This window comes from Streptomyces sp. Z423-1, from assembly GCF_013009255.1.
GTDB classification, from domain to species: Bacteria; Actinomycetota; Actinomycetes; order Streptomycetales; family Streptomycetaceae; genus Streptomyces; species Streptomyces gossypiisoli.
The window spans coordinates 8,022,501-8,136,911 of record NZ_CP053109.1 but is presented as its reverse complement, the minus strand read 5'-3'; the positions used below and the strand labels follow the sequence as shown (position 1 = coordinate 8,136,911).

At 69.4% G+C, this 114,411-nt stretch carries 103 protein-coding genes, 2 rRNA genes, 9 pseudogenes and 1 riboswitch (2 of these 115 running past the window's edge); of the genes and pseudogenes, 46 read left to right on the top strand and 68 right to left on the bottom strand.

What is annotated here, in order from left to right; all coding sequences use genetic code 11:
* Positions 1-193: the final stretch of an undecaprenyl-diphosphate phosphatase gene (locus HJD23_RS36945; protein WP_171113157.1), read on the top strand. 683 nt of this gene lie to the left of the window's left edge; the window shows 193 of its 876 coding nt (coding positions 684-876); its start codon lies beyond the left edge, outside the window; its stop codon occupies positions 191-193.
* 743 nt (positions 194-936) lie between these two features.
* Here the strand turns inward: HJD23_RS36945 and HJD23_RS36940 are convergent.
* Complete coding sequence (locus HJD23_RS36940; RefSeq protein WP_232108366.1) at positions 937-1,542, bottom strand: hypothetical protein; 606 nt, start codon at positions 1,540-1,542, stop codon at positions 937-939.
* A 478-nt stretch (positions 1,543-2,020) separates the two neighbouring features.
* Here HJD23_RS36940 and HJD23_RS36935 point away from each other — a divergent pair, with 478 nt between their 5' ends.
* The 5 genes and pseudogenes from HJD23_RS36935 (at position 2,021) to HJD23_RS36915 (ending at position 10,581) form a co-directional block, all read left to right on the top strand.
* Positions 2,021-2,896, top strand: a complete 876-nt coding sequence (locus HJD23_RS36935; RefSeq protein WP_240980895.1) for a hypothetical protein — start codon at positions 2,021-2,023, stop codon at positions 2,894-2,896.
* On the top strand, positions 2,893-6,888 hold the full coding sequence (locus HJD23_RS36930; protein WP_171113160.1) for an AAA family ATPase: 3,996 nt from the start codon (positions 2,893-2,895) through the stop codon (positions 6,886-6,888). The genes HJD23_RS36935 and HJD23_RS36930 overlap by 4 nt, the downstream gene beginning before the upstream one ends.
* Positions 6,806-7,555, top strand: coding sequence for a transposase family protein (locus HJD23_RS36925; protein WP_171113162.1), 750 nt, complete (start codon positions 6,806-6,808; stop codon positions 7,553-7,555). Before HJD23_RS36930 ends, HJD23_RS36925 begins: the two co-directional genes overlap by 83 nt.
* Positions 7,556-8,173: 618 nt before the next feature.
* Positions 8,174-9,414, top strand: a pseudogene (locus tag HJD23_RS36920) (IS256 family transposase).
* A 504-nt stretch (positions 9,415-9,918) separates the two neighbouring features.
* Entirely contained in the window at positions 9,919-10,581 is a 663-nt protein-coding gene (locus HJD23_RS36915; protein ID WP_240980894.1) for a DUF4145 domain-containing protein, read from the top strand.
* 76 nt (positions 10,582-10,657) lie between these two features.
* Here HJD23_RS36915 and HJD23_RS36910 read toward each other — a convergent pair whose 3' ends face one another.
* On the bottom strand, positions 10,658-12,052 hold the full coding sequence (locus tag HJD23_RS36910; RefSeq protein WP_171107312.1) for a HEPN domain-containing protein: 1,395 nt from the start codon (positions 12,050-12,052) through the stop codon (positions 10,658-10,660).
* A gap of 120 nt (positions 12,053-12,172) precedes the next feature.
* Between HJD23_RS36910 and HJD23_RS36905 the strand changes: the two genes are divergently transcribed.
* Genes HJD23_RS36905 through HJD23_RS36895 form a run of 3 tightly spaced genes read left to right on the top strand, consistent with a single transcriptional unit; the run spans position 12,173 to position 13,541 of the window.
* Positions 12,173-12,334: a hypothetical protein gene (locus tag HJD23_RS36905; protein WP_171134114.1), complete on the top strand. Its 162-nt coding sequence runs from the start codon at positions 12,173-12,175 to the stop codon at positions 12,332-12,334.
* A 23-nt stretch (positions 12,335-12,357) separates the two neighbouring features.
* Entirely contained in the window at positions 12,358-12,657 is a 300-nt protein-coding gene (locus HJD23_RS36900; protein WP_171134068.1) for a transposase, read from the top strand.
* On the top strand, positions 12,654-13,541 hold the full coding sequence (locus HJD23_RS36895) for an IS3 family transposase (protein ID WP_171134113.1): 888 nt from the start codon (positions 12,654-12,656) through the stop codon (positions 13,539-13,541). Before HJD23_RS36900 ends, HJD23_RS36895 begins: the two co-directional genes overlap by 4 nt.
* Here HJD23_RS36895 and HJD23_RS36890 read toward each other — a convergent pair.
* Positions 13,492-14,397 (bottom strand): integrase, encoded by a 906-nt coding sequence (locus tag HJD23_RS36890; RefSeq protein WP_240980893.1) that lies wholly within the window; start codon positions 14,395-14,397, stop codon positions 13,492-13,494. The genes HJD23_RS36895 and HJD23_RS36890 overlap by 50 nt on opposite strands.
* Positions 14,398-14,631: 234 nt before the next feature.
* Positions 14,632-14,789, bottom strand: a pseudogene (locus HJD23_RS36885) (IS5/IS1182 family transposase); the annotation flags it as partial.
* A 292-nt stretch (positions 14,790-15,081) separates the two neighbouring features.
* Between HJD23_RS36885 and HJD23_RS36880 the strand changes: the two are divergent.
* Positions 15,082-16,488: pseudogene (locus HJD23_RS36880) on the top strand (IS1380 family transposase).
* A gap of 167 nt (positions 16,489-16,655) precedes the next feature.
* Positions 16,656-17,798 carry an IS630 family transposase gene (locus HJD23_RS36875; protein WP_197973192.1) on the top strand — a complete coding sequence of 381 codons (1,143 nt, stop codon included), beginning with the start codon at positions 16,656-16,658 and terminating at the stop codon, positions 17,796-17,798.
* A gap of 374 nt (positions 17,799-18,172) precedes the next feature.
* Here HJD23_RS36875 and HJD23_RS36870 read toward each other — a convergent pair whose 3' ends face one another.
* The 8 genes from HJD23_RS36870 to HJD23_RS36835 form a co-directional block, all read right to left on the bottom strand.
* The gene (locus tag HJD23_RS36870) at positions 18,173-19,549 is read right to left on the bottom strand and encodes an IS1380 family transposase (protein WP_171117373.1); all 1,377 of its coding nucleotides are present in this window, start codon (positions 19,547-19,549) and stop codon (positions 18,173-18,175) included.
* A gap of 135 nt (positions 19,550-19,684) precedes the next feature.
* Complete coding sequence (locus HJD23_RS36865; protein ID WP_346770348.1) at positions 19,685-20,215, bottom strand: transposase; 531 nt, start codon at positions 20,213-20,215, stop codon at positions 19,685-19,687.
* Complete coding sequence (locus tag HJD23_RS36860; RefSeq protein ID WP_171134111.1) at positions 20,212-20,754, bottom strand: winged helix-turn-helix domain-containing protein; 543 nt, start codon at positions 20,752-20,754, stop codon at positions 20,212-20,214. Before HJD23_RS36860 ends, HJD23_RS36865 begins: the two co-directional genes overlap by 4 nt.
* A gap of 66 nt (positions 20,755-20,820) precedes the next feature.
* On the bottom strand, positions 20,821-21,138 hold the full coding sequence (locus HJD23_RS36855; RefSeq protein WP_171114551.1) for an IS3 family transposase: 318 nt from the start codon (positions 21,136-21,138) through the stop codon (positions 20,821-20,823).
* A complete protein-coding gene (locus HJD23_RS36850) occupies positions 21,135-21,740 on the bottom strand; it encodes an IS3 family transposase (RefSeq protein ID WP_171114550.1) in 606 nt (201 codons plus the stop codon). The genes HJD23_RS36855 and HJD23_RS36850 overlap by 4 nt, the downstream gene beginning before the upstream one ends.
* A complete protein-coding gene (locus tag HJD23_RS36845; RefSeq protein WP_171072378.1) occupies positions 21,737-22,045 on the bottom strand; it encodes a transposase in 309 nt (102 codons plus the stop codon). Before HJD23_RS36845 ends, HJD23_RS36850 begins: the two co-directional genes overlap by 4 nt.
* A gap of 66 nt (positions 22,046-22,111) precedes the next feature.
* Complete coding sequence (locus HJD23_RS36840) at positions 22,112-22,906, bottom strand: hypothetical protein (protein ID WP_206326286.1); 795 nt, start codon at positions 22,904-22,906, stop codon at positions 22,112-22,114.
* Between the two features lie 121 nt (positions 22,907-23,027).
* Positions 23,028-24,104: an ISAs1 family transposase gene (locus tag HJD23_RS36835; protein WP_240980891.1), complete on the bottom strand. Its 1,077-nt coding sequence runs from the start codon at positions 24,102-24,104 to the stop codon at positions 23,028-23,030.
* Positions 24,105-24,458: 354 nt separating this feature from the next.
* Between HJD23_RS36835 and HJD23_RS36830 the strand changes: the two are divergent.
* The 3 genes and pseudogenes from HJD23_RS36830 to HJD23_RS36820 form a co-directional block, all read left to right on the top strand.
* Positions 24,459-24,624, top strand: a pseudogene (locus HJD23_RS36830) (leucine zipper domain-containing protein); the annotation flags it as partial.
* A gap of 16 nt (positions 24,625-24,640) precedes the next feature.
* Positions 24,641-25,030 (top strand): annotated as a pseudogene (locus HJD23_RS36825) (uroporphyrinogen decarboxylase family protein); the annotation flags it as partial.
* Between the two features lie 374 nt (positions 25,031-25,404).
* Positions 25,405-26,979 (top strand): DUF4012 domain-containing protein, encoded by a 1,575-nt coding sequence (locus HJD23_RS36820; protein WP_171114549.1) that lies wholly within the window; start codon positions 25,405-25,407, stop codon positions 26,977-26,979.
* Between the two features lie 45 nt (positions 26,980-27,024).
* Here HJD23_RS36820 and HJD23_RS36815 read toward each other — a convergent pair whose 3' ends face one another.
* The 3 genes from HJD23_RS36815 to HJD23_RS36805 all read right to left on the bottom strand — a co-directional run bounded on the left by HJD23_RS36815 (position 27,025) and on the right by HJD23_RS36805 (position 30,512).
* The gene (locus HJD23_RS36815; RefSeq protein WP_171114548.1) at positions 27,025-28,170 is read right to left on the bottom strand and encodes a glycosyltransferase; all 1,146 of its coding nucleotides are present in this window, start codon (positions 28,168-28,170) and stop codon (positions 27,025-27,027) included.
* Positions 28,171-28,242: 72 nt separating this feature from the next.
* Positions 28,243-29,442 (bottom strand): MraY family glycosyltransferase, encoded by a 1,200-nt coding sequence (locus tag HJD23_RS36810; protein ID WP_171114547.1) that lies wholly within the window; start codon positions 29,440-29,442, stop codon positions 28,243-28,245.
* Positions 29,439-30,512 (bottom strand): NAD-dependent epimerase/dehydratase family protein, encoded by a 1,074-nt coding sequence (locus HJD23_RS36805; RefSeq protein WP_171114546.1) that lies wholly within the window; start codon positions 30,510-30,512, stop codon positions 29,439-29,441. The genes HJD23_RS36810 and HJD23_RS36805 overlap by 4 nt, the downstream gene beginning before the upstream one ends.
* Positions 30,513-30,774: 262 nt before the next feature.
* Between HJD23_RS36805 and HJD23_RS36800 the strand changes: the two genes are divergently transcribed.
* Both HJD23_RS36800 and HJD23_RS36795 read left to right on the top strand, forming a co-directional pair.
* Positions 30,775-32,055 (top strand): nucleotide sugar dehydrogenase, encoded by a 1,281-nt coding sequence (locus HJD23_RS36800; protein WP_206352707.1) that lies wholly within the window; start codon positions 30,775-30,777, stop codon positions 32,053-32,055.
* Between the two features lie 26 nt (positions 32,056-32,081).
* On the top strand, positions 32,082-33,557 hold the full coding sequence (locus HJD23_RS36795; protein WP_171114545.1) for a hypothetical protein: 1,476 nt from the start codon (positions 32,082-32,084) through the stop codon (positions 33,555-33,557).
* A gap of 28 nt (positions 33,558-33,585) precedes the next feature.
* Here HJD23_RS36795 and HJD23_RS36790 read toward each other — a convergent pair whose 3' ends face one another.
* The 3 genes from HJD23_RS36790 to HJD23_RS36780 all read right to left on the bottom strand — a co-directional run bounded on the left by HJD23_RS36790 (position 33,586) and on the right by HJD23_RS36780 (position 37,084).
* Positions 33,586-34,533 (bottom strand): NAD-dependent epimerase/dehydratase family protein, encoded by a 948-nt coding sequence (locus HJD23_RS36790; protein ID WP_171114544.1) that lies wholly within the window; start codon positions 34,531-34,533, stop codon positions 33,586-33,588.
* Entirely contained in the window at positions 34,530-35,666 is a 1,137-nt protein-coding gene (locus HJD23_RS36785) for a glycosyltransferase (RefSeq protein ID WP_269475823.1), read from the bottom strand. The genes HJD23_RS36790 and HJD23_RS36785 overlap by 4 nt, the downstream gene beginning before the upstream one ends.
* Before the next feature lie 65 nt (positions 35,667-35,731).
* On the bottom strand, positions 35,732-37,084 hold the full coding sequence (locus HJD23_RS36780) for an O-antigen ligase family protein (protein WP_332111837.1): 1,353 nt from the start codon (positions 37,082-37,084) through the stop codon (positions 35,732-35,734).
* A gap of 252 nt (positions 37,085-37,336) precedes the next feature.
* Between HJD23_RS36780 and HJD23_RS36775 the strand changes: the two genes are divergently transcribed.
* The 6 genes from HJD23_RS36775 (at position 37,337) to HJD23_RS36750 (ending at position 42,439) form a co-directional block, all read left to right on the top strand.
* Positions 37,337-37,831 (top strand): GNAT family N-acetyltransferase, encoded by a 495-nt coding sequence (locus HJD23_RS36775; RefSeq protein WP_171114541.1) that lies wholly within the window; start codon positions 37,337-37,339, stop codon positions 37,829-37,831.
* Complete coding sequence (locus HJD23_RS36770; protein ID WP_197973160.1) at positions 37,831-38,499, top strand: PIG-L deacetylase family protein; 669 nt, start codon at positions 37,831-37,833, stop codon at positions 38,497-38,499. The genes HJD23_RS36775 and HJD23_RS36770 overlap by 1 nt, the downstream gene beginning before the upstream one ends.
* Positions 38,496-39,194 (top strand): WbqC family protein, encoded by a 699-nt coding sequence (locus tag HJD23_RS36765; protein ID WP_171114540.1) that lies wholly within the window; start codon positions 38,496-38,498, stop codon positions 39,192-39,194. The genes HJD23_RS36770 and HJD23_RS36765 overlap by 4 nt, the downstream gene beginning before the upstream one ends.
* Entirely contained in the window at positions 39,191-40,330 is a 1,140-nt protein-coding gene (locus HJD23_RS36760) for a glycosyltransferase (protein WP_171114539.1), read from the top strand. The genes HJD23_RS36765 and HJD23_RS36760 overlap by 4 nt, the downstream gene beginning before the upstream one ends.
* 177 nt (positions 40,331-40,507) lie before the next feature.
* Entirely contained in the window at positions 40,508-41,251 is a 744-nt protein-coding gene (locus tag HJD23_RS36755) for a class I SAM-dependent methyltransferase (protein ID WP_171114538.1), read from the top strand.
* Complete coding sequence (locus tag HJD23_RS36750) at positions 41,252-42,439, top strand: glycosyltransferase family 4 protein (RefSeq protein ID WP_171114537.1); 1,188 nt, start codon at positions 41,252-41,254, stop codon at positions 42,437-42,439. It begins immediately after the preceding gene.
* Between the two features lie 46 nt (positions 42,440-42,485).
* On the opposite strand, the gene HJD23_RS36745 is transcribed toward HJD23_RS36750, so the two are convergent.
* The 6 genes and pseudogenes from HJD23_RS36745 to HJD23_RS36720 form a co-directional block, all read right to left on the bottom strand.
* Entirely contained in the window at positions 42,486-43,238 is a 753-nt protein-coding gene (locus HJD23_RS36745) for an FkbM family methyltransferase (RefSeq protein ID WP_171114536.1), read from the bottom strand.
* A 15-nt stretch (positions 43,239-43,253) separates the two neighbouring features.
* Positions 43,254-44,261 carry an NAD-dependent epimerase/dehydratase family protein gene (locus tag HJD23_RS36740; RefSeq protein WP_171114535.1) on the bottom strand — a complete coding sequence of 336 codons (1,008 nt, stop codon included), beginning with the start codon at positions 44,259-44,261 and terminating at the stop codon, positions 43,254-43,256.
* A 185-nt stretch (positions 44,262-44,446) separates the two neighbouring features.
* Positions 44,447-45,241 carry an FkbM family methyltransferase gene (locus HJD23_RS36735; RefSeq protein WP_171114534.1) on the bottom strand — a complete coding sequence of 265 codons (795 nt, stop codon included), beginning with the start codon at positions 45,239-45,241 and terminating at the stop codon, positions 44,447-44,449.
* A gap of 98 nt (positions 45,242-45,339) precedes the next feature.
* On the bottom strand, positions 45,340-46,473 hold the full coding sequence (locus HJD23_RS36730; protein ID WP_171134109.1) for a glycosyltransferase family 4 protein: 1,134 nt from the start codon (positions 46,471-46,473) through the stop codon (positions 45,340-45,342).
* A gap of 76 nt (positions 46,474-46,549) precedes the next feature.
* Positions 46,550-47,101 carry a glutaminyl-peptide cyclotransferase gene (locus HJD23_RS36725; RefSeq protein ID WP_171114532.1) on the bottom strand — a complete coding sequence of 184 codons (552 nt, stop codon included), beginning with the start codon at positions 47,099-47,101 and terminating at the stop codon, positions 46,550-46,552.
* 163 nt (positions 47,102-47,264) lie between these two features.
* Positions 47,265-48,672 (bottom strand): annotated as a pseudogene (locus HJD23_RS36720) (IS1380 family transposase).
* A 527-nt stretch (positions 48,673-49,199) separates the two neighbouring features.
* On the opposite strand from HJD23_RS36720, the gene HJD23_RS36715 reads away from it, so the two are divergent.
* A complete protein-coding gene (locus HJD23_RS36715; protein ID WP_171107241.1) occupies positions 49,200-50,672 on the top strand; it encodes a polysaccharide biosynthesis tyrosine autokinase in 1,473 nt (490 codons plus the stop codon).
* The gene (locus tag HJD23_RS36710; protein ID WP_171107243.1) at positions 50,669-51,247 is read left to right on the top strand and encodes a low molecular weight phosphatase family protein; all 579 of its coding nucleotides are present in this window, start codon (positions 50,669-50,671) and stop codon (positions 51,245-51,247) included. Before HJD23_RS36715 ends, HJD23_RS36710 begins: the two co-directional genes overlap by 4 nt.
* Before the next feature lie 693 nt (positions 51,248-51,940).
* Here HJD23_RS36710 and HJD23_RS36705 read toward each other — a convergent pair.
* Entirely contained in the window at positions 51,941-52,828 is an 888-nt protein-coding gene (locus HJD23_RS36705; RefSeq protein ID WP_171134108.1) for an IS3 family transposase, read from the bottom strand.
* Positions 52,825-53,124 carry a transposase gene (locus tag HJD23_RS36700; RefSeq protein ID WP_171134068.1) on the bottom strand — a complete coding sequence of 100 codons (300 nt, stop codon included), beginning with the start codon at positions 53,122-53,124 and terminating at the stop codon, positions 52,825-52,827. Before HJD23_RS36700 ends, HJD23_RS36705 begins: the two co-directional genes overlap by 4 nt.
* 196 nt (positions 53,125-53,320) lie before the next feature.
* Here HJD23_RS36700 and HJD23_RS44810 point away from each other — a divergent pair, with 196 nt between their 5' ends.
* The 4 genes and pseudogenes from HJD23_RS44810 (at position 53,321) to HJD23_RS36685 (ending at position 54,440) form a co-directional block, all read left to right on the top strand.
* The gene (locus HJD23_RS44810; RefSeq protein WP_269475863.1) at positions 53,321-53,449 is read left to right on the top strand and encodes a hypothetical protein; all 129 of its coding nucleotides are present in this window, start codon (positions 53,321-53,323) and stop codon (positions 53,447-53,449) included.
* Between the two features lie 69 nt (positions 53,450-53,518).
* A pseudogene (locus tag HJD23_RS36695) lies at positions 53,519-53,671 on the top strand (undecaprenyl-diphosphatase); the annotation flags it as partial.
* A gap of 104 nt (positions 53,672-53,775) precedes the next feature.
* Positions 53,776-53,955 (top strand): hypothetical protein, encoded by a 180-nt coding sequence (locus HJD23_RS36690; RefSeq protein ID WP_171107308.1) that lies wholly within the window; start codon positions 53,776-53,778, stop codon positions 53,953-53,955.
* On the top strand, positions 53,955-54,440 hold the full coding sequence (locus HJD23_RS36685) for an AAA family ATPase (RefSeq protein WP_171107306.1): 486 nt from the start codon (positions 53,955-53,957) through the stop codon (positions 54,438-54,440). The genes HJD23_RS36690 and HJD23_RS36685 overlap by 1 nt, the downstream gene beginning before the upstream one ends.
* Positions 54,441-54,447: 7 nt before the next feature.
* On the opposite strand, the gene HJD23_RS36680 is transcribed toward HJD23_RS36685, so the two are convergent.
* Entirely contained in the window at positions 54,448-55,188 is a 741-nt protein-coding gene (locus tag HJD23_RS36680; RefSeq protein WP_171107304.1) for a glucose 1-dehydrogenase, read from the bottom strand.
* Positions 55,185-55,808, bottom strand: a complete 624-nt coding sequence (locus HJD23_RS36675; RefSeq protein ID WP_240980889.1) for a DUF4291 domain-containing protein — start codon at positions 55,806-55,808, stop codon at positions 55,185-55,187. Before HJD23_RS36675 ends, HJD23_RS36680 begins: the two co-directional genes overlap by 4 nt.
* Before the next feature lie 138 nt (positions 55,809-55,946).
* Here HJD23_RS36675 and HJD23_RS36670 point away from each other — a divergent pair, with 138 nt between their 5' ends.
* Complete coding sequence (locus tag HJD23_RS36670; RefSeq protein ID WP_171107302.1) at positions 55,947-56,426, top strand: nuclear transport factor 2 family protein; 480 nt, start codon at positions 55,947-55,949, stop codon at positions 56,424-56,426.
* A 107-nt stretch (positions 56,427-56,533) separates the two neighbouring features.
* Positions 56,534-58,093: an apolipoprotein N-acyltransferase gene (lnt, locus tag HJD23_RS36665; RefSeq protein WP_171107300.1), complete on the top strand. Its 1,560-nt coding sequence runs from the start codon at positions 56,534-56,536 to the stop codon at positions 58,091-58,093.
* Here the strand turns inward: lnt and HJD23_RS36660 are convergent.
* Positions 58,008-58,922 (bottom strand): Gfo/Idh/MocA family oxidoreductase, encoded by a 915-nt coding sequence (locus tag HJD23_RS36660; RefSeq protein WP_171107298.1) that lies wholly within the window; start codon positions 58,920-58,922, stop codon positions 58,008-58,010. The genes lnt and HJD23_RS36660 overlap by 86 nt on opposite strands.
* Before the next feature lie 10 nt (positions 58,923-58,932).
* Positions 58,933-60,126 carry an FAD-dependent oxidoreductase gene (locus HJD23_RS36655; RefSeq protein ID WP_171107296.1) on the bottom strand — a complete coding sequence of 398 codons (1,194 nt, stop codon included), beginning with the start codon at positions 60,124-60,126 and terminating at the stop codon, positions 58,933-58,935.
* 85 nt (positions 60,127-60,211) lie between these two features.
* Between HJD23_RS36655 and HJD23_RS36650 the strand changes: the two genes are divergently transcribed.
* The 3 genes from HJD23_RS36650 to HJD23_RS36640 all read left to right on the top strand — a co-directional run bounded on the left by HJD23_RS36650 (position 60,212) and on the right by HJD23_RS36640 (position 61,972).
* Positions 60,212-60,829: a TetR/AcrR family transcriptional regulator gene (locus HJD23_RS36650; RefSeq protein ID WP_171107294.1), complete on the top strand. Its 618-nt coding sequence runs from the start codon at positions 60,212-60,214 to the stop codon at positions 60,827-60,829.
* A 41-nt stretch (positions 60,830-60,870) separates the two neighbouring features.
* A complete protein-coding gene (locus HJD23_RS36645) occupies positions 60,871-61,383 on the top strand; it encodes a DinB family protein (protein WP_171107291.1) in 513 nt (170 codons plus the stop codon).
* Positions 61,384-61,495: 112 nt separating this feature from the next.
* Positions 61,496-61,972 (top strand): hypothetical protein, encoded by a 477-nt coding sequence (locus HJD23_RS36640; RefSeq protein WP_171107289.1) that lies wholly within the window; start codon positions 61,496-61,498, stop codon positions 61,970-61,972.
* Positions 61,973-61,998: 26 nt separating this feature from the next.
* Here HJD23_RS36640 and HJD23_RS36635 read toward each other — a convergent pair whose 3' ends face one another.
* The 7 genes from HJD23_RS36635 to HJD23_RS36605 all read right to left on the bottom strand — a co-directional run bounded on the left by HJD23_RS36635 (position 61,999) and on the right by HJD23_RS36605 (position 68,067).
* Positions 61,999-62,520 (bottom strand): tetratricopeptide repeat protein, encoded by a 522-nt coding sequence (locus tag HJD23_RS36635; protein WP_171107287.1) that lies wholly within the window; start codon positions 62,518-62,520, stop codon positions 61,999-62,001.
* A gap of 116 nt (positions 62,521-62,636) precedes the next feature.
* Positions 62,637-63,329, bottom strand: a complete 693-nt coding sequence (ung, locus tag HJD23_RS36630; RefSeq protein WP_171107285.1) for a uracil-DNA glycosylase — start codon at positions 63,327-63,329, stop codon at positions 62,637-62,639.
* A gap of 81 nt (positions 63,330-63,410) precedes the next feature.
* Positions 63,411-64,991, bottom strand: a complete 1,581-nt coding sequence (locus HJD23_RS36625; protein ID WP_171107283.1) for an ABC transporter substrate-binding protein — start codon at positions 64,989-64,991, stop codon at positions 63,411-63,413.
* 228 nt (positions 64,992-65,219) lie between these two features.
* Positions 65,220-65,981: an SDR family oxidoreductase gene (locus tag HJD23_RS36620; RefSeq protein WP_171107280.1), complete on the bottom strand. Its 762-nt coding sequence runs from the start codon at positions 65,979-65,981 to the stop codon at positions 65,220-65,222.
* 11 nt (positions 65,982-65,992) lie between these two features.
* Complete coding sequence (gene fabG, locus HJD23_RS36615) at positions 65,993-66,754, bottom strand: 3-oxoacyl-ACP reductase FabG (protein WP_171107278.1); 762 nt, start codon at positions 66,752-66,754, stop codon at positions 65,993-65,995.
* 135 nt (positions 66,755-66,889) lie between these two features.
* The gene (locus HJD23_RS36610) at positions 66,890-67,306 is read right to left on the bottom strand and encodes a DUF3037 domain-containing protein (RefSeq protein WP_171111318.1); all 417 of its coding nucleotides are present in this window, start codon (positions 67,304-67,306) and stop codon (positions 66,890-66,892) included.
* 5 nt (positions 67,307-67,311) lie between these two features.
* Positions 67,312-68,067, bottom strand: coding sequence for a HipA family kinase (locus HJD23_RS36605; protein ID WP_171107276.1), 756 nt, complete (start codon positions 68,065-68,067; stop codon positions 67,312-67,314).
* A gap of 127 nt (positions 68,068-68,194) precedes the next feature.
* Here HJD23_RS36605 and HJD23_RS36600 point away from each other — a divergent pair, with 127 nt between their 5' ends.
* Entirely contained in the window at positions 68,195-68,656 is a 462-nt protein-coding gene (locus HJD23_RS36600) for a Rieske (2Fe-2S) protein (protein WP_171107274.1), read from the top strand.
* A gap of 3 nt (positions 68,657-68,659) precedes the next feature.
* Here the strand turns inward: HJD23_RS36600 and HJD23_RS36595 are convergent, their stop codons facing one another.
* Complete coding sequence (locus tag HJD23_RS36595) at positions 68,660-69,301, bottom strand: cysteine hydrolase (RefSeq protein ID WP_171107272.1); 642 nt, start codon at positions 69,299-69,301, stop codon at positions 68,660-68,662.
* A gap of 130 nt (positions 69,302-69,431) precedes the next feature.
* Here HJD23_RS36595 and HJD23_RS36590 point away from each other — a divergent pair, with 130 nt between their 5' ends.
* A complete protein-coding gene (locus HJD23_RS36590) occupies positions 69,432-69,899 on the top strand; it encodes a pyridoxamine 5'-phosphate oxidase family protein (RefSeq protein WP_171107269.1) in 468 nt (155 codons plus the stop codon).
* A 7-nt stretch (positions 69,900-69,906) separates the two neighbouring features.
* Here HJD23_RS36590 and HJD23_RS36585 read toward each other — a convergent pair whose 3' ends face one another.
* Positions 69,907-70,809 carry a LysR family transcriptional regulator gene (locus tag HJD23_RS36585; RefSeq protein ID WP_171107268.1) on the bottom strand — a complete coding sequence of 301 codons (903 nt, stop codon included), beginning with the start codon at positions 70,807-70,809 and terminating at the stop codon, positions 69,907-69,909.
* A 63-nt stretch (positions 70,810-70,872) separates the two neighbouring features.
* Between HJD23_RS36585 and HJD23_RS36580 the strand changes: the two genes are divergently transcribed.
* Entirely contained in the window at positions 70,873-71,814 is a 942-nt protein-coding gene (locus tag HJD23_RS36580) for a DMT family transporter (RefSeq protein WP_171107266.1), read from the top strand.
* Between the two features lie 100 nt (positions 71,815-71,914).
* On the opposite strand, the gene HJD23_RS36575 is transcribed toward HJD23_RS36580, so the two are convergent.
* Positions 71,915-72,247, bottom strand: a complete 333-nt coding sequence (locus HJD23_RS36575; RefSeq protein ID WP_171107264.1) for a glyoxalase superfamily protein — start codon at positions 72,245-72,247, stop codon at positions 71,915-71,917.
* Positions 72,248-72,292: 45 nt separating this feature from the next.
* The gene (locus HJD23_RS36570; RefSeq protein WP_171107262.1) at positions 72,293-73,615 is read right to left on the bottom strand and encodes an aminotransferase class I/II-fold pyridoxal phosphate-dependent enzyme; all 1,323 of its coding nucleotides are present in this window, start codon (positions 73,613-73,615) and stop codon (positions 72,293-72,295) included.
* 57 nt (positions 73,616-73,672) lie between these two features.
* On the opposite strand from HJD23_RS36570, the gene HJD23_RS36565 reads away from it, so the two are divergent.
* Positions 73,673-74,377, top strand: a complete 705-nt coding sequence (locus tag HJD23_RS36565) for a pyridoxamine 5'-phosphate oxidase family protein (RefSeq protein ID WP_171111316.1) — start codon at positions 73,673-73,675, stop codon at positions 74,375-74,377.
* A gap of 60 nt (positions 74,378-74,437) precedes the next feature.
* Here the strand turns inward: HJD23_RS36565 and HJD23_RS36560 are convergent, their stop codons facing one another.
* The 3 genes from HJD23_RS36560 to HJD23_RS36550 form a co-directional block, all read right to left on the bottom strand.
* Entirely contained in the window at positions 74,438-75,553 is a 1,116-nt protein-coding gene (locus HJD23_RS36560) for an EamA family transporter (protein WP_240980888.1), read from the bottom strand.
* A 190-nt stretch (positions 75,554-75,743) separates the two neighbouring features.
* On the bottom strand, positions 75,744-76,745 hold the full coding sequence (locus HJD23_RS36555) for an EamA family transporter (protein WP_171107260.1): 1,002 nt from the start codon (positions 76,743-76,745) through the stop codon (positions 75,744-75,746).
* Positions 76,746-76,822: 77 nt separating this feature from the next.
* Positions 76,823-77,368 carry a Clp protease N-terminal domain-containing protein gene (locus tag HJD23_RS36550; RefSeq protein ID WP_171107258.1) on the bottom strand — a complete coding sequence of 182 codons (546 nt, stop codon included), beginning with the start codon at positions 77,366-77,368 and terminating at the stop codon, positions 76,823-76,825.
* Positions 77,369-77,693: 325 nt separating this feature from the next.
* On the opposite strand from HJD23_RS36550, the gene HJD23_RS36545 reads away from it, so the two are divergent.
* On the top strand, positions 77,694-78,122 hold the full coding sequence (locus HJD23_RS36545) for an SRPBCC family protein (protein WP_171107256.1): 429 nt from the start codon (positions 77,694-77,696) through the stop codon (positions 78,120-78,122).
* 67 nt (positions 78,123-78,189) lie between these two features.
* Here the strand turns inward: HJD23_RS36545 and HJD23_RS36540 are convergent, their stop codons facing one another.
* Positions 78,190-78,828, bottom strand: coding sequence for a PadR family transcriptional regulator (locus HJD23_RS36540; RefSeq protein ID WP_171107254.1), 639 nt, complete (start codon positions 78,826-78,828; stop codon positions 78,190-78,192).
* Between the two features lie 185 nt (positions 78,829-79,013).
* Between HJD23_RS36540 and HJD23_RS36535 the strand changes: the two genes are divergently transcribed.
* A complete protein-coding gene (locus HJD23_RS36535; protein ID WP_171107253.1) occupies positions 79,014-79,823 on the top strand; it encodes a PhzF family phenazine biosynthesis protein in 810 nt (269 codons plus the stop codon).
* A gap of 7 nt (positions 79,824-79,830) precedes the next feature.
* Here HJD23_RS36535 and HJD23_RS36530 read toward each other — a convergent pair whose 3' ends face one another.
* Positions 79,831-80,631: a type II CAAX endopeptidase family protein gene (locus HJD23_RS36530; protein WP_171107251.1), complete on the bottom strand. Its 801-nt coding sequence runs from the start codon at positions 80,629-80,631 to the stop codon at positions 79,831-79,833.
* 251 nt (positions 80,632-80,882) lie between these two features.
* Positions 80,883-82,400, bottom strand: coding sequence for a glutamate--cysteine ligase (locus HJD23_RS36525; protein ID WP_171107249.1), 1,518 nt, complete (start codon positions 82,398-82,400; stop codon positions 80,883-80,885).
* Positions 82,401-82,964: 564 nt separating this feature from the next.
* On the opposite strand from HJD23_RS36525, the gene HJD23_RS36520 reads away from it, so the two are divergent.
* Both HJD23_RS36520 and HJD23_RS36515 read left to right on the top strand, forming a co-directional pair.
* Positions 82,965-83,558, top strand: a complete 594-nt coding sequence (locus HJD23_RS36520; protein WP_171107247.1) for a hypothetical protein — start codon at positions 82,965-82,967, stop codon at positions 83,556-83,558.
* 430 nt (positions 83,559-83,988) lie between these two features.
* Complete coding sequence (locus HJD23_RS36515; protein WP_171107245.1) at positions 83,989-84,195, top strand: DUF5999 family protein; 207 nt, start codon at positions 83,989-83,991, stop codon at positions 84,193-84,195.
* A 109-nt stretch (positions 84,196-84,304) separates the two neighbouring features.
* Here the strand turns inward: HJD23_RS36515 and HJD23_RS36510 are convergent.
* From HJD23_RS36510 to HJD23_RS44365, 8 genes and pseudogenes are all read right to left on the bottom strand, one after another.
* A pseudogene (locus HJD23_RS36510) lies at positions 84,305-85,447 on the bottom strand (family 43 glycosylhydrolase).
* A 77-nt stretch (positions 85,448-85,524) separates the two neighbouring features.
* Positions 85,525-88,089: a sensor histidine kinase KdpD gene (locus tag HJD23_RS36505; protein ID WP_240980887.1), complete on the bottom strand. Its 2,565-nt coding sequence runs from the start codon at positions 88,087-88,089 to the stop codon at positions 85,525-85,527.
* 2 nt (positions 88,090-88,091) lie between these two features.
* Positions 88,092-88,775: a response regulator gene (locus tag HJD23_RS36500; protein WP_171118502.1), complete on the bottom strand. Its 684-nt coding sequence runs from the start codon at positions 88,773-88,775 to the stop codon at positions 88,092-88,094.
* Between the two features lie 49 nt (positions 88,776-88,824).
* On the bottom strand, positions 88,825-89,460 hold the full coding sequence (locus tag HJD23_RS36495; protein WP_171118500.1) for a potassium-transporting ATPase subunit C: 636 nt from the start codon (positions 89,458-89,460) through the stop codon (positions 88,825-88,827).
* A 6-nt stretch (positions 89,461-89,466) separates the two neighbouring features.
* Positions 89,467-91,590, bottom strand: coding sequence for a potassium-transporting ATPase subunit KdpB (gene kdpB / locus HJD23_RS36490; RefSeq protein WP_171118498.1), 2,124 nt, complete (start codon positions 91,588-91,590; stop codon positions 89,467-89,469).
* Complete coding sequence (kdpA, locus tag HJD23_RS36485; protein WP_171118496.1) at positions 91,590-93,251, bottom strand: potassium-transporting ATPase subunit KdpA; 1,662 nt, start codon at positions 93,249-93,251, stop codon at positions 91,590-91,592. The genes kdpB and kdpA overlap by 1 nt, the downstream gene beginning before the upstream one ends.
* Positions 93,252-93,258: 7 nt before the next feature.
* Complete coding sequence (gene kdpF / locus HJD23_RS36480) at positions 93,259-93,348, bottom strand: K(+)-transporting ATPase subunit F (RefSeq protein WP_062155831.1); 90 nt, start codon at positions 93,346-93,348, stop codon at positions 93,259-93,261.
* 549 nt (positions 93,349-93,897) lie between these two features.
* Positions 93,898-93,978, bottom strand: a pseudogene (locus tag HJD23_RS44365) (DUF1707 domain-containing protein); the annotation flags it as partial.
* Between the two features lie 136 nt (positions 93,979-94,114).
* On the opposite strand from HJD23_RS44365, the gene HJD23_RS36470 reads away from it, so the two are divergent.
* The 4 genes from HJD23_RS36470 (at position 94,115) to HJD23_RS36455 (ending at position 97,898) form a co-directional block, all read left to right on the top strand.
* Complete coding sequence (locus tag HJD23_RS36470; RefSeq protein ID WP_171118493.1) at positions 94,115-94,510, top strand: helix-turn-helix transcriptional regulator; 396 nt, start codon at positions 94,115-94,117, stop codon at positions 94,508-94,510.
* A 136-nt stretch (positions 94,511-94,646) separates the two neighbouring features.
* Entirely contained in the window at positions 94,647-95,465 is an 819-nt protein-coding gene (gene modA, locus HJD23_RS36465; RefSeq protein WP_171118491.1) for a molybdate ABC transporter substrate-binding protein, read from the top strand.
* 17 nt (positions 95,466-95,482) lie between these two features.
* A complete protein-coding gene (locus tag HJD23_RS36460) occupies positions 95,483-96,298 on the top strand; it encodes an ABC transporter permease (protein ID WP_197973313.1) in 816 nt (271 codons plus the stop codon).
* Between the two features lie 520 nt (positions 96,299-96,818).
* On the top strand, positions 96,819-97,898 hold the full coding sequence (locus tag HJD23_RS36455) for an ABC transporter ATP-binding protein (protein WP_171118487.1): 1,080 nt from the start codon (positions 96,819-96,821) through the stop codon (positions 97,896-97,898).
* A 67-nt stretch (positions 97,899-97,965) separates the two neighbouring features.
* On the opposite strand, the gene gcvP is transcribed toward HJD23_RS36455, so the two are convergent.
* Positions 97,966-100,851: an aminomethyl-transferring glycine dehydrogenase gene (gene gcvP, locus HJD23_RS36450; RefSeq protein WP_171118485.1), complete on the bottom strand. Its 2,886-nt coding sequence runs from the start codon at positions 100,849-100,851 to the stop codon at positions 97,966-97,968.
* Positions 100,852-101,025: 174 nt separating this feature from the next.
* Positions 101,026-101,121: riboswitch (glycine riboswitch) on the bottom strand.
* Positions 101,122-101,235: 114 nt separating this feature from the next.
* Between gcvP and HJD23_RS36445 the strand changes: the two genes are divergently transcribed.
* The gene (locus HJD23_RS36445; RefSeq protein ID WP_171118483.1) at positions 101,236-101,607 is read left to right on the top strand and encodes a PRC-barrel domain-containing protein; all 372 of its coding nucleotides are present in this window, start codon (positions 101,236-101,238) and stop codon (positions 101,605-101,607) included.
* A gap of 10 nt (positions 101,608-101,617) precedes the next feature.
* Here HJD23_RS36445 and HJD23_RS36440 read toward each other — a convergent pair whose 3' ends face one another.
* From HJD23_RS36440 to HJD23_RS36385, 12 genes are all read right to left on the bottom strand, one after another.
* The gene (locus HJD23_RS36440; protein WP_171118481.1) at positions 101,618-102,967 is read right to left on the bottom strand and encodes a DNA polymerase IV; all 1,350 of its coding nucleotides are present in this window, start codon (positions 102,965-102,967) and stop codon (positions 101,618-101,620) included.
* A gap of 77 nt (positions 102,968-103,044) precedes the next feature.
* Positions 103,045-103,728 (bottom strand): MerR family transcriptional regulator, encoded by a 684-nt coding sequence (locus tag HJD23_RS36435; RefSeq protein ID WP_171118479.1) that lies wholly within the window; start codon positions 103,726-103,728, stop codon positions 103,045-103,047.
* A gap of 261 nt (positions 103,729-103,989) precedes the next feature.
* Positions 103,990-104,463 (bottom strand): bifunctional nuclease family protein, encoded by a 474-nt coding sequence (locus tag HJD23_RS36430; RefSeq protein ID WP_004002801.1) that lies wholly within the window; start codon positions 104,461-104,463, stop codon positions 103,990-103,992.
* Between the two features lie 386 nt (positions 104,464-104,849).
* Positions 104,850-105,593: a MerR family transcriptional regulator gene (locus tag HJD23_RS36425; protein WP_171118477.1), complete on the bottom strand. Its 744-nt coding sequence runs from the start codon at positions 105,591-105,593 to the stop codon at positions 104,850-104,852.
* 43 nt (positions 105,594-105,636) lie between these two features.
* Positions 105,637-106,596 carry an FHA domain-containing protein gene (locus HJD23_RS36420; RefSeq protein ID WP_171118475.1) on the bottom strand — a complete coding sequence of 320 codons (960 nt, stop codon included), beginning with the start codon at positions 106,594-106,596 and terminating at the stop codon, positions 105,637-105,639.
* 61 nt (positions 106,597-106,657) lie between these two features.
* On the bottom strand, positions 106,658-107,515 hold the full coding sequence (locus HJD23_RS36415) for a DUF881 domain-containing protein (RefSeq protein ID WP_171118473.1): 858 nt from the start codon (positions 107,513-107,515) through the stop codon (positions 106,658-106,660).
* A gap of 5 nt (positions 107,516-107,520) precedes the next feature.
* A complete protein-coding gene (locus tag HJD23_RS36410) occupies positions 107,521-107,853 on the bottom strand; it encodes a small basic family protein (RefSeq protein ID WP_030808725.1) in 333 nt (110 codons plus the stop codon).
* Complete coding sequence (locus tag HJD23_RS36405) at positions 107,850-108,767, bottom strand: DUF881 domain-containing protein (RefSeq protein ID WP_232108101.1); 918 nt, start codon at positions 108,765-108,767, stop codon at positions 107,850-107,852. Before HJD23_RS36405 ends, HJD23_RS36410 begins: the two co-directional genes overlap by 4 nt.
* Before the next feature lie 106 nt (positions 108,768-108,873).
* Positions 108,874-111,369, bottom strand: a complete 2,496-nt coding sequence (locus tag HJD23_RS36400; protein ID WP_171118469.1) for a mannose-1-phosphate guanyltransferase — start codon at positions 111,367-111,369, stop codon at positions 108,874-108,876.
* Between the two features lie 114 nt (positions 111,370-111,483).
* Positions 111,484-112,092 (bottom strand): CDP-alcohol phosphatidyltransferase family protein, encoded by a 609-nt coding sequence (locus HJD23_RS36395; RefSeq protein ID WP_171118467.1) that lies wholly within the window; start codon positions 112,090-112,092, stop codon positions 111,484-111,486.
* A 109-nt stretch (positions 112,093-112,201) separates the two neighbouring features.
* A 5S ribosomal RNA gene (gene rrf, locus HJD23_RS36390) occupies positions 112,202-112,318 on the bottom strand.
* An 86-nt stretch (positions 112,319-112,404) separates the two neighbouring features.
* A 23S ribosomal RNA gene (locus HJD23_RS36385) occupies positions 112,405-114,411 on the bottom strand (it continues 1,115 nt past the right edge of the window).

Genomic DNA, 114,411 nt, shown 5'->3' with positions numbered 1-114,411 from the left:
GTGGGGGCCGACGATCTTCGCGACGATCATCGCCTTCGGCACCGGGTACGCGGTGATCTCCTGGTTCATGAAGTTCATCTCGACCAAGAGCTTCATGCCGTTCGTCTGGTACCGCATCGCGCTCGGTGTGGTGGTGATTGTGCTGGTCAGCGTGGGTGCACTGAGCCCGCACGCGGGCGAATCCGGCGGCTGAACCAGGGCCGCGCAGGTAGCACCATCTAGCATTTCCTAGCGCCTGACTGCATCACCACGCCATGATCATCTCCCACTTGTCTCCCACTCATCTCCCACCGGGGAGGCGGGATACGCCCCACTAGGACGTGTGCGTCCGCAAAGTAGGGGATGACGCGGAAGGGCCCGCACGGCTTGCCGTGCGGGCCCTTCCGCACAGAGGGTAGAGCGGGTCAGCTGAGGTTCATGTCCGGCCAAGGCCGCGACCCTCGCCACGCGGAAACGCAGCCGCTCATCCACCGTGTCCCAGGCATCGCCGGCGAGGTCGTCCAGCGCGGCGGCGGCCGTGAGGATAAGCCAGCCGAGGCGCGCTTCCATGTCCTCCCACGTGTGCGTCGCCACGACTGCCTCACCGTGCGGACCCGTGCCCACTGCCCCGTACACAGCGATGGCGGCTTCCCCCATGTCCCCGTTGATCGCGAGGACCTGGAGGAGCCGGATGCCCCCAGCCGCCGGTGATCTCATCCGGCGCGCGGCCCTGAAGCTGGTGCTCCACCACCGCCGCGCCGTCCCCGCTCACGGTGTCCAGGGCAACCATGGCCGTCACGATGACGTCCGTGAACTCCTTCGGCACACCCCATGCGTGATGCGTGCGGCTGCGCTTGCCGATCTCGCCCGTCGAGCCAGGCGCCCTCTCACACGGGCCACCGGCCCAGACCCGTCGGGGACATTCCTGTGTATGACACGACTCCTCCAGCGGCCTCTTCAGCTGAGGTGAAGGGTGGTCAGGGCGGTGGTCCAGTCGGTGACGATGGCCTGCTGGGCGGCCGCGAGCGTGATCTGGCCCTTGCAGACTGCGGTGTGCAGCTTGGCCTCCACCGAGTCCTTCTTGTTGTTCACCCCGGCACCCTTCTTATGGCCGGGGTCGGCCGGCTCCACCCACAGGTTCCGCGGGTCGTTCGGGTCGCCGCCGAGCTGCAGACTGATCAGGTGGTCGTACTCGGCATCGCCCATGCGGCCGGTGTGTCCGTAGGAGGCGGCGTTGAGCTTCTTCTCCTTGCCCGTCACATACGCGGAGGGGCGTATGCCGGAGGTGTAGCCGCTCTTGCGGCATATCGTCGACTTCAGGTTCGCCTGCGTGACCGCCGGAGAGATGGCGCCCGGCGTGCACTTCCGGTCCTCGAGGGGCTCGCCGTGCTCCACGCGGTAGTGGCACGAGCCGGCGGCCGGCTGCTGCTGCACCGTGTAGTGCTTCTGCGGGCCCGCCCCCACCGCGATCGCGCGGCCTGAGCCGGCCGGCGCGCCGGGCGCAGGGCTCTGAGTCCCTGATTGGGTTGGTGTGCTGAGTTGGACGGACGAACAGCCCGTCATCAGCAGGCAGCCGAGCAGGAGGGGCGGTAGGGCACGCGGGACATGAGGCATGACGGTCCTTCACGGGCTGGCGACGGCTGACCAGATGCTCCCCCATCACCACTCGGCCCTACCGCGCGGGGGTACGGCGGACAGGTGCACGGCGCCGTGCGCACGGCCTTTGACCCAAGACTCGTGCGGGAGTCCGTACGTGATGAGCGCGCGACCGGAGCTTTGGGTGACGAACTGGGCCGGCGCGGCAGGAGCGGCTGCTAGGCACTTTCGGGTGACGGTCCGTTGGGGGGTGGGGTGGCGCCACAGCCGCGGCGCATGCCGCTCGGAGTCATAGGCCAGCAGATGCGTGAGTACTGTGCACGTTGGCCTCCGGCGTTGAACCGCCCCTGTGCCCACACCACATGCAGCACAATGGTCCTCAGCCCGGAGCGGGCTAAAGCAGATCCGGGCTTGCAGGCACACGGTGAGCGAGGCGGGGTAAGGCGTGCAGATAGTACGGGTCGTCGGCGTGCACGGAATCGGGCAGTCGAAGACTTCCCAGCATCAGCTGACCGCCGACTGGGGCCGTGCCCTTAAGCGCGGCATCGACTCGCTGCCCGACGCAACAGCCTGTGTGGCGTCCCTCGAAGTACCGCATTGGACGGCACTCCTGGCGAGGGGAACAGACCGTCTTGGCCCCGAGGACGACCTCTTCGGCGAGTCCGTGCCGATGGATCCAGCGGAAGAGGAGTTCGTCGCCGAGGTCTTTGCCGACCTTGTACGGCCCGAGGACGTAGTCTTCGCCGAAACCCAGCCCCTGGCCACTCTGGGACCGCCCAAGCTGTGGTCACCGCGCCTGACCCGGCTGGCGATGGCCTATGACCGCCGTCGCCCGGGCGGTGGCGTGCAGTTCATCGTCCGGCGCATGCGTGAGGTGCGCTATTACCTCACGAAGCCGGCCCTGGCCGCCGAGGTCCGGGCGTTCATCCGAGACGGGTTCACGCCGGATGCCGCCGTGGTCATCGGCCATTCGCTCGGCAGCGTCATCGCCTACGATCTGCTCCGCCACAAGGAGGTCGGTGCTGCGGGCACCGGCTCTGCTCTCCACACACTGGTGACCTGCGGCTCGCCACTGGGCATCCCCGCCGTGCGACGGCTCATGGGCATCACCGATGGCACGCCCCTCCAGCTCGACTCGCACATTAGGTGGGTCAATGTCTTCGACCCCGACGACTTCATCACCGGGGGCGCAGGCCTGTCCGCCATCGCGCGGGAGCTCACTGAAGCCCAGGTGGACAACGGCATCGGCGACCCACACAGCGCCTTGCGGTATCTCCGCAGTGTGCCGGTGGCCCGCGCCGTGGCGGGCGGCCGACCGTGACACGCACGCCAGCCCCGGATACCTTCGCCCGCCGCCTCGTCGTCATCGCGGTCTCGGAGTACGATGACGGATCTGCCGCCGAGCGGGAGGCGTTCAGCAAGGAAATCACCGCGCAGGTGACGACTGTGAAGGACTGGTGGGCACACCCCTCCCTCGACGGCGCGCGCCGTTTCGAGCCTTCCGAAGCGAAGCAGTTGCATGACCTGCGCGATCTGCGCACCTTCCTCATAGAGGAAGACCTCGGGAACGCGGACGACGACGAAGCCCTTGTCGTCTACATCACCGGGCACGGTTTGGCCCCGACGAACTCCCCTCAGCATTTCCTTCAGTTGCGGGACACGTACGTGGAGAGGCCGTACGCCACCGCGTTCCCGACCGCCGAGATCATCACCACCGTGCTGGACTCTCACGCCTCGCACGTCCTGGTGATGGTGGACTCATGCTTCTCGGGTCAGCTCGAGTCCGAGCTCAAGAGCATGCTGAAAGGCCTGCGGCAGGAGCGCCGCGACCTTGCCTCGCTGGTCGTCCTTGTTGCCGGGAACGACCAGAGCACGCCCCGCACGAACGCCTTCGTCAACGTCCTGCGGGCCGTGCGCGCACACTGTGAGGACGAGACGAACGGCTTCGCCGAGCCGCACCTCAGCTGGCAGGAATGGAAGAGCATCGTTCGTGAGGTGTTCGACCAGAGCACCATGGCCGACCCCACGTACGTCTGGCCCACGCTCTCGGCCAGCACGGAGAGGGCGCAGGAACAGTTGAGCCCCTGCCTGCCCAACCCCGGCTACACGGGGAGCGAACCGGTACTGATGGCTTCCTCCCGCCAGGTCGGGTGGACACGGGCCCAGCTCGACGCGTTCTGGATCTCACGTGCGACCGGCACCTCCGAACCGGACAGTCCGGGCTGGTACTTCACCGGTCGCACCGAGCTGGTCAAGCGCATCCTCGCCTTCTTGACCGGAACCGAAGGCGTACTGATCGTCACCGGCGTGGCCGGCTCCGGGAAATCCGCCCTCCTCGCCCGTACCGTAACCCTCAGCGACACCCGCTTCCGGGCTGACGAGACGTACCGCGCGCTGGTCGCCGGGATACCGGAGGAACTCCAGGTCCCGGAAGGCTCGGTGGACGCTGCCGTTCTTGCCCGCAACACCGACCCGGACGATCTCGCCCGGGTGCTCTGCGAGGCGCTCGGCGACTCCCCGGGCCTGGCAGCCCCATCTCGGGCTGGCGGCGACGAGAGCGGACATCTCGCTCGGCTGCGGAGCCTGGTGCAGAGCACGGCTCGGCAGCGGGGCGAGCCGCTCACCCTCGTAGTGGACGGCATTGATGAAGCCAGGAATCCGACGCGCACCATCACCGACCTTTTGCGGCCGCTGGCGGATCTGCGGATGCCGGACGAACGGCCTGCCGTCCGGCTGCTGCTCGGCATCCGCAGCAGTCGGCTCGGTACTTCGGCCGAGGCCGACGCTCCGACCGCCCGCGCCCAGACCCCGGATCTCCTCGACCTGCTGGTACGGGCCACTGCCGCCGGTATCCCACTCCGTACGGACGGTCCCAACGCCGCGCCGGACATTGCCGCGTACGCCTTCGCGTTGCTGGAGGCGCCGCTCGGGGACCAGGAAGGCGGAGAGGTTCCGTCGGCGTCGCTGCTGGACCGTTACGGAGAACTGGCCGAGGCAGTGGCCCGGGAGGTGGCCCCTTCCTTCCTGGACGCACGCATCGCCGCCCAGCGGCTCCGGGCACGGTGCACCCTGCCCGATCCGGAGGACCCTGGATGGCTCCAGACCCTGCGTCAGGGCACCGAAGCCCTCCTGCGGGAAGACCTCATCGAGGTCGCCGACACGCACTCCACGGCCGCTGAGCAACTCATGTCCGTACTGCGCGCCACCGCATTCGCGCACGGAGCTGGCCTGCCATGGGCCGACATCTGGCCGGCCGCCGTGCAGTGCCTGTCACCGTCCCCCATCACCGACCCAGACGACGTCATCCGGAAGGTTTGGGACAGCCGCCTCTCCGGCTACCTGATCACCGCCGTCGAGGACGGCCGGACCGTATACCGGCCAGTGCACGAGCGGATCAGCGAAACACTCCGGTACACCCCGCACAGACTCGTCGGCGCCCCGGAAACAGGCGGGCGGGAGAGACTCTCGGACGAGGAGATCTCGGACACTCACCGGTCACTGGTCGAGGCATTCGAGCGGCTGATTCCCCGCGCGGGCCAGCATCAGGCACCGCACCCCTATCTGCGGCGTCACCTGGTGGCCCACTCCGCAGCCGCGAAGGCCCTCGACGGCAGTCACGTTCCGACGCACTTCCTCCCCTGGGAGACCAGCGGCACCGTACGGGGCGCTCTTGGGCTCCCTGCGAACCCGGCGTCCCGGACGCTGCACCTGGCCTCCTGGGCACGTGTCGAGCCTTTCCTCGCCGATGCCCCGCACTCGGCACGCGCCGACAGCCTGGACCTGGCCGCCCTTGGAATGGCCAGCGAGTACGACGGCATCGCATTCAGCGCGCAGGACCTGACGGTGGACGAAGCGGGGCCGACCACCCGCAGAGAGCACGATGAGGCACATGCGCAGCCCCGTCTCGCCCCGCAGTGGAACGAATTGCGGCTGGCCGGAAACCTGCTGGGTCGCTCCTACACGCCAGTCTCCTCCCTCGTGTCCTTCAATCTGCCCGACGGCACCCTCCTCGTGGCGGCAGGAGACACCAGTGGTGAGGTCCGCCTGTGGGACCCGCTCTCCGGCACCGACTTCGGGCTGCCCGTACGCCGCGCTCCATACGCACGTGCCCTGGCTGTGCTAGCTGGCCCCCAGGGAGAACCCCTCCTTGCGGTCGGCTGCAACAACGGCGCGTGGCTCTACGATCCGCAGAGCGGCCGGATCGACCACCTCCCCGTTTCAGTCCCTGTGCACGCCTTGGCCGTCTTCGCAGCGGGCGGCAGTGCCCGGCTAGCGCTGGGCACCACCGAGGGCCTAGTGATCTGCGATCCTCTCGCCCGGCAGGTGCTGTCCAGAACACCCCGGGCAACCATGTGGGGCGATTCAGTCAAGGCCATTGCGGCGCTGCGGCTGCCCACCGGCCAGCACCTGCTCGCGGTCGGCGGAGAGGGCAGCATGGTCGAGATTCTCGATGCCGATTCGCTCCGGCCGGTCGTTGAGGTCGCGGGCCAAGGGCGAGGTGTCTCGGCGCTCGCCCTGTACCTCGACCCTCATGGCAGGCCGCGGATGGCCGCGGCCTCACGGTCCACGGGGTCCGTGCGCAACTACAACGCGTGGACAGGCGAGCAGACGGCACCTGTCATCCGTGAGTCTGCTGTGGCCATCTGCTTGTACCCCGTCGGCCCCGATCACCGCAGAGGAACGCTGCTTGCTCTAGGCCCCAGCCGGGGAGGGACTGTACGCCTCTGGGATCCAGAAACCGGGGCGGCAGTGAGCGAGTTCGCAGCCGACCACGACAAGAGGGTCAAGGGCCTGGCCATCCTCGACACAGGTGGGAGCGCACCGCTGCTGGTGTCCGGATCCGACGATCACACCGTGCGAATCTGGGACCTTTCCGCCCCCGCGTCACACCGAGACACACGCTGGGAAGGGCCGAGTGACGGCTCACTCCTCGCCGCGCTGCCCGTGCCGGGAGGAGCGACCCGCCTTCTGAGACCGATCTCCCCACGCTTCCTCAACATCACCGCAGCCGCCACCGGAGAAGTACTGCAGCAGTTCAGTCTGCCCGAAGAAGCGGCCCCCGAGGGACTGACCGCTATCACCAGCCACCTGTGGCCCAATGGATCGGTATCAGTGAGCCTTTTCAGAGTGGCCACTGATCGGGTGACGCTGGTGGTGTCCGCAACGCACGAGGCTCCCGTGCCGTTGGGGGAGGTGTTCGAAGTCTCAACCCACAGGCACAGGAGCCGCGTTGGTTCCGCATTCTGCCGCACTCGACCTGCCCCACGCCCTGGTCGAGTGGGTCACCATGCTCATCGTCACCCGCGAGGGTGACCGCCGCTGCAAGCTCCCGCCGCACCAGCGTGCGCTGGTCGGCCTGGTGTACCTGCGCCGACACGACACCCTCGCCCAGATCGCCGCCGGCTTCGGTATCTCGGTGGGCACCGCCCACGCCTACACCACCACCGTGATCAGCCTGCTCGCAGAACGTGCACCGGGCCTGCTCAAGGTGCTGCGCGAGACCGATCCCGACTACGTCCTGCTCGACGGCACCCTCGCGGAGTGCGACCGGGTCGGCGACAGCCGGGCCGACTTCTCCCACAAACACCGGCGACATGGGGTGAACGTGCAGGTGGTGACCGACCCGGCGGGGCGGCTGCTGTGGATCTCGCCCGTGCTGCCCGGCCGCGCGCACGATCTCACCGCGGCCCGCGCCCACCGGATCATCCGGATCTGCGAACGCCAGGGCGTCCCGGTCCTCGCCGACCGTGCCTACATGGGAGCTGGCCCGTGGGTGACGACACCCCTCAGACGCCCGCCGGGCCGTGACCTCAACCCCACCCAACAAACCGTCAACCGCGCGCTGTCCGCGGCTCGGGCACCGGTCGAGCGCGGCGTCGCGCGACTGAAGTCGTGGCGGATCTTCCGCAGGTCCCGGTGCAGTCCGAATCGAATGTCGTCAATCTCCGCTGCCGTCCTCACCCTGGAGCGGCAACGCTGAAAAGGCTCAGTGATCGCGGGCACGTCCCGCGGCGACATCTTCCGGTGGGACCAGGAATACGGCTGGTTTCGCATGCATGATCCGATCCAAGCCACAGACCGGATCATGCCGGTACATAGGCTGACCCGGACACGTGCCCTGACCACGTTCCAGGCAGATGACCCGGACCAGGTGTTCCTGGCCAGCGGTACCAGTTCAGGCACCGTGAGCTTCCACGACTTGGACACCCGCGAGCCGTGGTCTGTCATCCATGAAAGAGGAGCCGTTCGCGCCCTGGCGGCCCTGCCACACCCAGAAGGCATGATGGTGGCCTTCTCGGCCGCTGCCGCCGTACGGTTCTGCCGTCCCGAGCAGCCATCCGCACCACTCCTCCCCCGGCGTATCGGCGTCGTCGGCTGCCTGACCACCTGGGCGGCGGAGGACGGGTCTGTCCTCCTCGCCACCGGAGGCTCCGACGGCACCGTCCGCTTCGATGGCGTCCCGCTTCGTGGTGTAGCCGATCAACGTTGGGGCGTACGCCCCGGGGCGTGTGTCGATAGGGATTCCGCTCCCTGCCCGGCAGGCGGGCCACCATGCAACTCTCCCTGGTAAACGGCCAGTTCAACCAGGAGGTGCATGATGGCCCTGTCCCAGCATGACTTACTTCGGCTGCTGGAGTCACTGCGTTCGGCGGACGGACTCGAACTCGTCCGTTTCGTGGCCGAGCGGATGCTGCAGGAGCTGATCGAGGCCGAGGCGACGTCGAGGATCGGTGCGGAGTGGAACGAGCACACCGAGACACGCACCGCGCTGCGCAACGGGCACCGCGACAAGACGCTGACTACGCAGGCCGGTGACCTGGACCTGGCCATACCCAAGCTGCGCTCGGGCAGCTTCTTCCCGAGCCTGCTGGAGCGTCGCCGCCGCATCGACCAGGCTCTGTTCGCCGTCATCATGGAGGCGTACGTGCACGGAGTGTCCACCCGTTCGGTCGACGACCTGGTCAAGGCGCTGGGTGCGGACAGCGGGATCTCCAAGAGCGAGGTCTCACGGATCTGCGCGGACCTGGACACCCAGCTGACCGCGTTCCGCGGCCGGCCCCTGGACCACACCCGCTTCCCCTACGTCTACCTCGATGCGACCTACTGCAAGGCACGGGTCGCGCACCAGATCGTCTCGCGGGCCGTGGTGATCGCCACCGGCATCACCGAGGACGGCGGCCGCGAGGTGCTGGGAGTGATGGTCGGCGACAGCGAGACCGAGGTGTTCTGGACCCAGTTCCTGCGTCACCTGCGCGAACGCGGTCTGGGCGGTGTCCGACTCGTACTGGGCGATCACCACTCGGGCCTGGTCAAGGCGATCCGCAAGGTCATGATCGGCGCGGCCTACCAGCGCTGCCGGGTTCATTTCCTGCGCAATGTCTTCGGCGTGATCCCCAAGGACGCCGCGGAAATGGTCGCCGCGACGATCCGCACCATCTTCGCCCAGCCCGACCAGGACGCCGTCCGCAACCAGCTCGACACGGTCGCCGACATGCTGGGCGCACAGTTTCCCCAGGTCAAGCAGATGCTCCTGGACCCAAGGACGACCTCACCGCCTTCGCGGCCTTCCCGGAACGGCACTGGAAGAAGATTCAGTCCACGAACCCGCTGGAGCGGATCAACCGCGAGATCAAACGCCGCGTCGATGTCGTCCAGGTCTTCCCCAACGACGACGCTCTCCTCCGACTGGTCACCGCCGTGCTCTTCGAGATGCACGACGAGTGGATCGCCTTCCCCCGCCGCTACCTACCCGAAGGCAGCATGGACCAGATCTACCCCACCGAAGCCGGCGAAAGCGCCCCCGCACTCCCCAACACCACCAACACGACCGACGATTGATCGCCTACACCACGTCAAGGGACACGACCTCCGCTTCTGGTCCCCGGAGGCACCGAGGCGGGAGGCGTATCCCGTGCTGCACGGCCATCAGGGCCCGGTCACCGCCATTACTAGCTTCCAAGCTTCACCCACCGCACCATGCCTCCTTGCCACGGCGGGTCAACAGGACACCACCGTGCGCGTATGGGATCCCCGCACGGGCGATGAGCTGGCGCGTGTCGTCACTGGCGCTGCTCTCACGTCGCTCTGCGCCTTGCCCATCGAGGGCGATCCGCAGCTCTCGGACCCGCTGCTCGCCTTCGGCGGACCGGCGGGAGCGGGTGCGATTTCAGTCAAACTGTGAGCCAAGCGGTCCTGCATCCAGGTCACCTCGCCTGGCGTATCTGGTTCGGCCAGCCCCAGTAGCTCCACGTCGGCGGGCCATAGCTCCCTACGCCGGGCTGGCGGCGCCGACTTCTCCGAGCAACACCGCCGGCTCCCGCACGTCAGCCGGACCGGTGGCAGGTGGATGAGTACGTCCTGGGGTGCCAGCTGTGCGGGAAGACCTGCGTCTTCCTCGCTTACTGGGGGCCGGATCTCTCGGGTTGGTCAGACCCGCCGACGGCTGAGGAGCTCAAACGGGTCAAGGTCAGGTTCGTCAAGTTGATGCACCCGCGCGAGGACCCCAGGACGTTGCATGAGGCGGCCCCGGCCAAGGTGCGCGATCTGTTCCATGAAGGGGCCCGGTGCGAGGCCGTCGGCGCGCTGAGGGCCGCGGCCGGCATGTACCGGACCGCCGTCGAAGAACTCTGCCGGGACAAGCAGGCCGCCGGGAACAACCTGTTCGAGAGGATCGACGGCCTGGCGGCCCAGGGCGTGCCTGCTGAGATCGTCGCCGACTTGCACGAGGCCCGCTTTCTGGGCAACTGGAGCCTCCACGATGGTCTTTCCTTCTCCGCTGAAGAGGTCGCCGACGTGGCGCTGCTGACCGAAGAAGCCGTCATGGTGGTCTACGTGCAACCGGACGAACGCGCCGCGATGCGAGAGCAAGGCCCGCATGATGCGCGCGCTCTACGAACGGCTGGACCGGCTCCAGGACGCCGCACCTGCCGCGGAGAATACCGCAGTAGTCTCCCCTTGACGTCGCCCGGCGCCGCCTCCCCCGTCGGCTCCGGGCGACCCGCATGAGGCCCCCGGCGGCCCGCTCTGCACCAGCGGCCGCCGGGGGGCTTCTTCCCTTGCGACGGGCGGCTTCCCCCAGGGGTCATGTGGCGGTGACGTCGGCGGGCCGGTTGCGTGGCGGTGTAGTGGTAAAGAAGGCGCGCAGGGGCTGGCTGATGTGGTTTTCGCGGACTGTGTCCTGGGCGGCAGCATCGAGCAGGGGCGCGAGGTCGTCGGTGTCGGAAGGGGTCAGTACGAGCCAGCGCAGGATGACCTGCAGTGTGAGGAGCCGGAGGGTTCGCAGCTGCTCCTGCCCTATCTGGTCTTTGATCACGTCGCCGTGCACGTAAGCGGATCGAGCCTTGTAGGCACGTCGGACGATCTTCGTGGCCTCTTCTTGGTGGTCAGGGGCGAGAAACAGTGCGGCCGCGCGGGAGCGGATGTTGTCGGCGATGCCTTCGCGTTTGTCGTTGGGGCTGATCAGCAGGGCTTCCAGAGCGATGACGTAGTCGAGATGCAGTTCGTCGGCCTCCACGTCCCATACACCGTCGTCGTTGTAGGTGCGCTGGTAGGCGGCCAGGAGGTGCCGGGCGGCGCGTTCGAGGCGCCTGGCTCGCCGGTTGACGATTTTCCGGTCGTGGGTAGCGCCTGCCATGACCGCGTCGATCTTCGCCGAGAGCGCGGCGCAGAAGTCAGCCAGGGCCGGAAGACATGTGGCCGGGACATGGAATTCGCCGGTGTCGCGGACCTCGACCTCCTCTTCTCTCCCGTGCCGCCCTTCATAGACCCGGATAGTCGTCGGCACATTTCTGGGGTTCAGATCGAAGCGGCGTCCGCGCGCGACGGTGAAGACCGAGTCCACCCGGAGCAGTTCGCTGTCCCACAGCATCAACGGAAGAAGGGCCTGCCAGTGCTGGGCTTCCGCACGCGGGCCGGTGAAGTCGAACCAGGTCGGACGACGGGTGACCGTGCGGCCGGGATCGGGAACATGGAGGAACGGTGCGCCGGTGATCAGGCCGAGATCGCGGCTCCAGGGCTCCAATCCGCTCAGCGCCGGCATCGGGACCGTCTGACGAAGCTCGTCCGCGGTGAAGGTCTGAAGGGTGTGCCGCCCCAGCGGAATCCGTGTTCCCTGGGGGAAGGTGCCGTTGAGGAGCAGCCATTGCTCAGTGATCGGTGCCGGGCCTGTGCAGAAGGTGACGAAGCTGTCCGCGACCTCGGAGACAGGGACCGGTGCGCCCTGGGCAATCAGACGTGCCGCCGCAGACAGGCCCGACTCCTCCAGCAGCGTCAGGGGGTTTGGGGCCCAGTCTCCGTCGACCCTTGTGTAGAGGTCGGGGTGCTCTTCCCTAGGCGCCGCGGCGGCCACCTCACTCACCACGTCCTCCCAGTGGGGCTGGAGCATCAGTACCACGATGGACTGGGGTGTTGGGGACAGACCGCCCGCGTACTCAAGCCACGACAACACGGCCTCACGCAGGGAGAGATGCTTGCTCATACGGATTGAAAGTAGCGGCCCCAGTCGCATCGGGGCACCAGTTTTCCAGCGGCGGAACCTGTAGCAACCGACCATCGTTCGAGCAGCAGCTGACTACCACGTGACTCGTACCTCGCAGCGTTGACTGAGGCGGCGCTCGCCGACGGTGTCGTCCTGGACGACGACGCCCACCACGTGCGGCGGGTGCGGGCGAAGCAGATGCGGGAGGTCGCGGCGAGGACGGCGCTGAAGACCCAGCTGAAGCTTCCCCTTGATCGTGGACACCTGGAGACTGGGACCTGAGGTTCCAGAGGAAGTAGCACCAGGTGGGAAGCAAGTACACGAAGCGGTACACCGAGGAGTTCAAGCGGGACGCGATCGCGCTCGTCGACTCCTCGGGCAAGACGGTCACTGCGGTGGCCCGGGAACTCGGCATCAGCTCGGAGTCCCTGCGTGGCTGGTACCGCCGGGCCAAGGCGGACCGGGGCGAGGGCGAGCCCGGTGAGCTGACCAGCGCCGAGCGCGAGGAACTCAAGCGGCTGCGCAAGGAGGTCCGCGAACAACAGCAGACGATCGAGATCCTGAAAAAAGCGACCGCCTTCTTCGTGAAGGAGAACGACCGGTGAGCGAGCTGTACCGGTTCATCCACACGGAGAAGGCGAACTACCCGGTCGTTCTGCTGTGCCGGGTGCTGAAGGTCGCCCGCTCGTCGTACTACGCGTGGTGTGATGGCGAGGCGGCCCGCCGCGCCCGGGAGGCCGCGAACGACGCGCTCGGGCATGAGATCACGGTGCTGCACATCGCCTCCCGCCATACCTACGGTGTCCCGCGCATTCACGCTGAACTGCGACGCCTGGGGCAGCGGGTGAACCGCAAGCGTGTCGCCCGCGTGATGCGCGAGCGCGACATACGCGGCGTCACACGGCGCAAGCGCCGCTCGCTGACCCGGCCGGATGCGAAGGCGAAGCCGACCCCGGACCTGATCGGCCGTGACTTCCACGCCGAGCGTCCCGGGATCAAGCTGGTCGGCGACATCACCTACCTGCCCACCGCCGAGGGCTGGCTCTACCTCGCCTGCTGGCTGGACCTGGCCACCCGCGAGGTCGTCGGCTATGCCATGGCCGATCACCACCGAGCCGACCTCGTCGTCGACGCCCTGGACATGGCACATGGCCGGGGGAACCTGGAGCCGGGATGTGTGATCCACAGCGATCGCGGCAGCGAGTATACCTCGTCCCAATTCCGTTACCGGATAGAGGAGTTGGGACTCCGGCAGAGTTGCGGGCGGACTGGGTCATGTTTCGACAATGCCGCCGCGGAGAGCTTCTGGGCCCTCCTGAAGGAGGAGATCGGCACCCGGACCTGGCCCGACCGGGCGACCGCCCGCGCCGAGGTCTTCACCTTCATCGAGACCTTCTACAACCGCCGCCGTCTGCGCAAGCACAAAATCTTCGGCTACCTCACCCCGGCCGAGACCAGGCAACGACACCAGCACGCCCTTGCGGCGTAACGATCACGTGTCCGAGATCACGGGGAAACTTCATTCGGGGTATTTGTATGCCGGTGGTGACGACTCTCAGTCCGGCGTCGGCCAGCAGGGCGTCGAAAGCCTGCGTGAACTTCGCGTCGCGGTCGCGGATCAGGAGTCGGGCCTGGCTGCCCGCGTCCTCCAGGTCCATGAGGAGATTGCGTCCGAGTTGCACGACCCAGTCCGCGGTGGGGTGCGCGGTGGCGCCGAGGATCCGGATGCGCCGGGTGGAGTGCTCGATGACGGTGAAGACGTACAGACGCGCCCCGGTCAGGGTGCGGGTCTCGAAGAAGTCGCAGGCGAGCAGCGCGCCGGCCTGGCTGCGCAGGAAGTGGGCCCAGGTCGTGCTCTGCCGTTCGGGCGCGGGTGGGATGCCGTGCTCGCGGAGGATCTCCCAGACGGTGGAGGCGGCGACCTTGATGCCCAGCACCGCGAGCTCGCCGTGGATCCGGCGATAGCCCCACGAGGAATTCTCGTGAGCCAGGCGCAGGACCAGGGCGCGGATGGAGCGGACCGTGGGTGGGCGTCCGCGCCGCTTCGGCACGCAGGTGGCTGCGTGTCGTCGCTTGAGCAGGTTGCGATGCCACCGCATGATTGTGTCCGGGCGTACCAGCAGCAGGAGCTGGCGCAGCTTCTGTCTCGAGAGGTGATGGAGCAGGCCGGCGAGGACAGCGCGGTCGGTGTCTGTGAACGTTGGCTTGCCGACCTGGCGTTGCAGTACGAGCAGTTGGTGCCGCAGGGCAAGGATCTCGATGTCTTTGCCCCGGTCGCTCATCGGCAGCAGGCGCAGGAGCGACAGGGTGTTGGTCGCAGCAAGGTAGGCCAGGCGCAGCAGCACGACAGATCATGATGCCGTCCGCGTCTGTCCACGTGAAGACATCGGAGTTGTTGACGAGCGCGGCCTGAGGGGCCAGTCGATCAAGGCCTCCACCTGGGTGAATGATTTATCGGCACCCGCACTGCCCGGCCCAAGACGCGGAACACGGACCTTGTTCAGGACAGCCTCGAACTGCGGAGAATCGCCCCGCTGCCCGGCCGTGATCACGATGGACATGAGCTTCTGGCCCTGTTCGACGGCCAAGTGCAGCTTGGTGGTCAGGCCCCCGCGCGAGCGGCCGAGCCCGTGGTCGTCCGGCTCGACGGTGACGCCGCCCGGCGGCTCCTTCTGCAGCTCCCCCTTTTCCTTGCCCCGGCGGCGTGCTGGTGGGCCCGGCACACCGTGGAGTCGACGTTGAGGTCCCAGGTGATCAGCTCTTTCGCGTCGGCCCGGGCCTGGAGCGCGATGAAGATCTGATGCCAGGTGCCGTCCCGCTGCCACCGGCGGAGTGAAGTAGGCCGCCGACGAGGTGCCCGTGGCCCGGGTCCTTTTCCGACGGCCCCTTCCCGAACGGTGCGGGCTAGCCTGCGCGTTTCACTCGCGGCGGTGTCCGAGTCTTGATCGGAAAAGCGAAAGTGCCTTCTGAGCTGGGAAGATGAGGCTTGTCGAAGGTCTCTGTCATCACAGCAGGAAGGCACTTTCTGCGTGCACCCTACCCGGTCGCGTCCCAAGCTCGTCGTGTCGGCCGACGGTCACGGGGTGGCCAGTCACGCCGGATCCCGCTTGCTGGCCGATCTCGCCGATGTCACTGGCCTGACCAGCGCCTTCGCGGACGCACTCCGTCGGCTGCGACCGCGTGGCACCGGGCACGATCCCGTCCGGATCGCGGTCGATCTCGCGGTCATGCTCGCCGACGGCGGCGATGCGATAACGGACCTGGCCCTGCTGCGCGACCAGGCGGAGGTGTTCGGCCCCGTCGCCTCCACGCCGACCGCCTGGCGCCTGCTGGCCGGCATCGACTCGGCTGCACTCGCCCGCCTGCGCTCGGCCAGGGCCACCGCCCGGGAGGTCGCATGGCTGCAAGCCGCCGAGACCAGGGCAGGGATACCCGCAGCCCGCGCGGGCGGACGCGACCTGCCCGGTCTTGTCCTGGACCTCGACGCCACCCTGGTTACCTGCCACTCCGAGAAGGAGCAGGCGGCGGCCACCTACAAGCGCGGCTTCGGCTACCACCCATTGCTGTGCTTCCTGGACAACACCGGCGAAGCCCTGGCCGCACTGCTCAGGCCCGGCAACGCCGGTGCCAACACCGCCGCTGACCACATCACCGTCCTCGACCAGGCCCTTGCCCAGATCCCCGACGCACACCGCCACGGCACACCCATCCTCGTCCGCGCGGACAGACAGTGCCGGAGGAGCGAAAGCGTTCCTGGACCACGTGCGGGCCCTGCGCTCATGTGGGATCCTCACCTACTTCTCCGTCGGATACGCCGTCACCGAGTCGGTCCGCCAGGCGATCCGGGCCCTGCCCGAGCAGGTCTGGCATCCCGCACTCGAACAGGACGGCACCCTGCGCCAGGGCGCGGAAGTCGCCGAGCTGACCGGCATGATCGACCTGGCCGGCTACCCCGACGGCACGCGCATCATCGTCCGCCGTGAGCGCCCGCACCCCGGCGCCCAACTGTCCCTGTTCGACCGGGACGAGGCATGCGCCACCAGGTCTTTCTCACCGACACCCCCTACGGCGAGGGCTCCCTGCAGCACCTGGAGGTCCGCCATCGGGGCCACGCCCGCGTTGAGGACCGCATCCGCTGCGGCAAGACCACCGGCTTGGGCCGCTTCCCCTCCCGTCACTTCGCTGTCAACCAAGCGTGGCTCGAGCTCGCGCTGACCGCCACAGACCTGCTTGCCTGGACCCAGACTCTGCTGCTGGAGGGCGAGTTGGCCACCGCCGAGCCGAAAAAGCTCCGCTACCGGATCCTGCACGCAGCCGCCCGCATCACTCGCGGCGGCCGCCGCATCCGACTGCGGATCGCCGCGAACTGGCCCTGGCGGCACGAACTCGCCAGTGCGTTCGCCCGCCTCACGGCACTGCCACGACCGGCCACCTGACCTGCGGCACCGACCCTGCCCGCCCCAAAACCCGAGGAACCCTGGAGCACCCGGCCCGAGCGTCGGGCCCCAGCCATGCCCGCCGAGCGACCAGCAACCGACACCACCGGTCCACCGCCATCAGCGCAGCCCAGCCATCCGAAGTGAAACGGGGAGGCTAGTGTCTCGTGACCCTGTTCATGGAACCTGAGGCGCCTGTGATCGTTGAGTCTGGTATGGATCTCTCCTCTGAACAGATAGCTGAGCTGCGGGAGTTGGCGGGGTCGCGGGATGTGCCGGCTGTCGTGGCGCTCCGCGCACGGATCGTGTTGTGGTCGGCCGAAGGGCGGCGGCGAAAGGACATCGCCGAGCTCGCCGGTGTGGCACCGCTGACGGTGGACCGGTGCAAGTCCAGCTATGCCGAGCGTGGTGTTGCCGGGCTGGAGGACAAACGCCGGGGCGGGCCGCGAACTCAGGTGCCGCCTCGGGTGCGGGCCCGGGTGATCGCCTTGACGAGGATGTCCCCGCCGGTGGATTCCGGGCTCTCGCACTGGTCGACGCGATCGCTGGCCGACCACTTGAAGCGGCGCGAAGGTATCTCGGTGTCCTGGCACTACGTTGCCCGCATCTGGCGTGAGGAGAATCTGAAACCGCACCGTTCGGGCACCTTCAAGATCTCGAAAGACCCGGCGTTCGCGGAGAAGGTCGCCGACATCGTCGGGCTGTACCTGGCCCCGCCCGGTGGCGCCGTAGTGCTGTCGGTCGACGAGAAGACGCAGGTGCAGGCGCTGGACCGGACCCAGCCGGTGCTGCCGGTGGCCTTCGCGGCCACCGAGAAGCGCACCCATGACTACGTCCGGCACGGCACCACGAACCTGTTCGCCGCGCTGAACGTCGCGACCGGAGAAGTGCTGGGCGAGTGCAAGCCGAGCCGGAACGGCGCGAACTTTTTGGCGTTTTTGAAGAAGGCCGTCAAGCCGCACGCGGGGATGGAGATCCATGTCGTCCTGGACAACCTCTCCACGCACACCACCCCGGACGTGAAGGCGTGGCTGGCGGAAAACCCGCACGTCCACTTCCATTTCACTCCCGTCGGGGCCTCGTGGTTGAACCAGATCGAGATCTGGTTCGGGATCATCACCCGGCAGTCCATCCGCCGTGGCACGTTCTCCAGCGTCCACGTCCTGGTCAAACAGATCCGCGACTACATCAACTCCTGGAACGAGAACGCGAAACCCTTCACCTGGACCGCCACCGCCGACGAGATCCTCGCCAAGGTCCGCCTCGTCCAGACCAGCGTGAAGAAACTCGTCAATAACAACTCGAAGTAACACAATCAGGGTCACGAGACACTAGGGCGTGTTTCGAAAGTCCCGTCTGGCCCGCGACGCCTGGCACGGCGCCTCGCTGCGTTGTCGGGGTCGCCCGCGTACGCCCAGTACGCGGGCGACCCTCCGCCTTGCGATGCACCGCACCAGACGCCGCGGGCCTCGCCCTCCGGGCGGACGACGCTACTTTCGAAACACGCCCTAGAGATCTTTAGCCTCGATCTTTCGTGAGGGTCCGCCGACGGAGTCGGTGGGCCCTTTCGCTTTCCGGAGCTGGTGGTGGGCAGGCCGGCGGCCCGGTTGTCGCGTCGGGTGGGCGCCGGGTTCCACTGCCCGGGATCGGGTGGTGCTGTCGTCGGGACGGTGGAGATTGCTGGTCAGCCGGGGCTGGGCAGGAGCGCGAGCCGTTCGAGGGCGATGGTGATCTCGCCGGTCCAGGGCCAGTGCTGGGTGAGGCGGAGAATCCTGCGTCGGCCGGTGGTGACGAGCTGAGCGGCCGCGGAGAACAGGCGGAATCGCAGGCGGCGGGGTTCCCAGAGCCGTGCCTTGCCGGTCAGCGCGAGCATCGGCATCCAGGCCAGCAGGTCGAGGGCGATCTGGACGATCTCAAGCCAGACCTTGTTCTGGGCTGTTGTGCGCAGGGGCAGGTTGCGCAGGCCGGTGGCCCGGGCGGCCCGGATCCGGTCCTCGGCCCGGGCCCGCAGCCGGTGACGGAGCTCGAGGGCGGCGATCGGCCGGTGGGTGGTGTTGGTCGCGAAGCACGTGATCCGCATGCCGTCCGCGTCCGTGATCCTCAACTGGGCGCCAGCATGGGGCCGTTCTTTGCGGATGATCAGTCGCATGCCCTTGGGCCAGCCGTCCAGGAGTTTGCCGGTGAGCTCGGCGACCCATGCCCCGTCACGGGCCTCACCGTTGGTCTCGACGGCCGGGGTCCAGGCTGAGGCGGGGATCTTCAGCACGTGTTCGTGGATCGCTTGGGTGATCACCATGCCGACTGAGTAGGACAGCCATCGTCCTCGCCGGGTGAGCCAGGACACGAAGTCGTGGGTGCCGCCTGCGGAGTCGGTGCGGATCAGGGTCTGCCGCCCTCGCCGGTAGTGCTTCGGCAGTTGGGCCAAGGCGAGTTGGGCGGTGGTGATGTGGTCGGCTGCCGTGTTGGAGCCCGCGTTTCCCGGCCTGAGGAGGGCGGCGACGGGCTCACCGGTTCCGCCCGGTCCGTGGTCGACGAAAGCCGTCAGCGGGTGATGGCCGTAGGTTTTCTTCCAGGTCGCGGCCGCGTCCTCCTTGTCGGAATGCGCGATCACGAGGACTCCGTCGAGATCGATGACGACCTGGCCGTCTGCGTTCGGGGCGCTCTGGCCGGCCAACGACCAGGCACGCTGGCGGACTTCGGACCGCGCCGACCGGATGGCCTGCAGGGCTTTCTCGCCGGAGGCGGCGAGGGTGTCGATCAGGCGGGAGATGGTCGGGTCGGAGGCGACCGGGCCGAAGACGGCCGGCTCGCACCGCAGCATCGCGACGTCCGCGAGGCAGTCCCCGCCCAGCGCGACCGCCAGGGCGACGTCCAGGAGGGCCTTGCCGGGATCGTGGACGGCCCGCGGTTTGCGCCACGGCGCCAGAACCTGGGATATGGCCTGGTCAAGACCGGTCTTGCGGACCGTTTCGACGAGCAGGACCGCCCCGGCCTGGGAGACGACCTGGCGGCCGTCGCCCTGGACGCGGACGCGGGGGTAGGACCCGATAGAGTGCTTCACCTGGGAAGTGCCTCCGGCGGTGGCAGGAACAAGGACCTCGACAATCCTCATTCTTGCTGGTCAGAGGCACTTTCTGCTTTCCTGACCGCCTGCCGGACAGCTCGCTTCATGAAAGCGCGAGGTTAACGGTTGAGGTTACGGCGGTTGGAAGTCGAGCCCGGTCTTGGCGATGAGCCCCTCCATGAGGCGAGGGCGGTACTGCATCCGTTTCAGTCGCGTCTTCACCAACGCGGTGAGTTGGTCGAGGCTGTGTTTGGTGAGGTTGGCCAGTGACCGCTTCAGGTGCGACCACACGCCCTCGACGGGGTTGAGCTCGGGAGCGTACGGAGGCAGTTGGTAGACGGTCAGCCATAACCGGGCGGCGATCAGCTCCTGCATGGTGCGGCTGACGTGCGTGTTCAGGTTGTCCCAGACCAGCACGATGGGGCCGCCGAGCTGCTGATGCGCGGCATCCAGCAGGCGGGCGTAGTCGGTCTCGGTGAAGCCCTTGCGTCGGCCCTTGGCAGGGCCGCGGTCGAGGTGGATGCGGTAGATCAGCCGTGGCCGGTGGCCGGCTTTGGTGCAGATCAGCGCCGCCATCGAGACGCGTTTGGTGCCCGCGGCGGTGACCCGCACCACCGGGGTGTGGCCCCGGCGGCCCCAGGTGCGGCCCTTGGGCGGCCTCAGGCCCTGGCCGGCTTCGTCCTCGAAGCAGAGCCAGGCGCCCAAGTCCGCCGCCCTCTTTTTATGACGGGCCACTGCTCGTCCTTCCAGGCGGCGATCTTCGCCTCGTCCCGCTCGGTGGCCTTGCGGGAGGGGACCTGCACGCTCCAGCCGATGCGGTGCAGCAGCAGGTCCAGCCCGGCCAGGGTGTACTCGACGCCGAACCGGCGGCGCACGATCTCGGCGATCCTCGCCAGAGTCCAGCACTGGTCACTCCAGCCGGAGGCGGCCGGGCCGGCATCCAACACCGCCTCCAGCACGCGAAGTTGACCCGCACCGAGCTTGCAGCGGGCGCCGCCAGGTCCCTTGGAGGCCAGCGCCTGCCGACCGCCCGAAGCCAACGCCCGCCGCCAGCGGTTCGCCGACATCCGGGTCACCCTAAACCGCCGGGCCACCTCCCGGTCACTGGCCCCAGCCTCGATCAAGTCAGCAGCCGCGAGCCGGACTTGCTCACGCCGAGCCCGTTCCTCGGCCGTCAATCCACCGCCATCGGGATACCTCATTCTCCCGGCATAGCGCGGCCCACGACAGCCGTCACGACCCGATGTAACCCGCACCGTTAAAGATCTCTAGCTGGTCAGAGCGGGTTGACGTGGTTTCAGGTTCACTTGTTCGGTCGCTGCCTGGTCGGCGTAGTGCTTCTCCTCGTACTCGATCGGGCTGAGGTAGCCGAGCCGTTTCTGGATGCGGCGGGGGTTGTAGAAGCCGTCGATGTACTCGAAGAGCGCGAGGTTCGCTTTGGCCCTGGTGGCGAAGACGCGGCCGCGGATGCACTCGGTCTTGATGACCATCCACAGGTTCTCCGCCAGGGCATTGTCGAACGAGTCGCCGACCGAGCCCATGGACGCCTGGATACCGGCCCTGACCAGGCGCGTTGTGAGCTTCACGGACGTGTATTGCAGCCGTGGTCGGCGTGGTGAACGAGCTCGCCGGGGGCGACTTCGCGGCTGGTCAGGGCATACTCCAGCGAGGTGAGGACCAGGTCAGCGTCCGCGCGGGCAGAGGTCTCCCAGGCCACGACCCGGCGGGAGAACGCGTCACGGATCGCGGACAGCCACAGCGGTCCCTCCCCGGTGGGGATCATGGTCAGGTCGGTGACCCACAGCCGGTTCGGCCCGTTCGCGGTGAAGTCGCGTTGCACCAGGTCAGGAGCCAGATCGGTGTCCGGGGCACGGCGAGTGAAGCCCTTGTCCCGGCGGGGGCTGATCCCGGCGAGGCCGGCCTGGCGCATGAGCCGCTCGACGCGCTTGCGGCCGACATGGACGCCTTCACGCTTGAGGACGGCGTGCACGCGGGGTGAGCCGTAGATCCCGCCGGACTCGTCGTGGACCTGCCGGATCCTGCCCGTCAGCTCGGCGTCCCGGCGGCGCCGTTCGCACGGCTCGGTCTCGGCCTGGCGCCACCGGTAGTAGGTAGAAGAGGGGATGTTCAGTTCCCGGAGTACGGGCTCGACCCCCAGGTGCGGGTGCTCGTCAACGAGCGCTGTCACCTGGGCCGGGTCGGGTCGAGCTGGGCCGCGAAAAAAGCGGAGGCCGTCCGCAGGACTTCATTCGCACGCTTGAGCTGGGCATTCTCCTTGCGAAGGGCGGCAAGCTCCTCACGCTCGGCGGTGGTGAGCATGTCGCCTCGCTCGCCGGCATCGGCCTCGGCCTGGCGAATCCAGTTACGCAGTGCCTCGTGGTGCACGCCGAGTTCCTCGGCCATGCGGCGGATTACGGGCTTCGGCTCGGAAGCGCGGTACATCCGCACCGCACGCTCACGCAACTCCAGCGGGTACTTCCTCGGGGCAGGCATCGTCAGAGCTCCTCTCGTGAGCCCCATCTGACCTGCTGTCACCTCTCCCCGCATCTCGGGGGAACCTCAGGCAGACCGGACTCCGGCAAAGAGGTCGGCCACATGGCCGCCGATGAGGTCCGCCATCGGCGGGAGGGCGCGGAGGACATCCTGCACCAACTGCGGCAGTGCCACCTGGATAGCGAAGCTGTTCGATGCCAGCGTCCCGGCCACCTTCGCCACGCTGGACAGCGGCGCAATCAGAGCCGGGAGGCCTTCGAACACCGGGGCCAGGCCGACGTGCGACTGACGAACGAGTTCACCGAGCCCGACCAGCGGCTGGAAGGCTTCAGCCATCGACGACAGACGGGCGGCCGATCCCACCACGCTCGCCATGCTGTTGATCTGCGGTTCGACCACGGACAAGACCGCCCTGACCGAGTTGAGCCCATCCAGCCCCAACGTGTTCACGGCGGAGGACTGCAGTACCGAGTTCACGGTCTCCGACAGCGAGAGCACCTGGGGCTGCACGCCAGCCAGCGCCGACAGCGCGGCATTGCGGGTCCCCAGCCCCTCCAGCAGCGACTGGCCGACCATCTCTCCGATGTTGGGAACCTGGGGAACCAGCAGCTCGATACTGGCGAGGGCCGGTGCCAGACCGAGGTTCGCCTGCTCGGTGAACTCCCTGAGTATCGTGTTGAGACCGACCAGCGGCTGGAAGGAGTCGCTGACGCCAGGCCAGAAGGAAGCCGTGTCCACGACGTCAGCCAGGCTGGCGCGGTTCAGGACGGCATCGTCAAGCGGCGGGAAGACACCGTAGCCCAGGTCGAGCCTGTCCATCGGTGCTGCGAGTCCGGCGTCGCCCCGCTCGTCGAGAGCCACAGTTTCGGGCTCGCCGCGTCTCTCCGCTGCGGGGGCGAGCAGTGATCCCGCTGCTTCGGACGGTCCGGCAGCAGGCCGCTGAGCGGCCAGGGTCCTTTGCATGATCGGGTTCTGTCCGGGTTCATCCGGTGAGACCGAGGGCGGCCAGGGGGCGGCGGTAGTCGCGGGCGGCCCGGCGGAGGGCGGCGGCGATGTTGGTGTGGCCGTCCTGGCGATGGACGCCGATGGCGAGGTTGCGCAGTCCGGCCATGACCCGGGGAAGACGGCCGGTGCGGATCTTGGAGTCGTCTTCGCGGAAGGTGCGGTCCCGGACGTGGTGGAGAAGATTTTCGATCTTCCAGTGGCCGCGGATCCAGGCGGCGAACTGGGCACCGGTCGCGGCGCCGGACGGCAGGCGGGTGATCAGGTAGACGCGTTCGATGGTGAGCTTGCCGACGGTGAAGTCCTGCCTCCAGCGCACGACTTGGATGGCCTGCTGAGCGTCGGGGTAGTCGAGGTGAGCGAAGGCAGCGGTCTTCAGGCGCCGGATCTCGCGGCGGTGGTGGGCCCGGGCGCGGTCGTAGTGGTCGAGAACGATATCGCGCCAGGGCAGACGGCGGACCGTGTCGAACAGACCGGGGTGGTTGGCCTTGACCTGCGCGATGTAGTGGGCGCCGCGGCCTCGGAGGTAGGTGCCGTGGGCGTGCTGGGTGTGCAGGGCGTCGGCGGTGATGACGGTGCCGGTGAGGTCGATGCTGTCCAGCAGCGGGGCGAAGGCGGGGATCTCGTTGCTCTTGTCGGCGACCTGCCGTTGGGCAAGGACGCTTCCGGTGTGGTCCATCGCGGCGAGCAGGGCGACGGCCGGGGCGGTGGCGGTGCGCGAGCCGCGCAACACTTTTCCGTCGACCGCGATGGCCCGCAGCCCGGAGCTGTCCGGCGCGGCGCGGGCGGTGAGGAAGGCGCCCACCGCCCGGTCCAGGGCATCACCGTCGAGCTGGACCAGGAGACGGCGCAGGGTGTGGGGGTGCGGGACGGACACGGTGCCGGTCAGCGGGTCGATCGGGAAGCCGAGGGACCGGCAGGCCCACACGGGAGCGTCGGATATCCACTCGGTGATCGCGGTCAGCGACCGGGCACCGGCCAGCACGCTCGCTGCTGCGGCGGCCACCAGCGCGGACAGCGGATAGCGACGGCCGCGGACGCCTCGCGGATCAGGCACCAGGCCCAGGAATCCGGACAGACGGACCGCGTCCGCCAGCGGGGCCGGGGCGAGGCCCGGAGCAGTTGGCCCAGGCCGGCGGGCATGAGGGAAGATGCAGGAGCAGGCACGGACTCGCCAAGTGTTCATGGGACTTCGACACTCACATGATCACCGAGACCGTGCCTGTACTGCGGCCCTCTGCCCGAACAGGGACACTCCGCCTGTTTCCATGCCACTCCGGCGAACCGAACGAAGCTCAATCTTGCAAGGGACCCTGGGTGACGGAGCTCTCGGCTGAGGGATCTTGAAATGGATGAGGGCCTTCTGGCTCGGTGTATTGCTACATCTGCACTGGCGGCCAGAAAGGCTCTCATGCCGCACCGTAGCGCACCGCTGGTCGAGACCGGACGCCTGCGCTTGGCCCGTTGCGTCGTGGACGAGGGCTGCCCTGCGACGGGCTGCGGAACGGTTTCAGATTTCCGTGATCCCGGCCCAGCGGTGGCCGGACCGCTACCGTGCGTTCGGAGAGGGGGGCATGCCGACCGCTCCAGCACGATTGCCGGCGCTCGCTGCTGCCCGCCTCCCGCAAGGTCTCGACGCCGTCGCGCCGTACGGCGTCCCCACACATCCACTTCGGCGTCGGCACCGGCGAGTTGGTCGGCCTCATGGGTGAGGCGGGCGCGGACGTCGTCGGCGTCGACTGGCGTGTCCCGCTCGACCGACGAGGCCGCCCGCCACGTCGGCCCCGGCAAGGCGCTCCAGGGCAACCTCGACCCGACGGCCCTCTTGGCCTCGCAGGAGGCCGTCGAGGCCAAGACCCGCGAGGCTCTGGACACGGCGGCGGGCCTCGGGTACCACGTCTTCAACCTCGGCCCATGCCGTCCACCGACCCCGACGCGCTGACGCGGCTTGTGGAGTACGTCCACACGAACACGGCGAACTGACTCACCACTGGTTCTATCGGCTCATCCGGTGATTTTCACGTGCTGGTGCCGCAAACCGGGCCTGAGCGATATGTAATCGGAGCATGGAAAGGGACGGCGACGTCAACCCCACGGCTGAAGAACCACTGACCAGCGACTCCTCCACGGATCCGCGAAAGTGCCGCAAGCGTTTCAGGAGGCCTCGTGCCCGGTACATCCTGTCGGCCGCCGCCCTCTTGTGCCTTGCCGGGGCGAGTTGGATCGTGGCCACGGCTCTGCTCGCCCGGGCGGAGCTCCTGGCTGCTCAGCGGTCGCTGCAGACGCTTGGGCACTCGGCCATGGGTACCACGGGGAACGCCGGCCCGGCGGCACGGACCACGAACCCGGAGGAGGCGATGCGTTCCGCTGCAGTCCATACCGCCCGAGCTCATCGCCTCACCAGCGGGCCGGCCTGGTACCTCATTGCTCAGGCCCCGTTCGTCGGCCGGACCGCGGAAACCATCCGCGGCACCACTGCGGCCGCCGACCGGTTGACTCACGACGTACTTCCGCCGATCGTGCACATCGCTCCCCGACTGGCAGGTGACTCCCGCCAAGGAGGCGTCGCAGCCCTGCTCACCGCATTGGGCGGCCAGGCTCCGGCTCTGGAGCGGGCGGCGAGGACCGCCGCCGAGATCCGCCTGGAGGCCGACGCACTGCCCCGCACCAACTGGCCGCCCGCAGTCGACCACGCGCGCAGGCAACTCGGCCGACTGCTCGAACGGATCGTGCCCGCCACGGCGGATGCCGCGGTGGCCGCCCGTGTACTGCCGCCGGCGTTGGGACAGCACAGTCCACGGCGGTACTTCGTCGTCTTCCAGAACACGGCGGAAGCCCGTGGCACCGGCGGCATGCCGGGGGCCTTCGCCGTGCTGACCGCCAACCGGGGACAACTGAGTTTCGAGACCTTCGGCAACGATGACGCGGTGACGGGTGCCGACCCCGAGGTCGATCTGGGAACCGAGTTCGACACCCGTTACGGCCATGCCGAGCCCACCCGGTACTGGGCCAACTCCAATCTCAGCCCGCACTTCCCCCACGCGGCCCGTATCTGGGCGGCCACCTGGCGCGAACGCAGCGGCCAGCGCGTGGACGGGGTCGTAGCACTGGATCCCACCGTTCTGTCACGCCTGCTGAGGGTGATTGGTGCGGGGCGACTGGCCGACGGCACGGAACTCACCGCCGACAATGTGGTGGATCTCGCGGAGCGCACCGGCTACGCACGCTACCCCGACAACGCGCAGCGCAAGGCCTTCCTCCTCGACGTGGCACGAACGGCGGCCGGCACGCTGATGGACTCCCTCCACGACCCGCGACGGCTCCCCGGGCTGCTCAAGGCCGCATACGACGACGCGGCCGAAGGACGGCTGAAGATGTGGAGCGCGCGGGAGGACGAGCAACGTCTGGTGGCCACCCGGCCCTGGAGCGGCACGTTCCCCGAAGAGCCGGGTCCCTTTGCCGGACTCGTCGTCAACAACGCCGCGGGCGGGAAGCTCGACTACTACCTCGAACGAGAGCTGACCTGGACTCCGGGCCGCTGCACGCCCCAGGGCTGGCTCGTCACCGCGCGGGTCACTCTCACGAACGGGGCTCCGACGTCAGGACTTCCCGCCTATGTCACCCAGCGGGGCGACAAGCCCATGTACCACACCCGGCCGGGAGACAACCGGCTACTGGTCTCCTACTACGCCAGCGTGGGCGCACGACTCACCGATGCGTCTCTCGACGGCCGGCCCACCATGCTGGAAAGTGCCGTGGAACGACGTCACCCGGTCTACTCGCTGGCCGTCGAACTGCCCGCACAGGGCACCCGAACCCTCACGCTCGACCTGCTGGAGCCCGTCAGCGACCGCACCCCGGTGCTGTGGCGACAGCCGCTGGTCACACCGCTGCGGGCCCATGTGGAGCCCTACCCGGCGTGCGGTGACTGACGACGTGGGACACCGCGGCGGCGTCCGCGGACGACTGCAATGGGCTCAGCTGACCTGCGCCCCTTCGCCGGCTGCCGTTCCGTGGCTTTTGCGAGCCCCGTCCGCCAAGGCGGCGTAGACGTCGTCGAACCATGCGGCGGTGGCGGCCACATCCACTGATGACGGGTCGGCCAGCGCTCCGGCGGCGAGTGCCGCGTGCACATCGGGACGCATGGCGCGCAGGATGGCTTCGGCCAGCCGTCGCGGAGAGCCGGGCTGGACGAGGAGGCCGTTGTCACCGTCGCGGACCACGTCGGGGATCCCTCCGACCGCCGTGGCCACCACGGGCACACCGGACGCGAGGGCCTCCATGACCACCACGGGCAGCGCTTCGTAGCGGGAAGCCAGAACCAGGACGTCGGACGCCGCCACCAGCCTGCCGGCCTGTCGCACCCGCCCCAGGCAGCGCACCCGGTCCCCGAGCCCACGTCGGTCGATGTCCGCGAGCACCTGTTCCCGCAGCGGACCGTCCCCGGCGAGGACGAACAGTGCGTCAGGACGCCGACGGAGCACCACTTCGGCCGCATCGAGCAGCATCGGGTGGTTCTTCACGGCGCGGAAGTTGGCGACGAAGGCCAGGATGAAGGCGTCACCAGGGATGCCGAACTCGGCCCGCACCTGGTCAGCTCGCCGGGCCCAGCCGCGCTGGGCGGCGACATCCACGCCGTGGATGCGGGTTCGGATCAGACGGGCGCCCCGCACCGTGTGGGAAACGGCCACCTGCGGTGAGACAGCCACTGTCAGGTCGTCCAGGCGGCGGGTGGGCCGATCAAGCAGTCTCGTCAGCGGGTGGCACCGTACACAGTGCACCGTCGAGATCAGTGCCGGCCGCGAGCGCCTCAGATGCAGGGCGGGCCGCAGCACCGCCGCGAGCGACGGCGAGTGGACATTGACCACATCGGGAGCCAACTGCCGCACCACTCGGACCAGCCTGACATGACGCAGCCACCGTGGGGAAGACCGCAGGTCGATGACCGTCACCCCGTAGGCCCGGAGCGCGTCGACCAGATCCTCCGTCGCTGCCTGCAGGAAGACCACGGTGTACTCACGGCCGGTCCGCGGTGCCTGACGCAGGCGGTCCACCAGGAGCACCTCGGCGCCGCCCACGTCCAGACTCTTGATCACTTCACAGATATGTGTCGTGCTCGTCAAGCTGTCCTCCCATGCTGGCCGAACAGGCCAGGACCATCACCGCGACGAGTGCTCAACACCTCGTCCCCGGCTTCAATTCGGTGCTGCCGGGCCGTCGGCCGCCGGGGACAGCGAGCTGGGCTTGCTGGCTTCGCGGCTGTGCGGAAGCTCCATGGGACGGTTCTGCCGGGAACTGCGGCCGGACGCTTTGCCGCGGCTCAAGGACAGGGCCCCTCGGGTGCTCCTGCGTTCCGGAGCCCCGACCCGGACGCCGGCCTGCCGTGAAAGGACTGCCGCGGACGGGACTTTGAGCAGCAGGTGCACAGCTGCGATGCCGACCACGACGGCTGCCACGAGCGCGACCCCCGGCGCGACCACCCCGTACGCCACGAGGCCACCGGACAGGCAGCTCAGCGCCGCGAAGAAGGTGAGGGCCCATACGACCTGCTGGACCGTCATCCCCATACGACCCAGCCGATGGGCGATATGGTCCGTGCCGCCCTGCAGCAGCGGCTTCGACTCCCGGTAGCGGGACGTCATCACCAGTGCGGTGTCCACCGTCGGGATCAAGGTGGCCAGCAGGAGGACAACGGGTCCGGGCAGGCCGTCAGAGTCTCGATGGAGCACCGTCGCCGCAGAGGCCAGCGTGAAGCCAAGAAAGAGCGAGCCCGCGTCGCCGAGAAAGATCCGCGCCGGGTGCCTGTTGTGAAAGAGAAAGCCGAGACAGGCCCCGGCCAGAGCCGCCGTCACCGCGCCCAGGCCGCCCTTACCGCCCACTGTGGCGGCCAGGCAGACGAATCCGCCGATGACGGCGCACAGCGAGGAAACAGCGCCGTCCATGTTGTCCAGCAGGTTGAACGCGTTCGTCATGAAGACGATCCACAGGACGGTGAGGACGGCGTCGAACGCGCCGCCGAAGACTGTCGGATGGCCCCCTACCCAGACCACCATCGCGGCAGCTGACGCTTCGACGCACAGCCGGATCCCCGGGCCGAGCTGGCACAGATCGTCGATGAGTCCGAGGAGGCAGACGATCGCCGCGCCGCCGAGCAGGACTACGAGAACCGGGTCGAAGACACCGCGAGCGAGCGCGACGGCCGTAGCCGTGCCCAGGGTGGCGAGCGTGACCGCGACACCGCCCAGATAGGGCGTCGGCCGGGTGTGCGCCTTGCGGGCGTTTGGCCGGTCGGTGATCCCATGGCGCAAAGCCAAGCGCCTCAACGGCCCGGTCAGTACAAGCGCCAGCAGCAGGGCCGCACCGCCTGCTGCCACTGTCCAGACCACCGTGCTCACGCTGGACACGGCCCCGACAGCGCGGATCCGGAGACGGGTCCGTAGGCCGCGGGGAGCCGCTGTGCCGAGGCCGCCGGCGCGGGCGTCTTGGCGCACCCTTGCTTCCTGGCATCCGCGAGCACGTCAGCGAGCACGTCAGCGAGCGTGTGCCGAGGCTGCCAGCCCGTCAGGGCGCGGAGCTTGGTGGTGTCCGGGACTCGGCGTTCCATGTCCACGAAGTCCGGCCCATAGGCCTCGGCGTACGACAGATGCTGCACGGGTGAGACACTTCCGGCCTGCGCGATGATCCGGTCGGCGAGAGAGCGGATGCTGATCTCGTCATCCGAACCGATGTTGAAGATCTCTCCTTCCGCTCCCGGATGTTCCAGCAGGAGCAGCAGCGCCGCGACAGCGTCGGCGACATGCAAAAAGCAGCGTCTTTGCTCGCCGGTCGCATGGACCGTGAGGGGTTCCCCGCGCACCGCTTGCAGGGCGAAGCGCGGGATGACCATTCCGTACGCCGGACTCTGGCGGGGGCCCACGGTGTTGAAGAACCGGACCACGGTCGACCTGAGCCCTCGCTCCCGGTGGTAGAGACAGGCCATGATCTCGTCCACCGCCTTGGCCGTGCTGTACGACCAGCGGGCCACTGAAGGGCTGCCCAGGATTCGATCGGAGGTCTCGCTGAGCTTCCCGGAGGAATTCTTTCCGTAGATTTCCGATGTGCTGGCGATCAGGATCCTGCGGTCATGACGTTGCGCGGAATCGATGACCGTTTCGGTGCCTTTCGTATTGATGATGAAGGACGTCAGCGGTTGCTCGATGATGAGTTTGACCCCTACTGCGGCGGCCAAATGGATGACCGCATCGGCCTCCTGCACCAAATGGTCCACGAGTGGCGCGTCCAGCACGGTGCCGCGAACGAAACGGAAAAGCGGATTCGCCTCTGCTCGCGTGAGGTTGCTCTGCCGACCGGTGGTGAGGTCGTCGAGGACGACCACGCCGTGTCCCTCGGCCAGCAGTGCGTCCACGAGGTGGGAGCCGATGAAGCCAGCCCCGCCAGTGACCAGGTACTTCGAACTATGATCCATGCGCCGTCACTCCAGGTCTGGGTGGTGGGTCTTGGTCCCCCTGACAGAGCTCGGCCGCGTCACCGAGCCAACGTTCACTTATGCGACAACAGCAGCAATTGAAACATCGCCACGCGCTGGTTACGCCCTTCGACGCCGCTTGTGCGTTACGGAATTGGGGTGATACGGGTCAGACACTTCCCGTAGGTGCCGATCGCAGTGAACGCACGTGTATCAATGGGCCGGACGTAATGCCGATTTCCTAGGAAAGCGGAGTGATGAGGTGCCTCCAAGCAACCGTGTGGACGGGCGCAAGCTGGTCATCGTTGGCCTGGGATACGTAGGGCTGCCTCTGGCCGTGCGGGCGGTCGAAGCGGGCTACTGCGTCATCGGCGTGGACACCGACGAGTTGCGTGTCAAGCGTCTGGGCGCCTGCGACTCCTACATCGAAGGCGTCGACGACGCGACCCTCCTGGCGGCGACGGACAGCGGACGTTTCCGCGCCACCACCGACTACAACGAGGTTGCCGGTCTGGACTTCTGTGTCATCACCGTGCCGACCCCACTACGCGAGGGCGCACCCGATCTGAGTCATGTGAAGTGCGCGGGCCGGAGCATCGCCCCTCACCTCACCCCCGGCGCCACCGTGATCCTGGAGTCCACCACGTATCCCGGGACGACCGAGTCCCTGCTGGGCCCGCTGCTGGAAGCGGGCAGCGGGCTGCAGGCGGGCACGGATTTCCACCTCGGCTACAGCCCCGAGCGCATCGACCCCGGAAACCCCGACTGGCACCTGGAGAACACTCCGAAAGTCGTCTCGGGGATCGACCCCGCGTCACTGGACAGCATCGAGCGTTTCTACGGCCGTGTCGTGGAGCGCACCGTGTCCGTGCGCTCGTGCCGCACCGCCGAGTTGACCAAACTGCTGGAGAACACGTTCCGGCACGTCAACATCGCGCTGGTCAACGAGATGGCCATGGTCTCGCGGCAGTTGGGGGCCGACATCTGGGAAGCCGTCGAAGCCGCGAGCACCAAGCCGTTCGGTTTCATGCCGTTCATGCCTGGGCCGGGTGTGGGCGGGCACTGTCTGCCGGTGGACCCCTCCTACCTGTCGTGGCAGGTCAAGAGACTACTGAGGCAGGACGTCCGGTTTGTCACCCTGGCCAATGAGATCAACGATCACATGCCTGACTATGTCGTCCGGCGGATCACCCACGGACTGAACAAGCGCGGTAAGTCGGTCAACGGCTCCCGCGTACTGCAACTCGGCCTGTCCTACAAGAAGAACACCGGCGACATCCGCGAGTCGCCGTCCCTCCTCCTCGCCCGATCGCTGCTCACCACCGGCGCCCGCCTGGTCGTGGCGGAACCGCACACCGACTCGTATCTCGTTCCCCCGGACATCACCCGTGTGGAACTCACGACGGCGGAGATCCGGGCGGCGGACGTGGTCGTCGTGGCGACCGACCACGACGCCTTCGACTACACGCTCGTAGAACAGGCCGGAGCATACGTCTTCGACACGCGCAACCGCTGCAGGGGCGAGCGTGTCGAGCTGCTCTGACCGCGTACGCACCAGGTGAAAAGGCAGTGACGCACGCAGAAGCCACCGCGACCGCCCACAAGCCGTGCAGCAGGCGCCGGGGAACGTTCCGGCGCTGGCAGCGGCATCTGCGGACCTTCGGCTCGCTCACCGCCGCCAGCCAGGTCGAGTCGGCCCTGTCGTTCGCCATCACGGCCACGCTGGTCCGGCAGGTGGGCAGCGCCGAGGCGGGAAAAGTGCTCCTGGCCCAGTCCATGGCAACGGTCTGGTTCCTGCTGTGGGATCCGCGCTTCGAAGACGCGCAGCAGCGATTCGTCCCACGGGAACAACGGCGTGGCTTTGGCCGGGGGACCCGGCTGTATCGCAGGCTGCTCCGGCTGGACATTGCTGCGGGACTACTGGCCACGGTCGTTGGTGTGGCCTCGGCGCTGGCCGCTGCGGCACTGGGGTGGGTCTCCGCCGGATGGCTCATGCTGCTCGTGCCGGCCGTGCTGGCAGCGGGAGCGGCCACCCCGACGGGGAGCGCTTCGGCCGGCTTCGCCATCGCTGACCGGCTCTCGCAACTCGGAGTGATCCGCTTGGCGCTCGCCGTCTTCGGCTGTCTGGTGACGGTGCCCGCGTTGCTGACGATCGGCACAGTCGGCTACCTGGTGGCAACCGTGATCACTGGCCTGGTTTACACGGTCGTGGTCACGGTGCTCGCCTGCCGGCAGGTGTGCCGCAAATGTGGTCCGCCCTCTGCCGGCCCCGTTCCTGCGCCACCGGGGCTGGTGCCCTTCCTGATGAAGAGTTCGGCGACCGGATCGGTCTCCCTGGCGTCGGACAGCGGCATCTCTCTGCTGGCCGGGCTGCTCGGCGGCCCCACCTTGGTCACGTACCTGAAAATCGCCGGCGCCCCGGGCCGTCTCCTCGCGAGCTTCGTCAATCCGGTGGCGGCACAGCTCCACCCGCGCCTGTCACGGGCTGCCGCCGCCCAGGGGGGCCGTGCGACCGTGATGCGCGACGTCCTCACGTCCAGTGCGCTGACGGGAGGTGTCGGGCTGGTCGCGCTGGTGGCCGTGGCATCCCTCCTCAGCCTGTTTCTCAGCTTGGTGTACGGCCCCGAATACACGGTGCTCTCCACCGCGGCGGCGGTGATGCTGGCGGGGGCCGCGTTGCGTGGCACAGTGGTCTGGGCCAAGGTGCTGCCCTCGGCCCTGGGGTTTCCGGGGGTCCGGTTGATCTTCGTCACCGTCGAGGGTGTCTGCCAGCTCGGGATGCTCGTCGGCGTCATCCAGCTCTGCGCCGGTGCGTTGTGCAGCACGGCGGCCTTCGCGTGGGGCTCGCTGGGGCTGCTGTCACTGAGCATGGCCAGCTGGTTCCTCGTCCTGTGGTTCCTCCTGCGGTCGCCGACCGATCCGGATACCCCGGCGGAACCGGGCTCGACGGTCGACGCGCCCGGGGCCCATGCCGCTGCCGAGAAGGCGGGGCACGGACCACCGAGTTCCCCCCGGCGCCGGACGGAACCCGAGACGGCGCCGTGACAAGGCGGTGTTCTGGCCGTTCGCCTCGTCAGACCACCTGCGCATACACCGGCAGGGAACGGAACCACCGGACGGTTTCGGCCAGTCCCGTATCGAGCGGAACCGCCGACAGCCCGGCGAACAGATTGCGGAGCAGGCTATCGTCGGCCTGGGAATCCCTCACGTCGCAGCGGCGGGACGCCTCGTGATGGATCTCGATCGCCAGCTCCAGCGTCTTGGCGATGCGATGTGCGAGTTCCAGGACGCTGACGCGCGTGCCGAAGGCCAGGTTGACCGGGCTGTCACACGTGACCCGGCGCATGACGGCGTCGGCGAGCACGCGGGCGACGGTGCCGACGTAGGTGAAGTCGCGCGTCTGGTGGCCGTCGCCGAAGACCGTCAGCGGTTCACCCCGCAGCGCCGCGTCGATGAAGGACGGAACCACTGCGGCGTAGGCATGTCCGGCGGGTTGCAGCGGGCCGTAGACGTTGAAGAAGCGGAAGACGAGGGCCGGAAGGCCGAAGGCCGACTGGTGGGCAAGCACGTAAGATTCGGTTGCCACCTTGCTGGCGGCGTAGGGGCTGAGCGGACGGGTTGGAAGACGCTCGTGCTTGGGCAGGTCGGTGATGGAGCCGTACACCGAGGACGATGATCCGACCACCAGGTGGGTGCGCCTTCGGCGGCACGCTTCCAGCACACGCATGGTTCCGGTCGCGTTGACCTCATGGCTGGCAAACGGATCCGCCAGGGACCGGGGCACGGACGGTCGCGCGGCCAGATGGACCACGGAGGCGGCCCCGGACACCACGTCATCGAGCAGGTCACGGTCGAGGATGCTGCCCTCGACCAGTTTCACTTGCGTGCCGGCCAGGTTGGCCGCCGTACCGGTGCTCAGGTCGTCCAGGGCAACGACCTCGCCGACGCAAGGGTGTGCGGCCAGCTCGCGACACAGGTTTGCTCCGATGAAACCGGCGCCTCCAGTCACTACGACGTTCAAAGGTCTGGGCCTTTCGGTAGGGGGGTGGGCCACCAGCCGCGCGCGAGGGCGACGGAGGCGTAGAGGTCGTGGGTGTCCTGCACCAGGCGCTCGGCCCCGAATCGTTGTGCCGTCCAGGCGCGAGCCTCCTGTCCCATCCGGCGGCGGAGCCCCTCGTCACGTAGCAGGGCAACGGTGTGGCGGGTGAGTTCACTGGCTTCGGGGCGGGCCAGCAGACCGGTCGTTCCGTCCTGGACCACCTCTGACACGCTTCCCACGTTCGTGGCCACGGTCGGCACCCCGGCCAGTCCGGCCTCGATCAGGCTGACCGGCATTCCCTCGTTGTCCGAGGTGAGCAGGACCAGGTCCGCGGCGGCGTAGACGGTCTCCACATCGGCGCGCCAGCCCAGCAGATGGAGCGAGTCGCGCATATCGACGGCCGACTCCAGATCGCCGCGCAGGTCTCCGTCTCCGCACACCAGGAACCGGGCGGTCGGCACCGCGCGGCGCACCTCGCGGACCACCGCCAGAAACCGGTCGGGCCGTTTGATCCTCGTCACGCGCCCGACGTAGGCCACGACGAGGCTGTCCTCCGGGACGCCGAGCCGCCTGCGTGCCTCCGCGCGTCCGGGAGCCGCGGCCGCCGTGGTGCCGGGCGGCACCACGGCGTACTGTCCCGGCCGGCCGATGCCGGCGGCCAGCAGGTCGTCACGGACGCCGCAGCCCACCGCCACCAGCCGGTCGGTGACGGCCGCCAGAGCGCGCTCGGCCTGGATCACCAGGCGGGTCTTCGCCGGTGAGAAATAGCCGTGCAGGAGGTGGCCGTGGAAGGTGTGCACCCGTGCCGGCACCCGCGCGAGCACGGCCGCCGCCCGTCCGAGCGCTCCCGCCTTGGCGGTATGCGTGTGCACGATGTGCGGCCGGAACCGGTGCATGGCTGCAGCCAGTTCGGACAGCGCACGCAGGTCGTCGGTCGGCCGCACGGCCCGGCCCAGGGCGGGCACCCGGTAGACCTGCACGTCCCGGGCCCGCTGAGCCACGTAATCGGCCTCTTCCGGGCCCACGAACCCGGCGTACAGCCGTTGGTCGAACAACTCACTATCGAGCCCGCGCATCAGTGTGGACACCTGGAGGGCCGGACCGCCCACATTCATTCTGGCGATGACCCTCATCACCCGGATCCGGGACGATGCGACGTCCGTGGTGCGACCTCGGGCAATCACCATGCAGCCTCACCCCGTTCCTGGCCAGCCGCTGAGCCGGGCACCGGGACGTGCCCGCGACGAGCGCTCATGGTGACCTGCCAGGAGCGAGCGGCGGCACCGACACGCGGCCTGCCGGTTGAGCGGCCGCACCATCGGAGTACACGTCGCACGGGAATCTCTCGGCTCGGGCCGAGCCCCATCCCCGCGTAGACGAAGAACAGCAGTGTCTGCATCGACCCGGCGTACAGGGTCATCTCCGTCAGGGACATGGCGAGCACGGCAACGGTGAACAGCAACGGTGTGTCACGTCGGCGGGCGAGCCGCCGCAGCAGCGCTCCCAGGAACAGCACTAGTGCCAGCAGCGCGGGCAGTCCCACTGTGGCGAACACATTGACGAAGAGGTTGTAGGGCAGCACCTGGCGCGTCGGGTCCCAGCCCGACACGCGGAAATCCATGGTCGATGCGTGGCCCCATCCGCTGCCCAGGACGGGCTTCTCCAGGCCGGAACGGATTCCGTTGATGACGCTCTGCTCACGAAGGACCGCGCTGAAGCTGTTGAGTTCCAGCCATCGCGTGACCAGGTCGGCCATCGTCAACCCTGCCAGCGTGAGACCCGCGAGAACGACGACGAGCCTGAGCGCGGAAATGCTCCTTTGCATCCAGACGACAAGCACGACGATGGTGGCGAACCACACGCTACGGGTCTGCGTCAGGAAGATCCCCCACAGGAGCACCGCTCCGACGACCCACCTGCCCCTGAACCGCAGTTCGGAGGTGATCAGGGGGCATAGCGCCGCCAGCAGGAGCACGCCGGTCTGGAACGGGTCGCCGATGTCCACCCCGACGAGCCGCACCTGACCGTCCAGCACCCCGCAGACGAGGTTGGCGAGGGCATAGCACAGGACGCCCAGGTAGACGAGCCTGCGATCAGTCCCCCGGCGCGACAGGAGGAGGAACACCGCGCCGTAGACGGTGATGCGCAGCAGTGGAGTGGCCGGCGTCCCCGCGAAGAGCGTGGACAGAAACGACCAGGCCAGAAACAGGGCAAGCCACACGGCGACCCAACCGCTGCGTTTCGCCTCCGCACGCCGCTGGGCGAGGCCACGCAGCAGGTAGAGCATCAACAGCAGGTCGCTGATGAGCAGCGGGCCCAGCAGAGGGGCCTGCAGGGCGGCGATTCCGAGCCCGTGCCCCAGAATCACGGTGCCGACCAGTACGAGCGCGGGCGGCAGGAGCATTCCGAGGATGGCCAGGCTCACCAACGCCGATGCCACGGGCCACAGCGATCCCATGACTTCGAAGCCCAGCAATACGGTGACCAGTGCGAATCCGGTGATGACCAATATCAGGACCGCGGCGCCGACCATGAGCACGGCACGTCGCCCTGACAAGGTCGCGGCCCACGTCTCCCCTCGGCGGAGCGGCCTGAAGTTCGTCCTCGGCAAAGTCACCGGGCTCAGTGTGGTCACGCGGCACAGAACGCGGTGTCCGGCACGCGGTAGGTGGCGCCCCGCATACGCCGTTGGAGCGTACCGGCTCGTCCCGGTCGGCTCGCCGACGCCGCATCCTGTCTCCGCCCTGCGACGCTCGGGTCAACGCCGTGATTCTGGGAGCCCTGGATGCACAGCACAAAGGCGACGGCCGATGTCCGGCAGCCCGTCCACGAGCTGCACCGCCTCGGCGATGTCGTGGGGGAACTGCTCGATGCTCTTGTCGAGTTGGAGCGGCACGCGCACGAGGCGAGTGAACACTACGACACCGTTCCGTGGCAGGCGGAGAACTTCACGCGGCCCCTTCCCGGGAAGCGCGAGCTGAGTCTCGTCGCGACGGTGTCCGGGAAACCGATCGGATTCCTGATCGCGTCACGGCGTCCCGGCGGCGCGCACATCCACCGTGTTGCAACCGACCCCCGCCACCGGCGTGTCGGTATCGCATCCCGGCTCCTCGCCGCCTTCCTGGCGCACACGCCCGGCTTCGTCACCCTCGTCTGTGACCCCGGCAACCGGTCGGCGCTCGCCCTCTACGCACGGGCGGGTTTTCGCGCCATCGGCACCACGCCCGACGGCAAATTGTCCCTGGCGACCGGCGCCACGCTGCCTGAGAGGAAGACGTGATGTTCTGCAGCAACCCGATGTTCGAGCGCAGCCTGTTCGTGGGTGCTCATCTCGACGACATCGAACTGGCGGCCGGAGGCACCGCCGCCCGCCTCGTCGAGGCGGGGGCACACGTGCGCTTCCTCGTGATGAGTCCCTCGGACTACACCAGTTACGACGGGAGCCACTTCCGTGCTGCCGACGTGGCGGTTGCGGAGGGCAGGGAAGCCGCCGCGACGCTCGGGGTCAAGGAGATCGACGTCCTGTCGTTCCCCGCCAAGGACGTGGAGAACCACTCGACCGTCGTGGAGTCGATCAACAAAGTGGTCGACGAGTTCCGCCCGACGATGGTCTTCACACACTGGCCGTTTGACACCCACCGGTCTCACGCCAACACCGCACTCGCCACTATCGCGGCGAGCCGGTACTACAACTCCGTGGTTATGTACGAGCCCATCACACCGTCGGGACGCAGCTACGTCGGCTTCCGCCCGCAGCTCTACATCAGCATCGACGACACCGTCGAGACGAAGCTGCAGGCCCTGCGCCAGCACAAGTCGGAGTACGCCAAGTACGGCGAGCAGTGGATCGAAGGTGTCCAGGCCCGCGCCCGGTATCGCGGCTACGAGATGCGCGCCCGGTACGGCGAGGCGTTCGAGGTGTCCCGGCTGGAAGGCGTGCTGGTATGAGGGTCACCGTCCATCAGCCCGAGCACCTGCCGTGGCTCGGCCTGTTGGCCAAGGTCGCCGCGTCGGAGCTGTGGATCGTCCTCGATTCGGTGCCGTACCGGAAGAACTACTTCCAGAACCGTAACCGGATCCTGGTGAACGGACAGTCCACCTGGGTGACCGTGCCGGTGACCGCGCCGTTCGGGACCCGGATCCGTGATGTGCGGATTTGCGAGACGCCTTCCTGGCGGCGGCGCTACCGCGGACGCCTGACCCAGGCGGTGTCCGCAACCCGCTCCGCGGACCGCGTCGGCGACCTGCTGTCGGTGATCGACGCGGCGCCGCCCGGCGGCTCGCTGGCCGACCTCAATCTCGCCCTCGCCGACTATCTGCTGTCTCAGTTCGACGTCAAGGTGCCGATGGTTCGTTCTTCCGAGCTCGATGCCACCGGATGCAAGTCCGAACTGGTCGTCAGTCTCTGTCGGGCGGTGGGCGCCAAGGAATACCTCGCGGGGCCTTCAGGGCGCGACTACCTGGATCTCGACGCCTTCGCCGAGCACGGGATCACGGTCCGGTTCTTCGACTTCGACCACCCGCCGTACGCCCAGGGCCGCGACTCCTTCGTACCGTGCCTGTCGGCCTTCGACGCCTGGTCGCGGCTCGCCCCCGCCGAGTTGCCGGCGCTGCTGTCCGGCTACCGGCTCAGTGCCTCATGACCGCCACGCAGCCTCCCGAAGTCACCGCCGTGACGATCTCGGGGGTTCGCCAGCGGGACGTCAACGACTCCGCCGACTTCCGCACCTGGGCCGCGCTGGCGGCCCGTCTGGGCCGCGCCGAGTGCATCTGGGCCGGACCACGCCTGGAGTGCCGCCGAAAGCCGCTGCACGTCCTCAGGCGACCGCGGCGCCCTGGCCTGCGCTCACTGATCTGGGCGGCCGGATCGGTACGCGCCGGGGTACGAGTCGCCCGGGCCGCACTGCGCCGGAGCGAGACGGTCGTGGTCAACGGCGGCGAACCCTGGGGGTGGCTTGCTGCCTGGCTCGTCGCGCGCATCGTGCGGCGCCCCTGGTTGATGGACATTCACGGTGACTACCTCTCACTGCCGCCGGAATCCCTCGGTCGTCGGCGCAGAGCAGTCCTCCGCCTGGCCGTAGTCTTCTTCGCCCGTCGTGCCAGTGCCCGCCGGGCCGTCTCCCGTTCCATCGCCGACTCGTTGGAGGAGCGCGGGCTTCCCTGCGTCGAGGTCCCGCCGCGGCTGCTTCCCATCTGGGAAAAGCCGCTGAAGCGTGACCGTGCGCCGATCGGGGCTCCGTGCCCTCGGCTTCTCGCGGTCGGTCGCCTCGTGGCCTCGAAGGGCTTCGATCTGCTGTTGACGGCGTTGGCCGAACTCGTCCGGACGGAGCCCGCGATCCGGCTGTGTGTCGTGGGCGACGGACCGCTGCGCGACAGCCTCACCGACCAGGCCGCGCGGCTCGGCCTGTCACGCCATGTCGAGTTCCTGGGGACCCGCGGCGTCGACGAAGTGCGTTCGGAACTCTCCCGAGCCGACCTCTTCGTCATCTCCTCCCGAGACGAAGGGCTGCCCAGGACTCTGCTGGAAGCCGCGGCTGCAGGCATTCCGGTCGTCGCCACCGCGATCGGGGGAATTCCGGCGGCTGCGGCCGGCTGGGAGACCGTGTCGCTGGTCGAGGCCGATGCCGCCGCGATCGCCACGGGAGTACGCCAGGTCCTGGCGTCCCCACCTAGCGAGAATCGACTCGCCGCGGTACGCGACCACGTCCTGGCGACCTACGGTTTCGACACCAACATCGACGCACTGGCCGCGCTCTTCCGGGACGTCGGTGCCAAGTGACATGCATCGCTCTCGTGTTGCGCGCAGCATTGACCGATATGAGCCGATATTTTATGAGGCGCAACAGTACCGAGGAACACCGAGGAGGACGCTATGAGCCGAGCATCGACGGTTCGTCGTTGGGTCAAGCACTCCGGCATGAGGCCCGTGGCGTCCGTGTTGAGCGGATACGTGGCCATGCGCACACTGGGAACCGGCATCCAGCGGTACACGGCGCCAAGTGTCATGGACTTCACCCGCTCGGGCGGGAAGCTCACCACATCGGCGGCCGACTTCCTCGGAGAGCTGGGCTGGGAAGCAGCCGAGATCGAGCAGGTGCTCGGCGAGTACCAGGAAGTCGCCGAACGACTGGCCGCCCGCTACGCGGACACGGAACTCTTCTATCCCCTCACGCACGGCGTCGAGGCAGAGACCAGCGCCGTGCTGTACGGGCTCGGTCGGCTGCTAAAGCCCCGCTCGGTGGTGGAGACCGGCGTGGCCGACGGCCGGTCCTCCTGGCTGATCCTCGCCGCACTGGAGCGCAACGGCTCAGGGCTGCTGTACAGCTTCGACATCAACCACACCGCCGGTCGGCTGGTGGGCGAACACCCGCAGTGGCGACTGGAGATCCTCGACAGGAGAAATCCCGAGGCGTGCTTCAGCCGGGCTCTGGAACGCGTGGGAACCATCGACCTGTTCTTCCACGACAGCGACCATCTGTATCTCCCGCAGCTGTTCGAGTACGGACAGGCCTGGCCCAGGATGGCCCAGGGTGGAATCTTCGCGAGCGACGACGTCCACTCCAGCAAAGCCTTCCTGGACTTCTGCGAGCGGCACGGTCGGTGCCCATCCTTCCTCTTCGACTCGCGGAAGATCACCGGGGCGGTACGCCGGCTCGGCGTCTCCCCGCGGGCCGGCGAACCGGGCCGGCGGGTGGGCTAGATGGGCCGCGCGATGCGGAACCCGGTCGCCACCGCGCCGGACCCACGCCCACGGCTGGTCTATGTCGTACCGCACCTGTCCGAGAACGAGTCCGAACACTTCGCCCACATCCCGGCGTTGTTGGAGGCTCTGGGAACGCGCGTCGACGTCGCGGCCGCAGTGGAGCGCGGCGACCCTCCGGTACGACTCGCCGGGGTCAGCCTCCTGGTGCGTGTCCCCGGCCGACGCCGGATCGGCCGGGTGCTCGGCACCGCGCTCACAGTCCACCGCCTGTACCGCGCCGGCTATCGGACCTACTTCCTGCGCTACTCCACCCTCTTCTTGAGCGTCCTGATCCTGACCTACCCGCTGTACCGTCACCGCATCCTGCTGTGGCGCAGCGGTCTGCCCGGGGTACGGGCGCCGGAACAGCCCAGGACCCTGCGGCTGAGGGCCCACGAGCTCGTCAACCTGATCACGGCACGGCTGGTGCACTGCCTGGTGACCGGTCCGGAGACCATGGTGCCGCTGATGGCCGGACTGTGGGGCGTACCCAGGCAGCGGATGCGGCTGCTGTACAACGACGTCGACGCGGGGCGCTTCGCTCCCCTGGGGGAGGAGGCCCGCAAAGCGGCGCGGACGCAGCTCGGCTGGCGGGACGACGAGTTCGTCGCGCTCTTCGTGCACCGGCTGTCGTATCGCAAGGGAGTCCGCCTGCTCGCCCCGCTCCTGGACGCGGTGGCCTCGTCCGTGCAGGTCCGTGACTCCGGCCTCCAGGTACGGCTCGTGGTGGCGGGAGACGGCCCGGAGCGGGCTCGCCTGGAGCGCGAGGCTGCCGAGCCGGCGAGGACACAGAGCATGCAGGTGCTGGGCTCGGTCCCCAATCGCGACCTGCCCCGGCTGTACGCGGCGGCAGATGCCGTCGTCATGCCGAGCTACGAGGAGGGCTTCCCACGGGTGCTGCTGGAGGCGATGGCCTCGGGCACACCGGTGGTGACGACCGACGCGGGAGGTTCGGCGGACGTGGTAGGTGCCGGCTATCCCTATGTCGCGCCGGTCGGTGATCTCGACGCGCTGGTCGGTCACCTCCGGTCCCTGGTGGCCGCTTCGCCCGCCGAGCGGTGCGAGCTCGGGCTGCGGCTGCGGATCCGGGCACAGAGCGAGTTCTCGCCCGAGCGCGTGGCCGCGATGCTCCACGCGCTGCTGTGAGGGCGGTGCTGTCGGGCGGACGGGCAGACTGCACCGCCCGGCAGGATCAGCCGCGGTCCGTCCCATCATGCTGCCGGGCCTGCGCGCCGAGACGGCGTGCCGCGAGCGCGTACACGGGCCGCGGCAGCGCGGACCGCGCCACGTGAGTGGCCCAGATGTAGGGTGGACGGTGGAGCCCGAGACGGTAGCGCACCATTGCGGCCGTGGAGGACGACTGCGGGCTCACCAGGCTCAGCCACTTCCGCACTGCGGCCGCGCCCCCGTGACTCGCCAGGGACTCGGGAGTGATGAACCTCTGGCGATGGTGCCGCAGCCTGTCCTCCACAATCGCGTGTCGATGGGCCTGACTGGGGATCTTGCGGATGTCGAAGTCGACGTAGATGCTCCGCACCCGGCTGATCGAGCCGCTGTCCAGCAGGTCCTCGAGTACATCGCACTCACTGCCTTCGCAGTTGAGTTTGAGGTAGATCTCGTCGTCGCCCGACGTGTTCGCCAGCAGCCAGTCCGTGGCCCGCACCAGGTCGATGGTCTCCGGCCGCGCGTGCCCGTCGCCCAGCTCGCTCTTGTCGGCATACACGCTCGCTCCGAGCAGGCCTGCCCCGAAGAGGGTGGCCTGCCCCGTCCTGCTGGACAGACCGGCGGGCACGATGTGCACCCGGGAGTCGCGAAATCCTTCGAGGATGCGCCGACAGGGTTTCGCTGGTTCGAACGAGTAGATCCTCTCGAAGCCCCACCGGGGGTCGAGGGCGACGTCCAGTGTCTCGCCGTAGTGCCCTCCGACATCGAGGAAGACGCGCATGTACCGCTCACCCTCTCAGGTTCGCGCCGTCACGGCAGCCGAGTCGGGGAGACGGCCACGGGAGTGGGCGGACAGCCATGCCCACTGGCGCTCGATCCCCTCAGTCAGCGCGACCGAGGGTTCGTATCCGAGCAGCTCACGTGCCTTAGTGAGGTCCGCTTCGGTCACCTGCACGTCGCCCGGCTGATGCTTGTCGTCGCGTACGGGAACCTCGGCACCGGTGATGTCGGCAACGCGGCTCAGCACGTCGAGCACGGAAACGCTGTCCCCGCCACCGATGTTGACCGCTTCCGCAGTGGCCTCTGCCGTTGCCGCAGCGATGGTGGCGGCCACGGCGTCCGCGACGAAGGTGAAGTCCCGGCGCTGGCGGCCGTCCCCGTAGAGCCGCAGCGGCTGTCCCGTGAGGACCGCGCGCAGCATCCGGCCGATGGCCATGTCTGGGCGCTGCCGGGGTCCGTACACCGTGAAGTAGCGCAGAGCGACCACACTGGTGGGGTTTGCCGGCGCGAGCGCGTAGGCGAGAGCGAGACGTTCGGCCGCGAGTTTGGTCACCCCGTACGGCGACAGAGGAGCCGTGGCGCAGGCCTCGTTCAATGGTCCCCTGCCCACGGCGTCCCCGTACACGCTGGAGGAGGAGGCGAGGACCAGACGGCGGACCCCGCAGGACACGCATGCGTCCAGCAGACGTTGGGTCGCCAGCACGTTGCACGCAAGGTACTCGCCGAAACAGTCCCCCCACGACGGCCGAACGCCCGGGATGGCGGCGAGATGGAAGACGGTGTCAGCGCCGTCGGCCCACGGCTTGAGCTCGTCCGTGACGAGGTCACCCTCGACCAGTCGGAAGCCCGGATGGTCCAGCACGGCCCCGAGGTTCTCCGCCGCCATGGGGTTGTCACGGGGCGAGCGCCGGTCCACGCCGAGAACGGTGACCCCGCGTTGCAGCAGGGCTTCGACGAGGTGGGAGCCGATGAAGCCCGCCGCCCCGGTCACAACAGCGCGTTCGACGGTTTGTGCCGTACTCATCACGGATTCCCTTCTGTAACCACGGCCCGCACCGCATCAACAGGTACGGGCCTCAATCAGTGAACCGAACGCCCCCTTCCTACCAATTCAGGCGATATTTCTGGTTCAGACATTCTCGGGAAGAGCGCGATTGCGCCCGTACGCCGGAGTCGGGCGCTGACAACGGCTTCGCGTTCTCGTTCGCGTCAGACCGTGTCGGCGAGCCGTGCTTCCACTTCACGCCGCCTCTGACGGCACACGGCCAGCACATCGGGTGCTGGGCAGAGCGGATCCGGCGCCGCGACAAGTCGGTTGCAGTGCGGGTCGTACAGCACCAAGTCGTAGCCGTGGTCACCGAGCCACTGGCGGACCTCGCGCACCGTGGAGCCGAAACGGTGGAGGTACTTGTCGACGAGTTCGAGCATCCACACCGCCGGCTCGCCCCGGGCGACGAGGCGGCCGGCGCCGCGCAGAGCCAGGTGTTCCGTGCCCTCGACATCGAGCTTGCCCATGGCGAAGGGGCGCGCGGGCAGGTTCTCGTCGAGCCGTCCGAGCCTCACTTGCACGGTGCCGCCACTGTCGGCATCCGTCTGGATACGTGAACCCGTACCCCTGACGACGAACGGCGCCGAACCCGACTCCGCTCCGATCGCCATTTCATGGACCGTCACACAACTGAGGGAATTCGCACCGATGTTGTCCCGCAGCCTTTCGGCAAACGCGGGCACGGCCTCGAAGGAGTGCACGGCTCCGCTCGGACCCACGAGCTTAGCGGCGAGCAAGGTGAACATTCCCTCGTTGGCGCCACCGTCGATGAAGCCGTCTCCCGGACGGAGATAGCGCTTCATGAAGGTCATCTCCTCGTAGTCGGGAAGTCCTCCGAAATAGACGAAACGACCCGGCTGCGTGCTGTCGGGGTAGGCGCGGAACGACATGCCGCCGTATACGGACAGGTCCATTGGCCGCCTGACCAGCCTCTTCCAGGCCTGCCATCCCGCCATGCCGGCGAGGGCCCGAGCCCGCCTTCCACGGTTGGCGGGATGTTCCCACGCCATTCTGACCATGCCATGAATGGTTGTCGGCAATGGTCTGCTCCTTTTCAGCGCCCGCTCATGAGTGGGCGTCGCTGTACCAGCGCCGCCCGGTACCATTCCTCGACGCGCTGTGTGACCCGGGACCAGTCCAGCTCCGCGGCCGCGCACAGCCCGAGTTCGCTCATCCTGTGCCGGCCTGGTTCGTCACCGAGCACGGTTCTCAGGACATTCACCAGGCCGGCCTTCGACCCGGACGGGAAGACCCGGTAGGCCTCGCGGTCGGATACCACCGGATCGAGTGAGGCGTCGGAGGACACCACGACGGGCGTGCCCAGTGCCAGCGCCTCCAGCGCCGCCGTGGGCACGCCCTCGCCCTTCCCGGGGAGTCTTCGGGATGCGAGCACGAACACCTCAGCCCGCAGGACAAGGTCGTAGACCTGCTGCCGGGGCAGCGGTCCGAGGAGTTCGACGCCCGGGCCTGCCGCCGCAAGTCGGCTCAGGTGGTCCCGCTCCGGGCCCTGGCCCGCGATCACCAGACGCATCCCCGCCCGACTCTTCGCCAGTTCGTGGAACGCTTCGATGAGCAGTGCGTGATTCTTCATGGGATCCAGCGCACCGACGCTGACGATCAGGCCGCGCTCGCGGGCCCGGGCGTCGACAGGGGCGGGCATGGCGGACAGTTCCAGACCGCTGGACATGGTGAGGATGCGTGCCGGGTCCACACCGCGCGCCACGAGGTCGGCAGCGGTCGCCGACCCCAGGGCGATGAACGCCTCCACAGCGCGGAAAGCCTGTCGGGCGAGCCACTGGTGCCGGTCGGCGAGTGCCGCATGCACCGTCAGGAACAGCGGGATTCCCAGCCGTCGGCAGACGGGCCCCAGCCAGGCGGCCTCGATGTGGTCTCCGTGAAGATGCACCAAGTCCACGGCAGCCCACGGCGAACCGGTGCAGAGGTCCCTGACCGCGGCAGCCGCGTCTACTGAGAAGGCAAGCCGGTCGGACAACGGCGCCAGCATCCGTGACCGGGCGGTCCATTGCAGCGGCAGCCGGGTGGCGCCGGTCGGCACCGTTGCGCCATGCCGAAACGAGATCGTCACCCGGTTTCCGACACTGACCTGATGACGCGTCAGGCATTCGACGTGACGTTCCATTCCGCCCTGCATAGGAGGGACTCGGTAGCTTACCCGCACGATGTGCATCGCCGCGTTGCTCCACCTCGAGTGAATCGGCCATCCACCGAAGGATCGCGGGATCTCGCGCTTTCTCTCGTTCGCCTCACCGATCCTCACCGGAACGGACGAGCGGACGGGACCCGGCGTCAGTCTCCTGAGCCGCCGGTAGGTCCGAGGCGTCGATGCCCGCCGTCACTACGCCGCTGACGGAATCGATGCGCACGATCCGGTCGGTGAAGAGCACGTTGGCGTACACGGCGTCGCCGGCGCATTCCAGTTCGTTCAGGCGCGTCGACGCTCGCCCGTCCTCGGTCACGGTGACTTCGCCCCGCTTCGCGAGTGTCCGGAGGTCTCGGAAGGTCAGCCGGGCCGAGCCGTCGCTGGTCACTAGCCGGTGCCCGTGGAAGCACACGTCCCAGCCGTCATCCGGGTATGCGACGCGACGCGGTTCCTCGAGCGTTCTCGCGTCGCGCTCGATGGCGATGCGATGGCGCCAGGAGAGCTGCCACAGGGGCCGGCCGAGCACGGTGATGTCCTCACCGAACATAGGAGCGGGCAGTGCCGTGTGGGCCGTCGGCTGTCTGTCCAAGGGCCCCGCGCGGACCGATGACTCGCCGAACAGGCCGGTGCTTTCGTAGAGGGTCCCACCGGCCATCTCTAGCCTCCCCGTTTCACTTCGGATGGCTGGGCTGCGCTGATGGCGGTGGACCGGTGGTGTCGGTTGCTGGTCGCTCGGCGGGCATGGCTGGGGCCCGACGCTCGGGCCGGGTGCTCCAGGGTTCCTCGGGTCTTGGGGCGGGCAGGGTCGGTGCCGCAGGTCAGGTGGCCGGTCGTGGCAGTGCCGTGAGGCGGGCGAACGCACTGGCGAGTTCGTGCCGCCAGGGCCAGTTCGCGGCGATCCGCAGTCGGATGCGGCGGCCGCCGCGAGTGATGCGGGCGGCTGCGTGCAGGATCCGGTAGCGGAGCTTTTTCGGCTCGGCGGTGGCCAACTCGCCCTCCAGCAGCAGAGTCTGGGTCCAGGCAAGCAGGTCTGTGGCGGTCAGCGCGAGCTCGAGCCACGCTTGGTTGACAGCGAAGTGACGGGAGGGGAAGCGGCCCAAGCCGGTGGTCTTGCCGCAGCGGATGCGGTCCTCAACGCGGGCGTGGCCCCGATGGCGGACCTCCAGGTGCTGCAGGGAGCCCTCGCCGTAGGGGGTGTCGGTGAGAAAGACCTGGTGGCGCATGCCCTCGTCCCGGTCGAACAGGGACAGTTGGGCGCCGGGGTGCGGGCGCTCACGGCGGACGATGATGCGCGTGCCGTCGGGGTAGCCGGCCAGGTCGATCATGCCGGTCAGCTCGGCGACTTCCGCGCCCTGGCGCAGGGTGCCGTCCTGTTCGAGTGCGGGATGCCAGACCTGCTCGGGCAGGGCCCGGATCGCCTGGCGGACCGACTCGGTGACGGCGTATCCGACGGAGAAGTAGGTGAGGATCCCACATGAGCGCAGGGCCCGCACGTGGTCCAGGAACGCTTTCGCTCCTCCGGCACTGTCTGTCCGCGCGGACGAGGATGGGTGTGCCGTGGCGGTGTGCGTCGGGGATCTGGGCAAGGGCCTGGTCGAGGACGGTGATGTGGTCAGCGGCGGTGTTGGCACCGGCGTTGCCGGGCCTGAGCAGTGCGGCCAGGGCTTCGCCGGTGTTGTCCAGGAAGCACAGCAATGGGTGGTAGCCGAAGCCGCGCTTGTAGGTGGCCGCCGCCTGCTCCTTCTCGGAGTGGCAGGTAACCAGGGTGGCGTCGAGGTCCAGGACAAGACCGGGCAGGTCGCGTCCGCCCGCGCGGGCTGCGGGTATCCCTGCCCTGGTCTCGGCGGCTTGCAGCCATGCGACCTCCCGGGCGGTGGCCCTGGCCGAGCGCAGGCGGGCGAGTGCAGCCGAGTCGATGCCGGCCAGCAGGCGCCAGGCGGTCGGCGTGGAGGCGACGGGGCCGAACACCTCCGCCTGGTCGCGCAGCAGGGCCAGGTCCGTTATCGCATCGCCGCCGTCGGCGAGCATGACCGCGAGATCGACCGCGATCCGGACGGGATCGTGCCCGGTGCCACGCGGTCGCAGCCGACGGAGTGCGTCCGCGAAGGCGCTGGTCAGGCCAGTGACATCGGCGAGATCGGCCAGCAAGCGGGATCCGGCGTGACTGGCCACCCCGTGACCGTCGGCCGACACGACGAGCTTGGGACGCGACCGGGTAGGGTGCACGCAGAAAGTGCCTTCCTGCTGTGATGACAGAGACCTTCGACAAGCCTCATCTTCCCAGCTCAGAAGGCACTTTCGCTTTTCCGATCAAGACTCGGACACCGCCGCGAGTGAAACGCGCAGGCTAGGCCCTGAGTGAACGCGTGCGGATCGTATGGAAGGGACTCCACCACCCTTTACCCGCATGCGTCGTGCACGAGGCGAGCAGCATGGCCGCCGGCACGGCAGCCTCCGCACGGCGCATGCGATCAGGCACTGCGCACCGCCCGGCCCCAACCTGGGCCGCAGCGGCATCGCCGAAGGCGTCATGAACGGCGGCGACGGCGAAGGACCAGCATCGTGCCAGCGCCCACTGCGAGCAGCCTCGCCTCCCCACTCCGGCGAAGGGTTACGTCGCCAAATCGTTCGGCGGATCGACACCGGGGCGGCTACCGCCGTTGACGCCCATGAGTCCCTATCGTCGACTGCACGCAAAGGGGACAGAGGATCCCGTTCAGGGATGGTTCCCGTGGTCCTCGAAGGGGTGCAGCTTGGATCTACATGAATTCCTGAAGGCTCTTGCCAGACGCTGGCTGACCGTCGTGGCTTGCCTGGTCCTCTCAATCGGGGCAGCAGTCGCCGCGACTGCCCTGAGTGCCCCCATCTACCAGGCCAGTACCCAGCTCTTCGTCGCCACCAGCACCAGTGAGGACACCACCCAGCTGAACCAGGGCCAGAGCTTCTCCCAGGCGCGTGTGCAGTCCTACGCCGCGATCGTGACCACACGTCAGGTGACCGAACCCGTCGTGCAGGAGCTGAAACTGCAGACCACACCCGAGGAACTGTCGTCCCGGATCACCGCGCACGCCCCGCTCAACACGGTGCTCATCGACATCACCGTCCGGGACACCGAGCCCGAGCGCGCGGCCCGCATCGCCAACGCGGTGGCGGAGCGGTTTAGCGCGCTGGTCGAGCGGCTGGAGGCCCCCAAACGTCCGGCGAGCGTGGAGGGGGCGGGGCCGGAGATGCAGGGCTGGGCCACCGAGCCCCCGCCCGGCTCACCCGTCTCCCTGGGTGTCACCCAGGAAGCCGTCGCCCCCAGCACTCCGGCCTCCCCCCGTCCGCTGTTGAACGTGGCCGCGGGCGTGCTCGCAGGCCTGCTGCTCGGCGCCAGCCTCGTCGTCCTACGCGAGACTCTCGACACCACGCTCAAGACGAGTGAGGCGCTGGGCGAGTTCACCTCGCTGCCGGGCCTGGGCACCATTCCGTATGACAGGAACGCCTTTCAACAACCCTTGGTCAACGTCGACGGGCACTCCCGGCGTGCCGAAGCCTTCCGCAAACTGCGCGCCAACTTGCAGTTCTCGCAGGTCGACGACCGGCCCCGGATCATCGTGGTGACGAGTTCGGTGCCCGGCGAGGGCAAGACGAACACCGCCGTGAACCTCGCCCTGTCACTCGCTGCGGCGGGCGTCTCCACCTGTCTGGTCGACGCCGATCTGCGCCACCCGTGCGTGGCCGCAGCCTTCGGGCTCGTCCAGGACGCCGGTCTGACCACAGTGCTCATCGGGCAGGCGCGCATCGAGGAGGTGATGCAGGAGACCGGCGGCGGGCTCTCGGTTCTGGCCAGCGGCCCCGTACCACCCAACCCGACGGAGCTGCTCTCCTCGGCGCGCATGGACGAGGTACTACATGAGCTGGCAAGCATCTATGAGGTCGTGATCGTCGACACCGCCCCGCTGCTGCCGGTCGCCGACACCGTCGGGCTCGCCTCGCTCGCCCGAAGTGCGCTGCTCGTCGTCCGTGCCGCGAGAACCCGACGGGACCAGGTCCGCAGCTCCGTGGAATCGCTGGACCGCGTGGGCGTCCGCGTCCTGGGCACCATCTTCAGCATGGCTCCGGTCCGTAAGGGCGAAAGCTACGGCGCCTACACAGGGTACGGCGATCTGCCCGCTCCTCGTGCGTCAGCCGCCAAGAAGGAGGCGGCCGGGCCCACGGTGACGCGTCGCGTCGGCGAGCAATGACCCGGATCCTGTTCGTCTGCACGGGCAATGTCCACCGCTCGGCGCTCGCCGAGCGGCTGCTGGCCGCCAGGCTTCCGCCCGGCTCTGCGGTGCGGCCGGAGAGCGCTGACACGGAAGCCTGGCCCCGCCGAGGAATGGAAGGCGCCACCAGGGCGGCCCTGGAGGAACTGGGCGGTGACGGCTCGGGCTTCGCCGCCCGCCCGCTCACCGCACAGCTCGTCGCGGGAGCGACACTCGTCCTCGGGCTCGCGCGCGAGCACCGGGAGGCGGCCGTGCGCCTGGCTCCGCGGGCGATGCGGCGCTGCTTCACCCTCAAGGAGTTCCTACGTCTCGCCGCCACGGCAGCCGACGATGTGCGGCTCAGGGAGATGTCGGGGAGTGCGAGGGGCTTCGACGGCGTGGTCGCGGCCGTGGCCTCCCGCCGGGGCCACGCCGCTCCGGTGTCGCCGGCCGAGGACGACGTGGCAGATCCCCAGGGGCGGCCCTACCAGGTGCTTTACGCGTGCGCCCGTGAGATCGACGCGACGGTATGCGCTCTCGCCCGGATGCTGGGCGGCAGCAATTTGGGCGGATGAGCCCACTGATGCTTTCCCCGGCCGACAGGCTGCCTCGTCGCGGGTTCCGTCCTTCTCCGACACCATGGAGGGCACAGGTCCCCCGGCACCGGGATGGGCAACCGCCATGATTGCGACGTGACGGGCGGGCCCGCATTCGCCCTGGTTGCGCAGGCCCGCCCGTCGACGGTGTACGTGGACCTCTTTGGCAGGTCCGCGAAGGCGTGGGCGGCGGTCACGAGGGTGATGTGGTGGTGTCAGCCTGGCCAGGAACGGCCTTCGAAGTGGTCAAGTCACAGGCCGTGTTGAGTTCGCGGTAGTCGTGCTCGATGCGCCAGCGGACCTTGGCCAGCCTCAAAGCCGCTGCCTCGGCCGAACAAGGTTGGTGGGACGGGATCCTGCGGGACTGCTGGCTGCTGGTCGAATGGCCCGACGACGCCGAAGCGGCCCACGGAGTACTGGCTGTCCAACCTGCCCGATCATCGAACAGCGCCTGTCCCCAAAAGTCCCCGGACCAGCCTCACCCTCTACCAGGTCCTCGACACCCTCCAGAACACCCTGAGGTGCTGGACAGGCATCTGCACCACCTGTCAACAGCCCCCTACCGAGCAGACGTCCGAGATCGAGACAGACCCAACGGAGTCCTACTACTGAAGCTTCCCCTTGATTGAAGCTTCCCCTTGAAGTTTCCCCGTGATCTCGGACACGTGATCGTTACGCCGCAAGGGCGTGCTGGTGTCGTTGCCTGGTCTCGGCCGGGGTGAGGTAGCCGAAGATTTTGTGCTTGCGCAGACGGCGGCGGTTGTAGAAGGTCTCGATGAAGGTGAAGACCTCGGCGCGGGCGGTCGCCCGGTCGGGCCAGGTCCGGGTGCCGATCTCCTCCTTCAGGAGGGCCCAGAAGCTCTCCGCGGCGGCATTGTCGAAACATGACCCAGTCCGCCCGCAACTCTGCCGGAGTCCCAACTCCTCTATCCGGTAACGGAATTGGGACGAGGTATACTCGCTGCCGCGATCGCTGTGGATCACACATCCCGGCTCCAGGTTCCCCCGGCCATGTGCCATGTCCAGGGCGTCGACGACGAGGTCGGCTCGGTGGTGATCGGCCATGGCATAGCCGACGACCTCGCGGGTGGCCAGGTCCAGCCAGCAGGCGAGGTAGAGCCAGCCCTCGGCGGTGGGCAGGTAGGTGATGTCGCCGACCAGCTTGATCCCGGGACGCTCGGCGTGGAAGTCACGGCCGATCAGGTCCGGGGCCGGCTTCGCCTTCGCATCCGGCCGGGTCAGCGAGCGGCGCTTGCGCCGTGTGACGCCGCGTATGTCGCGCTCGCGCATCACGCGGGCGACACGCTTGCGGTTCACCCGCTGCCCCAGGCGTCGCAGTTCAGCGTGAATGCGCGGGACACCGTAGGTATGGCGGGAGGCGATGTGCAGCACCGTGATCTCATGCCCGAGCGCGTCGTTCGCGGCCTCCCGGGCGCGGCGGGCCGCCTCGCCATCACACCACGCGTAGTACGACGAGCGGGCGACCTTCAGCACCCGGCACAGCAGAACGACCGGGTAGTTCGCCTTCTCCGTGTGGATGAACCGGTACAGCTCGCTCACCGGTCGTTCTCCTTCACGAAGAAGGCGGTCGCTTTTTTCAGGATCTCGATCGTCTGCTGTTGTTCGCGGACCTCCTTGCGCAGCCGCTTGAGTTCCTCGCGCTCGGCGCTGGTCAGCTCACCGGGCTCGCCCTCGCCCCGGTCCGCCTTGGCCCGGCGGTACCAGCCACGCAGGGACTCCGAGCTGATGCCGAGTTCCCGGGCCACCGCAGTGACCGTCTTGCCCGAGGAGTCGACGAGCGCGATCGCGTCCCGCTTGAACTCCTCGGTGTACCGCTTCGTGTACTTGCTTCCCACCTGGTGCTACTTCCTCTGGAACCTCAGGTCCCAGTCTCCAGGTGTCCACGATCAAGGGGAAGCTTCAGTTTGGCCGCGGGTCAGGGGCCGGTTCCCCGCGACCACGAACACCGGAAAGCGGCTGTACCTGCTTCGTCACGGCGGCAAGGAGTGGCTGGACGAAGATCGACACAGTCGCATCGCCGTGGAGACCCGCATGGGCCGCGAGGTCGCCGGCATGGAAGGTCTCCACTCGCACGTTGCCCTGGCCATGGAGCAGGAGATTGCCGATTCGCTGCAAAGCAGGTGGCTGCGCTTCGCGGCCAGCGAGGGAGAGCGGCACTGAAAGGCGCCATCTCCCACCGCACTACCATTCGATCTTGAAAAATGGTGGAAAACAGCAGGTCAAAGCCGCTCAGGACACGTCGACATAGTTTCGTTCATGAAGTTCATCTCGACCAAGAGCTTCATGCCGTTCGTCTGGTACCGCGTCGTGCTCGGCATCGTGATCGTCGCCCTGGTGACATTCGGCGTCCTCAGTCCCCACGCGGCGGAGTCGGCAGGCTGAGCAGACGGCCCCTGGGGTTCATCCCCGGGGCCGTGACCAAGCCCATACGGGATGAGTAGCGGCCCGGTAGCGGAGTGTCAGTGCTTGCGCCTAGGCTTGCTCGCATGTCCCCCGATTCCGTGACCCCTGGTTCCGTGCGCTCTGCTGCCGAGGTCAACGAGCGGATCCGCGCGCTGTGGATGCGCGCGGGCGGCTCGCTGTCGGCACAGGAGCGGGCGGAGTACGAGCTGCTGGTGGTCGAGTGGGCCGCGGCGATCCGCGGCGAGGTCATCGAGGCGGCCTGATGCTGCGGATCCTCGACGAGCCGTACTTCCACATGCCGGTCGACGCCTTCCACGCGATGCGGTCCCGCACCCCGGTGCCGCCCGATGAGCTCGACACCGTCCTGCACCGCACCTGGCAGGGCTACCACCGCGCGGTCGCCGGCATGGCCGCCGCCGGCAACAACGTCGTCATGGACCACATCCTCAGCGCCGCATGGCGGCTGAAGGACTGCCTCTCGCTCTTCGTACCGCAGGACGTGGTCCTGGTCGGCGTGCACTGCCCCCCGGACGAACTGGAGCGGCGGGAGCGCGAGCGCGGGGACCGGCCGCCCGGTCTCGCCGCCCGCCAGCTCGAGCAAGTCCACGCCCACGGCGTCTACGACATCGAGTGCGACACCAGTGTCTCCAGCCCCCTCGAATGCGCCCGCCGGATCAGGGACTTCCTGCGCGCCCGCCCCACCCCCACGGCCTTCCAGCGGCTGCGCGAAGAGAGCATGGGTGTCTGACGGGCCCTCACCGCCCGCCCGACACCCGCAGCACCGCCCCCGTCGCATACGACGCGTCCGGCGACATCAGCCACGCCACCGCCGCCGCGATCTCCTCGGCCCGCCCCGGCCGGCGCAGCGGAATCGTGGCCGCCGCCCGGTGGGGCCGGTCCGGGTCGCCCATCGTGGCGTGGATCTCGGTGTCGATCACCCCAGGCGCCACCGCGTTGACGCGGACGCCGTCCGGCCCCAGCTCCTTCGCCAGCCCCAGCGTCAGGGCGTCGACGGCGGCCTTGGTCGCCGCGTAGTGGACGTATTCGCCGGGACTGCCCAGCGTCGCGGCGGCCGACGACACGTTCACGATCACGCCACCGCCCCGCGCGGTCATGAGCTGCGCGGCCCGGCGTGAACACAGCAGCGTACCCAGGAGGTTGACGTCCACGACCCGGCGCAGATCGGCCGGGTCCGCGTCGGCCAGCCGCCCCAGCGGGCTGGTCACCCCGGCGTTGTTCACCAGCCCCGTCACCGGCCCGAGCCGCTGCTCGGCGGTGTCGAAGAGCCGCTCGACGTCCGCCTCGACGGACGTGTCCACCCGTACGGTGACCGAGCGGCCGCCCGCTGCCCGTACCCCGTCGGCCACCGCCCCGGCCGCGTCGGCGTCACGGACGTAGCCGACCACCACATCGTGCCCGTCGGCCGCAAGTCGCAGGCAGGTCGCCGCGCCGATCCCCCGGCTGCCGCCGGTGACCACAGTGACGGGACGTGTCATACCGAGCCTCCCGGAAGCAGATGGGCCAGCGCGGCACAGTCCAGCGGATACGGCCGCTCCTCGGGCAACAGTTCGCCCGCGCGGGCGAGTTCACCGGCCCGCACCAGTCCGTGGATCTCCCTGGCGAGCGGCGTCACGTCCTCGATGCCCACGATCCACTCGTCGGCGTACCGGGCCGCCGCCTCCCCCGCCAGCCCCAGTTGCAGCGACCGGTGCGGCAGCGGGGTGAGGTGCAGGTCGCGTTCCGGGTCCCACTGCACGCGCGCGGGTGCCGTCCTCAGGTGCTCCTGCCACGCGGCCCGGTCGGCGTGCGGTCCGGGGACGTAGTGGGAGAGGCAGGCGTGGCGCAGGGCCCACAGGAAGCCCTCGCGGGTGATCTCGACGGCGAGGACGGTCTCCTGGTCCTCCTTCGTGCCCCAGCCGCAGCGGTACATCATCCACAGGAATGACGGCTTGATCCAGGTCATGCGCTCGCGCTTCCAGGTGGCGGGGAAGCGGCCGGCACGGGCCGCCGGTCGCCCGATGCCGGGGCGGTACGCCTGGTAGACGGTGAGCGTGGACTCCGTGTGGCGGGCCCGTACGCGGAACCTCGGCTCGGGCCGGTCGGTCTGATCGTTCACACGGGACAGCCTGGCGCCCCCGGCCGATCAGGACCACCGAATAACGCACGTCACGACCACCGAACGGCGGGGTCACGACCAGCGATCAACTCGGCACGCCCTCTTGGCGCGGCCCGCCCCGTGCCCAACACTGAGCCGATGACGCAGCGTGTGGAGCTCGCGACCGTGATGGACCGGCTGGCCGTGGACGGCCTGGTCACCGACTACGCCGTGGCGGTGGACGACGGCGACTGGGAGGCGTACCGGAAGCTGTTCACCCCGGACGGGCGGGCGGACTACCGCTCGGCCGGCGGCATCGAGGGCGACGTCGGGAGCGTCGCCGAGTGGCTGGCCGAGAGCATGCGGGCGTTCGCCATGCGCCAGCACCTCATTGTCAACCGCCGGGTCCGCTTCGGGATCCTGGAGCGGGACACCGGAGACACGGCCCAGGTCCAGGCCGACTACGTCAATCCGATGCGCCTCGCCGGTGACGGCTCGGCGGCGCCCGACTTCGTGTGCGGCGGCCGGTACGCGTTCGAACTGCGGCGGACGCACGACGGCTGGCGGCTGCGCGAGGTGGTCGTGCGGGAGAAGTGGCGGAGTGCGCCGCAGGGGTCCGGGGCACCGGTGATCGACTGAGCGGGCGCCCTCTGTACCGAGATAACCGCTCTGCAGCGAGATCGCCGATCTGCACCGAGATCGCCGGCCGCGCACACACTGGATCCACGGGTAGGGAGGCGCGCCGTATGAAGACCCGGCTCGAATCCCCGTGGCGGCGCTCCGCGATCGCCGCGGTGGCGGGCGCCCTGCCCATGCTCGCCTTCCCGGCTCCGTCCCTGTGGTGGTTCGCGTACGTCGCCCTGGTCCCGTGGATCCTGCTGGCCCGCACCGCGCCGACCGGGCGGCGGGCGCTGTACGACGGCTGGTGCGGCGGCTTCGGCTTCGTGCTGGCGGTGCACCACTGGCTGCTGCCCAACCTGCACGTGTTCACGTTCGTCCTCGCCGCCCTGCTCGGCGCGCTGTGGGCGCCGTGGGGCTGGCTCGTCCGCCGGTTCCTCGCCGGAGCGCCCTCCCCGGGCCGGATCGCGGCCGCGCTGCTGGTGCTGCCGTCGGGCTGGCTGGCGGTGGAGCTGGTGCGGTCCTGGCAGGGGCTCGGTGGCCCCTGGGGCATGCTGGGCGCCAGTCAGTGGCAGGTGGCACCCGCGCTGCGGCTGGCCTCGGTGGGCGGGGTGTGGCTGCTGAGCTTCCTGCTGGTGACCGTCAATGTCGCAGTCGCCGTGCTCGTCTCGGTGCGCGCCGCCAGGATTCCCGCCCTGGCCGCCCTGCTCGCCACCGCCGCGGCCACGTCGGCGGCCTGGAGCTGGTCGCCGCACCCCCACGTCGTCGGTGAGGTCCGGGTGGCCCTCGTACAGCCCGGTGTCATCCACGGCCCCGGCCCCCGCTTCGACCGCGAGGAACAGCTCACCCGGCAGCTCACCGGCCAGGACGTGGACCTGATCGTCTGGGGCGAGAGCAGCGTCGGCTACGACCTCGGCCGCCGACCCGACCTGGCGCGGCGCATCGCGGCACTGTCCCGCGAGACGGGGGCCCCGATCCTGGTCAACGTGGACGCCCGCCGCTCGGACCGGCCCGGCATCTACAAGAGTTCGGTGCTGCTCGGCCCGGACGGCCCGACCGGCGACCGCTACGACAAGATGCGGCTGGTCCCGTTCGGCGAGTACATCCCGTTCCGCTCGCTGCTCGGCTGGGCCACCTCCGTCGGCGAGGCCGCGACCGAGGACCGCAGGCGCGGCACCGAGCAGGTCGTGATGGACGTCGGCGGCGGGCTGCGCGTCGGCCCGATGGTCTGCTTCGAGTCGGCGTTCCCCGACATGAGCCGCAGCCTCACTCGCGACGGCGCCGACATACTGGTGGCCCAGTCGGCCACCTCGACGTTCCAGCAGAGCTGGGCGCCCGCGCAGCATGCCTCGCTGGCCGCGCTGCGGGCCGCGGAGACCGGCCGCCCCATGGTGCACGCGACCCTGACCGGCGTCTCCGCCGTGTACGGCCCCGAGGGACGGCGGATCGGCCCACCGCTCGGGACGGAGGCGAGCACCACGCAGGTGTACGAGGTGCCGCTGGCCGACGGGGTCACGCCGTACGCCCGCCTGGGCGCCTGGCCGGTGTACGTCGCCGTAATGGCGCTGCTCGTGGCGGCCCTCGTCGAGGGCGGTCAGGCGGTCAGGCGATCTCGCCGGGGCGCTCCAGGACCCCCCGCACCACCCGCTCGCACAGTTCGTGAGTCGCCAGCGCGTCCCGGGCACTGAGCAACTTCCCCGCGCGGACGGCGTCGAGGAAGGCCAGCACCGCCTGCTCGATGCCCCGCTGCCGGGCCACCGGCACCCAGTCGCCGCGCCGCCGCAGCGTCGGCTGGCCCTTGTGGTCGATCACCTCCGCCAGGTTGATCACCTGCCGCTTGGTGTCCTGCCCGGAGACCTCCAGGATCTCCTCGGCCGAGCCGCTGAGCCGGTTCATCACACCGAGCGCGGTGAACCCCTCCCCGGCGAGCTGGAGCACGACGTGGTGCAGCAGCCCGTCCACGGTGCGGGCGCGCACGGTCACGTCGTCGATCTGACCCGGAACCAGGAAGCGCAGCGTGTCCACGACGTGAATGAAGTCGTCCAGGATCATCGTGCGCGGCTCTTCCGGGAGCCCGACCCGGTTCTTCTGCATGAGGATCAGCTCGCGCGGATGCTCGGCGCACTGCACGTACGCGGGCGCGTGCCGCCGGTTGAAGCCGACGGCGAGGCTCACGCCCCGCTCCTCGGCGAGCTCCACCAGCCGCTCGGAGTCGGCGAGTTCGTACGCCAGCGGCTTGTCGACGTACGTCGGGACGCCCGCCTGAAGCAGCCGGGTGACGATCTCGGGGTGCACGAGGGTGGGCGCGTGCACGAAGGCGGCGTCGAGGTCCTGGGCGAGGAGCGCGTCCAGGGTGCTGTGGCGCTGGGTCCGGGGCAGGTGAAGGCTGTCGGCGACGCGGTCGAGCGTGGCGGGCGTGCGGGTCTGCAGGTGCAGCTCGACCCCGGGCTGGACGCCGAGCACCGGCAGATACGCCTTCTGCGCGATGTCACCGAGTCCGATGCAGCCGACCTTCACGGGGGCTCCTTCACTGCTGGCCTGCTGGGGTCTGCTCGGAAGCATACGGCTGCCCGGGCGGCCGCCAGTCGGCGATGCCGTCGAAGCCGCGCAGCAACAGTGCCGGTCCGGCCTTCGACAGGGCGGCGATCACGGCATCGCGCACGGCCATGCCGGCGCGGTTGCTCATCATGTTCAGCCGCGCCACCTTCACGGCCTGGCGGGCGACGGCCGTCGTGCGGGGCAGCCGGGCGGCGGTGTAGGCGGCCAGGTCGGGCGCGTGGTGGGCGAGGACGATCGCGTCCTCGATGGCCTGGTTGCCGCCCTGTCCGAGGGTCGGCGGCATCGCGTGGGCGGCGTCGCCGAGGAGCGCGACCCGGCCGCGGTGGTGGGCGGGCAGCGGCTCGGCGATGTGGTGCACGTCGTGGCGCAGCACGTCCTCGGGGCGGGCGGCGGCGAGCACGGCGGGGATCGGCTCGTGCCAGTCGCCGAACAGCCGGACCAGCTCGGCCTTCTCATCGTCGGGCGCGTGCTGCCCGGCGGGCGTGACGGCGGCGGCGTACGCGTAGACACGGCCGTCCTTGAGCGGATGCGTGCCCCAGATCCGGCCCCGGCCCCACGTCTCGTGCGAGGCGAACTCCACGCCGGGCACGGGGATGACGACCCGCCAGGTGGTGAATCCGGCGTAGGCGAGCCCCGGGTGCTGCGGGAACAGGGTCCGGCGTACGGCGGAGTGGATGCCGTCGGCGGCCACCACCAGGTCGGCCTCCCACTCGCCGCCGGGCGCGGTCACGCGGGCCGGACGGTCCGCGTCGCCGGGGTCGGCGAGGGTCGCGGGGGCGGACGTACGGACGCGGTCCTCGGGGAGCCGTGCGGTCAGGGCGTCGACGAGGGTGGCGCGGTGCAGCAGGACGAGGGGCCCGCCGAAGCGCTCGGCCGCGGCAGCGGCGCTGGACCGGGACAGCCACCGCCCCTTCGGGGTGCGCAGTCCTCCGTCGCCCTGCCAGGCGGCCAGGGCGCGGATCCCGTCGCCGAGGCCGATGACGTCCAGGGCACGCAGCGAGTTGGGGGCGAGGGAGATGGCCGCGCCGACGGGGGCCAGGGAGCGGGCGCGTTCCAGGACGGTGACCCGCCAGCCGCGCCGGTGCAGGGCGACAGCGGCGGTCAGGCCGCCGATGCCGCCGCCGATGACGACGGCTCGGGGTGGGTTGGATGGCGCTGCCATAAGTGTGCCCCCTTCTTCACTACACCCGTAGTGGCTTCGAGATCGACCGTACTACAGATGTAGTGAGAGGGGTAGGTTGAGCAGCATGTCCGTACGCACCGCGGGCGCGTCCCGCGCCGATCTCGTCGCCGACACCGCCCTCGCCCTGCTCGCCGAGCGCGGGATGCGCGGGCTGACGCACCGGGCGGTGGACGAGGCGGCCGGACTGCCCCAGGGCTCCACCTCGAACGTGGCCCGCACGCGCCAGGCGCTGCTGGAGCTGGCGGTGCGCCGGCACGCCGAGCGGGAGGCTCGGGTGCTCGCCCTGCACGAGATGCCGGACCCGCGCGGCGGACTCGACTCACTGGTGGACGGCCTCGCCCTCGCGGTCCACCGCTCCCTCACCCGCAACCGCGACCTGGTCGTCGCCCGCTACGAACTCGCCCTGGAGGCCACCCGACGCCCCGAACTGCGCGCGTACTACGACGCCACGGGCGCCCGCTTCCGCGAGCAGCTCACCGGCCTGGTCACGGCGATGGGCTCGACCGACCCGGCCCGGCATGTGCTGATGCTGGTCGCGTGGGCGGACGGGCTGATGTTCAGCTGTGTGGCCGGGTCCTTCAACGCGGAGGTGCCGTGCCTGGACGAGGTGCGGGCGGGGCTGCGGGAGCTGCTCGGCGGGATGTTCGACGGGAGGCTCGGCGGGGCGCCGGGGCGGCCGTAAACTCCTGGTGGGTTTCCCCGGCGGTGCGCGAGGATGCGCCCATGACGACCGAGCGCCGCGAGCCCGCCCAGAACGCCGACGAACGGACCATGCTGGAAGGCTGGTTGGAGTATCACCGGCAGACCCTGGAGTGGAAGTGCGAGGGGCTGAGCGACGCGCAGCTCCGGATCGCGGCCGTGGAGCCGTCCGAGCTGTCCCTGATGGGACTGGTGCGGCACATGGCGGAGGTCGAGCGGAACTGGTTCCGCCGGGTGCTGGTCGGCGACGACCCGGGGCCGATCTACTTCACCGAGGAGGACCCCGACGGGGAGTTCCACCTCACCGGGACGGACACCTGGGCGGAGGCGTACGCCACCTGGCAGGCCGAGATCGCGATCGCCCGGCGCAACGCGGCCGGCTTCGCACTGGACGACCTGTCCAAGGGCCGCGGCCGCCACAGCGACGAGCCGTTCAGTCTGCGCTGGATCTACACCCACATGATCGAGGAGTACGCCCGTCACAACGGCCACGCGGATCTCATCCGCGAGCGCGTCGACGGCGCCACGGGCGACTGAACGTCACCTCGGGAGGGCGCGCCGCCTCCCTGCGGGGGCGTGCTTCACCCGTCCGGAGCAACCTGTGCTTGTCTGCTGGTCCTGCGAGGGCGGAGCCACCAGAGTGGCGGGGGTGCATCGAACGACGACCACCGCGACACTGCTCGTGACCGTGGCCCTGACGGCCGTCTCCGGCTGTGTGACCGTCCAGCGGGGCCCCACCGCCGTGCCACCGGCGTCGGACCAGCCGTCAGTACCGCGCCCGGACGGCCGCACCGAACCGCAGATCGTGCAGGCGCCCGCCCATGAGGCCCTGGAGATGATCGGCCCGCCCCGGCCCGACCCGACCGCGCCGGAGCCACGCCGCCCCACCGCCAAGGCCCCGTTACCGACCCAGCGGCCCCCGTCCCCGCGCACGGAGTCCCGCCCGCACTCCGACCCGCCCCGTCCCGAGCCTCGCCGCCCGCACCAGCCACCGCCCGCCGGGATCCCGGACATCTCCACCACGGTTCCCGAGAACACCGACGTGTGCGCTCTGGGCAGGAAGTACGGCGGCTGGCGTCCGGACAGCCCGGAGGCGGTGATCTGCGAGCAGACGTACGGGCGGTGAGGGGGCGTGCCCGATACCGGCGCCGCTCAGAGCCGCTGCCGAGGCGGACCCCAGGCACCCCCACCGGGCGAACCGCCCTCCCCGAGCCGTAGCTCCAAACGCCCGATGGCCGCCCGCACCCCGTCCCCGTACGTGTCGTCACCCAGGGCGTTCGCCGCGCCGCGTGCCCGGCGCAGATGCGTGCGGGCAGCGTCCGAGTGGCCGAGTTTGACGTAGTCGGCGGCGAGGTTCAGGTGCAGGGAGGGATACAGGGCGCGGACCGCCAGGGCGCCCTCGTGAGCCGCGAGGCGGTCGTCGGCCAGCTCCTCCGCGGCGTCCAGGGCCCTCAGGTCCCAGGCCAGTTCGTCGCAGGGGTCGTCCTGGGTGTCGGCCATGTAGTGGGCCAGCGTGCAGCGGTGCAGGGGGTCGCCGTTCTCGCCGATCTCCGCCCACAGCTGCAGGAAGCGGTGCCGGGCCTCCTCGCGGTCTCCCGCGTGATGCAGCATGACGACCTGCCCGATCCGCGTCATCACGGCATCAGGTGCCGCCTGCTCCTGTCGCTCCGCCACCGCACCCTCCGCACACTCGCCGACGTCCCGTCCGTCCCGACGCTAACGGCCGACACCGGCAATCCCGGCGAGGCGGGGCCGACCCGCGACGTCGGCCCGCCCCCGGGCACCCCAGGTCAGGCGAGGTCGGCCAGGTTCGGGATGCGCCAGTCCACCGGCTCGTGCCCCTGCCGCGCGATCGCCTCGTTGATCTGCGTGAACGGCCGGGAGCCGAAGAACTTCCTCGCCGACAGCGGCGAGGGGTGCGCGCCCTTCACCACCGCGTGCCGGGTCTCGTCGATCAGCGGCAGCTTCTTCTGCGCGTAGTTCCCCCACAGCACGAACACCGCCGGGTCGGGCCGCTCGGCCACCGCCCGGATCACCGCGTCGGTGAACTTCTCCCAGCCCTTGCCCTTGTGCGAGTTGGCCTCGCCGCCCCGGACCGTCAGCACCGCGTTGAGCAGCAGCACGCCCTGCCGGGCCCACGGCATCAGATAGCCGTTGTCCGGGACCGGCAGGCCGAGCTCCTCCTGCATCTCCTTGTAGATGTTGCGCAGCGAGGGCGGGGTCCTCACCCCGGGGCGGACCGAGAAGCACAGGCCGTGGCCCTGGCCCTCGCCGTGGTACGGGTCCTGGCCGAGGACCAGGACCTTCACCTGCTCGTACGGCGTGGCGTCGAGCGCCGCGAAGACCTCCTCGCGCGGCGGATAGACGGGACCCTTCGCCCGCTCCTCCTCCACGAACTCCGTCAGCTCCTTGAAGTAGGGCTTGTGCAGTTCGTCGCCCAGGACCCCGCGCCAGGACTCGGGCAGCATGGCGATGTCGGTCACGTCAACTTCCTTACGGTGTGCGGTCGGTTCCAGAGCACAGAACCTACCGGCGACCACTGACAACGTACGCCGCGGGCGGCCTCACCAGCTGGTCTTCCGGTACAGCTCCCACACCATCATGATCGTCGACGGGTCCAGCGCGCGCTCGGCGCCGGCGATCTCCTCGCTGGCCGCGACATACTGCTTGCCCTGCCACAGCGGAAGCAGCCGCGCGTCCCGGACGAGGATCTCCTGGGCCTCCTCGAAGTCGGCCTCCACCTGGGCGCGGTCGCTCTCGCGGCGGGAACGGGGCAGCAGCTCCTCGGTGATCTTGGGCGCGGGGTAGGGCGTACCGAGGGCGTTCTGTTCGCCGACGAAGGGCGCGATGTAGTTGTCGGCGTCCGGGAAGTCGGGGAACCAGCCGCGCCCGAACACCGGGTACTCGCCCTTCTGGTAGCCCTCGGCGTACGTCTTCCAGGTGTCCCGGCTCTTCAGGGTGATCTCGAACAGCCCCGAGGCCTCCAGCTGGCGCTCGAGCTCCTTGAACAGGACGGCGGTCTCGGAGCCGTAGCGGTCGGTGGTGTACCAGAAGGTGAGGGGGACAGGGTCGGTGATACCGGCCTCGGTGAGGATCGTGCGGGCCTTGTCGGGGTCGGGGTCGCCGTAGTCGTCGAAGAAGCCCGTGGTGTGGCCGGTCAGGCCCTTGGGGACCATGGAGTACAGGGGGTCGACGGTGTCCTTGTAGATCTTGTGGGCGATCGTCGCCCGGTCGACGAGCTGCGCGATGGCCTTGCGTACGGCCGGCTTGGCGGCCCATTCGTCCTTCGGGTTGAACACCAGGTAGCTGATGTCGACGCCCGCGCCCTCGACGAGTTGCAGGGTCTCGTCGGCGCCGCCCTGGAGAGCGACGATGTCATCGGCGGCGAGGCCGCGGTAGGTCAGGTCGATGTCCTGGTCGCGCAGTGCCTGGACCATGGCAGCGGAGTCGTCGAAGTAACGGATGGTGACCGCATCGTTTCTTCGCTCGGCGAAGCCCTTGTAGCTGTCGTTGCGCACGAGTTCGGCCCGCGCGCCCTCGTCGTAGGAGTCCAGGGCGTACGGTCCGGAGCCGGTGACACCGCCGTCCTCGCGGAGGCGGTCGGCCGGGTAGTCGTCGGGGTCGACGACGGACATGGCGGGGGTGGCGAGCACGAACGGGAAGGTGGCGTCGGACGTCTTGAGGTGGAAGACGACCTCGCGGTCCCCGACCGCCTGCACCCGGTCCAGGCTGCCCAGCAGCCCGGCGGGACCGCCCGGCGCGTTGATGGCCAGGATCCGGTCGATGGAGTGCTTGACGGCCTGCGCGTCGACCGCGTCGCCGTCGGAGAAGGTCAGCCCCTCGCGCAGCTCACAGCGGTACACCCGGTTGGTCGAGTCGGTGAACTCGCAGCTCTGGGCGGCGTCGGGCTGGGGCGAGGTGGCGCCGCTCGGGTAGCTCAGCAGCGTCTGGTAGATGTTGCGGAACAGCTCCCAGGAGCCGTCCCAGGAAGCGGCCGGATCCAGCGTGCTGGGGGCGCTGGTGGTCCCCACGACGATCGGACCCCCCTCGGCGGGGTCACCGTCCGAAAACATGCCACACCCGGCCACCAGGGATATGGAAGCGATCGCCCCCACTTGCCGCAGGCCTCGGTTCCGGTTGAACACGCGCACGCTCCTCGATCTGCCATACCAAGGGTCGGCAGACCCTATCGCAGGCGTGGACGGCCTGAAACGCACTTGCACGAGGTTGTTGATCACGTTCCGCATGACGACGTTGTCATCGGCCGGTACGGCGACGGCATGTCGACAGGGCGCCGTTTCCGTCAACGCAATCGCGTCACGCGACCACCCGTCGACGGAAACGGCGCCCCTGTCCGAAAAGGCCCGGTCCGGTCAGCCGACCCCGGCGTTGAGGAAGATGCCGCCGTCCACGACGAGCGTCTGCCCGGTGATCCAGTCGGCCTGCGCCGAGGTGAGGAACGCGGCGGCGCCGCCGATGTCGGAGGGCACGCCGAGCCGGCCCAGCGGGTAGGCCGCGGCGGCCTCCGCCTCCCGGCCCTCGTAGAGGGCCTGCGCGAACTTGGTCTTCACCACCGCCGGGGCGATCGCGTTGACGCGCACCTTGGGCGCGAACTCGTGCGCCAGCTGCAGGGTCAGGTTGATCATCGCGGCCTTGCTGATGCCGTACGCGCCGATGAAGGGCGAGGCGGAGACGCCGGCCACGGACGCGATGTTGACGATGGCGCCGCCGTTGTCCTTCTGCCAGGCGTGCCAGGTCTTCTGGGCGAACCCGAGCGCCGAGACGACGTTGGTCTCGAAGACCTTGCGCGCGACATCGAGGTCGAGGTCGGCGATCGGCCCGAACACCGGGTTGGTACCGGCGTTGTTGACCAGGTAGTCGACCCGGCCGAAGGCCTCCATCGTGCGCTCGACGGCGACGGCCTGGTGGTCGACGTCGTGGGCCTTGCCGGCGACACCGATCACCCGGTCGGCGCCGAGCTGCTCGACGGCCTCCTTCAGGGCGTCCTCGCCCCGGCCGGTGATGCAGACGCGGTCACCGCGTGCCACCAGGGCCTCGGCGACGCCGTAGCCGATGCCGCGGCTGGCGCCCGTGACGAGCGCGACCTTGCCGGAGAGTTCGGGAAGTTCAGTCATGTCCGTGCCCCCTAGTCGAGCGGTCCGCCGGCGACGTACAGCACCTGGCCGGAGACGAAGCCGGCCGCGTCGCCCGTGAAGAAGGCGATGGCGTTGGCGATGTCGTCGGGCTCGCCGACGCGCTGGACGGGGATCATGGAGGCCGCGGCGGCCTTGAAGTCCTCGAAGCCCATGCCGACCCGCTCGGCGGTCGCGGCGGTCATGTCGGTGGCGATGAAGCCGGGGGCGACGGCGTTGGCGGTGACGCCGAACTTGCCGAGCTCCTTGGCGAGGGTCTTGGTGAGGCCCTGCAGACCGGCCTTGGCGGCCGAGTAGTTGGCCTGGCCGCGGTTGCCGAGCGCGGAGGACGAGGAGAGGTTGACGATCCGGCCGAAGCTCGCGTCGACCATGTACTTCTGGCAGGCCTTCGACATCAGGAAGGCGCCGCGCAGGTGCACGTTCATGACGGTGTCCCAGTCGGCGACGCTCATCTTGAACAGCAGGTTGTCGCGGAGCACGCCCGCGTTGTTGACGAGGATCGTCGGCGCGCCGAGCTCCTCGGCGACGCGGGCGACGGCTGCCTCGACCTGCGCCTCGTCGGAGACGTCGCAGCCGACCGCGATGGCCCTGCCGCCGGCCGCGGTGATCTTCTCCACGGTGTCCTTGCAGGCGGCCTCGTCGAGGTCGAGCACGGCGACCGCGCGGCCCTCGGCCGCCAGGCGTACGGCGGTGGCGGCGCCGATGCCGCGCGCGGCGCCGGTGACGACTGCGACCCGCTGCTCAGTGGTGGACATTGCTGCTTCTCCTCGCCCTTGGGATGCGGCTCAGCGGCACGCTCCTCGATGAGCGACCGCTTAGTACCTTCAGCAGACGTGACGCTAGAAGCCCTGGCACCCGGTGTCAACGGCCCATCGGGTGCATGTGATCCATCACCTCACGAGCAGGTCGAGCAGCCGTTCGGTCTCGGCCGCCGGATCGGTGGTGAGCCCGGTGTGCACCGGACCGGGCTGGACGACCGTGGAACGGGGCGCGATCAGCCAGCGGAAACGCCGCCCGGCGTCGTCCCCCGCCGCCTGCCCGGCCGCCTCCCCGCCCCCGCACACGCCCTCGACCGCGCGCAGCGCGGCACGCACGCCGACCACGTCCGCGTCCGGGTCCAGGGCCAGCAACCGGGCCTCGTCGAGGTGGGTGCGGGCGCCGACGTACGCCTTGGCGCGGCAGTACACGAGCACCCCCGCGTTGATGCACTCGCCGCGCTCGATGCGCGGCACGACGCGCAGCAGGGCGTACTCGAAGACGTCCCGGCCGCCGCCCTGGCCCGCCCTGGTGATGTGGCGCTCGCTCAGCTCGCTCACTTGGCCCCCTCGATGCGTTCGTGGATGACGGCGGCACGCGCGAGCAACTCGCGTGCGTAGGCCCGGCGCAGGTCGTCCGGCGTGTCGAAGCCGGGCTCGCCGGTCAGCCAGGCGTCGGGGATCTCGGCGGTGACCTCGGCCAGCAGTTCCTCGGTGACCAGGGGCGCGAGCGCGGCGGCGGCCGCGGCGACGTCCGGCGCGAAGGAGCACAGGGCGTGCTCGGACGCGTCGTACGGGCGGGCGGCGAAGGCCGCGGCGCCGGGCCAGTTGTGGTGCCAGATCATGGTGGCGCCGTGGTCGATGAGCCACAGCTCGCCGTGCCATATCAGCAGGTTGGGGTTGCGCCAGGAGCGGTCGACGTTGTTCACCAGCGCGTCGAACCAGACGATCCGCCCGGCCTCCTCGGGGCTCACCGCGAAGGCGAGGGGGTCGAAACCGAGCGCGCCGGAGAGGAAGTCCATGCCGAGGTTGGTGCCGCCGCTAGTCCTGAGCAGCTCCTGGACCTGCTGGTCGGGTTCGCCGAGCCCGAGGACCGGGTCCAGCCGGACGGTCACCAGGCGGGGCACGCGGAAGCCGAGCCGGCGGGCGAGTTCGCCGCAGACGACCTCCGCGACGAGTGTCTTGCGGCCCTGCCCGGCGCCGGTGAACTTCATCACGTACGTCCCGAAGTCGTCGGCCTCGACGAGTCCCGGCAGCGAGCCGCCCTCACGGAGCGGTGTGATATAGCGGGTCGCGATGACTTCCTTGAGCATCGCCCCAGGCTACTGGGGTGTTCGGGTGAAAGTTCGCCGTGGCGGCTGAACCCGGGCCGCCTTGCGGCCGTACTGCTGAACAGATCAGCTAGGAGATCAGGAACCGTCCGCGGAAGGAAACTTCAGCATGTCCAGCGAATCGCTTCACACCGAGTCGGGTCCGGCCCGTCGTACTGTCATGGCGGCGGCCGGGGCCGCCGGCCTCGCCGTCGCGCTGACCGCGTGCGGGTCGGGCGACGACTCGTCCGGATCCGGTTCCGAGCCCGGTTCCGAATCCGGTGCCGGGGCCGGTGCAGGCGCCGGGGTCGGCACCGTCCTCGGCAAGATCACCGACGTCCCCGAGGGCGGCGGGATGGTCTTCGGCGACGTGGTGGTCACCCAGCCGGCGGCGGGCGACTACAAGGCGTTCTCCTCCAAGTGCACCCACCAGGGCTGCGCGGTGAAGGACGTCAGGGACGGGGTCATCATTTGCCCCTGCCACGACAGCCACTTCTCCGCCACCGACGGCAGCGTGCAGAAGGGTCCGGCGACCCAGCCACTGGCCGCCGAGAACATCACCGTGGAGGGGGACGAGATCCGTCTCGTCTGACGGTCAGCGCCTGCGCGGCCGTTTGAAGCAGCCGAGCACCTCGTCCGTGGTCGCGACCGTGGCGACCAATGCGAGGGTGTTGCGGATCATCGCGGGGGTGTAGTCGGCGGGCACCCCCGCGACCGCGTCGGCCGGCACCACGGCCGTGTAGCCGAGATTCACCGCGTCGAACACCGCGTTGGGCACGGCCACGTTGGCGGAGACGCCGGTGACGATCAGGGTGCGGCAGCCGAGGTTGCGCAGCAGCGCGTCGACGTCGGTGCCGTGGATCGGCGACAGGCCGTGCAGCCGTCGTACGACGAAGTCCTCGTCGGCGACCTCGATGGGGGCCGCGACGCGCACCGCAGTGGTGCCGGCCAGCTGCTGGACGGGCAGCCGTTCGGCGGCGCGGAACAGGCGGGCGTTGCGGCTCGCGCCGCGGCCGTCGGGGCGGCGTTCGGCGATGGCGTGGATCACCTGGATGCCGCTCTCGTGGGCGGCGGCCACCAGCCGGGCCACCTTGCCGAGGGCGCCGCAGGAGCGGAACTCCTTCGCCAGTTCCGGCAGGGCGCTGTCCGGGCCGACGACGCCCTGCTGGCACTCGACGGTGAGGAGCACCGTGGTCGCGGGGTCGAGCAGTTCGCTGAGCTGTTCGGACGACGGCATGGTGCCCCCTCCTGGCCGGCGGTGTGGGAGCGGGTGAGATTAACCACCATTGCACGGGGACGGAAGACGGCCCATCCTTTCTGACATACCGTCAGTTGCCGTTCTTTCGAGGGGAACCGAGGGGAAACACATGACAGCCACTCAGCGCCGGGGCCGGAAGATCATGATGACGCCCGGTGAGCTGGACGAGTTCCTGACCAGCCAGCGCACCTGCCGGGTCGCCACGGTGTCGGCCGACGGGGCGCCGCACGTGAGCACGCTCTGGTTCGCCTGGGACGGCACGTCGATGTGGCTGTACTCCGTGGTCCGCAGCAAGCGGTGGGCCGATCTGCGCCGCGACCCGCGGGTGGCGATCGTGGTCGACACCGGGGAGGAGTACGACGAGCTGCGCGGCGTCGAGCTGTCCGGGACCGTCGAGTTCGTGGGCGAGATGCCGCGCACCGGGGAGCTGTGCGCCGAGCTCGACGTGCCGGAGACGTTGTTCGCCCGGAAGAACTTCGGGCTGGAGGAGATGCCGCACGACGGGCGGCACGCCTGGGTGCGGCTCACGCCGTCGAAGACGGTGTCCTGGGACTTCCGCAAGCTGGGGTCGCTGTAGCGGGCGGTCAGCCGACGCTCTCCCCCGCCGCGCGCAGCGCCGCGACCGCCGCCCGGATCGACGGGCGGCGGTCGGCGTCCGCCCGCCAGACGACGTACACATGCCGCCGCACCCGCTGCTTCAGCGGCACGGTGACGACCCCGGCGGGCATCGGACGGCGGCCCAGCAGCGGGGCGATGCACACGCCCAGCCCCGCGGCGACCAGCGCGAGCTGGGTGTGTGTCTCGGCGGCGCGGTGGCCGAGGATCGGCTCGACGCCGCGTGAGCGCAGGGTGAACATCAGCCACTCGTGGCAGAACTCGCCCTGGCCCCAGGTGATCCACTCGTCCTCGGCGAACTCCCCCAGGTCCACCTCGTCCCGGCCGGCGAGCGGATGCCCGGCGGGCATCGCCACATCGGCGGGGTCGTCCAGGATCGACGCCTTGACCAGGCCGTCCGGCAGTGCCATCGGCTTGTTGTACCAGTCCAGCACCACCGCGAGGTCGAGGTCACCGCGCACCACGCCCTGGATGCCGCGCTCCGGCTCCAGTTCGCAGGTGCGCAGCCGCAGCCCGGGATGGGCGGCGCGCAGTGTGGCGAGCGCGGTGGGGAACAGGCCGCGCGCGGCGGTCGGGAACGCCGACAGACGCAGCTCACCGGCGACCTGGCCGCGCTGTGCCTCCAGGTCGGACTGGGCGAGGGCGACCTGCGACAGGATGCGCGCCGCGTGCTCGGCGAGCAGCCGGCCGGCGTCGGTGAGCCGGACGCCCCGCCCGTGCTTGGCGAGCAGTTGCTGGCCGACCTCGCGCTCCAGCTTGGCCAGCTGCTGGGAGACGGCCGAGGTCGTGATGTGCAGCCCCTCGGCGGCGCCGCTCACCGAGCCGTGCCGGGCGAGAGCGTCGAGAGTGCGGAGACGGTCCAGGCTCAACATATAAGCAATGCTACGAGGTACAGCGTGCGAAATCTCGCTTGTGCTACGAGATTGGCTTCCAGCATGGTTGTTGGCGTGACCACCACAACGTCCCCATCCACCCGCAGCCCGGTCCGAGCCACCGTCCGCCGCACGATCGACTGGCGAATCCGCTTCGCCGCCCTGTCGCTGGTCTGGGGATTCAGCTTCCTGCTCATCAAGGTGGGCACCGACGGCTACGCCCCCTTCCAGGTGACGCTCGGCCGTCTGGTGTTCGGTACGGCGGTGCTCGCGGCGGCGCTGGCCATGAAGCGCGAGCGGCTCCCGCGCGGGGCGCGCACCTGGGCCCATCTGACGGTCGCCGCGTTGCTGCTCAACGCGCTGCCGTTCTCCCTGTTCGCCTACGCCGAGCTGACGATTCCGTCCACGCTCGCCGGCATCTGCAACGCCACCTCACCGCTGTGGGGCATGGCCCTGTCCCTGGTCGCCCTCTCCGAGGACCGGCCCACCCGGGTCCGGGTCGCGGGCCTGGGCCTGGGCTTCCTCGGTGTGCTGACGGTGCTCGGCGCCTGGCAGGGCTTCACCGGCGTCGACCCCACGGGCACGGCCCTGGCGCTGCTGGCCTCGCTCAGCTACCCGATCGGCTGGATCTACGTCCGCCGGGCGCTGGCCGGGTCCGGCGACTCGCACCTTTCCCTGACCGGGGCCCAGCTGCTGCTGGCCACGCTTCAACTGGCAGTCGTCACGCCGCTGTTCACCAGCATGCCGACCCGCTTCCCGGTGGTGCCGCTGCTCGCCGTCGCGGCCCTGGGCGCCCTGGGCACGGGCCTCGCGGTGCTGATCCAGTACGGCCTGGTCGCCGAGGTCGGCCCGACCACCGCCCAGATGGTCACCTACTTCATCCCGGTCATCGCCACGGCCGCGGGCGTCGCCATCCTCGGCGAGTCGCTGACGTGGTCGATGCCGGTCGGCGCGGTGATCGTCCTCGCGGGGGCGGCGCTGACGCAGGTGCGGTCGCGGAGCTGATACGGCGGTCAGTCCTTCGCCGGGCTCGCTCAGTCTCCCGGGCTCGCTCAGTCTGCCGTGCTCCCTCAGTCTGCCGTGCTCCCTCAGTCTTTGGGCTCCCTCAGTCTTTGGGCGTGCCGATCCGCAGCCGGTTGCCGTCGGGGTCGCGCAGTTCGACCTCGCGGGCCCACGGGGCCTCATGCACCGGCACGCCGAACTCGGCGGCGACCTCGTCGACGTCGGCGAGCCGCAGATAGACCAGCGTGTCGGGCCGGGCGTCGCCGGTGTGCTCCGACAGGAACAGGCTCACCGGCCCCCGGGCCACCTCCACGAACGCCGGGAGTCCCGGCTCGAAGCGGTGCTCCCACTGCTGGGCGAAGCCCAGCCGCTCGTACCAGCGGACCGCTGCGGCGGCGTCGGTCACGCGCAGGATCGGGATGACGTCCTCGTCCATGCCGCCATCGTTCCAGAGCCCGCCCCTGGTTCGTCCCAGAGGCCGCTACACGTAGCTGCGCACCGGCGCCGGGCGGACGGCGGCCGCGATCGCGTCAGCCAGTGGTTCCGTCTCGGCGTCGGTGAGAGTCGAGACGGTGACCCGGATGCCGGGCGGGGCGCTCATCCGGAAGCGGGCGCCGGGGGCGACGGCCCACCCGGCGTGCAGCAGCCGGGCGACGGCCGTCGTCTCGTCCGGCACCGGGATCCAGACGTTCAGGCCACTGCGCCCGTACGCCGTCACCCCGCGCCGCGCGAGCGCGTCGATCAGCGCGTCCCGGCGCCGCCCGTACGCCGCCGCCACCGCCGTCGGGTCCACCACGCCGTCGGCCCACAGCCGCGCCACCGCCCGCTGGGTGATCCGGCTGACCCAGCCGGGCCCGAGCCGCTGCCGTCCACGCACCCGGTCCAGCGTGACCTCGTCACCGGTGAGCACGGCGAGCCGCAGGTCGGGGCCGTAGGCCTTGGCCGCCGAGCGGACGAAGGCCCAGTGCTGGGTGACGCCGGCCAGGGGGTGCAGAGGCAGGTCGACGATGCCGTGGCCGTGGTCGTCCTCGATCAGCAGGGTCGCAGGATGCTGTCGGAGCACGGAACGCAGGGCACGCGCGCGTGCGGCGGTCAGCGCGGCGCCGGTGGGGTTCTGCGCGCGGTCCGTGACGACGAGGGCCCGGGCGCCCGCCTTGAGGGCGCGCTCCACCTGCTCGGGGAGCGGTCCGTCGTCGTCGAGGGCGACGGGGAGGGTGCGCAGGCCGAGCGCGGGGACCAGGTCGAGCATGCCGCCCCACCCGGGATCCTCCACGGCGACGGCGTCCCCGGGCTTCAGGTGGGCCGCGAGGACCCGCTCGATGGCGTCCAGCGATCCGGAGGTCACCGCGATCGGGCCCGCGGGCACTCCCCCGGCGTCCAAGTCGGCCCGGGCGAGGCGGGCCAGCTCGGGCTCCACCGGCTCGTCCCCGTACAGCACCGGCGCCCGGTCCGCCGCGTCCGCGAAGACCGCCGCCAGCGACGGCAGCAACGCCGGGTCCGGGTTCCCGGCGGCCATGTCCCGCACGCCCTCCGGTACGTCCACCCCGAGCTCCTCGCGCCCGGTGGTGGCCGGTTTGTGCCGCACCCGGCTGCCGCGCCGCCCGTCGGTCTCGATGACCCCGCGCTCCCGCAGGATCCGGTAGGCGGCGGCCACGGTGTTCGGGTTCACCCCGAGCCGGGCGGCCAACTCCCGCAGGGGCGGCAGCAGTTGCCCGGGTTCCAGCTCGCCCGCCGCCACCGCGCGCTCCACACTCGCGGAAATCTCCGCTGCGCCCCGGCCTTTGATCGGATACTCTCCTAGCACAAAGCCAAGTATGCACTAGTGCAATGAGGATGCCAAATGCAGGAGACCCAGGAGACGATGCGAGAGACCCAGGACACGACGCCGGGCGCCCGGGATACGACGTCGCCACCCGCCGCCTACACCCCGACCGACCGCACCGTCCCCACCCGCTCCGCGGACCGCGCCTCGTACGACAAGGAGCTGGTGCACGCGATACTCGACGAGGGCTACGTCTGCCACCTCGGCTTCGTCCGCGACGGCGCGCCGGTGGTCCTGCCGACGCTGTACGGCCGGGTCGGCGAGCGCCTCTACGTGCACGGCTCGACCGGCTCGCGTCCGCTGCGCATGACCGGCCAGGCCGACCCGGGTCTCCCGGTGTGCCTGACGGTGACGCACGTCGACGCCCTGATCCTGGCCCGCTCGGCCTTCCACCACTCGATCAACTACCGCTCCGTCGTGGTGCACGGCATCGCCCACGACGTCACGGATCCCGAGGAGAAGCGGCTGGCGCTGGACGCGCTGGTCGACCGTGTCGTGCCGGGCAGGTCGCGCGACTCCCGGCCCGCCAACAAGAAGGAACTCGCCGCCACCGCCGTCATCCGCCTCGACCTCGACGAGGTCTCCGCCAAGCTGCGCACCGGCGGCGTCAACGACGAGCCCGAGGACCTCGCCCTTCCCCACTGGGCGGGCGTGGTCCCGCTGCGCAAGGGCTACGAGACGCCGGTCCCGGACGCCGATCTGGCGCCCGGGACCGAGGTGCCCGACTACCTCGCGGCGCCGTGACCCCACGGGGTCGGCCCGCCCCGGGGAGGGGCCGACCCCAGTGCGCCCTGCGGCGGGCGGTCAGCCGATGGCGGGCTCGGCCCGCGCAGCGCGTGCCTCGGACACCGCGAGCCCCGCGACCGAGCCCAGCATCAGCAGGGTGCCGATCAGGGTGGCGGTGGTGAGCTGTTCGCCGAGCAGGGTGACGGCCAGGACCGCCGCGCTGACCGGCTCCAGCAGCATGATCACGGACACGGTGGCCGACCGGACGACGGCCGCGCCCGCGAAGTAGAGGGCGTAGGCGAGGGCCGTGGGGATCGCCGCGATGTACACCACGAGCCACAGCAGCAGGGCGGGTTCGGCGGTGTGCGGCACCAGCCCCTCCGCCAGCGCGAACGGCAGCAGGCACAAGGTCGTGACGGCGAACGCCCAGACGGTGGTGTCGGAGGCGTCCGCACCGCCGCCGCGGCCCCAGTAGCGGGTGAGCAGGGTCATCGCGCAGTACCCGGCGGCGGACAGCAGCGCGAGCACGACGCCCCACGGACGTACGGCGGTGTCCTCGCCGCCGAGTACGAGCACCCCCAGTCCGGTGAGCGCCCCGGCGACGGCCAGGACGCCGGGGCGACCGAGCCGCTCGCCCATGGTCAGCCGCGCGCCGAGCGCGATGAGGACGGGACCGGCGCCGAGGGTGACGACGGTCGCGACGGCGAGGCCGGTGGCGGCCACGGCGGCGAAGTAGGCCGTCTGGAACACCGCGAGCCCGAGTCCGGTGACACCGACCCGGAGAGCCTTGCGAGCGAGCGGTTCGGGGGCGGCCGAGGTGGCTCGGGAGCGCGAGGTTTCGGAGGCGACCGAGGTAGCTCGCGGACCCGAGGCTTCGCAGCCAGCCGAGGCAGCTCGCGGACCCGAGGCTTCGCAGCCAGCCGAGGCAGCTCGCGAGCACAGGGCTTCGGAGGCGGCCGAGGTGGCCCGCGGGCGCAAGGTGGGGACCGCGCCGGGACGTGGGCGCAGGTGACGGGCCGCGAGCAGCAGGAGCAGGCCGGCCGCGCAGCGCCAGAAGGACAGGGCGACGGAGCCCATGTCGCTGGCGCGGTAGACCAGCGAGGCGGCCGCGCCCGCGGTGCCCCAGGCGGCACCGGCGACGATCAGATACAGGAGGCCTCGCCCGACGGGCAGGCCGGAAGCAACAGTGGACACGCGTGTTCTCCGCAGTTGCGCAGGAGCGCAGAAGTTCGGGAAGGACCACCGCTCAGCGGGGTCCGCGGACGACTTCCGCGGGCAGCACCGTTCGGCCCGGCGAGATCACGCCGAGCAAGGATGTCCGGAGGGCCCGCCTCAGGCGGCCGGAGGCGGAAGAACGCGTGCGTCCGAATGCATGGTCAGCACCTTATGTAGCCGTACCCCGGGCCGACAACTCGCGTTCGGGCCCGCCACCGGCCGCCACCGGCTCCGCAGACCCCTTCGCGGGCGTCGACGACTGCGCGATGAACGCCCCGGCGAGAACGACCAGGCCGCCCACGATCTGCGGCGCCGAGAGGTGCTCCCCGAGCAGCACCCAGGCCAGGACGGTCGCGATGACCGCCTCCAGGCACGCCACCACGCCCGCGACCTGCGGGGAGAGCCGGCGCACGGAGAGCACGCCGGTGACGTACGCGACGACGGTCGCGACCAGCACGATCCAGGCCAGCAGTGCGACGGCCGGGACGGCTGTGCCGTCCATGTGCGCGGAGTCCGCGAGCACCGACCAGTCCATGCTCCAGGGGCGGGCCACGACGGTCAGCACGGCGGCGCCGATCAGGAGGCCGTACGCGATCACGCCGAGCGGGTCCGGGGCGTCGGCGCCGGAGTCGCCGCCCTGGTCGGACAGCACGAAGTAGCCGACCTGGCAGCAGGCGGCGCCGAGGGCGAGCAGCAACCCGAGGGCGTCGAAGCCGAGTCCGGCCCACACCTCGACCACGCAGGCGAGGCCGCCGACCGCGAGGACCACACCGAGCGCCGCCGCACGCGTCACCGGCCGCCGCTGAACGAACCGCACCCAGCCGAGCACCAGGGCGGGCGCGAGGTACTCGACGAGCAGCGCGACCCCGACCGGGATGCGGGAGATCGCGGCGAAGTAGCAGGCCTGCACACCGGCGACGGCCAGCAGTCCGAACCCGGCGAGCAGCGCGGGGCGGCGGCGCAGCAGCGCGCGGTGGCGCACGGCGAGCGGCAGCATCACCAGGGCCGCGCCGGCCACCCGCAGCCACACCACGTGCAGCGGGTCGAGGCCCGCCTCGATCAGCGGCTTGGCCGCGACTCCCGATCCGCCGAAGGCGAGGGCCGACCCGAGCGCGAGGGCGAGCCCGGCGCCCTTGCCGCGGCCGCCCCGACTGCTGACTGACGTATGCACCCGGACATGATGACAGGCGACGACATGACCGTCACCCCTGATGACTCCTGTCTCACCGGCTGGACGTCCGGCACGGGTCAGCAACCGGCTTCGGGGCCTCCGATGTATTCCTGTGAGCCGTGCTCGATCCGCATGAACAGCTCGGGCACGTCCACCCCGGCGCGCTCCAGCACCTCCACGGCCCGCGACCGGGGGTCCACGACGATCCCCACGAGCAGATCGACCCCGCGGGCCGGGCCGTCGCCGCGACGCGCGGCGCGCTCACCGGCGTACGACATCGCCGTGGCGGCCAGCGGCGAGTAGCCCGCGGCCTCGGTGACGACCGGGATCGCGCCGGAGTCCTCGACGGCGCTCTGCCAGCGCAGGCCGTAGCCGATGCTGCGCTGCACGAGATAGCCGAGCAGCCGGGCGATCTGGGGCTCGCCGTCGAAGGCGGCGCGCACCTGGGGGTCGTACTCCAGAAGCGAGTGGAGCAGATGGGCGGTGTCGATCTGCCGGTCCCCGTCCCGCACGGCCCGCCTGCGAGCAGCCGCGACCACCGCTGCCAGCTCGGCGCTGAGCCTGGCATCGTTGTCCACACCGGAGTGTTCGTCGGCCTGCTGCCGGGGGATCGGGGATTGCACAACCCCTACCCCATCAGCCCCCTTGGATCCGGTCATCCCCGGCCAGAACCATTTTCGCGTCCCACACCCAGCGGACATCCCCGGCGGGAATCTCCTCCTTACGGATGAGATCAGGCCGTATCGGCCATGGGGGCGCGCGCCGCCTTGCCATGCGCCCCCAACGCGGCCATCATGCCCCGTCGACCGCCTCACACCGCTCGCACCGCTCCGTATCGCTAGTACCGCTGAGCGCGCCCCCGATTCCTGACGGTTCATCAGTATTGAATGTTGCAGGCCCTGCGGCTACGTTCCGCGACACCGAAGCCCGACACGAAGAGGTGGTCGCATGGCCGAAGTCAGCGCGGAGGCACGCATCGGGGCGCCGGCCGAGAAGGTGTGGGCACAGCTCACGGACTGGTCCGCATACGGGGAGTGGAACGCGACCCACACCAGCTTCCCCAAGGGCGGACCCGCCGTACTGGAGGGCGGCGCGACATTCCAGGAGAACATGAAGCTCATGGGCTTCCCGGCCGAGGTCGAGTGGACCGTGGAGGAACTGACACCGGCCCGGCTCCTGGCCATCCGCGGCAAGGGGCCGATGTCCGTGACGGTGGCCACGCGCTACACGCTGACCCCCGACGGCGACGCCACGACGGTGCGCATCGACGGGGAGTTCACCGGCGCAGCGGTCTCGCTGATGGCGGGCAAGCTCAAGGACTCGGCGACGGCCGCGCTGTACGAGTCGCTGCGCAAGCTGGCGGGGCTGGTGGCCTGAACGGACGGCATGGCAAAGCGCCCCGCGGATCGCTCCACGGGGCGCCTGTGGCGCCGTACGGCTGCTGTCAGTCCTCGTCGGCGAGGATCAGATACAGCTTCTTGCGGGCCTCGTTGATGACGGTAAGCGCCTTCTCGCGCTGCTCCTTGTCGCCGGTCTTCCAGACCTGGCTGAAGGCCTCCATCAGACCGAAACCGGCCTGGCGGATCTCGCCGAGGGCCTCCCAGTCGACGCCGCGCGAGGCCTCTTCCCAGGGGGCGTCCGGGCCTTCCTCGGCGGCCGCGCGGCCCGCCTCGGTGAGCGAGAACAGCTTCTTGCCGCCCTCGGTCTCGCTGGCGATCAGCCCCTCGTCCTCCAGCAGCTGGAGGGTGGGGTACACCGAGCCGGGGCTGGGCTTCCACGCCCCGCCGCTGCGCTCGGCGATCTCCTGGATCATCTCGTAGCCGTGCATCGGCCGGTCCTTCAGCAGGGCCAGGATCGACGCGCGCACGTCACCGCGCCGCGCCCTCCCCCTGGGCCCGCCGCGCCCTCGTCCGCCCCAGGGGCCGGGACCGAAGCCGCCGAAACCGCCCGGGCCGCCGTGGTGACCGAAGCCGTGCCCGCCCGGACCGAAGGGGCCGAAGGCCGCGCGCCGTCCGTCGAAGTCGCCCCGACCGTGCCGGGGACCGCCGTGACCGTGTCCATGCTCGTATCCGTGGCTGCGCATTTCCATCACTCCATCCGTTCGTTGATCTAGCGCAGATCTAGCGTTGATCTGTCGCGATGCTTCAACGATATATCGGAAGGCAGTCGGCTGGCAACCCTCCCCGGCAGACGCCGCATCCAGAAAACGGTCCAGAGATCGCGAATTGGCCTTGGTCTGCGGCTTTGGCCGCTCCTACCGTCATGGCCATGCGGATTCGAATCGTCGATGCCTTCACCGACCGCCCCTTCGCCGGCAACCCGGCCGGGGTCCTTCTCCTCGACGCCTTCCCCGAGGACGACTGGCTGCAGAAGGTGGCCCTGGAGGTCAACCACGCCGAGACGGCCTACGCCCACCCGCTGCCCGAGGGCGGCGAGGCCGACTGGGCGCTGCGCTGGTTCACTCCGGCGACCGAGGTCGCGATGTGCGGTCACGCCACGCTCGCCACGGCCCACGTCCTGCACACCACGGGCGCCCACGAGGGCCCGGTACGGTTCGCCACCCGCAGCGGCGTCCTCGTCGCGACGCCCCGCGACGACGGCTCGATCACCCTGGACTTCCCCACCGCCCCGCTCACGCCGGTCGACCTGCCCGAGGGGCTCGCCGAGGCCCTCGGCGCACAGCCGCGGGCGGCCTTCGACACCGGCCCGAACGTCGGTGACCTGCTGGTGGAGCTCGCCGACGAGAAGACCGTCCGCGCCCTGCGCCCCGACCACCAGGCCATCGGCGCCCACTCGACGCGCGGCGTCATCGCCACCGCCCGCGCCGAGGACCCGGCCCTCGGCTACGACTACGTCTCCCGGTGCTTCTTCCCGAACGTCGGCATCGACGAGGACCCGGTCACCGGCAGTGCCCACACCGCGCTGGCCCCGTTCTGGTCCGAGCGCCTGGGCCGCGCCGAACTGACCGGCCTGCAGGCATCGCCCCGCTCCGGCCGCGTCCGCACGGAACTGCGCGGCGACCGCACACTGCTGAGCGGCCGGGCGGTGACGGTGATCGAGGGCGAGCTGCTCGCGTAGCGGTGCCTCAGGCCGTGGGCAGCCAGTCCACCTTCCCGGCGAGCAGCGCGTATCCCACGAACGCCCCGATGTCGAGCAGCGTGTGCGCGACCACCAGGGGGCCGACGCGGCCCCAGCGCCGGTAGAGGTAGACGAAGACGACGCCCATCACCATGTTGCCGATGAAGCCGCCGATGCCCTGGTAGAGGTGGTACGACCCGCGCAGCACGGAGCTGGCCAGCAGCGCGGCGCCGGGCGTCCAGCCCAACTGGCCGAGCCGGCGCAGCAGGTAGCCGACGACGATGACCTCTTCGAGGATCGAGTTCTGCAGGGCCGAAAGGATCAGCACCGGGAACTTCCACCACACGTCGGGCAGGGCCTCGGGGACGACCGTGAGGTTGAAACCGAGGCCGCGTGCGGCGAGGTAGAAGGCGACGCCGGTGCTACCGATCACGGCGGCGACGACGGCTCCGCGCCCGAGGTCGGGCCAGGGACGGGTGCGGTCGAAGCCGAGGGACTTCAGGCTCCGCCCCTCGCGCAGCAGGAAGTGCGCGACGAGGGCGACGGGGATGAGCGCGGTGGCGATGCCGAACAGCTGCCAGGCCAGATCGAGCCAGGGGCGGCCGGGAGCGGCGGAGGCGTTGAGGGTGGCGGCCTGGTCCTTCAGCCCACCGGGTTTGGTGACGGACCCGACGAAACTGATGAAGGCGGACACGGCGCTGGCGCCCAGCGAGACACCGAGCACGAGCAGGGTCTCGTCCCGCAGCACCCGCCGCGACGGCACCTCGCCCGACGCGGCCCCATCCACGGTCCCCGCCTCACCCTGCACGCCTGCCTCCAGTCGAGTGGTCGCGTAACGCCCCCCATCATGGACTGTCGACGCCCGCGACCAGGCACCAGGGGCCGGACGCAACCAGCCAGCAGGGGCCGGACGCAATCAGGCTGCAGGGCCGACGGCCCCATGAGTTGTCCGCGCACGTCTCTTCTCCACCGCGGCGGCGACCAGCCACGACGGCGCAGACCGGCGGTGCCCGAACGAGATGGCCCGGCCGCTCGTCTCCGCCCGGCGCCGGACGGCACTCACCCCAACGGCGCAGCCTCCGGCAGCCCCACAGGCCACGTATGCACTGGCTCCCCCTGATGCATCAGCTCCGCATAGCGCCGCGTCGTCGCGGCCAGCGCGGCTTCCCTGGACAGGCCGCTCTCCAGGGCCCGGTGGAAGGTCGCGACCTGCCAGGACGCCCCGTTCACCCGGCGCCGGCAACGCTCGTCGATCACGCCGAGGTAGAGGTCCCGGTCGGCCGGTTCGACACCCCACGCGTCCAGCCCGGCCTCGGCGAGCGGCAGCAGCTCGTCGCGGACGAGACTCACCGCGTCGACCTCGGTCGTACCGCCGTACCGCCCCCGCCGCGGCCAGGTGAAGCGCGCCTCGATGCCGTACCGGCACGCGGCGTCGAAGTTGGCCGCGGCCGCCTCGAAGGGCAGCCGGGTCCACACCGGCCGGGAGTCCTCGGCGAGCGCGCGGATGACGCCGTAGTAGAAGGCGGCGTTGGCGATGACGTCGGTGATGGTCGGCCCGGCGGGCAGGACACGGTTCTCGACGCGCAGGTGGGGGACGCCGTCGGCGATGCCGTACACAGGCCGGTTCCAGCGGTACACCGTGCCGTTGTGCAGTACCAGCTCGGCGAGCTTCGGCACGCCGCCCGCGTCGAGCACGGCCAGCGGGTCCTCGTCGTCGCAGATCGGCAGCAGCGCGGGGTAGTAGCGCAGGTTCTCCTCGAAGAGGTCGTACGCCGAGCTGATCCACCGCTCCCCGAACCAGGTGCGCGGCCGGACCCCCTGTGCCTGGAGCTCGGGCGGGCGGGTGTCGGTGGACTGCTGGAACAAGGGCGGCCGGGACTCGCGCCACAGCTCCCGGCCGAACAGGAACGGCGAGTTCGCGCCCATCGCTATCTGCGGGGCGGCCGCCGCCTGCGCGGCGTTCCACACGTCGGCGAACCGCCCCGGCGTGACCTGAAGGTGCAGCTGCACGGACGTGCAGGCGGCCTCCGGCGCGATCGACTTCGACGTGCAGATCAGATGCTCCACACCGTCGATGTCCAGCGTGAAGTCCTCGCCCCGGGCGGCCACGATCTGGTCGTTGAGCAGGACGTAGCGGTCCACCTCGGACAGGTTCGAGGAGACCAGATCGTCCCGTTCGAGGGTCGGCAGAATACCGATCATCACGATTCCGGCGTCCACCTCGCCCGCTTTCCGGTGGGCATATGCCAGGGACGTACGGAGCTCTTCCGCGAGCCGGTCGAATACCCGCCCACCGAGCCGATGTGGGGCTATGTTGACTTCCAGGTTGAACATGGCGAGTTCTGTTTGGAAATCTCGGCTCGCGATCCTTTCCAGGACCTCCCCATTGAGCATTCTGGGCAGGCCGTCGGCACCGGCGAGATTGAGTTCGATCTCCAGCCCCATGAGGTTCTTCGGCCGATCGAACCGCTTCTCCGCCAGCAGCCGCTCCAGCCCCCGCAGGCACTGCCGGAGCTTCGTGCGGTAGCGCTGGCGATCGGACAGGTCGAACGCGCCCGCCACGACCTTCTCCCCCATCGAAGCGTCCCTCCTCGGTGGGCGGGCCGAGGATCCGGCCGCCGGTGTCCGGGTCAGGGTGGATGATGCCCAGCCCGAGCGATCCATAACGCCCCCGGTGAACGGCCGCAGTCGCTACTCTGGTCACTTGGGCCAAAGAAGATCGGCGGCACATTCACCGGGCATGAGGCGGCGTGCACTTTTCGCCGCCGCGGACCTCGTGAAAAACGCCGACGAGAATTAGCCGACCGTGGTGCGGGCATTCTCCGAGGTCATCGCCGTGCACCCCCTGCGGAATCGGGATTATTTCCACGTATCACCGACCGAATGGACTCTTGTGCGAGTGCCCGGAAGCGGTTAGACGAAACACCGGCTGAACAAATGTCGTATAAACTCGGTCGACAGGGCAGAAGGCTGGCGCCCATGGTCGGAGGAAACTGTCGTCGCGATCACGCCCGGCAGGCCTCACACCCACACCATCGCTTCGCAGACCCGGCCCCCGCCTCTCTGTCCCCGTGAGCTGACAGCGCCGTCCGCCCCCGCCCCCTCGCGCCGCCCTGCCTGTCGAATGAGAGGCGACCCACCATGCCGCTGCATGTCCCTCCGGCTCCCGCGCCCGCACTTCGCTCCGTCCTCACGGCCCTCGGTTCCCCCACCGCGGTCCGCGAGGCCCGAACCCCCGCCCTGCGCAGCGCCCAGGGCCCCGTCACGCCCGAGCTGCCGCTGCCGGTCCATGTACTGGAGCGGATCACGGCCAAGGGCGAGCCGGTCACCCGACTGGCAGGCTGGCGTTTCCTGATCCGCTCCGGCGACCACGCGGTGGCCGCGGCGGAGACGATGCTGACGCCGGACGGCTGGGCGTTCTCGCACTTCTTCGAAGGGCCGTACATCGTCTCCACCGAGCGTGCGCTGCGCCAGGCCGAGACGCTCACCCAGTCGTACCAACCCCGCCTGCTGTCCGTGCCGGGCCTGTACATGCTCACGCTCTGGCTGCACGGCGACTGCACCTCCGACGGCGCCGCCGGCCACCCCGCGGCGACCGATCTGCTCGTCCCGCTGGCCCCGGCTCCGCCCGGCATCGCGGCCCACCGCCCGCACCGGGTCGCCGAACTGCTCCCGGTGCTGACCCCCAGGGTGCCACCGGCCCCGCCCACCCCACTGCTCGGCTCACCGGCCTGACAGCCGACCGGAGGTCACGCAGCGAACCCCGTCTCCCGCACCCCGCCGCCGGACTCCCGGTGGCGGGGTGCGCCGCTGTTTCCGGCGTTTCCGGCGTTTTTCCAGCCGCGCAATTCGCTCGTCGGAGCCCTCCGCAACTCACCCGAGCAAAGACACTCGCTCGTACGAGTGCTCATTCGCTCGTACGAGCCGAAAAGCTGTCCGCCCCGCCCGGACTAGCCCCATCCGGCCACTCCGAACCACCCGATGGGACAGTGCAGTTGGGATGAACCATCCGCGCGGGTGAGGCGTCATCAACCTGTGAAGAAGCGGTGCAGCGAAATCCCTGCGGAAACTCGCCCGTAGGGCAACACTGGGTTCGACCGACTTATCGCAAACGGGGGCGGCCATGAACGACACAAACGACACAACAGAGCGAAAGATCCCTTCCATGTGCCAGCACCAACCACCGTGCCCGACCGCCGACTCCGCCGACCGGGAATCCGCCCGTCTCGTGGCGCACCACCCGGAGCAGGGCTGGAGCCTGCTGTGCAACGGTGTCGTCCTCTTCGAGGACACCGGTGAGCTCCTGCCGGACGGCCAGATCATCGCCCCGCACCGGCTGCCGGCCGGCACCCAGGTGATGACCGCCGCCTGAGCACCACAAGGAGCACCACGAGGGCGTTGCCACCGCGCACCGCCCGGACACACCTGGGGCCGGACGCGATTCCCACCGCGCACCGGCCCCGACGCGTGTCCGGATGCCGTCACTCCCCGTGGTCGCCCGCACCCGGATCGGGCACATAGTCGAACCAGTCGAACGCGGCACGGCCCTCGGTGACATACATCCCGATCACCCGCCCGGTGAAGCCACCGGCCACCTCGGTGGACAGATACCGTCCGTCCAACTCGGCCAGCACGATCCCGTCGGCCGAGAAGCCGATCGTGCGTTCGGTCAGCGAGCAGGAGCCGTCCGGGCGGCGGCGCGGTGAGATCCAGTACGGGGCGAGCCGCACGGCGTCGAAGTCGTCCCGGCCCGGCTCGGCTCGGCGGTGAGCGGGTGCCAGGCGGCCGGAGCCTCGTGGCGCTCCGGCACCGGGCCGACCCGTGGCCAGCCGTCCACCCACTCCACCGGGGTCAGGAACGTCTCCCGGCCGAGGACATGGAACTGGGGGAACCAGCCCTTCGGCCGGGTGCCCAGCAGCACCATCCACCAGGTGCCGTCGGGCGCCTGGACGAGGTCGGCGTGGCCGGTGCTCTGGATGGACAGGCCCATGCCGCGATGGGACAGGACGGGGTTGTGCGGCGCCGGTTCGTACGGTCCTCGCGGGGAGCGGGCCCGGGCGACGGAGACGGAGTGCTCACGTGCCGTGCCGCCCTCGGCGAGCAGCAGGTACCACCAGTCACCGATGCGGTACAGGTGCGGGGCCTCCGGGTCCTTCAGTCCCGAGCCGGACCACACCGGCAGCGGGCCTTCGAGCACCTTCCCGGTGCGGGGTCGATCCGCGCCACCGAGACCCCGGCGACCGCACACCAGCAGGACCCGTCGTCGTCCCAGGCGAGGTCGGGGTCGATGCCGGGCACCTCGACCCGCACCGGATCGGACCACGGCCCCTCGGGCCGTCACTGGTGACGATGAAGGTGCCCGGGCCGCCGACGTCGGTGGTGATGACGTGGAAGCGGCCGTCGTGGTGGCGGATGGTCGGTGCGTAGATGCCGCCGGACGCCGGTGTCTCGTCCGAGAGGCTCAACTGCCCCGGGCGGTCCAGCACGTTGCCGATCTGCCGCCGGTGCACGAGGTCACGGCTGTGGAAGAGCGGAACGCCGGGGAAGTACTCGAAGCTTGAGCACACCAGGTAGTAGTCCTCGCCGACCCGGCACACGCTCGGCGTCGGGGAAGGCGTGCAGATACGTGCGGCAGCGGTCGGGCACCTCGCCCTCGTGGAGGACGGTCCGGCCGGGCCCGGCGGGGTGATGCTGACGCCGTTCAGGCCGACGCTGACGGTGTGTTGACACCGTCGGTACGCCCCTGGGCCACCACAGTCGCGCCCCGTCCGGGTGCCATCCGCAGGCTCAGCACCATCGTGAGCCCGCCGCCCGGTGTGTCCTCGGCGTTGAGGGTGCCGCCCATGGCCTCGGCGAAGCCCCGGGCGACCGCGAGACCGAGACCGACTCCGGCACCGCGCGGGGCGTCGCCGTACCGCTGGAACGGCTCGAAGATGCGGTCCTTCGCCTCGTCGGGCACGCCCGGTCCCCGGTCCACGACCCGCACCTCGACGCGGTCGGCGATGGCGCTGGCGGCGACCAGCACGGGCGTACCGTCCGGGCTGTACTTGACCGCGTTCTCCACGACGTTGGCGACCGCCCGCTCCAGCAGGCCCTTGTCGACATGGACCATCGGCAGGGTCTCGGGGACGTCCAGTTCGACGCTGTCCTCGGGGACCCCGTCGAGTGCCATCGGCACGACCTCGTCGAGGTCGATCTCGCGGATGATCGGCGTGACCGTGCCGGTCTGCAGGCGGGACATGTCGAGCAGGTTGCCGACCAGGTGGTCGAGCCGGTCGGCGCCCTCCTCGATCGCCTCCAGGAGGTCCGCCTGGTCCTGCTCGGACCACTCGACGTCGTCCGAACGCAGCGAGGTGACCGACGCCTTGATCCCCGCGAGCGGCGTACGGAGGTCATGGCTGACGGCTGCGAGCAGCGCCGTACGGATGCGGTTGCCCTCGGCCAGCGTGCGGGCCTGGTCGGCCTCCTCCTGGAGCCGTCGGCGGTCCAGTACGACGGCGGCCTGGGCGGCGAACGCGGCCAGGACGCGCCGGTCCTCGGCGGGCAGCACCCGGCCCGTCAGGGCGAGCGACATGCGGTCGCTGACCGGCATGTCGACCTCCGCGTCCTCGGGGCACCCGGCCGTACGCGGTCCCACGCTGCCGGCGCACGTCCAGGGCGCCACCTCGCTCTCGCGCTCCAGCAGCGCCACCGACTCCATGCCGAAGGTCTCCCGCACCCGCTCCAGCAGGGCCTCCAGGCTGGTCTCGCCGCGCAGCACGTTGCCCGCGAGGAAGGACAGGATCTCCGACTCGGCCCTCAGCCGGGCGGCCTGGTGCGTGCGCCGGGCGGCGAGGTCGACCACCGACGCCACGGACACCGCGACGCCGATGAAGACCGCGATGGCGACGATGTTCTTCGGGTCGGCGATGGTCAGGGTGTGCACGGGCGGGGTGAAGTACCAGTTCAGCAGCACCGAGCCGACGACCGCCGAGGCGAGCGCCGGGAGCAGCCCGCCGAGCAGCGCCGCCGCCACGGTCAGCGAGAGGAACAGCAGCATGTCGTTGGCGAGGCCGACGCTGGGAGCGACGCTCGTCAGCAGGAAGGTGAGCAGGACGGGGCCGAGCGCCCCGACGAGCCAGCCCCACAGCAGGCGCAGACCGCCGAGGCGCGCGCCGCGCGCGACGGGCAGGCCACGTCCCTTGCCCGCCTCGTCGTGCGTGACGATGTGGACGTCGAGGTCGGGTCCGGACTCCCGGGCGACCGTCGCGCCGACGCCCGGTCCGAAGACGTACTGCCAGGTCTTGCGCCGCGACGACCCGAGGACGATCTGGGTGGCGTTCACGCCGCGCGCGAAGTCCAGCAGCGCGGCCGGTATGTCGTCGCCGACGACGTGGTGGAAGGTGCCGCCGAGATCCTCCACGAGGGTGCGCTGGACCGCCAGTTCCTTCGGCGAGGCGGCCGTGAGACCGTCGCTGCGCGCTATGTAGACGGCCAGCACCTCCCCACCGGCACCCTTCTCCGCCAGCCGCGCCGCCCGCCGGATCAGGGTCCGCCCCTCCGGACCGCCGGTCAGACCCACCACGATCCGCTCCCGCGAACCCCAGATCTTCGACACCCGGTGCTCACTGCGGTACTGCTTCAGGTACTCGTCGACCCGGTCCGCCACCCACAGCAGCGCCAGCTCCCGCAAGGCGGTGAGGTTGCCCGGCCGGAAGTAGTTCGACAGGGCCGCATCCACCTTGTCCGGCTTGTAGATGTTCCCGTGCGCCATACGGCGACGCAGCGCCTGCGGCGACATGTCGACCAGTTCGATCTGGTCCGCCCGCCGGACCACCTCGTCCGGCACGGTCTCCTGCTGCCGGACCCCCGTGATCGACTCGACCACGTCACCCAGCGACTCCAGGTGCTGGATGTTGACGGTGGAGATCACGTCGATGCCGGCCGCGAGCAGTTCCTCCACGTCCTGCCAGCGCTTGGCGTTGCGCGAGCCGGGGATGTTGCTGTGGGCGAGTTCGTCGACGAGCACCACCTTGGGCCGGCGGGCGAGGACCGCGTCGACGTCCATCTCGGTGAACACCGTGTCGCGGTACTGCAGTTCCCGGCGCGGGACCTGTTCCAGGCCGTGCAGCATCACCTCGGTGCGCGGCCGGTCGTGGTGTTCCACGAAGGCCACCACGCAGTCCGTGCCGCGCTCGATACGCCGGTGCGCCTCGGACAGCATGGCGTACGTCTTGCCCACGCCCGGTGCCGCGCCGAGGTAGATCCGCAGCTTGCCGCGTGCCATGTTCATCCTTCGAAGCGGTAACCCATGCCGGGTTCGGTGACGAGATAACGAGGGTGCGAGGGGTCCGCTTCCAGCTTGCGGCGTAATTGCGCCATGTAGACCCGGAGGTAGTTGGTTTTGTTGCTCCGGGAGACCCCCCAGACCTCCTGGAGCAGGTGCTTCTGCGTGATGAGCCGGCCTGGGTTGGTGACCAGGATCTCCAGCAGATGCCATTCGGTCGGGGTGAGCCGTACGTCGTGGCCGTCCCGGACGACCTTCTTGGCGAGCAGGTCGATGGTGAACTCGTCCGTCTCCACCAGAGAGGTCTCGGGGGCGAGCGGGGTCTCCTCGGTACGGCGTACGGCGGCCCGCAGACGGGCCATCAGCTCGTCCATGCTGAACGGTTTGGTGACGTAGTCGTCGGCTCCCGCGTCCAGCGCGGCCACCTTCTCGTCGGACGCCTGACGGGCCGACAGCACCAGGATCGGCACGCGGGTCCAGCCCCGTAGCGCCTTGATGACGTCGACGCCGTCCATGTCGGGCAGCCCCAGGTCGAGCATCACGACGTCGGGCTGGCGGGCGGCCGCCAGCCGCAGGGCGGTGGCGCCGTCGGGGGCGGCGTCCACTCCGTACCGGCGGGCCTGCATGTTGATCACGAGGGCCCGGACGAGCTGCGGGTCGTCCTCCACCACCAGCACCCGGGTCATGGATGTGCGCCTTTCCAGTCGTACGAGCCGCCATGATCGAACAACGCCGTCAACCGCTCTTCGCCGCGAGTTCCTTGAGCGCGATGTTGAGTTCGAGGACGTTCACCCGGGGCTCGCCGATGAAGCCGAGGGTGCGGCCCTGGGTGTGCTCGTCCACCAGCTTCTGGACCTCGGCGACGGCCAGGCCGTTCCGCTCCGCGATCCGGTGGACCTGGAGATCGGCGTACTGCGGGGAGATGTCCGGGTCCAGTCCGGAACCGGAGGACAGCACCGCGTCGGCGGGGACCTCGGACGGCTTCACCTTGTAGTCGGCCGTCGAGTTGTCCTTGATGACCTTGGCCTTGGCTTCCTTGACCCACTGGATGAGTTCGGCGTTGTCACCGGAGCGGTTCGTCGCTCCCGAAACGATCAGCTTGTACTGGGTGTTGACACTGTTCTCACCGAGCCCGTTGGCGGGGCGCGGCTGGAAGTAGTCCAGGCTGTAGTTCTGTTGGCCGATCAGGGCGGAGCCGACGACCTTGCCGTCCGCCTTGATCTCCGAGCCGTTCGCCTTGTTGTTGAACAGCGCCTGGGCCACACCGGTGACGGCCAGCGGATAGAGGATGCCGGTGAGCACGGTCAACACGAGCAGCGCCCGCAGGCCCGCCCCGAGCAACCGGCCCGTGTTCACGAGGGAGTTGTTCATGGTCCTTCACCCGATCCCGGGGATGAGCGAGATGAGCATGTCGATGATCTTGATGCCGATGAACGGGGCTATCAGCCCGCCCAGGCCGTAGATGCCGAGGTTGCGGCGGAGCATCCGGTCGGCGCTGACCGGCCGGTACTGCACGCCCCGCAGGGCCAGCGGCACCAGCGCGATGATGATCAGCGCGTTGAAGATGACGGCCGACAGGATCGCGGAGTCCGGCGAGGACAGCTGCATGATGTTCAGCTTGTCCAGGCCCGGGTAGACGGCCGCGAACAGCGCCGGGATGATCGCGAAGTACTTCGCGACGTCGTTGGCGATGGAGAACGTCGTCAGCGCACCGCGCGTGATCAGCAACTGCTTGCCGATCTCGACGATCTCGATGAGCTTGGTCGGGTTGGAGTCGAGGTCGACCATGTTGCCGGCCTCCTTGGCGGCCGACGTACCCGTGTTCATCGCCACGCCGACATCCGCCTGCGCCAGCGCCGGGGCGTCGTTCGTACCGTCACCGGTCATCGCGACCAGCTTGCCGCCGGCCTGCTCCCGCTTGATCAGCGCCATCTTGTCCTCGGGAGTGGCCTCCGCGAGGAAGTCGTCGACGCCGGCCTCCTCGGCGATCGCCTTGGCGGTGAGCGGGTTGTCGCCGGTGATCATGACGGTCTTGATGCCCATGCGGCGCAGCTCGTCGAACCGCTCGCGCATGCCGTCCTTGACGACGTCCTTGAGGTGGATGACGCCCAGGATCCGGGCCCCGGCGCCGTCCTCGACCGCGACCAGCAGCGGCGTACCGCCCGCCTCGGAGATCCGGTTGGCGAGGGTGTCCGCGTCCTCGGCGACCGCGCCGCCGCGCTCCTCGACCCAGGCGATCACCGAACCGGCCGCGCCCTTGCGGATCCGGCGTCCGTCGACGTCCACACCCGACATCCGGGTCTGGGCGGTGAACTCGATCCACTCGGCCCCGGCCAGCTCGCCCTGGTGCCGCTCGCGCAGGCCGTACTTCTCCTTCGCCAGTACGACGATGGAGCGGCCCTCGGGTGTCTCGTCGGCCAGCGACGACAACTGGGCGGCGTCCGCGACCTCGGCCTCGGTGGTGCCGCGCACCGGCACGAACTCCGACGCCTGCCGGTTGCCGAGGGTGATGGTGCCGGTCTTGTCGAGCAGCAGCGTGGAGACGTCACCGGCGGCCTCGACCGCGCGGCCCGACATGGCGAGCACGTTGCGCTGCACCAGCCGGTCCATGCCGGCGATGCCGATCGCCGACAGCAGGGCGCCGATGGTCGTCGGGATGAGGCAGACCAGCAGCGCGACCAGCACGACCATCGTCAGGTGGGTGCCCGCGTAGTCCGCGAACGGCGGCAGGGTCGCCACCGCGAGCAGGAAGACGATCGTCAGCGAGGCGAGCAGGATGTTCAGTGCGATCTCGTTCGGCGTCTTCTGCCGTGCCGCGCCCTCGACCAGGCCGATCATCCGGTCGATGAAGGTCTCACCCGGCTTTGTCGTGATCTTGATGACGATCCGGTCGGAGAGCACCTTCGTCCCGCCGGTGACCGCGCTGCGGTCGCCGCCGGACTCACGGATGACCGGCGCCGACTCACCGGTGATGGCCGACTCGTCGACCGAGGCGACCCCCTCGACGACGTCACCGTCACCGGGGATGACGTCCCCGGCCTCGCAGACGACCAGGTCGCCGATCTTCAGCTCGGTGCCGGGGACGACGGTCCCGTCGACCTTGCGCGCCACGGAATCCGTCTTGGCCTTGCGCAAGGTGTCCGCCTGCGCCTTGCCACGGCCCTCGGCGACCGCCTCCGCCAGGTTGGCGAAGATCACGGTCAGCCAGAGCCAGGCGCTGATCGTCCAGCCGAACCAGTCGGTCGGGTCCGTGAAGGAGAACACGGTGGTCAGCACGGACCCGACCAGCACCACGAACATCACGGGCGACTTGATCATCACCCGCGGGTCGAGCTTGCGGAACGCGTCCGGCAGCGACTTGCCCAGCTGCTTGGGGGCGAAGAGGCCCGCGCCGATACGGCCCTCGGGGGTCTTGTGCCCGGTGGGTACGTCGCTGTGCGGCGCCCGGGTCGGGGTGGCTGTGGACATGGAGTCCTCTTGATTCGCTGTACGGGTGGTCATCACGCCAGCCCCTCGGCCAGCGGCCCGAGCGCGAGGGCCGGGAAGTACGTCAGACCGGTGATGATCAGGATCGCGCCCACCAGCAGGCCGGTGAACAGCGGCTTCTCGGTGCGCAGGGTGCCCGCGGTGACCGGCACCGGCTTCTGCTCGCCGAGCGAGCCGGCCAGGGCCAGCACGAACACCATCGGCACGAAGCGGCCGAGCAGCATCGCGATGCCGAGGGTGGTGTTGAACCACTGCGTGTCCGCGTTCAGACCGGCGAAGGCCGAGCCGTTGTTGTTCGAGGCGGAGGTGTAGGCGTACAGGATCTCGGAGAATCCGTGCGCCCCGCTGTTGGTCATGGAGTTGGCCGGGGTCGGCAGCGCCATCGCGCAGGCGCTGAGGACGAGGACCAGGGCCGGGGTGACAAGGATGTAGCAGGCCGCCAGCTTGATCTGGCGGGTGCCGATCTTCTTGCCCAGGTACTCGGGCGTCCGGCCGACCATCAGACCGGCGATGAACACCGCGATGATCGCCATGATCAGGATGCCGTAGAGGCCGGAGCCGACACCGCCGGGCGCGATCTCGCCCAGCATCATGCCGAGCATGGTGATGCCGCCGCCGAGGCCGGTGTAGGAGGAGTGGAAGGAGTCCACGGCACCGGTCGAGGTGAGCGTGGTCGACACGGCGAAGATCGACGAGGCGCCGACGCCGAAGCGGACCTCCTTGCCCTCCATCGAGGCACCGGCGATCTCGAACGCCGGGGCGCGGTGCGCGAACTCGGTCCACCACATCAGGCCGATGAAGGCGAGCCAGATGGTGGCCATGGTCGCGAGGATCGCGTAGCCCTGCTTCACCGAGCCGACCAGCACGCCGAAGGTGCGGGTCAGCGAGAACGGGATCACCAGGAGCAGGAAGATCTCGAACAGGTTGGTGAACGGCGTCGGGTTCTCGAAGGGGTGGGCGGCGTTGGCGTTGAAGTAGCCGCCACCGTTGGTGCCCAGCTCCTTGATGGCCTCCTGCGAGGCGACCGCGCCACCGTTCCACTGCTGCGAGCCGCCCATGAACTGTCCGACCTCGTGAATGCCGGAGAAGTTCTGGATCGCACCGCAGGCGACCAGCACCACCGCGGCGACGAACGCCAGCGGCAGCAGGATGCGGGTGACCCCGCGCACCATGTCGGCCCAGAAGTTGCCCAGTTCGCCACTGCGCGACCGGGCGAAGCCCCGTACGAGCGCCACCGCGACGGCGATACCGACGGCCGCGGAGACGAAGTTCTGCACCGCCAGACCGGCGGTCTGCACGACGTGGCCCATGGCCTGTTCGCCGTAGTACGACTGCCAGTTGGTGTTGGTGACGAAGGAGACGGCGGTGTTGAACGCCTGGTCCGGGTCGATCGAGGCGAAGCCGAGCGAGCCGGGCAGCACGCCCTGGAGCCGCTGCAGCAGGTAGAGGAAGAGGACGCCGGCCGCCGAGAAGGCGAGCACGCCGCGCAGGTACGCGGTCCAGCGCATCTCGGTGTCGGGGTTGGCGCCGATGCCCTTGTAGATCCACTTCTCCACACGCCAGTGCTTGTCGGACGAGTAGACCTTGGCCATGTAATTGCCAAGGGGGACGTAGGCGATGGCCAGGGCGCCCATGAGGGCGATCAGCTGCAGGACGCCGGCCAGTACGGGACCCATGTTGTGCTCAGAACCTCTCCGGGAAGATCAGGGCGAGGACGAGATAGCCCAGCAGGGCGACGGCCACGACCAGGCCGACGATGTGTTCGGCGGTCACAGCTTCGTCACCCCCTTGGCGATGAGGGCCACCAGCGCGAAGAGTGCGACCGTGGTGACGACGAAGGCCAGATCGGCCATCGCGAGCTCCTGGAGTCGAGGTTCGGTTTGGACTAGGACGGTTAGAGGAAACCGCGTTTGTGGCCGGATTCGACCGTCGTTGACGGGTCCCTTACGGGGCGCTGCGCGGCTTTGACGGGTCTCTTACGGGTCGTGCGGCGCAGGTCTCAGGGCGGCTCTCAGGGCAGCTCTCAAGACAGCCGGAACCGCGACCGGCAGATCACCGCATCCGTCTCCCGGAGCACGGCGTGCGCGACGACGGCGCCCCGCTGGTTCTGCAGCAGCCGCTGTAGTGGACCGAGGGTGTCCCGACGGCCGCGGGTGCATACGGGGTGAGGGTCGGCCACGACTAACGGTGCACGCCTGTGCCGCACATCAGCGACCAACGGCACGCATCAGCGCCGAAACCCCGGTCGCACCGGCGCTTCGGACGCCCCCGACCCGCGCGACCGCCCTGCTGTTCGATACGGACGACGTCCTTCGCCTCGGTCGCGAAGGGCAGATCGCCGGTCAGCGCGGCCAGATCGCCCATCGTCCGTGCGGACAACGCGGCCCCCACCCGCTCGTCCAGCTCCTAGGCGGTCAACCGTCCGTCCGCCGCGGCAACATCAGCGACCACCGTTGACGAAGTAACGTCATATCGCGTTATACCCAACGGCCAACCCCACATCCCCACCACCCCGCATTGCCGCCCTATCGTGACCGGCATGCACTCCTACACGATCGGCCAGGCCGCACGGCTGCTCGGCGTGAGCCCCGACACCGCACGCCGCTGGGCGGACGCGGGCCGGGTGGCCACGCACCGCGACGAGAGCGGACGGCGCCTCATCGACGGCCGGGACCTGGCCGCGTTCTCCGTCGAACTCGCCAGGACGGGCAGCGGTGAGGAGGAGCCTCCGTACACCTCGGCGCGCAACGCCTTCCCCGGCATCGTGACCGCGATCAAGCTCGGCGATGTCGCCGCCCAGGTCGAGATCCAGGCCGGCCCGCACCGCCTGGTCTCCCTACTGACGCGCGAGGCCGTCGAGGAACTGGGCCTGGAGGTCGGCATGGAGGCCACGGCCCGCGTGAAGTCGACGAACGTGCACATCGACCGCGTCTGAGCACCCCAACCTCGCACATACGATCATCCACCCCTCCCTCCTCCCGCTCATGCAATGCCACAGAAGACTTCCGGCTGGCATCTGCGCCAGTATGATCGGCGCATCGGAAGAGCCCGAGACGAGGAGTCGTTCCGTGATGACCCGTTCCGCACGCCGGACCCGCCGGACCCTTCGGTCGGCCGGCGCAGGAGCCGCGCTGCTGCTCGCCCTGACCTCCTGCTCCTCCTCGTCCGACACGGGCTCCTCCGCGAAGTCCGGCACCTCTGCATCGCCGCAGCTGTCGGGCACGATCACCGTCTTCGCCGCCGCCTCCCTGGAGGAGAGCTTCACGAAGCTGGGCACGCAGTTCGAGCGGCAGCACCCGGGTACGAAGGTCACCTTCAGCTTCGGCGGCAGCGACTCCCTCGCCGCGAGCATCATGGGCGGCGCCCCGGCGGACGTCTTCGCGGCGGCCAGCCCCAACACGATGAAGATCGTCACGGACGCCGGCGGCACGTCCGCCACTCCCACCACCTTCGTCCGCAACCAGCTGGAGATCGCCACCCTGCCGGGCAACCCCGACAAGATCTCCTCCCTCAAGGACCTCACCGGGTCCGGCCTGAAGGTCGTCCTCTGCGACGAGTCCGTGCCGTGCGGCGCGGCCGCGAAGAAGGCGCTGGACGCGAGCAAGCTCAAGCTCACGCCGGTCTCCTACGAGCAGGACGTCAAGAGCGCCCTGACAAAGGTCGAGCTCAAGGAAGCCGACGCCGCCGTCGTCTACAAGACCGACGTGCGGGCCGCCGGTGACAAGGTGGCGGGCGTGGACTTCCCGGAGTCGGCCGACGCCATCAACGACTACCCGATCGCTTTGCTCAAGGACGCACCCAACGCCGAGGCGGCGCAGGCCTTCATCGACCTGGTGCAGTCGGCCGACGGCCAGAAGGTGCTGACCGAGGCCGGGTTCCTCACCCCGTGACCAGGCCCGCCGACACCCTGGAGGCCGTGCGCACCCGCACAGGCGCGCGCCGCCCGCGCACGGTACCGCTTCCCCTGCTCGTCCCCGCCCTGCTGGGCCTGGCGTTTCTGCTCCTCCCGCTCATCGCCCTCCTCATCCGCACGCCGTGGAGCACCCTGCCCGACCAGCTCACCAGCGCCGAGGTCTGGCAGGCCCTCCGGCTCTCCCTGGTCTGCGCCACGGCGGCGACCGCGCTGAGCCTGGTCCTCGGCGTCCCGTTGGCCTGGCTGCTGGCCCGCACGGAGTTTCCCGGCCGCGGCCTGGTCCGCGCCCTGGTGACCCTGCCGCTGGTCCTGCCGCCGGTGGTCGGCGGCGTGGCCCTCCTCCTCGCGCTCGGCCGCAACGGGGTGGTGGGGCAGTGGCTGGACGCGTGGTTCGGCATGACCCTGCCGTTCACCACGACGGGTGTCGTGATCGCGGAGACGTTCGTGGCGATGCCGTTCCTGGTCATCAGCGTCGAGGGCACCTTGCGCGCCGCCGACCCCCGCTACGAGGAGGCGGCCACGACGCTGGGCGCGTCCCGCTTCACGGCGTTCCGCCGCGTCACCCTGCCTCTGATCGCCCCCGGCATCGCAGCGGGCTCGGTCCTGGCCTGGGCCCGCGCCCTCGGCGAATTCGGCGCCACGATCACCTTCGCCGGCAACTTCCCCGACCGCACCCAAACCATGCCCCTGGCGGTCTACCTGGCCCTCCAGAACGACCCAGCAGCCGCAATCGCCCTGAGCCTGGTCCTCCTCACGGTCTCGATCGCGGTACTGGCAGCCCTACGAGACCGCTGGATGACCCCCTCATGACAACAACCGCACACACCGCAGCCGCGAACAGCCGGGCCACCGGAGCACCCCGCCCACCCAGACAAGCACCCCCGCAGCCGCGAACAGCCGGACCGCCGGGCCACCCCGCCCACCCAGACAAGCACCCCCGCAGCCGCGAACAGCCGGGCCACCGGGCCACCCCGCCCACCCAGACAAGCACCCCCGCAGCCGCGAACAGCCGGACCGCCGGGCCACCCCGCCCACCCAGACAAGCACCCCCGCAGCCGCGAACAGCCGGGCCACCGGGCCACCCCGCCCACCCAGACAAGCACCCCCGCAGCCGCGAACAGCCGGACCGCCGGGCCACCCCGCCCACCCAGACAAGCACTCCCGTAGCTGCGGGCAGTCGTGCCGCTGGGGCGGCACGGGTGGGCGCAGCGGCACCCCGCCGGCGCGGGCGAGCGACCCAACCCGCCGTCAGTACCACCCCGCCCCACCCTCGAACCAGCGCACACCCCAACCGACCTCGCCCCCGCCCCACCCCCAGGACACCCACCCCGTGACCAACGTCGACGACACCACGCCCAACCACCCCGTCCCCGAGGGCCTCCACGCCCACCTGGTCGTCGACCACACCCCCTTCCGCCTGGACATCACCGTCACCGCCACCCCCGGCGAAGTACTGGCCCTCCTCGGCCCCAACGGCGCAGGCAAAACCACCGCCCTCCGCGCCCTCGCCGGCCTCACCCCCCTCACCGCCGGCCACCTCCACCTGGACGGCACCGACCTCCACCGCACACCCCCCGAATCCCGCCCAGTAGGCGTCGTATTCCAGGACTACCTCCTCTTCCCCCACCTCACCGCCCTGGACAACGTCGCCTTCGGCCCCCGCTGCCACGGCGTCACCAAGCCTCAGGCCCGCGCCCAGGCAGCCCAGTGGCTGGCCCGCATGGGCCTGACCGACCACGCCTCCACCAAGCCCCGCCACCTCTCCGGCGGCCAGGCCCAACGCGTAGCCCTGGCCCGCGCCCTGGCCACCCACCCCCGGCTCCTCCTCCTGGACGAACCACTCGCCGCCCTCGACGCCCGCACCCGCCTCGATGTCCGCGCCCAACTCCGCCGCCACCTGGCCGACTTCGAGGCAGTGGCCGTACTCGTCACCCACGACCCCCTGGACGCCATGGTCCTGGCCGACCGCCTGATCGTCATCGAGCACGGCAGCGTCGTCCAGGAAGGCACCCCCTCCGAGATCGCCCGCCGCCCCCGCACCGACTACGTGGCCCAACTCGTCGGCCTCAACCTCTACAAGGGCACCGCCGAAGGCCACACCGTGAAGCTCGAAGCCGGCCCCACCCTCACCACCACCGAAGACCTCAAGGGCCCCGTCTTCGTCGCCTTCCCCCCCAGCGCGGTCACCCTCTACCGCGACCGCCCCACCACCTCCAGCGCCCGCAACCTCTGGCGCTGCGAGGTCACCGGCCTGGAAACCCACGGCGACAAGATCCGCACCGCCCTCACCGGCGAACTCCCCCTCACCGCCGACCTCACCACAGTCGCCGCCGCCGAACTCGGCCTGCACCCCGGCGCCCCCGTCTGGGCCACGGTCAAGGCCACCCAGACACACGCGTACCCCGCCTGAGAGGCCCCGCGTCAAACACAACGAGGGCCCCCACAAAGGGAGCCCTCGTCCACCTGTCTACGGCGCCTCAGTCCTCGTAGGCGTCCAACGGCGGGCAGGAACACACCAGGTTCCGGTCCCCGAACGCCTGGTCGATCCGCCGCACCGGCGGCCAGTACTTGTCGGCGACCGACACCCCGGCCGGGAAGACGGCCTCGTCCCGCGAGTACGCGTGCCCCCACTCACCACCCAACACGGCGGCGGTGTGCGGCGCGTTCCGCAGCGGATTGTCGTCGGCCGGCCACTCCCCCGCCCCGACCTTCTCGATCTCCGCCCGAATCGCGATCATCGCCTCGCAGAACCGGTCGAGTTCGGTCAGATCCTCGGACTCGGTCGGCTCGATCATCAGCGTCCCGGCCACCGGGAACGACATCGTCGGCGCGTGGAACCCGTAGTCGATCAGCCGCTTGGCCACGTCATCGACACTCACACCCGTCGCCCTGGTCAACGGCCGCAGATCGATGATGCACTCGTGCGCGACCAGCCCACCCGGACCGGTGTACAGCACGGGGTAGTGCGGCTCCAGCCGCTTGGCGATGTAGTTGGCGCTCAGCACGGCCACCTGCGTGGCCCGCTTCAGCCCCTCGCCCCCCATGAGCCGCACATAGGCCCACGAGATCGGCAGAATCCCCGCCGAGCCCCACGGCGCGGCCGAGATCGGCCCGACGCCGGTCTCCGGCCCGGCCGCGGGCTGCATCGGGTGGTTGGGCAGATACGGCGCCAGGTGCGACCGCACGGCCACGGGGCCGACGCCCGGCCCACCGCCGCCGTGCGGGATGCAGAACGTCTTGTGCAGGTTGAGGTGGGACACATCGCCCCCGAAGTGCCCCGGCTTCGCAAGCCCGACCAGGGCGTTGAGGTTGGCCCCGTCGACGTACACCTGACCGCCGGCGTCGTGCACCTGCGCGCAGATGTCGGCGACGTGCTCCTCGAACACACCGTGCGTGGACGGGTACGTGATCATCAGCACCGCCAGCTCGTCGCGGTACTGCTCGATCTTCGCCCGCAGGTCCTCGACGTCGATCTCGCCGTCCTCGGCGGTCTTCACGACGACCACCTTCATGCCCGCCATGACGGCACTCGCGGCGTTCGTACCGTGCGCGGACGACGGGATCAGACACACCGTTCGCTGTTCGTCGCCGTTCGCCCGGTGGTACCCGCGCACGGCGAGCAGCCCGGCCAGCTCACCCTGCGACCCGGCGTTGGGCTGCAACGACACCTTGTCGTAGCCGGTGACCTCGGCGAGACGTTCCTCCAGCTCACGAATGAGCGTCAGATACCCCTGGGCCTGCTCGGCGGGCGCGAAGGGATGCAGCTGCCCGAACTCCGGCCAGGTGACCGGCTCCATCTCCGTGGTGGCGTTGAGCTTCATCGTGCAGGAGCCCAGCGGGATCATGCCCCGGTCGAGCGCGTAGTCGCGGTCGGCCAGCCGGCGCAGGTAGCGCAGCATCGCGGTCTCGGAGCGGTACTGCTGGAAGACCGGGTGGGCCAGGTAGTCGTCGGTACGCAGCAGCCCGCCCGGCAGCGCGTCCGCCGTGACGCCGTCCAGCGCCTCGATGTCCGCCTCGACGCCGAACGCCGTCCATACGGCGGCCAGTTGCGCCCGCGTGGTGGTCTCGTCGCAGGCCATGGAGACGTGGTCGGCGTCGATGAGCCGCAGGTTGACACCGTTCTCCCGGGCAGCGGCGACGACGTCGGCCGCCCGCCCCGGCACCCGCGCGGTGACGGTGTCGAAGTAGGCCCCGTGGACGATCTCGACGCCGCCGTCCCGCAGCCCCGCGGCGAGGATCGCGGCGTACCGGTGCGTGCGCCGCGCGATGCCCTTGAGCCCCTCGGGCCCGTGGTACACGGCGTACATCCCGGCCATCACGGCGAGCAGCACCTGCGCGGTGCAGATGTTGCTGGTCGCCTTCTCCCGCCGGATGTGCTGCTCACGTGTCTGCAGCGCGAGCCGGTAGGCCTTGTTGCCGTCGGCGTCGACCGACACGCCCACGAGCCGCCCGGGCAGGCTGCGCGCGAACTTCTCCTGCACCGCCATGTAACCGGCGTGCGGCCCGCCGAAGCCCATCGGCACACCGAAGCGCTGCGTCGTACCGACCGCGATGTCCGCGCCCAGCTCACCCGGCGACTTCAGCAGCGCCAGCGCCAGCAGATCGGCGGCGACGGTGACGAGCGCGCCCAGTTCGTGCGCCCGGTCGATGACCGGCTTGATGTCGCGTACGGCCCCGGATGCGCCCGGGTACTGGATCAGCACGCCGTTGATCTCACGCTCGGCGACCTCGGCGGGGATGCCGTCGCTGAGGTCGGCGACGACGACCTCGACCCCGGTCGGCTCGGCGCGGGTCTGGATCACGGCGATGGTCTGCGGCAGCGCGTCCGCGTCGACCAGGAAGAGGCCCTTCTTGTTCTTGCCCATGCGCCGGGACAGCGCCATAGCCTCGGCGGCGGCCGTGCCCTCGTCGAGCAGCGAGGCACCGGAGGTCGGCAGCCCGGTGAGGTCGGCGACCACGGTCTGGAAGTTCAGCAGCGCCTCCAGCCGGCCCTGCGAGATCTCCGGCTGGTACGGGGTGTACGCGGTGTACCAGGCCGGGTTCTCCATGACGTTGCGCAGGATGACGGGCGGGGTGAACGTCCCGTAGTACCCGAGCCCGATCATGGAGCCGAGGACCTGGTTGTGGTCGGCGAGGGAGCGCAGCTCGCGCACCACCTCGGCCTCGGTGCGCGCACCCGGCAGGTCCAGGGCGTCGGCGTTCTTGATCACATCCGGTACCGCGGCGGCGGTGAGCTCGTCGAGCGAGCCGTAGCCGACCTGCGCGAGCATCTTCGCCCGCGCCTCCTGGTCGGGCCCGATGTGGCGCTGCTCGAAGGGCGTGCCCTGTTCGAGCTCGGAGAGCGGAATGCGCTGGGCGGTCATTGCGGAGGCCTCCTGGTCTGACGCGACCTTCGAGGGGCACCACGGCACGGGTGCCCCGACGGCCTCCCCCTCTGTCATCTCAACCTGAGAGCTTCACCGGCCGCCCGAGGACGCCCGGCTTGCACCGTCGGTGAGAGCGGAAGCCGTGACACCCGCCCTGCTTTCCAGAGTGACCTCGTCCGTGCGGTACGTGGGCCTGAGAGATTCCGGGGAGGATTTGCTCCTTCGGCGCCTCCGGTGGTGTCCGGAGGACTCTCCCGCACGGGGTCAGCAGCCGTTTGCCAGACTACCAGCGAGGTCAACGCCCGGGCCTTCGAGTGGCCGCGTTCCGCATTGTGCTCTTTCGTAGTGCTTACGGATGAGGTGCGAGCAAGTGGAGGGCCCGTGCAGACCGACATCGATCCGCGCAACCTGATCGGCCGCAAGGCCTTCGACCGCAACGGCACCAAGATCGGCACCATCGACGAGGTCTACCTCGACGACGCCACCGGCGTTCCGGAGTGGGCCGCCATACGGACCGGCCTGTTCAGCAGGGACGCCTTCGTCCCATTGGAGCCCAGTGAGCTGATCGAGGGCAGCCTGCACGTCCCCTTCGAGCGCGCCCTGATCAAGGACGCCCCCGACTTCGGCGTCGGGCGCCACCTCTCCCCGGAGCAGGAGCTCCAGCTCTACCACCACTACGGCCTCGACGTGGCAGCTCCCCCCGCGCTCCCGGACCGCGACTTCGGCAGGCTGGCCGGCTCGGACGAGACATGACCCTGAGGGCTCAGCCCTGCAGCTCGGGTCTTCGCGCCACCAGTGGCAGCGGATCCGCCGGCTCCAGCGCGGGATCGTCGATCCGGAAGGTCCGCACCCGCCCGGGTTCGGAGTCGGGCGTCTCGAACCGCACGGTCACCCTCCCCAGCCCACTGCCCTGCACCCAGCCGTGCCCGTACTCGGCGTGGCGCACGTCATGCCCGGCAGCCCACCGCCGCTCGGCGGGCTCGGCCTCCTCCCGCGCGGGCTCGTCCGCCACGTCCTCCGCCGCCCCCTCGGCCCGCTCCCCCGCCGCCTGCGCGAAAAGGTCCTCCTGCGTGTAGTCGGCCAGCCCGCTGACCCCCACTCCCAGCAGCCGCACACCCCCTGTCGTGTCCACGGACTCCAGCAGCCGCGCCGCGGCCTCCCGCACCACCGCCGGATCGTCCGTCGGCCCACGCAACGTCTCGGACCGGGTCAGCGTCGAGAAGTCGTACCGCCGCACCTTCAGTACGATCGTCCGCCCCGACAGCCCGGCCCCGCGCAGCCGTCGCACACACCGGTCCGCGAGCCGCTGCACCTCGAGACCGACCCGGAGGCGGTCGTGGATGTCCACGTCGTAGGTGTCCTCGACCGACACGGACTTCGTCTCCCGCTCGGCCACCACCGGCCGGTCGTCGCGGGCCAGCGCCATGGCGTACAGCGCGTGCCCGTGCGCCTTCCCCAGCAGCCGTACCAGCTCGTCCTCGCCCGCCTCGGCGATCTCGTCGACCGTGATGATCCCGGCACGCCGCAGGTGGTCGCCCGTCGCGGGCCCCACCCCCGGCAGCGTCCGCACCGGCATCGGACCGAGCAGTGCCCGCTCGGTGCCCGGCTCGATCAGCACCAGCCCGTCCGGTTTGGCCTGCTCGGAGGCGATCTTCGCGAGCATCTTCGAGGCGGCGAGCCCGACGGACCCGGTGAGGCCGGTGACGGCCCGGATGTCGGCCCGCAGCTTGACCCCCGCCAGCCGCGCCGACTCCCGGTCCCAGGCCGCCCCACCGGCCTCCAGGTCCACGAACGCCTCGTCCAGGCTCAGCGGCTCCACCAACGGCGACAACTCCTGCAGCAGGCCCATCACCTGCTCACTGATCGTTCGGTAGAACCCGAAGCGCGGCACGAGATACGCGGCGTTCGGCGCGAGCCGGCGCGCCTGGGCCATGGGCATCGCCGAGTGCACCCCGAACACCCGGGCCTCGTACGAGCAGGTCGCCACCACCCCGCGCGGCCCGAGCCCACCCACGATCACGGCTTTTCCGCGCAGGCTCGGCTTGGATGCCTGCTCCACCGAGGCGAAGAAGGCATCCATGTCGAGATGCAGGATCGTGGGCGCGGTTCTCACATCTCCGATGCTGCCTCACGCCACTGACAATGCCCCCGCGGCCACCGGACGGCCGTGCGAAGGGCCCTCAAAGGGCCTCAGACGGCCCGGTTGCGCCGCCGCGCCAGCTCGTCCGCCGGGTTGTGCCCGACGAGCGTCTCACCGGTGTCGATACGCTCGCCGTGCAGCTGCGACAGGGCGCTCTCCACGTCCCGCCACACCACGCCGACGGCGATCCCGAAGATCCCCTGGCCGCCCTGGAGCAGCGCGTGGACCTCGTCGGGCGAGGTGCACTCGTAGACGGTGGCGCCGTCGCTCATCAGCGTCATCCGCTCCAGGTCCCGGAAGCCGCGCTCCCGCAGGTGCTGGACGGCGGTGCGGATGTTCTGCAGCGACACCCCGGTGTCCAGAAAGCGCTTGACGATCTTCAGGACGACTACGTCCCGGAAGCTGTACAGACGCTGCGTCCCGGACCCGTAGGCGGGCCGCACGCTCGGCTCGACGAGCCCGGTGCGGGCCCAGTAGTCCAGTTGCCGATAAGTAATGCCGGCGGCCGCGCAGGCCGTCGGACCGCGGTAGCCGATCTCCTCGGACGCCATGGGCGCCGCCCCTCCGCCGCCGGGAACGGCCGTCGGTCGCTGCGCAGCGTGATCGCTCGCCCTGCCGTGCGGGGCGTACCCCCCACTCGGGCGGAGCCGAGAGCTCGGGGGAGGGTACGGACCGCTTTCCCCGAAACTGCGTCCGGGGGCACCCCCAGCCGTACCGTCGCCGCTGCTTCTCACGCCGACCTCCGTCCTTGACCTGCCTTCTCGACGGTAGGCAGTCACCAAGGGTGCGTCAACGATCGCCACACTCGGCACGCCGAGTGATAATCACCCTAAGAGTGGTTTCCCGCACCCAACCGCGGGGAAAGGCTAGCCGAATGCTCTGGCGGGAAGCCGCCGGACGCTCTCACTCGCCACTGGCACGTGCCGGGGCACGGACCGCCACCCGGCACACACCGACCCGCCGCGGATCGTACGTCCGCCCGGGCCGGCCACTTCTCACTGGCTGCTGGTGCCGAAGTCCTCGGGGGAGATCTGGTCGAGGAACTCCCGGAACTTCTCCACCTCGTCCTCCTGCTCGTCGGGGATCGCGATACCGGCGTCGTCGAGCACCCCGTCACTGCCGTAGATCGGCGTGCCGGTGCGCAGGGCAAGCGCTATGGCATCGGACGGACGGGCGCTCACCTCGACGCCGCTGGCGAAGACCAGCTCGGCGTAGAAGACGCCTTCACGCAGGTCCGTGATGCGTACCTCGGTGAGCTCCTGGCCGACGGCCTCCAGCACGTCCTTGAACAGGTCGTGGGTCAGCGGTCGCGCGGGGGCCATGCCCTGCTGGGCGAAGGCGATCGCCGTCGCCTCCCCCGGCCCGATCCAGATGGGGAGGTAACGGTCGCCTCCCACTTCACGCAGGAGCACGATCGGTTGGTTGGAGGGCATTTCGACCCGGACACCTACGACATCGAGCTCGTTCACACAGCAACCCTAGGCCGTGCCCGGGACGTTTGGGTAGTCGGGCCACGATCGACCACGTGATCCGGCCTCCGCAACCCCCCTCAGCCCCCCTGGTGCGGAAAGCCTTCTGGGGCACCCACCCCAGTTGCCCCAACCTTCAGGGCCGGCCAAACCCACGGACGCCCCCTTGCCCCCGCCACAACGGACCGCAGAGGCCCCTCATGACCCCGGCCGCCTGCTCAGACGCACACCCAGCCGCCACCCCGCCGACTTGCAGCTCCCCAGGCCCCCACACCGTGCCCAGAGGCGTGCACCGCCCTCCGTCCACCTGAAGCCCTGGCCAGACGCAGATCGGGCCGGCCTCCCGCTCGCCCGCTCCCCTCAGCCCCACGTACATGCACCTGTGCTCAGGGCAACCGCACGCCAAGCGCACTCTGCACCAACGCCGCATGCAGCTTCACCGTGAGCCCGGCCAGCTCCTTGGTCCGCGCCTCCGCATGCGACCTCGTCTGCGGATTCCGGTGCCGCTTCAGGGGTGCCACCACCTGGTCCACGAGCCCCGCCTCACGATCGGCCGCAGCCTTCATCGCCCGCAGGTGCCGTGGCTCGATGCCGAACCGCCCCAGCTCGACGACGAGCGCCGCCACGGTGACCGCCTCCGCGTCGTACACCCCGTCCGCCACCGGGGTGACCAGCCCATACGACTCCCACTCGGCGAGTTCCTGCTCACCGATCCCGGCCGCCGCCAGCAACTCCGCCCGCCCGATCCGCGCCGCCGTCGGCCCGTCGGTGGCCTCGACGGCAGGCACGGCCTCACCGTCACGCTGTCGGCCCAGCGTCGGCAGCCGCACCTGCTCCCCGCGCTTCATCGCCTCAAGGTGCTCACGGATGATCTTGAGCGGCAGATAGTGGTCACGCTGCATCCGCAGCACATGCCCGAGCCGCTCGACGTCATCCGCGCTGAACTTGCGATACCCGGAAGGCGTCCGCTGCGGTTCGATCAGCCCCTCCGACTCCAAGAAACGGATCTTGGAGATCGTGACCTCGGGGAACTCCTCGCGCAGCACGTTCAACACCGTGCCGATACTCATCAGCCCGCTGCCCGCCGCGGCGGCACCGTGCCCGGCACCGCCGCTCGGTGTGTGACGCATGGACCTTCCCTCGCAGTCCCTCCGGACTGATTCCGGAGGAGGGTCAGATGATCTGCCGGCTCGCGTAGAAGACCAGCCGGTACTTGCCGATCTGCACCTCGTCACCGTTGGACAGAGCGACCTGGTCGATCCGCTCCCGGTTGACGTACGTGCCGTTCAGGCTGCCCACGTCGGCCACCGTGAACGATCCGTCCGGGCTGCGCCGGAACTCCACATGGCGGCGCGAGACCGTCACGTCGTCCAGGAAGATGTCGCTCTGCGGATGACGCCCGGCCGTGGTCAGGTCGCTGTCCAGCAGGAAGCGGCTGCCCGAGTTCGGCCCCCGGCGCACCACCAGCAGCGCGGACCCCAGCGGCAGCGCGTCCACCGCGGCCTGCGCCTCGGGAGACAGCATCGGCATCGGCGTCTGTCCGGTGGCCTCCGCGTCGTACGCCTCAAGGCCACTGATGGAGATCGTGGAGGTCGTCTCGGACGGACGCTCGGCCGCCACCCCCGCCCGCAGCGGCGCACCGCAGTTGGAACAGAAACGGCTGTTTTCCGCGTTGCGGTTACCGCACCTCGTACAAACCAGGGCCGACATGGATGGATCCTCCTGCCGCGGCTGCCCCCCAGGGGCGTGGGACGCGTACGAGTCGGCGGGGAACCCTCCACCCGTACTTGAGGTTGACGGTTGCCCGAAACCTATGCCGCCGGCCTGGGCAGGGTCAACCGACGGCGCGCCCTGACCACCGGAAATGTCACCGCCCGGACCAGCGACCTGGTCCCGGAACAGCGGGCGCTGGCCCTCCGCGTCAGGCTGTGCGCGATGGCGAGCGGTCGCGTTGCCGCTACCCTCTCGCGCGCTCTTGCCGAACAACTTCGCAAACAACTTCACGGGCGATTCCCCTTGACCGAAACAGACCCGCCCGTGGGGCAGGACGAACCCTGACTGCACACTCTGGCCGACCCGGACATCCTCACAACGTCCGTAACCACCAGACAGTTTCCACCACGCACCACCCATTCGGTGCGTCGACCCCCCGCAACCTCATGCCCTCCCCGGAAGTCCCCCATGCACCCCCGGTTCACTGGGAGGACGACCGAGCGTAGTCAGGTCGCTTCGCCGCTCGCAAGGCGTCCACGACGATCTTGTCCGATCGCTCCACAGTCACGTTGGCCTGCTCCTTCTCAAGCGTCTGCACCACGCCTCCTGGGATGTTGAGCGCCGGTTCGAGATCCTGCGGCTTGCCGATGACCTTGAAACGATAGGGAGCGTTGATCTTGTTCCCGTCGACGCTCACACTTTGCCCGGAGTCCGTCAGGTAGGTGCTCGCGACGACCCGCACGCCGTTCACCTGGATCGCCTCCGCGCCGGCCGCGCGCAGCTCCTGGATCGCGTCGAGCAACATGTCCGCCTCGACCGTCCCCTTCGTGTCATCGATGGTCATCGTGATGCCGGGCCCCTGTGCCGCCACCGTGCCCGCCAGGACGCCGAGTTGCCGTTCCTTCTCGATCGTCTGCCGCCGGGCCTCCTCGGCCTGGTCCGAGCTGTTCTCCAGTTCGTCCCGCTGCTTTTCGAGACCCTGCTTCTCGTCCTCAAGACGCTGAGTACGGTCGTCCAGTTCATCGAGGATCCGCACAAGATCCTCCTGCCGGGCGCCGCGCAGCGCACTGTCGCCATCACTGTTCGACGCGACCTGCACGGCCAGCCCGAAGCCGAGCCCGAACAGCAGCATGGCGACGATGAGTTGGGCCCGGGTGACCCGCGGCGGCCACAGCCCGTTCACGAGCCGCTGCCGCCCGGTGATCTCCGGCTGGGTCTCTTCCTCGGCGCTGTGCGCGCTGCCCGCGGCCTCCACGGTCGGCGTGGCCTCGGCCTGCACCTCTTCGGGCAGCTCCTTGCGCAGCGGGTTCGCGTCCGTCTTCTGGTCCTGGTCGCTCATCGGTCTCACGCCCGGAACACGTGCCGGCGGATGGCCGCGGCGTTGGAGAAGATCCGGATGCCGAGGACGACCACGACACCGGTGGACAGCTGGGCGCCGACGCCCAACTCGTCGCCCAGGAACACGATCAGCGCGGCGACGACGACGTTCGACAGGAACGACACGACGAAGACCTTGTCGTCGAAGATGCCGTCGAGCATGGCCCGCAACCCTCCGAAGACGGCATCGAGGGCCGCCACCACGGCGATCGGCAGATAAGGCTCGACGACCGCCGGAACCTCGGGCCGGACCAACAGGCCGGCCACGACTCCCACAACGAGGCCCAGTACGGCGATCACGATGTGCCTTTCTCAGTTCTCTGCTGTGCTGACTCGGTTATCGGCTGTGCTGTGCGAACGATCACACTGGGCGCGGCGGGCAACCGGAGGTCCCCCTCCACGGAGATGCTCGTCCGAATCCCGAAGTTCTCCTGCAGGGCATGCAGATAGAGCCCGTCCGCGCTGTTCTGGAACTTCGTGCTCAACCTGTCGCCGTCCCCCACCGCGAGCACGGTGTACGGCGGCACCAGCGGCCTGTTGTCGACCAGTATCGCGTCGCCCGCGGCTCTGATCGCGGACAACGTCGTCAGCCGCTGCCCGTTGATGGAGACGGCCTCGGCGCCCGACTCCCACAGCCCGTTCACCACGCGCTGCATGTCCCGGTCGCGTACCCGCCCCGTGTCGGAGAAGCCACTCGTCCCACGCGGGTCGCTGTCCCCGCCGGCAGCGGCCTCCTTGGCATCGTTGACGACCAACTTCACACCGGGCCCGTGCACTTCCGAGGCGCCGGACAGGATGCCGACCAGTTCGGTCCGGTCGCCGCCGCCACTGTGCTTGAGCGCCTCCCGCTGCCGGGCGCTCACATCGTCCCGCAGCTTGTCGATGCTGCTCTCCAGCTCGTCCGCGGCCGCGGTCTCCCGGTCGATCCGGTCGATGAGCTCCTCGCGCTCCTTGGCGACGACCGGCGCCGCCACGCGCGCCTGTGCCGCGCCGACGGTCACGACCAGGGCCGCGAGCACCAGGCCTGCGGCGAGGCCGAGCTTCGCCCTCAGGGTCTTGGGCAGGCCCCCAGCACCCGCGGCCCTCTTCCGGGCCGCCGCCTCGGCATAGCCGTCGTCGAGGCTGTGATCCATGACGTTGGTGAGCAGCGACATGGACGCGTCCGGGCGCGAGAGGCGTGGAGGAGTGCTCCGAACGGGGGGCTGCTGCGGCATGCCGCACATCGTCGCATGTCGCGCCCGCTAGCTCCGAATGGCCCCACCGGCGTGCCGGACAGGCCCCCTCAGGGACACTTGTCCGGCACGCGCGCGTGCAGCTGTTTTACCGGCCGGCGCTGTCCACGACCGCCGACCACTCGTCGAGCAGGGCCTGCGCGGATGCGTCGTCCGGGCCCTCCGCCCACAGGTGGGTGACCGCCTCGGCCGGGTCGGGCAGCACCATCACCCAGCGCCCGTCGGCCTCGACCACGCGCACCCCATCAGTGGTGTCCACGTCGCGATCTCCTGCCGCCTCGACGACCCGCCGCATCACCAGTCCCTTGACGGCCCATGGTGTCGCCAGATCCCGCTTGAGGACGTGCGCCCGCGGAATACGCGCGTCGATCTGGCTCAGCGTGAGCTGTGTCCGCGCCACCAGCCCGATCAGCCGTACGAAGGCCGCCGTACCGTCGAAGACACTGCTGAACTCCGGGACGATGAAGCCGCCCTTGCCGTCACCACCGAAGATGGTCGACTCGTCCCGGCCGACCCGGGTCAGATCGTCGGGCGACGTGGTGGTCCACTCGACCTGCGTCCCGTGGTACGCCGCGACCTGCTCGGCGATCCTCGTCGTGGTCACCGGCAGCGCGACCCGCCCGCTGCGGCGCTCCGCGGCGACCAGGTCGAGCAAGACGAGCAGCGCCCGGTCGTCCTCGACGATCCGCCCCTTCTCGTCGACGAGCGACAGCCGCTCACCAACGGGATCGAACCGCACACCGAACGCGGCCCGCGCCGACGCCACGATCTCTCCCAGCCGTACGAGCCCCGACCGCCGCGCATCCGCCGACTCCGTCGGCCTGGACTCGTCCAGACCGGGATTGATCGTCAGCGAGTCCACACCCAGCTTCCCGAGCAGACTGGGCAACACCAGCCCCGCGCTTCCGTTCGACGCGTCGACGACGACCTTCAGCCCCGACTCGGCGATACCGGTGGTGTCGACATTCCGCAACAGCGACCCGGTGTACGAGTCGAAAACGCTGGCCGGGAAATGCAGATCCCCGATCTCACCGGGGAACGCCCGCCGGTACTCCTGCCGCGCGAACACCCGGTCCAACTTCCGCTGACTCGCCTGCGAAAGGTCGGCACCCTGCCCGTCGAAGAACATGATGTCCACGGAATCCGGCACCCCGGGCGTGGTCCGGATCATGATCCCGCCGGCACTACCCCGAGCGGTCTGCTGCCGCGCGACCGGCAGCGGTACGTTTTCCAGATCGCGTACGTCGATGGCGCTGGCCTGCAGCGCGGAGATCACGGCCCGCTTCAGCGCACGGGCACCACGGGAGTGGTCACGGGCCGTCGTGACGGTGGAGCCCTTCTTCAAGGTCGTCGCGTAGGCGCCGGCCAGCCGCACGGCCAGCTCCGGCGTGATCTCGACGTTCAGGATTCCAGAAACCCCACGGGCACCGAAGAGGTGGGCCTGCCCCCGCGATTCCCATATCACCGAGGTGTTGACGAAGGCACCGGCTTCAATGGTCTTGAACGGGTAGACCCGCACATTGCCCTGAACGATCGATTCTTCACCGATCAGGCACTCATCCCCGATGACCGCGCCGTCCTCGATCCGGGCCGCACGCATGATGTCGGTGTTCTTCCCGACGACACAGCCCCGCAGATTGCTGTGCTGCCCGACATACACGTTGTCGTGCACGACGGCCTTGTGCAGGAAAGCCCCGCTCTTGACGACGACGTTGGAGCCGACGACGGTGTGCTCACGGATTTCCGCGCCGGCCTCGACCTTCGCGTAGTCGCCGATGTAGAGCGGCCCGCGAAGCACAGCCTCAGGATGCACTTCCGCTCCCTCGGCCACCCACACGCCCGGGGAGATCTCGAAGCCGTCGATCTCGACGTCGACCTTGCCCTCCAGGACATCGGCCTGCGCCTTCACATAGCTCTCGTGCGTGCCGACGTCCTCCCAGTAGCCCTCGGCGACATAGCCGTAGACCGGCTTGCCCTCCTTCATAAGCTGCGGGAAGACATCGCCGGACCAGTCGACGGGCACATCGGCCTCGACATAGTCGAAGACCTCGGGCTCCATCACGTAGATACCGGTGTTCACGGTGTCCGAGAAGACCTGGCCCCAGGTCGGCTTCTCCAGGAACCGCTCGACCTTGCCCTCTTCGTCGACGATCGTGATGCCGAATTCCAAGGGGTTCGGGACACGGGTCAGACAGACCGTGACCAGCGCACCTTTTTCCTTGTGGAAGCTGATCAGTTCGGTGAGGTCGAAGTCGGTCAGGGCATCACCGGAGATGACCAGGAACGTGTCGTCCTTCAACGCCTCCTCAGCGTTCTTGACACTTCCGGCGGTACCGAGTGGCTTCTCCTCGTTGGCATAGGTGAGCTCCATTCCGAGCTCTTCGCCGTCACCGAAGTAGTTCTTGACCAGTGAGGCAAGGAACTGGACAGTTACGACGGTCTCGTTGAGCCCATGCCTTTTGAGCAGCCGCAGAACGTGCTCCATGATCGGCCGGTTGGCCACCGGCAGGAGCGGCTTGGGCATGCTTGAGGTCATGGGACGAAGGCGTGTGCCTTCGCCACCGGCCATCACGACGGCCTTCATGTCGGAAGCGTCCTCCTCGAAGAGACGACGGTCTAGCCGACTTCACCCGTCCGAATTGTCCCGCACTTTTCCCTCGCGGGCCATCGCACCGCTACGGACGCACAATCGGCGAGCTCAATCGGCCATGGCGTCCGCCCGAACCAGACGGCGGACTTGTACCACGTAGAGGACTCCTGCCCACCAATAGAGGGTTGTACCCCATCCGGCGAACGCCCATCCGAAAATAGCAGCGAGTGACGCGATCCATCCGCTTCCGTCACTGAGCAACAGCAGCGGGAACGCGTACATCAGGTTGAAGGTCGCGGCCTTGCCGAGGAAGTTCACCTGCGGCGGCGGATAGCCGTGGCGCCTGAGGATGCCCACCATCACCAGCAGAACCAGTTCGCGCGCCAGCAGTACAGCGGTCAACCAGAGGGGCAGAATCTCGCGCCAGGTGAGCCCGACCAGGGTCGACAGAATGTAGAGGCGATCCGCGGCGGGATCAAGGAGCCGGCCAAGGCTGCTGATCTGGTTCCAGCGCCGCGCGAGTTTGCCGTCCAGGTAGTCACTGATCCCGCTCAGAGCCAGCACGAGCAGCGCCCAGCCGTCGCTCTTCGGTCCCCCGAACTCGGGCCTGAGGATCAACCACAGGAAGAGGGGTACGCCGACGAGCCGAGCCATACTGAGGATGTTCGGGATGGTGAGGACCCGGTCCGTCTGAACGCGGGTCTCCTGGACCTCCAACCGGGGGCCTCCTGTCGAAAACGAGCCAATGGTGCCCCCTGACCTTACCTCAACGCAAAAAAGCTCCAGCTCCCGGGCCATGTGCCCAAGAGCCGGAGCTCAAAAGGTAGTTCGGCGGCGTCCTACTCTCCCACAGGGTCCCCCCTGCAGTACCATCGGCGCTGTAAGGCTTAGCTTCCGGGTTCGGAATGTAACCGGGCGTTTCCCTCACGCTATGACCACCGAAACACTATGAAACTATCCAGCCGGACCACCCTCACGGGGGCGGGACTGTTCGTGGTTTCAGAACCAACACAGTGGACGCGAGCAACTGAGGACAAGCCCTCGGCCTATTAGTACCGGTCAACTCCACACGTTACCGTGCTTCCATATCCGGCCTATCAACCCAGTCGTCTACTGGGAGCCTTACCCTCTTAAAGAGGTGGGAGTCCTCATCTCGAAGCAGGCTTCCCGCTTAGATGCTTTCAGCGGTTATCCCTCCCGAACGTAGCCAACCAGCCATGCCCTTGGCAGAACAACTGGCACACCAGAGGTTCGTCCGTCCCGGTCCTCTCGTACTAGGGACAGCCCTTCTCAAGACTCCTACGCGCACAGCGGATAGGGACCGAACTGTCTCACGACGTTCTAAACCCAGCTCGCGTACCGCTTTAATGGGCGAACAGCCCAACCCTTGGGACCGACTCCAGCCCCAGGATGCGACGAGCCGACATCGAGGTGCCAAACCATCCCGTCGATATGGACTCTTGGGGAAGATCAGCCTGTTATCCCCGGGGTACCTTTTATCCGTTGAGCGACGGCGCTTCCACAAGCCACCGCCGGATCACTAGTCCCGACTTTCGTCCCTGCTCGACCCGTCGGTCTCACAGTCAAGCTCCCTTGTGCACTTACACTCAACACCTGATTGCCAACCAGGCTGAGGGAACCTTTGGGCGCCTCCGTTACCCTTTAGGAGGCAACCGCCCCAGTTAAACTACCCATCAGACACTGTCCCTGATCCGGATCACGGACCCAGGTTAGACATCCAGCACGACCAGACTGGTATTTCAACGACGACTCCCACCATACTGGCGTATGGCTTTCACAGTCTCCCAGCTATCCTACACAAGCCGAACCGAACACCAATATCAAACTGTAGTAAAGGTCCCGGGGTCTTTCCGTCCTGCTGCGCGAAACGAGCATCTTTACTCGTAGTGCAATTTCACCGGGCCTATGGTTGAGACAGTCGAGAAGTCGTTACGCCATTCGTGCAGGTCGGAACTTACCCGACAAGGAATTTCGCTACCTTAGGATGGTTATAGTTACCACCGCCGTTTACTGGCGCTTAAGTTCTCAGCTTCGCCCCACCGAAATGGAGCTAACCGGTCCCCTTAACGTTCCAGCACCGGGCAGGCGTCAGTCCGTATACATCGCCTTACGGCTTCGCACGGACCTGTGTTTTTAGTAAACAGTCGCTTCTCGCTGGTCTCTGCGGCCACCCCCAGCTCAAGCAGCAAGTGCTCTCACCGGATGTGGCCCCCCTTCTCCCGAAGTTACGGGGGCATTTTGCCGAGTTCCTTAACCATAGTTCACCCGAACGCCTCGGTATTCTCTACCTGACCACCTGAGTCGGTTTAGGGTACGGGCCGCCATGAAACTCGCTAGAGGCTTTTCTCGACAGCATAGGATCATCCACTTCACCACAATCGGCTCGGCATCAGGTCTCAACCACAAGTGCGACGGATTTACCTATCGCACGGCCTACACCCTTACCCCGGGACAACCACCGCCCGGGATGGACTACCTTCCTGCGTCACCCCATCACTCACCTACTACCAGCTCGGGTCACCGGCTCCACCACTCCGTGCTTGTCCGAAGACGCACACGACGGCTTCACGGGCTTAGCATCACTGGATTCGATGTTTGACGCTTCACAGCGGGTACCGGAATATCAACCGGTTATCCATCGACTACGCCTGTCGGCCTCGCCTTAGGTCCCGACTTACCCTGGGCAGATCAGCTTGACCCAGGAACCCTTAGTCAATCGGCGCAAACGTTTCTCACGTTTGTATCGCTACTCATGCCTGCATTCTCACTCGTCAACCGTCCACAACTACCTTCCGGTGCTGCTTCACCCGGCAGACGACGCTCCCCTACCCATCACAGCGGGCGTTGGCCCTCATGCTGCAATGACACGACTTCGGCGGTACGCTTGAGCCCCGCTACATTGTCGGCGCGGAATCACTTGACCAGTGAGCTATTACGCACTCTTTCAAGGGTGGCTGCTTCTAAGCCAACCTCCTGGTTGTCTGTGCGACTCCACATCCTTTCCCACTTAGCGTA

Excerpts from the sequence above, each read along its gene's own strand:
- HJD23_RS36940 (WP_232108366.1), bottom strand. The coding sequence starts at position 1,542 with ATGACGGGCTGTTCGTCCGTCCAACTCAGCACACCAACCCAATCAGGG.
- HJD23_RS36910 (WP_171107312.1), bottom strand. The coding sequence starts at position 12,052 with ATGAGCAAGCATCTCTCCCTGCGTGAGGCCGTGTTGTCGTGGCTTGAG.
- HJD23_RS36860 (WP_171134111.1), bottom strand. The coding sequence starts at position 20,754 with ATGAGGTATCCCGATGGCGGTGGATTGACGGCCGAGGAACGGGCTCGG.
- HJD23_RS36845 (WP_171072378.1), bottom strand. The coding sequence starts at position 22,045 with ATGCCTGCCCCGAGGAAGTACCCGCTGGAGTTGCGTGAGCGTGCGGTG.
- HJD23_RS36820 (WP_171114549.1), top strand. The coding sequence starts at position 25,405 with ATGCGTTCCGCTGCAGTCCATACCGCCCGAGCTCATCGCCTCACCAGC.
- HJD23_RS36805 (WP_171114546.1), bottom strand. The coding sequence starts at position 30,512 with ATGGATCATAGTTCGAAGTACCTGGTCACTGGCGGGGCTGGCTTCATC.
- HJD23_RS36785 (WP_269475823.1), bottom strand. The coding sequence starts at position 35,666 with ATGAATGTGGGCGGTCCGGCCCTCCAGGTGTCCACACTGATGCGCGGG.
- HJD23_RS36780 (WP_332111837.1), bottom strand. The coding sequence starts at position 37,084 with ATGGTCGGCGCCGCGGTCCTGATATTGGTCATCACCGGATTCGCACTG.
- HJD23_RS36775 (WP_171114541.1), top strand. The coding sequence starts at position 37,337 with ATGCACAGCACAAAGGCGACGGCCGATGTCCGGCAGCCCGTCCACGAG.
- HJD23_RS36770 (WP_197973160.1), top strand. The coding sequence starts at position 37,831 with ATGTTCTGCAGCAACCCGATGTTCGAGCGCAGCCTGTTCGTGGGTGCT.
- HJD23_RS36765 (WP_171114540.1), top strand. The coding sequence starts at position 38,496 with ATGAGGGTCACCGTCCATCAGCCCGAGCACCTGCCGTGGCTCGGCCTG.
- HJD23_RS36760 (WP_171114539.1), top strand. The coding sequence starts at position 39,191 with ATGACCGCCACGCAGCCTCCCGAAGTCACCGCCGTGACGATCTCGGGG.
- HJD23_RS36755 (WP_171114538.1), top strand. The coding sequence starts at position 40,508 with ATGCGCACACTGGGAACCGGCATCCAGCGGTACACGGCGCCAAGTGTC.
- HJD23_RS36750 (WP_171114537.1), top strand. The coding sequence starts at position 41,252 with ATGGGCCGCGCGATGCGGAACCCGGTCGCCACCGCGCCGGACCCACGC.
- HJD23_RS36745 (WP_171114536.1), bottom strand. The coding sequence starts at position 43,238 with ATGCGCGTCTTCCTCGATGTCGGAGGGCACTACGGCGAGACACTGGAC.
- HJD23_RS36740 (WP_171114535.1), bottom strand. The coding sequence starts at position 44,261 with ATGAGTACGGCACAAACCGTCGAACGCGCTGTTGTGACCGGGGCGGCG.
- HJD23_RS36735 (WP_171114534.1), bottom strand. The coding sequence starts at position 45,241 with ATGGCGGGATGGCAGGCCTGGAAGAGGCTGGTCAGGCGGCCAATGGAC.
- HJD23_RS36730 (WP_171134109.1), bottom strand. The coding sequence starts at position 46,473 with ATGCACATCGTGCGGGTAAGCTACCGAGTCCCTCCTATGCAGGGCGGA.
- HJD23_RS36725 (WP_171114532.1), bottom strand. The coding sequence starts at position 47,101 with ATGGCCGGTGGGACCCTCTACGAAAGCACCGGCCTGTTCGGCGAGTCA.
- HJD23_RS36710 (WP_171107243.1), top strand. The coding sequence starts at position 50,669 with ATGACCCGGATCCTGTTCGTCTGCACGGGCAATGTCCACCGCTCGGCG.
- HJD23_RS44810 (WP_269475863.1), top strand. The coding sequence starts at position 53,321 with ATGGGCCGCGAGGTCGCCGGCATGGAAGGTCTCCACTCGCACGTTGCC.
- HJD23_RS36690 (WP_171107308.1), top strand. The coding sequence starts at position 53,776 with ATGTCCCCCGATTCCGTGACCCCTGGTTCCGTGCGCTCTGCTGCCGAG.
- HJD23_RS36685 (WP_171107306.1), top strand. The coding sequence starts at position 53,955 with ATGCTGCGGATCCTCGACGAGCCGTACTTCCACATGCCGGTCGACGCC.
- HJD23_RS36680 (WP_171107304.1), bottom strand. The coding sequence starts at position 55,188 with ATGACACGTCCCGTCACTGTGGTCACCGGCGGCAGCCGGGGGATCGGC.
- HJD23_RS36670 (WP_171107302.1), top strand. The coding sequence starts at position 55,947 with ATGACGCAGCGTGTGGAGCTCGCGACCGTGATGGACCGGCTGGCCGTG.
- lnt (WP_171107300.1), top strand. The coding sequence starts at position 56,534 with ATGAAGACCCGGCTCGAATCCCCGTGGCGGCGCTCCGCGATCGCCGCG.
- HJD23_RS36655 (WP_171107296.1), bottom strand. The coding sequence starts at position 60,126 with ATGGCAGCGCCATCCAACCCACCCCGAGCCGTCGTCATCGGCGGCGGC.
- HJD23_RS36650 (WP_171107294.1), top strand. The coding sequence starts at position 60,212 with ATGTCCGTACGCACCGCGGGCGCGTCCCGCGCCGATCTCGTCGCCGAC.
- HJD23_RS36645 (WP_171107291.1), top strand. The coding sequence starts at position 60,871 with ATGACGACCGAGCGCCGCGAGCCCGCCCAGAACGCCGACGAACGGACC.
- HJD23_RS36620 (WP_171107280.1), bottom strand. The coding sequence starts at position 65,981 with ATGACTGAACTTCCCGAACTCTCCGGCAAGGTCGCGCTCGTCACGGGC.
- fabG (WP_171107278.1), bottom strand. The coding sequence starts at position 66,754 with ATGTCCACCACTGAGCAGCGGGTCGCAGTCGTCACCGGCGCCGCGCGC.
- HJD23_RS36605 (WP_171107276.1), bottom strand. The coding sequence starts at position 68,067 with ATGCTCAAGGAAGTCATCGCGACCCGCTATATCACACCGCTCCGTGAG.
- HJD23_RS36600 (WP_171107274.1), top strand. The coding sequence starts at position 68,195 with ATGTCCAGCGAATCGCTTCACACCGAGTCGGGTCCGGCCCGTCGTACT.
- HJD23_RS36595 (WP_171107272.1), bottom strand. The coding sequence starts at position 69,301 with ATGCCGTCGTCCGAACAGCTCAGCGAACTGCTCGACCCCGCGACCACG.
- HJD23_RS36590 (WP_171107269.1), top strand. The coding sequence starts at position 69,432 with ATGACAGCCACTCAGCGCCGGGGCCGGAAGATCATGATGACGCCCGGT.
- HJD23_RS36585 (WP_171107268.1), bottom strand. The coding sequence starts at position 70,809 with ATGTTGAGCCTGGACCGTCTCCGCACTCTCGACGCTCTCGCCCGGCAC.
- HJD23_RS36580 (WP_171107266.1), top strand. The coding sequence starts at position 70,873 with ATGGTTGTTGGCGTGACCACCACAACGTCCCCATCCACCCGCAGCCCG.
- HJD23_RS36575 (WP_171107264.1), bottom strand. The coding sequence starts at position 72,247 with ATGGACGAGGACGTCATCCCGATCCTGCGCGTGACCGACGCCGCCGCA.
- HJD23_RS36565 (WP_171111316.1), top strand. The coding sequence starts at position 73,673 with ATGCGAGAGACCCAGGACACGACGCCGGGCGCCCGGGATACGACGTCG.
- HJD23_RS36545 (WP_171107256.1), top strand. The coding sequence starts at position 77,694 with ATGGCCGAAGTCAGCGCGGAGGCACGCATCGGGGCGCCGGCCGAGAAG.
- HJD23_RS36540 (WP_171107254.1), bottom strand. The coding sequence starts at position 78,828 with ATGCGCAGCCACGGATACGAGCATGGACACGGTCACGGCGGTCCCCGG.
- HJD23_RS36535 (WP_171107253.1), top strand. The coding sequence starts at position 79,014 with ATGCGGATTCGAATCGTCGATGCCTTCACCGACCGCCCCTTCGCCGGC.
- HJD23_RS36525 (WP_171107249.1), bottom strand. The coding sequence starts at position 82,400 with ATGGGGGAGAAGGTCGTGGCGGGCGCGTTCGACCTGTCCGATCGCCAG.
- HJD23_RS36520 (WP_171107247.1), top strand. The coding sequence starts at position 82,965 with ATGCCGCTGCATGTCCCTCCGGCTCCCGCGCCCGCACTTCGCTCCGTC.
- HJD23_RS36515 (WP_171107245.1), top strand. The coding sequence starts at position 83,989 with ATGTGCCAGCACCAACCACCGTGCCCGACCGCCGACTCCGCCGACCGG.
- HJD23_RS36505 (WP_240980887.1), bottom strand. The coding sequence starts at position 88,089 with ATGGCACGCGGCAAGCTGCGGATCTACCTCGGCGCGGCACCGGGCGTG.
- HJD23_RS36500 (WP_171118502.1), bottom strand. The coding sequence starts at position 88,775 with ATGACCCGGGTGCTGGTGGTGGAGGACGACCCGCAGCTCGTCCGGGCC.
- HJD23_RS36495 (WP_171118500.1), bottom strand. The coding sequence starts at position 89,460 with ATGAACAACTCCCTCGTGAACACGGGCCGGTTGCTCGGGGCGGGCCTG.
- kdpB (WP_171118498.1), bottom strand. The coding sequence starts at position 91,590 with ATGACCACCCGTACAGCGAATCAAGAGGACTCCATGTCCACAGCCACC.
- kdpA (WP_171118496.1), bottom strand. The coding sequence starts at position 93,251 with ATGGGTCCCGTACTGGCCGGCGTCCTGCAGCTGATCGCCCTCATGGGC.
- HJD23_RS36470 (WP_171118493.1), top strand. The coding sequence starts at position 94,115 with ATGCACTCCTACACGATCGGCCAGGCCGCACGGCTGCTCGGCGTGAGC.
- modA (WP_171118491.1), top strand. The coding sequence starts at position 94,647 with ATGACCCGTTCCGCACGCCGGACCCGCCGGACCCTTCGGTCGGCCGGC.
- gcvP (WP_171118485.1), bottom strand. The coding sequence starts at position 100,851 with ATGACCGCCCAGCGCATTCCGCTCTCCGAGCTCGAACAGGGCACGCCC.
- HJD23_RS36425 (WP_171118477.1), bottom strand. The coding sequence starts at position 105,593 with ATGCGTCACACACCGAGCGGCGGTGCCGGGCACGGTGCCGCCGCGGCG.
- HJD23_RS36420 (WP_171118475.1), bottom strand. The coding sequence starts at position 106,596 with ATGGGTGGTGCGTGGTGGAAACTGTCTGGTGGTTACGGACGTTGTGAG.
- HJD23_RS36415 (WP_171118473.1), bottom strand. The coding sequence starts at position 107,515 with ATGAGCGACCAGGACCAGAAGACGGACGCGAACCCGCTGCGCAAGGAG.
- HJD23_RS36405 (WP_232108101.1), bottom strand. The coding sequence starts at position 108,767 with ATGCCGCAGCAGCCCCCCGTTCGGAGCACTCCTCCACGCCTCTCGCGC.
- HJD23_RS36400 (WP_171118469.1), bottom strand. The coding sequence starts at position 111,369 with ATGAAGGCCGTCGTGATGGCCGGTGGCGAAGGCACACGCCTTCGTCCC.